Below are 115,343 nucleotides of genomic sequence, written 5' to 3'. Positions count from 1 at the left end.
TGATGTATTCGGCCGCGGTGCCGAAGGCGCGGCCGTTGCGCTGGCCGTTGAACAGCCAGACGCGGTCGCCGACGGCAAAGCGCGTGACGCCTTCACCGACCTGGTCGATGACCCCGGCACCGTCGCTGTTCGGGATCACGCGCGGGAATTCCATCGCGCGATAGTTGCCGCTGCGGCGGCCGACATCAGCCGGGTTGACGCCGGACGCCTCGAGGCGAACCCGGACTTCACCGGGACCAGCCTCGAGCGTCGGCATCTCGCCGACGGTAAGCACCGTCGGCGCCGCGCCGGTCCGTTCGTACCAGACAGCTCTCACAACGTACCTGGGAAAGCGCCGCCATCGAGCAGCAGGTTCTGCCCGGTGATGAAGCCGGCCTTGGCCCCGCACAGGAATGCGCAGGCATAGCCGAATTCGTCGGGATCGCCGAAGCGGCCGGCAGGGTTCAGCTTGGCACGCTCGGCCAGCACCTGCTCGGCCGAAATGCCGCGCTTCTCGGCCTCGGGCTTCGCGGTGCCGCGCAGGCGGTCGGTCTCGAACGGGCCCGGCAGCAGGCCGTTGATGGTGACGTTGTTGATCACGGTCTTGCGCGACAGGCCGGCGACGAAGCCGGTGAGGCCGGCGCGGGCGCCGTTGGACAGGCCGAGGATCTCGATCGGCGCCTTCACCGCGGCCGAGGTGATGTTGACGATGCGGCCGAACTTGCGCGCCATCATGCCGTCGACGGTCGCCTTGATCAGCTCGATCGGCGTCAGCATGTTGGCGTCGATCGCCTTGATCCAGTCGTCGCGGGTCCAGTTGCGGAAATCGCCCGGCGGCGGGCCGCCGGCATTGTTGATCAGGATGTCGGGCTCGGGGCAGGCCTTGAGCACGGCTTCGCGTCCCGCCGCCGTCGTGATGTCGCCGACGATCTCGGTGACGGTGACGCCGGGGTGCGCCTTGCGGATTTCGTCGGCGGTCTGCTTCAGCGCCTCGGCGCCGCGCGCCGTCAGGGTAACGTGCACCCCCTCATTGGCGAGCGCGATCGCGCAGGCGCGGCCCAGTCCCTTGCTCGATGCGCATACGATGGCGCGGCGGCCTTTGATTCCAAGATCCACGGTTCACTCCCTGTGATATCGGTCGGTTTGTAAAGGTTTGATGGCACCAGTCTCAGCCAAGCTCGGCGGCGCCGATAAGGGACGTGCAATGCATAAGTGCATGCCGGACAGGAACAGTGCGGTGGGCCGGCGGGCTAGATGCGTTGCTCGCGCCGCAGCCGCTCGATCGCCATGGTGGCTTCGGGCGGCAGCGACCGGAATCCGGCCTGTCCGGCCGCGGAGAACAACGGCCGCAATTGCGATCCGTTGAGGAATTGCGGCTGTCTGGCGAGCGGCACCAGCTGATCGAACACCAGCACCAGCGTGGTCACGACGAGACCGACCCTGATGGCGCCGAGCAGCGCGCCGCCAAGGCGGTCGCCGATCCCGATCTCCGCGCCGATGGTGTCGTCGAGCATTGTCCGCGCCATCTTTCCGAGGATGACGCCAATCAGGAGGAAGAGGCCGAACAGCAGCACGCCATTGGGCGGAAACGGCGACGACGGCAGCGTCGCGATGTGGGGCCCGATCATCGCCAGCGCGGCGACTGCAAGCGGCATGGCGACGAGATAGGCCAGGATGGTGACCGCGCTGCGCAGCAGGCCGGTCGTGAAGCCGGTCACCACTGCGAACATCAATCCGAGGATGACGGCAAGGTCGAAGAGATTCATGGATGAGGAATTCCTGCCCCAATCTCCTACTGTCCCCTGGTTGATCAAACCTGCCTACATCAGGGACAATTGTCGTTATCACTCGTCCGCTTCAATCCGGGAACCTGTCGATGTCCGACCTATTCGATGTCAGTAAAGAAATCATCCTCATCACCGGCGCCTCGCAGGGGCTCGGGCGGCAATTCGCCCGCGTGCTGGCGGCACATGGCGCCGCGGTGGTGCTGGCCGCGCGCCAGACCGCGAAGCTGAAAAGCCTCGAGGAGGAGATCAAGGCCAAGGGCGGCCGCGCTGCCGCGGTGCAGATGGACGTCGCGGATATTTCCGGCATCGCGAAAGCACTCGACGTCGCCGAAGCCGCGCTCGGTCCGGTCACGGTCCTGATCAACAATGCCGGCATTGCGATCGAGAAACTGTCGACCGAGCAAACCGAGGCGGATTGGGACGCCGTGATTGGCGCTAATCTGAAGGGCGCCTACTTCCTCGCCACCGAACTTGCACGGCGCATGATGGCGCGCAAGCGGCCGGGCAATATCATCAACGTCGCGTCCGTGCTCGGACAAGGCGTGCTCAAGGCGGTGTCGCCCTATGCGATCTCCAAGGCGGGCATGATCCAGGGCACCAAGGCAATGGCGCTGGAGCTTGCCGGCAACAACATCCGCGTCAACGCGCTGGCGCCGGGCTATATCGATACCGAGATGAACCATGATTTCTGGTCGACGCCGGCAGGCGAGCGGCTCGCAAAACGGATTCCACAGCGCCGGGTCGGTGCGGAATCCGATCTCGACGGCGCGATCATGCTGCTCGCCTCCAACGCCTCACGCTACATGACCGGGACGGTGGTGACGGTGGATGGCGGGTTCCTGTTGAATTGAGGGACCATCATTGCCGGGCTTGACCCGGCAATCCATCTCGCTTCACATCAGTGCGTAGCCCGGATGAAGCGCAGCGAAATCCGGGAGTATGCGTGAAGGTCCCGGATTGCGCTTCGCTTCATCCGGGCTACGATTCCAACGCATCAGGTCACGAGCACGGCCCGAGGCAGTCGGCGCGGTTTCTGGATAATAGAAGAATGCCGCTGATTTGCCCGACGAGTCAAGTCGCCGTGTCGAAGCCGGCAGCCCCCGGCTCCTTTGCATGGGGTTGTTTTCGATATTTTGGCAGTGCGGCCCTGCGCGACGGCAGCCTCATAGGGGGGGCAAAGGCGCTCTTGCGCCGTGGCCACCCCTACGCATTTGGTTACCCCGCCCGCATCTCCGCCCTGATCATGTCGGCGGCCTTCTCGCCGATCATGATGGTCGGTGCATTGGTGTTGCCGCCGATCAGGGTCGGCATGATCGAGGCGTCGACTACGCGCAGGCCTTCGAGCCCGTGCACGCGCAGCTTTGGGTCGACCACCGCAAGCGGATCGGTGGTACTACCCATCTTGCAGGTGCCGACCGGGTGATAGACGGTGTCGACGCGCTCGCGCAGGATGTTGCGGATGTCGTCGTCGGTGCGGACGTTGGATGTGAATACGTCCTTCTGCTGCAGGGCGCGCAGCGCCGGCGCCTCCATCAGCCGCCGTGTGGTCTTGTAGCCCGCGACCATCGATTCGAGATCGGCCCCCTCGCCGAGGAAGTTGGGGTCGATCAGCGGCGCCTGCATCGGGTCGCTGCCGGCCAGCGCGACGCTGCCGCGGCTCTTCGGCCGGAGCAGGCAGACATGGCAGGAGAAGCCGGTGCCGCCGTGGCGCTTGCGGCCGTGGTCGTCGACCATCGCCATGCCGAAATGCAGCTGGATGTCGGGGATGTCGAGATCGGGCCGCGTCTTCAGGAAGCCGCCGCATTCGGCGAAGTTCGAGGTGAGGGGGCCGCGGCGCTCGCGCCGATATTGCATGATGGCGCGGACGAGCCGCGGCATGCCCTTCAGCGAGATGCCGGCGAAGTTCGGATTGTCGGACATGTAGCCGAAGATGAAATCGGGATGGTCCTGCAGGTTTTGGCCGACGCCGGGCAGATGATGCACGCTGGCGAGGCCGTGCTTGCCGAGCGCTGCGGCATCGCCGACGCCCGACAGCATCAACAGCTGCGGCGACTGGAACGCGCCGGCGGCAAGCAGGACTTCGCGCCGCGCGCGGATTTGCTTCAGCTCCTTGCCCTGCCGGTATTCGACGCCGACCGCGCGCTTGCCCTCGAACAGGATGCGCGTCGCGTGCGCATTGGTCTCGACGCGAAGGTTGGGACGCCTGCCGATATGCGGATGTACATAGGCGCGTGCCGCGCTCCAGCGCTCGCCGTTGCGTTGCGTCACCTGGTAGATGCCGAGGCCCTCATGGTCCTCGGCATTGAAATCCTCGCGGATGCGGAATTGCGCCTCCTGCGCCGCCTGCAGGAAGGTCTGCTGGATCGGATTGCCGGAGCGCAGCTTGTTGACGGCAAGCGGGCCGCCCTTGCCGTGATACTCGCCGTCGAAATCGGAATTGTCTTCCGAGCGCTTGAAATAGGGCAGCACGTCGGCGAACGCCCAGCCAGCATTGCCGAGCGCGGCCCAGTGGTCGTAGTCGGCGCGATGGCCGCGAATGTAGACCATCGCGTTGATCGCCGAGGAGCCGCCGAGCCCCTTGCCGCGCGGCTGGTAGCCGATACGGCCGTTGAGGCCTTTCTGCGGCACCGTGTTGAAGGCCCAGTTGTTGACGGTGCCCGCGACCATCAGCACCAGCGCGCCGGGCGTGGTGACGACCCAATTGTCATTGGTGCCGCCGGCATCGAGCAGCGCCACCGACGTCGCCGGATCCTCCGACAGCCGCCCAGCCACCGCGCAGCCGCCGGAGCCTGCGCCTATCACGACGAAATCGAATGTGTCAGTCACGTTTCCCCCATTTCCTATTTGTCATTCCGGGGCGATGCGTCAGCATCGAACCCGGAATCTCGAGCTTCCCGATGCGCAATTGCGCATCTGTGGTTCGCTTCGCGCCCCGGAACGACAGCACTTCTACGACAACATCCGCATCAGCTTCTCCAGCCGCGCGACCTTCGCGCCATAGGGCGGATAGAGATCGGCAAGCCGGTTGAAGCGCGAGCGGTAGAACACCGGCTTGAACTTGGTCAGCGTCTTGAATCCCCACTCGCCGTGATAGGCGCCGGTGCCGGAGGCGCCAACGCCGCCCATCGGTTGATAGGTCTGCGCGAAGTGGAACAGGCAGTCATTGACGGTGACGCCGCCGGACACCGTGCGCGCCAGCACCGCATCGCGGGCGGCGCTGTCGGTGCCGAACCAGTATAGCGCCAGCGGGCGTTCGCGGCTGTTGACGAAGGCGATCGCCTCCGCCGCATCGCGCACGCCGATGACCGGCAACAGCGGCCCGAAGATCTCCTCCTGCATCACCATCATGTCCGGCGTCGCGCCGACGATCACGGTCGGAGGAAATTTGCGCCCCGCCTTCCACTCGCGGTCGTTCGGCGTTGCCGGCTGCATGATGGTCGCGCCCTTCGCAGCGGCGTCGGCGACCAGCCCCTCGAGCCGTGCATAGTGCCGATCCGAGACGATCGACGTGTAATCGGCGTTATCGGGATCGGTACCGAACATGTGCTGCATGTGGCCCTGCAGCCGCATCGCGAAGGGCTGCACCGCGGCCTGCGGCACCAGCACGTAATCGGGCGCGATGCAGGTCTGGCCGGCATTGAGCAGCTTGCCATAGGCGATGCGCTGCGCGGCTTCGTCGATGTCGGCGGAGCCGTCGACGATCACGGGCGACTTGCCGCCGAGCTCGAGCGTCACCGGCGTCAAATTGCGGCCACAGGCTTCGGCCACCAGCCGGCCGACCCGGGTCGAGCCGGTGAAGATCAGATGATCGAACGGCAGTGCGGCAAACGCCCTTGCGATTTCGTCGTCGATGTCGGTGACCGCGAGCTCGGTGACGTCGAATTTCTTGGCGATCGTCTCCACCAGCAGCTCGGCGAAGCGCGGCACCAGCTCGCTCGGCTTGATGATGGCGCGGTTGCCGGCCGCGATCGCGGCGACCGCGGGCGCCAGGGTCAGCTGCAGCGGATAATTCCACGGCGCGATGATGCCGACCACGCCGAGCGGGTGCGGCATCAGCCGGTTCTTGGCCGGCGCGAACTGGACCGTGGTCGGGACCTTCCGCGGCGCCATCCAGCCCTTGAGGTGCTTGGCCGCGTGCCTGATCTCCCCGAGCACCAGCATGGTCTCGGCGATCGCGGTCTCGACGGTGGAGCGGTGGCCGAAATCGGCCGAGATCGCCGCCTCGAATCGCGCCTCATTCTCGGTCAGCGCGGCGCGCAGGCGGTGCAGCCGATCGAGCCGTGCCTGCAATGTCGGCGCCGGCTCGCTGCGCGACAGCTCGAACTGGCGATGAAAGGCCTCCTCAAGCGCATGCAGCCCCGGGCTCTTCAATGGCCGGTCCATGGCATTTCCCCCTCGGATGACGTTTTCTTGACTGATTTGTTGCGCGCCAAGCTCCGCTTTTGCGCGCGGTCTGGCAAGGCCCGGTTCCCGGCGGTAAATCCTGCCGGGACAGCCGGCGATTTCGACGTCACAAAATCCTCAAAAACCCGCATCCGGGGCTTTCCAAACCGGGCTCACGTTGATACATACGCCCCGCACCCGATGGCCTCGGCCCGGGTCGCCTTCTCAGGAAGCCCCCGGACGGATCGATCGGCGCCGTTGAAAAGCGTTGGCCGGCCGGCTCAGGCACCCTTTCTGCAAGGCACGCAACGGTTTAACGCGGGGTGGAGCAGCCCGGTAGCTCGTCAGGCTCATAACCTGAAGGTCATAGGTTCAAATCCTATCCCCGCAACCAAGTTGGTCAAAAGCCCCAGCAATCTCAAGGGTTTGCTGGCGCTTCGTTTTCCGGTGAGATCGAGCGTAACAGTCTCAATGACTTAGCTCGTAGGTTCAAATCACCCGCAACCATCCGATGACGAGCTAAAGCGCGGAGCCCTCTCACCTCGACTGTTTCGTCGAGTGTGGTGCGTCCTGAACCAACCTGAGTCCGCAGCCGTGTCGATGACGCACGCCGTTACATGTGAGTTGCGATGCGTCGTCTCGCTGGTCAGCAATTCTCATCCAGTGCGTATTGCTCGGCAGACATCAACACGACCGCGCGCAGGCGATAGCCTTTGCAGTCACCTGCTGCGGGGTCTGCGGTCGAAAATCTGCTGAATTTCCACCAGGCCGTCAAAACTTGCGCGGGCCCTTCGCCGATTCAATGCTCCTTGAAATCTCTGGCCGCAAGAACCGCATTTGCGGCCTCGACGAAGCCGTCGCCGCCTGGTCCCGCGGCAATCCAGGCGGGCGCCACCGGAATCTCCGCAAGATAGTCTCGCACTGTGCTGACGCCGATCGTGTGGCGGAAGAAGGCGAACATGGGAGCGTCATTGATCGAGTTCGCCGCAATACAGGATCACGTCCCGGCCGGTCTCGATGTCGATGCCGTAGTTCTCCGCCATCACGCGTCGCGTCATGGCAAGCTTGTCGTAGTCTCCAAGCCAACCCAGGATCCAGAGATTGTTGATCGTCGTTCTGGCGCCGGCGGCGCGAAGCGCCGCGACAATAGCTCCGTTCGCGTCCGCGTCAGCCGAGCGCGCAAAGGCGATGGTGGTGAGGCGGAAGGCCTGGTCGTCCGCCCATTGCGCAGATGGTACACGAGCCCGAACCTGATCGGCTATCTCCAAGAGACGATCGTGGACGTTTTCACGATCGGCGTCGCCGTGCCAGTAGCGCCTTGCCAAGCCGTGCTCGCCGTCGCGCCGGAAAAACAGGCCGCCATTTTCCCCGATCACTCCGTCGACAGGCCACATACGTGCCATCTGATCACACCAGCCCGCCGGTGCTGCGGTCACCGGGATGACGTGAATCCCGGCACCCTGCAATCGCTCAAGCGCATCATAGGTGCGAGCAGACATCCGACCTTTGTAGGTCAGAGTCTCGTCCATGTCGGTCAAGACGAAGCGGATGCCCGCAAATGTCGATCGAGATGCTGCTGCCAGATTTTCCATGACGCCACGTTTATCAAATAGGCGCTGGTCGGTGTTGTCGGTGTCCAGAGGTGTCTTTGGATCGCGCAAACGTCATTTCGCCACTGTCACCGGCCATGAAGCAGACCGCACGATGCGATCTGCCCGGCCTTTGCTCGCCAACACCTGCGGGACAACGCGGCCGCTTATGTGGAGACAAGCGAACGCTCGTCGGCCTTAGCTTGCGCTAGTTGCTCGGGTGCCTTGAACCTCGCCAGGACGGTCTCGGCCGCCTCTCCCGCCAAATCCGAGATAAACTTGCCGATCTGCTCTCGAGTCTGGATACCAAGCAGTGGCTGTGGCTCCGAGAGAAAATCGAAGAACGCGCTTCCAATCCTTGCGTTGACGGCAGCGGCCGGGAATAGCAGCTCGGCATGCGTTGCATACTTTTTGTCACCGAGGAACAGTCGGGTAACTTCCGTAGCGGCCTCGGCGCGATGCTCCCAATGCGAATTGAATTGGTCCTGCAGCCATTCGTAGGTGATCTTGCCCGTGTGCTCCCTGAGCGCCCTTATCAGCAGCACGGATTGAACGACCGCATTCTGCGCTCCCTGACCGCCGATCGGATCGAAGGAAACTGCGGTATCGCCGATCGCGGCAACAGGGTGTCCGTTTTTCGTGCGGGCAACGGCACGCCGAACGGTCGGAGTGACTGCGCCGAGGAACCATGAGTGCGGGTCCTCATGCAGGGGCTCGAGCTGCTCGACCAACGCCAGATCTTCCGGGAAGTATGTCGCGAACAGCTTCACCACGGCGTCGCGCGCGCTCTGGGTATCGGTCGCGGATTTGAACAGCTCGATCCACGGACTGCCTGGCTTGGCGAAGCCGATGAAGGCTCGTGTGGCGCCGGCATCCTTGTGCAGATAGGGGCCGAAAAAGGTCTCGCCGAAATCAGCGTGGATGGTGAACCAGTTGTGCCTGGCGCCGTCCGAACTGCGATAGGCGAACTGATGATCGGCGCGATCCGGTCCCTTGAACGTCGCAAGCAGCAGATGCCGCTGCGGCTCCGCGTAGACAGTGCGACCCGGGTCAGCCGGGAACAGCGAGGACAGGCCGCCTTTTCCAGTCGCAACGAGGGTGAGATCGACCTCCGCGGCAATTGCATCGAGATCTTCTGTCGTGACCGTACGCACGACGAATTTGCCGCCTCGCGCGAGGAAGCGACCCAGCCGATCGTCGGCGCGCAGCCGCGTATCGACAGCTTGCGCCCGATAGTTGAACGGACGGTCGAACTCGATGATCGGAGTTCGGGCTTCGCCGGTGCCGGAGAATATCCGAACGCTCATCCCGGTGCTGGTCCCGACATCGTAGAGGTTCTCGATAATCTCGGCATCGTATTCCAGGGATTTGCCGAAGTAGACGGCGGTTCCGGTCGGAGGCACATCGTTGCGTAGCGACGCGCGGTCTCGATCGCTGTATATGGTGACGTCAAACCCGGCGTTGACGAGGCCAAGCCCGGCCGTCGTCCCGGCGAGACCTGCTCCGACAATGGCGACTTTTCGTTTGGTGTTGGACACGTGGCTCTCCTGAAGAAATTGCTTATGCCAAGAAGCGAGGCCCGGGCATGCACCGTCTCAACGGGCTAAACTGCAGAGCGCGCGATTTTCTAACGGGTGTGCTGCCCAGCCCGACGAACGCCGGCACTCCATGCATATGGAAGGGCCTCGCCATTCAATTCATGGGCGCCGATTGCGCGAAGCTTGAAGATTGCGGGATTGTGGGAGGCGACGGTGCGTGCGTTGCGCCAGTGCCGATCGATCGCGAGCTTATCGGAACTCAGAGAGGCTCCGCCGACCTCGAAAAGAGCGGTCACGGCGTCGAGAACCAGCTTGATGGCGACCACCTGGGCCTCGGCTGCCGCGAGCTCGGAGGCGTCGAGCTGCTGAGGGTCCTGGTGGCGACCGTCAAGGGTCCGCGCGAGCTCGTCGACCGCGGCGAGGACGGTCGCTCGCGCGCCAAATGCCGCGCTGAACAGCTGCCCGATGACCTGCTGCACAAGGGGATCATTCCGTGGCAGGTCGGCGACAGCGTGGGAAAAGGTGCGGGTTCGCGCCTTGATCCATTCGGTCGTATCGATGGCGGCGCGTTTTGCAATTCCTGCGAGGGTCGCGAGCAGGATCAACTGAACGTGGGCGGTTCCGAAGACGCGGCCTTCCGATCCATAGCCCGGGCCGACAATGCGGTCCGGAAGAACCGCGACGTCCCTGAACTCGGCTGTGCCGCTCGCCGTTAGTCTCTGGCCGAATCCGTCCCAGTCGTCCTGAACGTCGACGCCGGGCTGGTTGGCGTCGACAAGAACCGTGACCCGTTTGCCGTCCTGGTCAGCCGCCACGATCAGATGATCGGCATAGAGGGTGCCGGTCGTATAGTATTTTGTGCCATTGAGCCGGAGCGCGGCTCCCTCCGACGTCACGGCGGTTTGATAGCGATCGACCGCGCCAATGCCAGGTTCAGTCACCGCGACGCCGAACAGCGCGCCGTTTGCGATTGTCGTGAGCCACCGCGCTTTGACGGTCTGATCCGTGTTGAGCCGCAAGTCCTCGACCAGGTTGAAGTGAGCTCTCAACGCCTGAGGCAGGTTGGAATCCGCGGCTGCAAGCCCGATCAGCAGGTCGAAGGTCTGACGAAGCGTTGCGCCAAGTCCCCCGAACTCAACTGGTACGCGCAAGGACCCAAAGCCTGCCTCCTTCAACAGTCTGATTTCGTCGAATGGCAGTGTGCGGTTTCGTTCGCGCGCGACCGCCCCCGCCGCGATCTTCGCGAAGATCGGTGCAAACCGTGTTTCCAGCTCGTTGTCGCTCGTCGTGGGGTTCGCAACGTGAATGGTCATCGTTCCGCTTCAGCTCGTTCTGACATCAATCTTGATGACTTGAAGAATAGTCTGCTCCCGGCCGAGAGCCAGACTGTATTTGCGCTGGATCGAAGACGAACGTTCGGAGCAGTGCGTCGTACGAAGAAAATTCTGCCGTACATCATGATGTCTGATTCTGTGGCGGCGCTATTCGCGCCTCGTTGAAGAGCGGCCGAGATGAACGCGACGATGGTCAATTCGAGAGAAGTGTTCTCCGAAGCGAGGCGCGACGCGGTGGATCGTATCGAGATTCAAATGCGTCGGGGCGATTTATTGTCGTGGTCCGTATGAGTGCGCTGCTCAACGTCGCTCGACGATCACGGATTGGAATTCGTCGAGAGGGATTTTCTCATCCGGCAAATGGCTGCGACGAAAGATGCGCATCGAAAAATACCGATAAACGCGATGGACCATCGATCGCTTGTTGTGGCGAGATACCGTCGAAGGAAGCGAGAGTATCGCAAATGAGCGATGCAACGGAGAGATGTGCATGGCGCGACAAATTCGGTTCAACGCGTTCGACATGAATTGTGTCGGCCATCAATCTCCCGGTGTCTGGGCGCACCCGCGAGATCGCTCCTATAAGTACAAGGACCTCGACTATTGGCAGGACCTTGGGCGAACGCTGGAACGTGGGATTTTCGACGGCATCTTCATCGCTGATGTCATCGGCTATTATGATGTGTACAAGAATTCCCTGTTCCATGCGCTCGAGCAGGCGGCGCAAATCCCCGTCAACGATCCCTTGCAGCTGGTGGCGCCGATTGCGCTCGCAACCGAGCATCTCGGCATCGGCATCACAGCATCGACCTCATTCGAGCATCCCTACAGCTTCGCCCGCAGGCTTTCCACCGCGGATCACCACAGCAAGGGCCGTGTCGGCTGGAACATCGTGACCTCGTATCTGGAGAGCGGGGCGAAGAACATCGGTCAGGGCGGGCTGCGCCGCCACGACAATCGGTATGAGGTCGCGACCGAATATGTCGAGGTTCTTTACAAATTGCTCGAGGGAAGCTGGGAGGAGGGGGCTGTCCTGCGCGATGCCGGGAAACGGATCTTCACCGACCCGTCGAAGGTTCATGAAATCGGGCACAAGGGAAAACACTTCGACGTGCCGGGCTATCATCTTTGCGAGCCGTCGCCGCAGCGAACGCCGCTGCTCTACCAGGCGGGTGCGTCGGGCCCGGGCAAGGCCTTCGCGGCTCAGCACGCGGAATGTGTGTTTGTCGCCGCGCCGATCAAGCCGGTTCTGAAATCCTACGTCGCCGAGGTGCGGCGGCAGGCGGCTGCAGCCGGCCGCGATCCACGCAAGATCCTGATCTACAACCTGGTCACGGTGATTGTCGACGAAACCGACGCCAAGGCGGAGGCGAAGTTCAGGGAGTATCAGCAATACGCCTCCTATGACGGCGCGCTGGTGTTCATGTCGGGCTGGAGCGGCATCGATTTCGGACAGTATGCGCCGACCGATCTGGTCAAGAAGGTTGAGACCAATGCGATCGTGTCCGTCGTCGATCATCTTGCCAGCGGCAGCAAGTCCTGGACCATCGAGGAACTGGCGCGCTGGGGCGGCATTGGCGGCCTCGGTCCGGTGTTCGTCGGCTCGCCGTCGACAATTGCCGACATCCTGCAGGAATGGGTCGCGGAGACCGACGTCGACGGCTTCAACCTCGCCTATGCGGTGACGCCGGAGACCTTCGAGGACGTGGTCAATCTGCTGGTGCCGGAGCTACAGAAGCGCGGCGTCTATCCGACGGGCTATCGTCCGGGGACGCTGCGCGAGAAGCTGTTCGGCGAGGGGCCATATCTGCCGTCGAGCCATCCTGCCGCGGCCTATCGTGATATCGAGGCGGTCAAGCGGAGCGCCGCCCAGGCGGCCGGAGTGGCCGGGCGACAGCCGGTCGAGGCCTGAGGCGCGATGTCCGGACCGATCCTGCAACTCCGCGACGTGTCCCTGTCGTTTCAGGGCATCAAGGCGCTCAACGCGCTGAGCTTCGAGGTTGCGCGTGGCGAGATCTGCGCGCTGATCGGTCCGAACGGAGCCGGCAAGAGCTCGCTGCTCAACATCATCAACGGGGTGTATCGGGCTGACAGCGGCAGCGTCACGTTCAATGGCGAGCAGTTCATCCGGATCCGCCCGGCGCATGCGGCGCATCTGGGCGTGGGCCGGACCTTCCAGCATAACGCGCTGTTCCGTCATCTCAGCGTTCTCGACAATGTGTTGGCCGGACTGATCAGGCATTCCCGAACGACGCTCCTCGAGCACGCCTTTGGCGTTGGCCGGGATCGGCGCGAGACCCGCGAGTTCAAGCGCCAGGCGGACGAGATCATCGCGTTCCTCGACCTGACCAGGCATCGCGACACAGTGGTGGCGACGCTTCCCTATGGCGTTCAGAAACGGGTCGATCTCGCGCGCGCTCTGGTCGGCCGCCCGAGCCTGCTGCTGCTCGACGAGCCGATGGCTGGGATGAACCAGGATGAGAAGCATGTGATGAGCCGCCTGATCCTGGAGACCAATGCAAGCCTCGGCACCACCATCGTGCTCATCGAGCACGACATGAGTGTCGTGATGGGGCTCTCGCATCACGTGGTCGTGCTCGACTACGGCCGCAAGGTTGGGGACGGCTCTCCGGAAGAGGTGCGCAAGAATCCGGACGTGATCTCGGCCTATCTGGGCACGGCGCATTGAGGTCGAGATGAGCTTCTTCATCGAAACGCTGGTCGGCGGTCTGCTCGCGGGCGTCATGTACTCGCTGGTCGCAATCGGCTTCGTCCTGGTCTTCAAGGCCTCCGGCGTTTTCAACTTCGCGCAAGGGGCGATGGTACTGTGCGCGGCACTCACTTTCGTGACGCTGCGCGACAAGGGAATTGACTTCTGGCTGGCGGCGCTGATCACGCTGGCGGTGATGGTTCTGATCGCGATCGCCGTCGAGCGCGTCGTCTTGCGGCCGCTGGTCAATCGCCCGCAGATCACCCTGTTCATGGCGACGCTCGGAGTGTCCTTCGTGATCGAGGGGCTCGCACAAATCGTGATGGGTGCGAGCGTGCACGAGCTCGATCTCGGCATCGTCGATACACCGATCGAGATCGGCGGGGTTCAGGTCAGCCAATTCGACCTCGTCGCAGCAGGCACCGCCGGGATTCTTGTGGTCGCGCTCTCGATCTTCTTCAACAAGACCCGCGTCGGGATCGCGCTGCGAGCGATCGCCGATGATCCGCAGGCTGCACTCTCGATCGGGATCCGGTTGCAAACCCTGTGGCAGATCGTGTGGGGCGTCGCCGGCTTCGTGTCGCTGGTTGCGGGTCTCTTGTGGGGCGCGCGCCAGGGGGTTCAGTTCGCGCTCACACTCGTGGTGCTGAAGGCGCTGCCCGTGCTCATCATCGGTGGGTTTACCTCGATCACGGGCGCGATCGTCGGCGGCCTGATCGTCGGTGCGGGCGACAGCCTGGCGGAAATCTATCTCGGAAGCCTGTTGGGCGGCAGTGTCTCGACCTGGTTTTCGTATGTGTTGGCGGTTGCCTTCCTCCTCGTCCGGCCGGCTGGCCTGTTCGGCGAAGCGCCGATCGAAAGGATTTGATGCATGTCGGCGATCAGCACGGATACCATTGAAGGATTCAATCCGTCGCGCGAGACCGCGCAGAGCACGCGCGACCGGCTGCGCGCAGGCTCGGTCGTGGTGCTGCTCGCCGCGCTCGCGGGCATTCCGCTGGTGGCGAACGATTACTGGCTCAATGCCGTCCTGATCCCGTTTCTGATCATGTCGCTCACGGCGCTGGGGCTGAACCTGCTGATGGGCTATGCCGGGCAGGCCTCGCTCGGCAGCGGCGGGTTCATGTCGGTCGGCGCGTATGCGACCTACAATCTCCTGCTGCGGTTGCCGGAGTTGCCGCTGCCGGTCAGCCTGCTGCTCGGGGGCATCATTTCCGGGCTGGTGGGGGTCATCGCGGGGCTGCCGAGCCTGCGGATCAAGGGCTTCTACCTGGTCGCTTCGACGCTGGCGACCCAGTTCCTGCTCGAATGGCTGTTCAATCAATATGGCTGGTTTTCGAACTACTCGACCTCGAGCTCGATCTCGGCGCCGCGGCTGGCGTTCCTCGGTCATGATCTCTCGAGCCCGACCGGTCGCTATCTCCTGACCCTTGCCACCGTCGTGGTCGTGACGGCCGTTGCGGCGCGGCTGGCTCGCAGCCAGACCGGACGGACCTGGATGGCGATCCGCGACATGGACACTGCTGCTTCGGTGATCGGCGTTCCCGTATCCGCCGGAAAGCTGAAGGCGTTCTTCGTGAGCTCGCTGGTGATCGGGATCGCCGGAGCGCTCTGGGCGTTTGCCTATCTTGGCACGGTGGATGCGCGCAGCTTCAATCTGGATCGGTCGTTCCAGGTGATGTTTGCGATCATCATCGGTGGCATGGGCAGCATCAGCGGCAATTTTCTCGGTGCCGCCTTCATGATCTTCGTGCCGATCCTGCTCGATCATTTCGGGGGCGGGGTGTTCGGCGGCGCGATCAGATTCCGGACAACTCGAAAACGTTCAGAAGGCGCTGTTCGGTACGCTGATCGTCTGGTTCCTGATCAAGGAGCCGCGTGGCCTTGCAGCATTGCTGTCGCGAGCGTGGACGCGGCTCGCATCGCGGATCAACCGTGAGCACACGACAAACCCGTCGCATGTGGGCGTGAACCACGTGCGCGATCGAACATGAATTCTACAGTCAAATGGAGGGTAAGCAGATGTCTTTGTGGAAACAGAAGCGAATCATGAGCAAGGCGATTGGGCTGGCCGCGCTCGCTCTGGCGGTGGCCGGCACCAGCGTCTCGGCGGAAGAAGCAAAAACGCAATACTTCCCGCTCGCGACCTTCCGGGTCGGGGCCTATGCGTCGAGTGGCATTCCGGTCTGGGCGGGCGAGATCGACTATTTTCGGTACATCAACGAGGTCGAAGGCGGCATCAACGGCATCAAGCTCGTCTGGGATGAATGCGAGACCAATTGGGAAGTCGAGAAGGGCGTCGAATGCTATGAACGCGTGAAGGCGGGCAAGAACGGATCACCGGTTCCGATCTTCCTGCCGCACGGTGATCCGATCTCGAAGGCGTTGACCGAGAAATCGGTGGCCGACAAGATTCCGCTGGTCACGATCGCGTATGGCCGGACGGAGGCTATCGACGGGCGCGTCTTCCCCTACAGCTTCCCCGTCGTCTTCAGCTTCTGGAGCGAAGCCTCGTCTGCGGTCAATTTCATCGCGGAGAAGGTCGGCGGCAAGGACAAGCTGAAGGGTCTCAAGATCGCGACCGTCTATCACGATTCACCTTACGGCAAGGAAACCCAGGTCCCGCTCGCCCATCTCGCCAAGACCTATGGCTTCGAGGACATCCAAATTCCGGTGCCGCATCCCGGCAATGAGCAGTCGGCGCAATGGGCCAAGATCCGCCAGCTCAAGCCCGACTGGGTGTTCTTGCGCGGCTGGGGCGTGATGACGCCGGTCGCAATCAAGACCGCCGCCAAAGTCGGCTTCCCGGTCGATCATATCATCGGCGGCATCTGGTCAGGCTCCGAGGAGGACGTCCGTCCCGCCGGCGCGGTCGGCAAGGGCTATCTGGCGATCACGCCATTCCCCGCGGGTGCCGATTTCGAGATCCATCAGAAGCTCAAGAAGTACATCCTCGACAAGGGACTGAGCGATCTCAAGGATCCCAAGAGCTTCGGCTCGGTCTACTACAATTCCGGCGTCGACGAGGCGATCGTCGCGGTCGAGGCGATCCGGACCGCGCAGGCACATTTCGGTGTGCGGCCGATCAACGGCGAGGAAGCGCAGTGGGGCCTCGAACATCTCGACCTCTCCGAGAAGCGTCTCGCGGAAATCGGCGCCACGGGCCTGCAGCAGCCGCTGAAGCTTTCGGCCAAGGACCACGAGGGCGGCGGTGCCGGCAAGGTGCTGCAGTGGGACGGCGAGAAGTGGAACGTGGTGTCGAACGGCTGGGTGAAGTCCGATCGGGACCTGTTGCTGCCGCTGATCTACGAGCGTGCAGCCGCCTATGCCCGGGAAAAAGGCATCACGCCGCGCGACGCGACCAACTGACGTCGCCTGAGAGGGATCGCTATGACCACGTCTTCGTTTCTCGAGGTCGACAACATCGAGGTCCTCTACGGTCAGGCGATCCTGGCCCTGCGCGGCGTGTCGCTCAGGGTCGAGCAGAGATCGATCGTTGCTCTTCTCGGCGCCAATGGCGCCGGGAAGACCACGACTTTGAAGGCAATCTCCAACTTGCTTGGGTCCGAACGCGGTCTCTTGAGTCGGGGCGCGATAAGATGGCGCAACGAAGCGACCAGCCGGCTTGACCCGGCCGATCTCGTTGCCCGGGGCGTGGTCCAGGTTCTCGAAGGCCGTCATGTCTTTCCCCAGCTTACGGTCGAGGAGAATCTGCTCAGCGGCGGCTTCGTACGTCGGCCGAGCCGTCGCGCGCTCGCCGACGATCTTGAGCGCGTCTACACTTGGTTTCCGCGGCTCAAGCAGCGTCGCAGCGCGCGTTGCGGCCTGACGTCGGGCGGCGAGCAGCAGATGGTCGCGATCGGGCGCGCCCTGATGACGCACCCGACTCTCGTGCTGCTCGACGAGCCCTCGATGGGGCTTGCCCCGATCATCGTGGAGGAGATCTTCCACATCATCCGCAATCTCAACAGGAACGAGGGGGTCAGTTTTCTGCTGGCCGAGCAGAACGCGCATCTCGTGCTTCAGTTTGCCGATCACGGCTACATTCTCGAGAACGGCAGGGTCGCCGCGTCAGGCACGGCGGCCGAGCTGGCCGAACGTGACGACGTTGCAGAATTCTATCTTGGTGCCGCACCGGCTGGAACGGCGGTATCCCTTCAAACCCCGATCGTCTGAGTAGGAGCGCGTCATGGCCATTCGTTTCGGATATTGGATGCCGCTCGGCAGCGGCGGCTTCGTCATCAGCAACGTTCCGCAGCGCACCGACTGGACGCTTGACTACAATGCCTCTCTCGCGCGGGAGGCCGAAGAGCTCGGCTTCGAATATGGCCTGGCGCCGGCGCGCTTTATCGCGAGCCATGGCTGGGAGCTGCAGCAGGAGGCCATCACCTGTACGGCGGTGCTCTCGGCTCAGACCAAGCGGCTGAAACTCATCAGCGCGATCCACACCGGCTTCTGGCATCCGGCGATGATCGCGAAGGTGGGCGCCACGATCGACGTCTATTCGAAAGGGCGATTTGCCATCAACATCCTGACCGGCTGGTTCAAGGATGAGTTCCGCGCCTTCGGTGAGCCCTGGCTGGAACATGATGAGCGCTACCGCCGCTCGGAAGAATTCATCCAGGTGCTCAAGGGGCTCTGGACACAGGACCGTTTCACCTTCAAGGGCGATTTCTACAGCATCAATGATGCTTGGTTGAAGCCGCGCCCGATCTCGCAGCCCTATCCGGAGATCTTCCAGGGCGGCAATTCCAAGGCCGCGCGGCGGATGGCTGCGAAATATTCGGATTGGTATTTTCTCAATGGCACGACGGTGGAGGGTGCCAAGCAGCAGATCGACGAGGTCCGCGCGCTCGCGAAAGCAGAAGGGCGCACCGTCAAGTTCGGGCTCAACGGCTTCATCATCCAGCGGCCGACCGAGCGGGAAGCGCTCGAGCAGCTCGAGGCGATCATCGCGGGCGCCGACCCCGAGATCGTTCAGGCCTTCGCCGAACAGGTGAAGCAGGCCGGCGCATCGACTGCGGACAAGATCGGGATGTGGGCGGATTCGAGCCATGCCAATCTGGTGCAGCCCAACGACGGCTTCAAGACTCGCTTATTTGGTCCTCCCGAGCTGATCGCCGAGCGCATCCGCGCTTACGAGGCCGTCGGCGTCGACATGATCCTTTGCGCCTTCCTGAATTTTACCGACGAACTGCCGGCGTTCGGCCGCGAGGTGATTCCGCTCTTGAACACGGCCAAAGCCAGCAGAGCCCATGAGAACCGGCTTGAGGCGGCCGCAGCCGAATGTGGAAAAGGAATGAGCTGCGACCGTATGCAAATTCAAAACAAAGCGCGCGGAAAGTGAACGATCAGCAGCGCGCGCGTCGCTATTTTCGCAGCTTGCTCGACACGTCGGAACTGACGACGCATCATCATCACGCATCGACGGACACCGCGCCGGCTGTTGCAACGGTTCTCCTTGATCAACTTTGAATCATCAGATTGGGACTGGAGCTTCGAAATGAGAAAATCGGAACGACGTCACAAGGTCAGCCGGCGTACCTTCCTGCGGGCGACGGGTGCTGCGGGGCTCATGGCATCCGGCGGCATCGCGGCGAGCAACGTCTATTCGCCGGCGATCGCCGGTCCGGCGCCGAAAATCAGGTTGGCCTGGACCGAGGTGGCCGCCTGCCACTCGCCGCTTGGCTTCGGCCTGGCGAAGGGGATCTATGCCAAGCATAACATCGACGTTGAGCTGTTTTACCAGGGAGCGAGCGGCCAGACATTGATTCAAGCACTGGCGACGGGCAAGGCCGACGCCGGCGCCGGCCTGATCGGCGACTGGCTGAAGCCGCTGGAGCAGGGATTCGATGTCAAGCTATTCGTCGGCTCGCACGGCGGATGCCAGCGCCTGCTGGCCTCGCAGGCGTCGGGGATCAAGGATGTTGCGGGTCTCAAAGGCAAGACGATTGCGAGCTATGATGTGGTTTCGCCGCCGAAAGTGGCTTTCCAGGTGACGCTCGCGAAGGCGGGCATCGATCCGGAGACCGACGTCACGTGGAAGGTCGTGCCGTTCGATCTGGTTGGCGAAGCCGTCAATCGCGGCGAGGCTGACGTCGCGGCCCATCTCGATCCCTGGGCCTACTCGATCGAGAAGAAGTTCAACTTCGTCAAGATCGCCGATACCCAGACCGGCGTCTATCAAGGCCATACCTGCTGTGTGCTCGGCGCCCACGGCCCCTTTCTGAACGCCAACAAGGACGCGCTGCGGCGGCTTGCCGAGGCCAATATCGAGGTCCACGAATACACTGCGAACCATCCCGACGAGGTGGCGGCCTGGTATCTCGAAACACTGAAGCCTGCGGGTTTGACGCTTGCCGAGCTCACCGAAATTCTCGGAACTCTGGTCTATCACGATCATCCGATCGGGCAGCCACTGGTCGATCAGATTAGTCTAGGGTGACGGCGGAGGACCTCAAGCTCGTCAAGGTGCTGGACGCCTCGACGGATCCGAAGGCCTTCGCCGAGCGGGTTACCGTGAACCTGCTCGGCTGAGATTGGCACAATGAGCGAGGCGCAAGCGCTCGACGGCGCAGCCCAGGCGCAGCTGACATCGTTTCGACGGCTGTGGCGCGACGGCTTGTTCGCCGCGCTCTCCTGGGGGGCGGCTGCACTGGTGACGATCGGGCTGCCCGACGTCGTTCCCTGGGGAAGTGCCGGTCTGTTCGCCGCGATCACCGGCGCACTTGCTGTGCTCTTCGTCCTGCTGTCACCGGTCGTCTACCGGCTCGGGCGCGCTGGCGAGGTCATGATCCATTACGGCCCATGGCTCGTCGCAATCGGCGTCTGGCTTGCCCTTTGGGAGCTCTCCACCGCAAAGTCCGGTTGGCTGCCGAAGCCGTTCTTCTCTCCGCCACACGGGCTGCTCAACGTCTATGTGGCGGACGGAACGCGGCTGTTGATCTGCATCGGCTATACGCTGAGATTGTGGTCGCTCGGTTTCCTGTCGGGCGTGGCCGTCGGCTATGCCACCGGCGTGGCGCTAGGTTGGTCGAAACGATTCAGCTATTGGGGCATGCCCTTCCTCAAACTGATCGGGCCTGTGCCCGCGACGGCCTGGATTCCCTGCACATTCTACTTCTTCCCGACCACGTTTGGAGCAAGCGTCTTCATCGTTGCTCTGGCGTCCGGCATTCCGGTTGCGATCTTGACCGCGTCGGGCGTCGGTTCGGTCAACCGTTCCTTCTACGACGTGGGAGAATTCTGGGTGCTGACAATCGCTATTTGATCCGCCGGATCGCAATACCCGCGTCGCTGCCTCACGTCTTCGTCGGCCTTTTCATGGCGCTCTATTACTCCTTTGCGGTGCTGGTCGTAGCGGAAATGCTCGGCGCGAAATACGGCCTCGGCTGGTACATCCAGTTCCAGACGGCCTATTCCGGCTACGCCAACGTCTATGCCGCCTTGATCATGATGGCCGCGCTCTGCGCCGGCATCGTTCGCCTGCTGTTCGTCGTTCGCGACCGCCTGCTGCGCTGGCAGGAAGGATTCATCTGATGCCGAGCGTCCCGCTTGCCTCCAGGAGTCCCGAACTCGTGAGCTCCGCGATCGATATTCGGGCGGTAAGCCATCAGTTCAGCCTGTCCGGTTCGAAGCTGCCGGTCATCGATGCGATCGATTTCAGCGTCGGGCCCGGAGAATTTGTCGCGTTGTTGGGGCCGTCGGGCTGTGGCAAGTCGACCTTGCTTCGCCTGATCGCCGGTCTCGAGTTGCCGAGCAACGGCTCGATCCTCGCCGACGGCCTGCCCGTGATACGCCCCGATCCGTCGCGCATTCTGGTCTTCCAGGACCCGACCCTGTTTCCCTGGACAACGGTCTGGAAGAATGTGGCGACCGGCCTGGAGGCACGAGGGGTGCTCAAGCAGTCCCACGCGCGGGTGGACGCCGCCCTGTCGCTCGTCGGTCTCAGCGAATTCGCTGCGGCCTATCCGCATCAACTCTCGGGTGGCATGGCCCAGCGCGCGTCGCTGGCTCGGGCGCTCGTCAACGATCCGAAACTGCTGCTGCTCGACGAGCCGTTGGGCAAGCTCGACTCGCTCACGCGGCTGACGCTGCAGGCCGAACTGGTCCGCCTATGGCAGCGTAACGGCTTTACTGCGATCCTCGTCACCCATGATGTCGAGGAGGCGCTGCTGCTGTCGTCGCGCATCGTAGTCCTGAGCGAGCGGCCGGCCCGCATCAAGGCCGAGTTCCAGTTCGGCAAGCCATATCCGCGGCATCGTGACGATCCTGAGCTCGTCGCGCTACGGCGGAGAATCCTCGGCACACTCGGCCTTGCGACCTGAGGTGAGGCCGATGCGGCACGCACGAACTTGTCAGGCGCTCGGCATCGGCGTTCTCGTGCTCGCAGTGCTCTGGTGGTGGATCACATATCGTGATGTGGTCGGCTATGCCTATTTGTCGACGCGCGAAGCGGGCTTTTGCCTGGTCGGCCGCTCGGATCTTTGCGATTTGGCGCGGGCGCTCTGCCGCGGGACGCATCCCGCGATTGCGCTGGGTTACTGGTGGGGTACGTTCTGGATCGGTGTCGCAATCGCTTCGCTGAGCCTGGCATTGCCAGCACAGCGGCAGTCGTGATGGCCTCTACCTCGCTTGTTGGACTCGATAGATTCACGAACGCTGCGGGTCGCGAGTTCCGATTCCTTGTTCTCCCTGAGGCGCCCGACGCATGTAGAACGACATCATGGTTGCCAATTCTCGGCCAGATTGAACGAGAGCTTTGGGTGCCACGTCCTGATCGCCGTTCCCTGTCTATATCAACACCGTCGGCGGTATTCGCAATATGCCGCCAGAGGATTGGTGAAGGCTTTCGCTGCTCAATCAACTGGGTGAGACGGGCTTGACAGCGTCCCTCGCAACACTCCCGATCATCAGGGCATGTTCGAAGATCCGCCGTTGCGTGTCATGTTTTTGGCAGCATCGGATTTTCGGCTTCGTATCGTGTTGGATCGATTTCATCCATCAACGATGCAGGATTGCGAATTATTTTTCAAACTTCGCTTGCGGACAATGTGTCAATCGTTTGCATGTTGCGCTCACGCGCAGCCACGAATTAGATCGCACTGCAGCAGAAGCGATGCCTGCAAGAAATGGCTGATGCGCCGACGTCTCTATCGTCCTGATGGGGAATGTTCGATGCGCCGGCGACGCGGGCGTTTGAAAAATATGTGCAGGTGGTGCGAATGAAGAACAATAGTTTGCTCGTGAGCTGGATCGCCGCTGCGTTGCTGGGAATAAACGCCGCGCAGGCTGCGGGGCAGCCAGTTTCTGGCGGGGCGTTGACATGGGGTGTCACGACCGAGCCATCCTGCTTCGATCCCCACCGCTCATCGCAGCAGGCCGCGTTCTTCGTCGCGCGAAACTATATCGACTCGCTGATCGCGAAGAAGACCGACGGTACCTTTGCCCCATGGCTCGCGACGGAGTGGTCGATTTCAGCGGACGGCAAGCAGTATACCTACAAGCTCCGCGAGGACGTCGTTTTCCATGACGGCGAGAAATTCGATGCCGCGGCGGTCAAGGCGAATTTCGACTTCATCTTCAAGCCGGAGAACGCGGCGACCGCGGTCTCTCTTTTGCAGACTTTCGATCACGCCGAGGTGGTCTCGCCCTACGTCGTGAAACTCGTCTTGTCCAAGCCGGATTCGAGCTTCCTGGAATCGACATCGAACGTGAAGCTGGGTCTGATTTCGCCGAAGGCGCTGGAGAAGGGTGATTTGTGCGGCGGCGGGCGCGCGTTGGCGGGCACTGGGCCGTTCTTATTCGAGGGCTACACGCGCGGTCAATCCGCGGTGTTCGTTCGCAATCCCGCCTACAAATGGGGACCGGGCAACGCGGCACATGAGGGGCCGGCTTATCTTGATCGCGTGACCTTTCGGTTCCTGCCCGAATATGCCGTGCGCACCGGCGCTTTGACGTCTGGACAGGTTGACCTGATCGAGGGCGTGCAGCCGACCGATGCGCCGTTGTTTGCCGAGCAACCGGACTTCAAGCTGCTGACCGGGCCATCCGGCGCCAGCACCTCCTTCACGTTCAACATCAATTATACGCGTCCGCCGGCCGACGATGTCCGCGTGCGTCGCGCGTTGCGCGACGGCTTCGATCTCGAGCCGATCGTCAAGCAGGTCTACCTGGGAACGGTGCCGCGTGCCTGGTCGATCATCGGGCCTGCCAATCCTGCATACAATAGGGCTCTCGTCGGCTCCTGGGGCAACGACATCGCGGGAGCCAACAAGCTGCTCGATGAAGCCGGCTGGACCGGCCGCGACTCCGAAGGGTTTCGAACCAAGGACGGCAAGCGGCTCTCGATCGAGGTCGGCTATCCCCAACCTTATGTGCGGGACAATCGTGACATCCTAATCCAGGGTGTTCAGGCGTCGCTCCGCAAGAATGTGGGCCTGGATCTGAATTTGCGGCTCATTACGGCCGGCGAGTATGCCAAGAACAATGCCAACGGCACCTGGACGATCTACCCGAACACGGACAATCCCTCTGATCCGGCGCGCGAACTCTGGGACATGCTCGGCTCGAAGGGATTCCTGTATGCCAACATCTCCAATCCGGATCCCGAGATCACCCGCCAGATCGATGAAGCGCTTGCGTCGACTGATCCGGTACGCAAACGGGAGCTGACGGATGCGGTCCAGAAGCGCGGCGTCGATCAGGCCTTTATCGTGCCGCTGTTTGCGCCAAGCTGGTTCCTGGCGGCCAAGAGCACCGTCAACGGTTTGAGCTTCGAGGCTGGCCTCGACTCGCCGTCCAGTGCTTACGACTTCTGGATCGCAAAGAAGTAGGGCAGCTGGATGTGGTCCCGTATCATATCCAGGCTGTTCACCAGCCTGGTGGTCGCCTGGGCGAGCGTGACCGCGACATTCGTCGCGCTCCACGCTCTGCCGGGGCGCATCCAGGACATTCTTGCCGGAGACCTCGAATATCCCGGCCTGCGCGAAACGATCGCCGCCGAATGGGGGCTGAACCGTACGCTGCCTGAGCAATATCTCGATTTCCTGTTCCGTATCTTTCGCGGCGATTTCGGCACCTCTTACGTGCTACGGCAGCCCGTGATCGAGGTGGTTGGTTCGCAGCTGCTGCCGACGGTCGAGCTTGCACTGACCGCAGGCGTGCTCGCGGTCGTGATTGCAGGCGGCATCGCGCTCCTGACGGCCGGCCGCAGCAATTTATCGCGAGAGATTGCATCAGTCGTCGAACTGGTGTTCGCCTCGACGCCGGTGTTCTGGCTAGGCATTCTGCTCTTGATGGCATTCTCCTTCAATCTGCGCTGGTTCCCGGTGTCCGGCGCGGTGGGATGGAAGTCGATCGTCCTGCCGTCGATCACCCTGGCGCTGCCGACGGCGGGTCTGCTGACGCAGGTCCTGCGCGAAGCCATGGAGAAGACGCTCGACCTGCCGTTTGTGACGACGGTGCGGGCACGCGGTGTCGGCGAGTTCGTCATCCGGTGGCGACACGTGCTGCGACATGCCTTGCTGCCGGCGGTAACCTTAGGAGGATGGTTGATCGGCGGCCTGCTCGGTGGCGCGGTGATCACGGAAAAGGTATTCGGCCGGCCGGGTCTCGGCACGGTGACGCTCGGAGCCGTGCTTACGCATGATGTGCCTGTTGTGCTGACCGTGGTCTTGCTCGCTGCCTTCATTCACGTCGCCGCTTCGACCCTGCTCGACATTCTTTATGTGCTGATCGACCCGAGATTGAGGGCTCAATGACCGCGTCGTCGCATCGCTCGTTCGAACAAGCCGTCCCTCTCGATCGGCCCCAAGACCTCGTCGGGTTCGAAACCTCGCTTCCAGTGATCGCGGTTCGGCGTCGTCCGCCGCTCGCGTTCATCGTCTCCGTCGCATTCGTGGCGCTCCTGATCGCTGCGGCGGCCGTGCCGTGGCTGTTCACCCACTTCGATCCGCTCGTCGGTGATTTCACCGAGGGGCTGAAGCCGCCCGGTTGGGCGCATTTGTTCGGTACGGACCGCCTCGGCCGCGATGTGTTTGCGCGAACCATCTACGGCACCCGGTACTCGCTTCTGATCGGCTTCGGCGGCGTTGCCGTCGGGCTCGGTCTGGGTGTGATTCTCGGAATCATCGCCAGCCAGCGCAATCGGATCCTCGATGAATCCGTGTCGCGTCTGTTCGACATGCTGTCGTCCTTTCCGGGTGTGTTGCTCGCGATGCTGATCGTCACCTTTCTCGGCCAGGGCATGCTCAATATCGCGATCGCGGTCGGGATCGCCGGCATTCCCAAGTTCGGCCGGGTGGTCCGGGCACAGACTCAATTGGTGCGTGACGCGGATTACGTGACACAGGCGACAGTCTATGGGCTGAGCCAGTGGCAGGTGTTTCTGCGGCACGTGTTGCCCAATGTGCTGGTCGCCATCCCGATCATTGCGACCGTCTATATCGGCAGCACGATCCTGATCGTGTCGGGTCTCAGTTTTCTGGGCCTGGGCCCGCAACCACCGACGCCGGAATGGGGCGTCATGCTGGCGGAAAGCCGGGACGTTTTACGTGTGGCGTGGTGGCCAGGCGTCTTTCCGGGCCTTGCGATCACGGCCACGGTGATTGCCTTCAGTGTGGTCGGCAACTTCCTGCAGAAGAAATTCGAGGGGCGGATGGCATGAGCACCGGTCAATCCGCGCCCGCGCAACAGGCTCCGCTGGTCGATATCCTGGGTCTGAATGTGGGCTTTGCCGGCGCAAATGCCGACAGGCCGATCGTGATCGACGTCGATCTGACGATCCGGCCCGGCGAGTGCGTCGCATTGGTCGGTGAGTCCGGCTCAGGCAAGAGCGTGACCGCGCGAAGCCTGTTAAACCTCGCCGGAGAGGGGGCCAGGACGACCGCCCGTCGCTTCGAGATCAAGGGACGCGATGTGCGCGGCTATTGGGAGGCCGACTGGCGCAAGCTGCGTGGAACGGTCACCGGTCTCGTCATGCAGGATGCGCTGGTCTCGCTCGACCCGTTGCGCACGATCGGACAGGAGGTCGCCGAAGTGATCTCCAGTCACAGGATTCTGACCGATCCCGGATCGATCCGGGAGCGAACGCTGGACACGCTGCGCAGGGTCGGCATTCCCAATGCTGCGGATCGCGCCTTGCAGTATGCGCATCAACTCTCGGGCGGATTGCGCCAGCGTGCGCTGATCGCATCGGCAATCGCCGCCAATCCCGATCTGATCATTGCAGACGAGCCGACCACGTCTCTCGACGTCACCGTGCAAGCGCAAGTCCTGCAGGTGCTCGCGGAACGAATCCGCGAAGGTGCGGGCGTATTGCTGATTAGTCACGATCTCGCCGTCGTCGCCGGAATTGCAGACCGGGTGATGGTGATGCGTGACGGCAGGGTCGTCGACAGCGGACCGACTCGCGACGTGCTGACCCGGCCACGACACTCCTATACGCGGCAGTTGATCGCGGCCGTTCCGTCGGTCCGCTCGCGCGGAGCGCGGCTCGCGTCGGCGCGAATTGAGCTCGCGGCAGTGAACGCCGCAAACGGAGATGCCGTCGCGATCACGCGCGAGCCGTTGCCGGCCCGCCGCGAGGCCGGCGCGGTGGTTCTGGAGGTCGAGATGATTTCCAAGAGCTATATTTCGCCCCAGGCGACGGGGCGTGTCCGTTCGACTGTGTTGCAGGACGTCAGCTTCGACGTCAGGGCGGGCGAGGTTGTCGGCATCGTCGGCGAGTCGGGTTCGGGCAAATCGACCTGTGCCAAGATCGTTCTCGGCCTGCTTTCACCCGATCAGGGAGCGGTGCGGTTGCTCGGCCGCCCCTGGTCGGCGATATCAGAGGCGGCGCGGCGGCCGCTCCGGCGTAAGCTGCAATATATTCCGCAGGATGCGCTCAGCAGTTTCGATCCCCGCTATCGCGTTCAGGACATCATCGCTGAAAATCTCGCGGGCCTGCCGGAGCGCAAGCAACAACGTGAACGTATCATTTCGCTGCTTGAGCTCGTCGGTCTGAGTGCCGAATACCTCGAAAGCCGGCCGAGGTCGCTGTCCGGCGGCCAGCGTCAGCGGGTTTCGATCGCGAGGGCATTGGCGGCCGAGCCCGCCTTGATCGTCTGCGACGAGCCGGTATCGGCGCTCGATATCTGCATCCAGGCTCAGGTGCTGGACTTGCTCGCGGAGTTGCAGTCGAAGCTCGGCACCGCGTTACTGTTCATCTCGCATGATCTGGGTGTGATCGAACATCTGGCCGATCGGGTGCTCGTTTTCCACAACGGTCGCGTGGTTGAGCAGGGGGCCGTCGAGGCGGTGCTCGGACGTCCGCAGCAACCCTACACCCAGGCGCTGCTGGCCGCAGTCCCGGATATCCAGCGTGGATTGTCCGCCAGGGCGCTAGCGGCCGGCGCACTCGTCGCCGGCCCTGCTTAGGGGCAGAAGCCGCAACAGGAGGACAGCGATGACGCAGATCGATCAAGCCTGGGGCAGTGGCCCGTCGTCACGATATGAAGACCTTGCGGAGCCCTTTCGGCCGTTGTTCCGCTCGATCAGGGATACCGCCGTTGCGCGTGATCTTGAGCGGCGCCTGCCCTATGACGAGATCAGGGCGTTGCGCGCGGCTGGCTTCACGACCGTGCGGGTGCCGGACGAGTTTGGCGGCGCCGGCGCGACGCTGCCGGAGCTGTTCAACCTGCTGATCGAACTGTCGGAGGCCGACTCGAACGTCACCAATTCGCTCCGCTCGCATTTTGGCTTTACCGAGGATGTGCTCAACTCGGCCGATCCGACGCGCCGCGAATTGTGGCTGCGCCGCATCGGCGAGAAGACCCTGTTCGGCAATGGGCACAGCGAGGTCGGCGACAACAAGCTGCAGGCGTTCTCGACCACTGTTTCCAGCAGGGACGGCCGGCTGGTGCTCAACGGCAGGAAATACTACACGACCGGCACGCTGTTCGCCGACTGGATCAACATCGCAGCCCAGCATGAGAATGGCGAGCCGGTCGGTGTCGTCGTTTCCCGTCATTCGCCCGGGGTCGAGGTGCTCGACGACTGGGACGGCTTTGGCCAGGCGCTCACGGCGAGCGGCACGACGATATTCAAGGATGTTCCCGTGGAGGGTAACCAGGTCATTCCGGTGACCGCACGGTTCAAGTATTCCAATCCGTTCTACCAACTGGTGCACCTTGCAACACTCGCGGGCATTGGGCGCGCCGCGGCCAATGACGTTGCGCACCTGGTCAAGCAGCGGACGCGGGTTTTCAGCCACGGCAACGCCGATCGCGTAGCGGCGGACCCGCAGATACTTCAGGTTGTGGGCAGGGTACGCGGCAATGCTTATGCCGCCGGCGCAATCGTGCTCAAGGTTGCCGAGGCCTTGCAGCGCGCCCATGAATCGCAGCTCTCTCGTGATGAGGATCGAATTGCCGCTGCCGTCGCCATCGCCGAGCTCGAGCTCGATCAGGCCGTCACGGTTGTCTCAAGCCTGATCCTGGAGGCGACCACGATCTTCTTCGATGCCTTGGGTGCATCATCGGCAGCGCGCAATCTGGCGCTTGATCGCTACTGGCGCAATGCGCGGACAATCACCAACCATAACCATCGCGTCTATCGGGATCGCATCGTCGGCGATTTCGCCGTCAACGGAACGCCCCCGCCGGGCCAATACCGGATCGGAACGCCGTGAGACGATAGCAGGCTTGAAACGAGGTTCTTCACCGATGGCACTCCCCTTGCGGTTTGGCGTATGGGCGCTCACCCATGGCAGCTGGGCCTCCCGACATCATCCCACCGATCCGCCCGATGCGTCATGGAAACGCGTTCGTGCCCAGATTTTGCAGGCCGAAGCGCTTGGGTATGAATCCACGCTGCTTGCGCAGCACATCATTCATCCGAGCGGTGACGACCAGGATCTGCTCGAAACTTGGACCGGCGCGGCCGCACTGGCCGCCCTGACCGGCCGGATCGAGCTGATTGCCGCGATCAAGCCCTTGCTGGTGCACCCGGTCGTGCTCGCGAAGATGGCGCTGCAGATCGAGAATATCAGTGAGGGGCGGTTCGGCATCAACTTGGTCAATGCGTGGTACCGTCCGGAACTGGAGCGCTCGGGAATTGGCTTTCCCGATCATGACGATCGCTACGCCTATGGGCGGGAGTGGGTCGAGATTTTCGAACGGCTGACATCCGGCCATCGGGTGGATTTCCAGGGCCGGCACTTCAGCATCGAGGCCTATCAACTACGTCCGCGCGACCAGTTCCGGCCACGACCGGCGATCTATCTTGGCGGCGAGTCGGAGGCGGCACGGGCGCTCGCGGCCCACGCCGCGGATGTCTATTTCATGAATGGGCAGCCGCTTCAGGATATTCGCGCCCTGATCCAGGATGTCGCCCACAGGCCGCGTATTGGAGCGCCGATCCGCTTCGGGATGTCCGCCTTCGTTATCGCCCGCGAGACGGATGCTGAAGCGGAGGCCGAGCTGACGAAGTTGTTTTCCATCTCGGAGCAGGACAAGCCGGCGCGCGCCCGGTTGGTGGCGAATGCGGATCCCGAAGCGCAGATGTTCAAGACCGCGGCCAAGGAGGCAAGAGTCGGGACCAACGGCGGCACCTCGGCGCGGCTGGTCGGAAGCTATGACACGGTCGCTAGGCGTATCGTCGAGTTCAATGCGATTGGTGTCGAACTCTTCATGCTGCAATTCCAGCCGGTCGACGAGAACATGGCGCACTTCGCCGAACACGTGATCCCCCGCGTGCGGCGCTTGCAGGGCAAGGCCGCAGCTTAGCGGCGCGACACCCTGCGGGTCTCGCCATCGAGGACTTGCAGGCTGTCATTGCATTTCATCAACCGAAACGTTTTCCGCGTCGCGCTGCATCGGCAGCAATCGTCTATTTCGGCAGCGCAATTTGACATGGACGCGAAATCATCGCGACCATAACGTTTTGAAGACGTCAAAGGCGAAATTGCGCCGTTGATGCGCGAACTTGAACGCAGAAATTTTCGAAGGTGGTCCCGATGAGCTTTCGTCCGTTGCATGATCGTGTGGTGATCCGCCGCATCGAGGAGGCCAACAAGACCAAGGGTGGAATCATCATTCCCGACACGGCGAAGGAGAAACCTCAGGAAGGAGAGGTCGTCGCCGTTGGCGGCGGGGCGCGGGATGAAACCGGCAAGCTGCATCCACTCGACGTGAAGAAGGGCGATCGGGTCCTGTTCGGAAAATGGTCTGGAACCGAGGTCAAGATCAATGGTGAAGATTTGCTGATCGCCAAGGAATCCGACATTCTCGGCGTGATCGCCTAGACCTCGTCATCAACAACACCTCAACGATGTCCGACCGCGCAGTCCTGCGCGCGGCAGGGACAGTCTTGCTCGAAGGACAGTGCATATGGCTGCAAAGGATGTGAAATTCTCGACCGATGCCCGCGATCGCCTCTTGCGCGGCGTGGACACGCTTGCCAACGCCGTCAAGGTGACGCTCGGCCCCAAAGGGCGCAATGTCGTCATCGAAAAGGCGTTCGGGGCTCCGCGGATCACCAAGGACGGCGTGACCGTTGCCAAGGAGATCGAGCTCGAGGACAAGTACGAGAACATCGGTGCGCAGCTTCTGCGCGAGGTTGCTTCCAAGACCAACGACCTCGCCGGCGACGGCACCACGACCGCGACGGTGCTGGCGCAAGCGATTGTTCGGGAGGGTGCAAAGGCCGTCGCTGCCAGCCTGAATCCCCTCGATCTCAAGCGCGGTATCGATCTGGCCGTCGCCGAAGCGATCAAGGATATCGAGAAGCGGGCGCGAAAGGTCCAGTCCTCCGAAGAAGTCGCCCAGGTCGGCACGATCTCGGCGAACGGCGATGTCGCGGTTGGAAAGATCATCGCCAACGCCGTCAAGAAGGTCGGCAACGATGGCGTCATCACCGTCGAGGAGGCGAAGAGCCTCGACACCGAGCTCGATGTCGTGGAGGGCCTCCAGTTCGACCGTGGCTATCTGTCGCCCTATTTCGTCACGAATACAGAGAAATTGCTGGTCGAGTTCGAAGATCCCTATCTTCTGATCCATGAAGCCAAGCTGAATTCGCTGCATCCCTTGCTGCCGGTACTTGAGGCGGTCGCGCAGTCCGGCAAGCCCCTGCTGATTGTCGCCGAGGATGTCGAGGGCGAGGCGCTCGCGACCCTGGTCGTCAACAGGCTCCGCGGCGGACTGAAAGTGGCTGCCGTGAAGGCGCCGGGGTTCGGCGATAGGCGAAAGGCGCAGCTCGAGGATATCGCGGTCCTGACCGGGGGACAGACGATCTCGGATGAGCTCGGGATCAAGCTCGAGAATGTGACGCTGTCGCAGCTTGGCCGTGCCAAGCGGGTCCGGATCGACAAGGAAAACACGACGATCGTCGGCGGCGCCGGCAAGCGCAAGGATATCGACAGCCGGATTGCCCAGATCAGGGCGCAGGTCGAAGAGACCACTTCGGAGTATGACCGCGAGAAGCTGCAGGAGCGGCTTGCCAAGCTCTCGGGCGGCGTTGCCGTGATCCGCGTTGGCGGGGCGACCGAGGTCGAGGTTAAGGAAAAAAAGGACCGCGTCGACGACGCGCTCAACGCCACGCGAGCGGCAATCGCGGAAGGCATTGTGCCCGGCGGCGGCGTCGCGCTGTTGCGGGCAAAGGCCGCCATCGGCCGGCTGAGCCATGGCAATTCCGACGTGCAGGCGGGAATCAACATCGTGCTCAAGGCGCTGGAAAGTCCGATCCGGCAGATCGCGGAGAATGCGGGCGTTGAGGGGTCCATCGTAGTCGGGAAGATCCTGGAGCAGCGATCGCCGACCTACGGCTTCAACGCGCAGACCGAGGAGTATGTCGACCTGATCGAGGCTGGGATCGTCGACCCGGCGAAGGTGGTGCGAACTGCATTGCAGGATGCGGCCTCGGTCGCGTCATTGATCGTGACCACGGAAGCGCTGGTCGCCGAACTGCCAAAGGACAAGCCAGCAATCGCAGCTCCCGGGGCGGGGGGAGAGTTCTGAGCAGCCAGCCGGCGGTCTCGCCGGTCGATTGATCAGAACGGGGCTGTCGCGAGGAGAAACGACCAAACGGCGGCTTTGGTCGGGTCTCCCGCGACAGTCGGCTCCGTCGTGATTGGATGGCCGCAGCAAGTATCGGGGAAAGAAGGCAGTGTTCCAGGGAAGCTTGTATCATCTCTCGAAAGCGAGCCGGCCGAGGCTATGTTTCGCGATTGGCCTGGCGCTCGTCGGGTTGCTTGCCAGCGTATCGTTGGTTTGGGCCGATGAAAGACCGCTCAGAATTGGGCTCGCGACCAGCATATCGAACCAGGCCGCCGAGATTGCGGCGCGCGAAGCCAAGGCACAGGGCCTGAACGTCGAACTGATCGAGTTCAACGACTGGAATACGCCAAATCGCGCGGTCGCCGAAAAGGAGATCGACGCGAATCTGTTCCAGCATGTCCCGTTCCTTGAATTCAGCATCAAAAATGCGGGCTACAAGCTCGTTCCCGTCGCTCCGGCTTTCAGCACTCCGTTCGGACTCTATTCCAAGAAGCATAAGTCGATACCGGATCTCCCGGACAATGCCCGGATCGCGATCTCAAGTGATGCCGTGAACACCGGTCGAGCGCTGCTGCTCCTGCAGCGAGCCGGCCTGATCGAGCTCAAGCCGGGGCAGACCACCACGCGAAGCTCGAGGACATCGTGGGCTACCGCAAGCCGTTGAAGCTGGTTCAGCTCGAAGGCCCCCAGATTGCACGCTCTCTCGATGATGTTGACGCGGCGGCAACCTATCCGACATTCGCCAGGTTGGCCGGACTGGATCCGGCCTCAGGCTTGATCTTCGACAATGACCCGATCTACGCTTTTCAATTCGTGACCCGGCCGGAACTGAGGGATGACGAGCGCCTGCGGCGTTTCATAGCGGTCTATCGCGATTCCGAGGCTGTGCATGCCAAGTTGCGTGAGCTTTACGGATCGCTCGTGACCTTTCCGGGTTCGTAGGGAAGCAGGATGGTCTCGATTTCCCGACGAACCTTCGTCACGGCAACCGTGGCTGCCCTCGCGGCGCCGGCTCGCGGTGCGCGGGCGCAGGAGGGCAGTCCCCGCGCCGGCGGGCGGCTATCCTTCGTGATCCAGCCCGAACCGACCACGCTGGTGTGCTTCAACACGACGGAGGGGCCGGCCATCCAGGCCAGCACCAAGGTGGTTGAGGGGCTGCTGACCTACGACTTCGAGCTCAATCCCAGACCGCAGCTCGCAACGGCCTGGAGCGTCAGCGAAGACGGGTTGCAATATCGTTTCGAGTTGCGGCGGAACGTGAAATGGCATGACGGCCAGCCGTTTACGGCAGCTGACGTTGTCTATTCCATCGGTCTTCTCAAATCCGCGCATCCACGTGGTCGCACGACGTTTGCCAACCTGCTCGAAGCCGGTGCGGTCGACGAGCATACGGTCGTGCTTAAACTGTCGAAGCCGGCGCCGTATCTGCTCTATGCGCTGGCGGCGGGCGAGTCTCCGATCGTTCCGCGTCACATTTTCGACGGCAAGGGCGATCCGCTGCAGAATCCCAATAATCGTGCGCCAATTGGGACCGGACCCTTCGTCTTCAAGGAATGGGTGCTCGGCAATTATGTCGGCTATGTCCGCAATCCGAACTACTGGGACAGCCCGAAGCCATATCTTGATGCCTTGCTGGTTCGCGTAATCCCAGACGGGGCTGCGCGCGCCGTCGCGTTTGAAACCGGTGAGCTCGACCTCGGTGGATCGACGCCCGTTTCGCCGCTGGACCTTGAGCGCTTCCGCGCCCTTCCGCATCTGGGCCAAGAGACGCGTGGTTACGAATACTCTCCGACGCTGTATGGCCTGGAGTTCAATCTGGATCATCCGATCCTGAAGAGCCCGCAAGTTCGAAAGGCGATCGCGCATGCGGTCGACCCCGCCGTGGTGCTGAACGTGGCATGGTACGGACTGGGAGAACGGACGGTCAGCATCGTCAGTCCGACCTTGAAGCGGTTCTACAACGCCAAGGTCCCGACGTATTCCTACGATCCGAAGGCAGCAGGCAAGCTACTCGACGAGGCCGGATTCCCCTTGAAAGGGCGCTGGCGGTTTGCGCTGACGCATGACTTCCAGCCCTTTGGCGAGAACTTCAAGCGCAGCGGCGAAGCCCTGAAGAGCGTGTTGGCCGCCGTTGGCATCGACGTAACCGTTCGCGGGCAGGATTTTCCAAGCTATCTGAAGCGCGTCTATACCGACCGCGACTACGACTTCACCTTTCACCCCTTCACCAACATGTTCGATCCGACGGTCGGTTTGCAGCGGTTCTTCACCAGCGACAACTATCGCAGGGGTGTGGCCTTCACCAATGCGAGCCACTACTCCAATCCGGAGGTCGACCAGCTCTTTGCCCAGATTGCCGTCGAATCCGACACGGCCAGGCGCAGGGCGTTGATCGATCGCTTTCAGGAGGTTGTCGCGGATCAGCTTCCGGTGCTCCCCTTGATGCTGAGCAAGCCCGTGACGGTCTACAACCGGCGCGTGGTCGGGCACACCATCGATAGTGCCGGTGTGCAGGGCAATTTCGCGGAAGTCTGGCTGCGCGGTTAGGTCGGGCCCGATACTGCGGCTATCTCGGCGTGATGGCATGCAACCCGCTGGCCGGAGCGGGCGCTGCGCAGCTCAGGAGACTGCTGTTTGCAGAGCTCCGTTGCGAGCGGACAGCGTGGTTGGAAGCGACAGCCCTTGGTCGAATTGCGTGGGTCCGGCAGGTCGCCTGGCAGGGGGGCTGCGTAGCGCCGCCGGGCGGGGTCCGGGACAGCGTCGATCAGCGCGCGGGTGTAGGGATGCAGCGGATTCTTCCAGATTTGCTCATGGCTGCCGGCTTCGACGATGCGCCCGAGATACATCACCAGCACCCGATCCGACAGATAACGCACGACCGAGAGGTCGTGGGATATGAAGAGCAGCGACAGCTTCAAGTCGCGCTTGATGTCGGCGAGCAGATTGAGGATCTGGGCTTGCACGGATAGATCAAGCGCGGACACCGGCTCGTCGCAGATGATCAGGTCCGGTCCCAGGACCAGCGCTCGTGCGATTCCGATGCGCTGACGCTGGCCGCCTGAAAATTCATGCGGATAGCGTGCAACCGCGTCCTCCGGTAAGCCGACCTGGGACAGGATTGCCCTGACCCGCTGGCGTCGGTCGGCGCGTGAGCCGACGCGATGGACGTCGAGCGGTGCCAATAGAATATCGCCGATGGTTTGTCGCGGATTGAGCGAGGCGAACGGGTCCTGGAACACCATCTGCAGCCTGCGCCGGTAGGCTCGCAGTCGCTGCTGTGGCAGCGTGGTGAGATCCACACCGTCGAACGCGATACGGCCGGCCGACGGTTCAACGAGCCGCAGGATCGTCTTGCCGAGGGTCGACTTTCCGCAGCCGGATTCTCCAACGAGACCGACAGTCTCGCCCGGCGCGATGTCGAGCGATACGTCATCCACCGCGTGGACCGGCGCGGTACCGACCCGATAGGTGGTCTTGAGATCAGTAACTGACAGCAGCGTCATGGGGCAGACCGCGAGATGGTTCAGTGAGATCGACGTGGCACGCAACGCGCCGTCCAATTGCCGCGTCGCGTTCGTGCGGGACATTGGTCCGGCACAGCGCCAACCGGCGCGGACACCGCGGTGCAAAGGGACAACCTGCCTGGGTGGCGGCAGAAGCGATGTTGCCAGGGATTTCCGACAGCCTGGCGCTTCGGTAGTGCAGGTTCTCGTGCAATCGGGGGGAGGCCGCGAGAAGGCCGTGCGTGTAGGGATGCAAGGGGCGCTCGAACAAGATGCCTGGCGGCGCTTCCTCGACTTTTCGTCCCGCATACATCACCACGACACGGTCGGCCCATTGGCCGACAAGGCCGAGATCGTGGGTGATCAGCAGCAGCGATAGCGACAGCTCGCGGCGCAGGCGGTCGAGCAGTTCGAGCACCTGGGCCTGGATGGTCACATCGAGCGCAGTGGTCGGCTCGTCCGCGATCAGGATCTTCGGACGGCACGCCGCCGCGATCGCGATCATGACGCGCTGGCGCATGCCACCCGACAGTCGGTGCGGATGGTCGTCCAGGCACCGCTCAGGGTTGGGAATGCGCACCAGATCGAGCAGTTCGGCGGCTTCACGGCGCGCCTGCGCCTTCGAGAGGCCGCGATGCACTTGCAGAACCTCGGTGATCTGCCGGCCGATGGTCAGCACCGGGTTGAGCGACGTCATCGGTTCCTGGAAGATCATTGCGATATCGCGGCCGCGCCGGCGACGCATCTCGATCTTCGGGAGCGCGAGCAGATCGTCGTCCCCGAGGCGTACCCGACCGGAGACAATACGCGCGGTGCTTGGGAGCAGGCGCATCAGCGCCAATGCCGTCAGCGATTTTCCTGAGCCGGATTCGCCGACGATGGCAAGCGTTTCCGCCGGAGCGAGGCTGAAGCTGAGGTTCCGCACCGGCGTTGCGCTCGGAAAGCCGATGGTGAGATCGCGGACGTCGAGCAGGGGTGCCATCCTATCGCTCCCTGCTAAGGCGAGGATTGAGCACATCCGTCAGTCCGTCACCGATCAAGTTCAGTGAAAGCACGGTCAGAACGATGACCAGGCCAGGCAATGCGGTGAGATACCATGCCGTTCTGATCAATTCGCGCCCGGAGCCGATCATGCTGCCCCAGCTCACGACATTCGGGTCCCCCAGTCCGAGGAATGACAGTGCCGCTTCCATCAAGATTGCGGTTGCGACCATCACCGATGTGGTGACGATAATGGCCGGGAGAGCATTCGGCAGGATCTCGCGAACGACGATGCGGGTGTCGCTGAAGCCGAGCGAGCGCGCCGCCATGACGAATTCCTTCTCACGCAACACCCGAAACTCGGCGCGGACCAGCCGTGCGATGGTTGGCCATGTGACGAGCCCGATGGCCCACGTTACCGTTGCTATCGAGGGCTGCGCGATCGCGACCAGTACGACGAGCAGGATAAAGCTCGGAACGGTCTGGAACAGCTCGATGACCCGGACCAGAATGTCGTCGATGAGGCCGCCTCGATAACCGGCGACGGCGCCGACCCCGATGCCGATCGTGACACCAATCGTCGTGGCGACAAAGCCGATCAGGAGTGAAATTCGCGCGCCATGCATGAGGCCGGCGGCGACGTCGCGGCCCAGAGAGTCGGTTCCAAGAGGGTACGCAAGATCCTGTCCGGGCCATAGCAGCGGTCGAGCCACCATCGAGAGGGGATCGCCGGGATAAAGAAGCGGCGCGAACACAGCCGCGGCGATGATCGCCAGCAACAGAGCCACGCCGGCGACGAGAGACGGATTTCGCCTGAGGCGACCGAACGATTGCGATCGCGATTGGCTCGCGTCGGTAGCGATCACATGCGTGTCCGGCGCGTGAACGTTCGGCCATTCGGGGCGCTCTGGCGCGGTTCGTGGCCGATCATCAGCGGCCCGTTCGGCCGAATGTGTGGAGTCGAGGGCGGCGTCGGTCATGGTCAGCGAGTCTCGATGCGAGGGTCGAGCCAGGCCTGCACGAGATCAACCGTCATGTTTGCGATGATCACGAGCAGGGAGGAGAGCAGGAGGATTCCGAGGAGCACGCTGAAGTCGCGGCTCATCACGGCCTCGAAGGCGAGGCGGCCGAGGCCGGGCCAGCTGTACACGGTCTCGACCACCACTGCGCCGCCTAGCAGGCCTCCGAAGTGCATGCCGGCGACCGTGGTCACCGGCAACAAGGCGTTGCGTAGTACATGGCGCACCGTGATCGTGAGTGGAGAGAGCCCTTTCGCGGCGGCCGTGCGCACATAGTCCTGAGCCTGAGCTTCCAGCATGGCGGCGCGGGCAAGTCTGGAATAGATTGCGATGTAGAACAGCGAGAGCGAGAGGGCGGGAAGAACCATGTAGCGGGCACGGTCGATCAGCAGATCGAAGCCGCTGAGGTTCGCGCCGATAGTGGCAGCGCCGCCGCTCGGCAACCAGCCCAGCTTGACGGAAAACAGCAGGATCAGCATCAGGCCGATCCAGAAGCCCGGTATCGAGTAGAGCAGCGTGACCACGATCGAGATCAGACGATCCGGCCATCGGCCGGCGAATGTCGCCATCACGATGCCAAGTGCGATGCCGCCGGCAAGGGCGATGACGAGCGCGGTTGCCATCAGGGCCACCGTGCCGGGCAGTCGCTGACCGATGATGTCGGCGACCGGAAGATTGTAGCGCGGTGAGTAGCCAAGGCTCAAATGGGCAAGATTATCGAGGTAAGCTGCAAGCTGTAACAGGATCGGCTGATCGAGGCCGAAACGGGTGCGCAGCGCCGCAACCGTTTCCATCGTCGCCGATCCGGACTCGCCGGCAAGGACATCGGCCGCGTCTCCCGGCGCGAGCTGCAGCAGAAAAAAATTGATGACGACGATTCCGATCACCGTCGGGATCGCCTGCCAGATCGTCCGGCGAAAAGTCTTTCCAATGCGCTGGATGCTCGACATGTTTCTTCTAACTTCCATGACGTGTCGAAAAGATGCATTTGCTCACGCCGTCGTTCTTCGCGCGGTGAGCGCGCGGCGATCCTCCATGACGAGAGAGGAGGCGCCGTTGACAATGCCGATGCGGCTCGCCAACGTCGACGCATACGCGTGCGATCGTATCGGTGTTGCGGATGCTCCACGGACGGCACGTATCACCACGACGGACATGAAGATGACCATAGTGCACAAGCCGGGCGACATCGTTAGCTGGCCGGTCTTTTCCAGCCCCAGCCAGTTTCCGGAAAGTCCTTTGTCGAAGGCGCTGCAACAGCCGCTGCTGCTTGGCTTGTTCCTGCCGATCCAGGCCGGTGGCTGGAGCGCGTCGACCTTGTCGCGCTCGACGACGTGGACGTTCGATTACAATCGCGATCTCACGCTCAGCGCGGAGTTCTTCGGCTTCGATCTCGTGTTCGCGCTGTCGCAATGGCTGCCGAAGGGCGGCTACGGCGGCGTCTTTACGGGCGAAGCGCTCGATTCGTTCATCACGACCGCTTCGCTTGCCGCTGTCACGTCGCGGATCATGCTGATCTCGACTATCCACGTGCTCTACGGGCCGATCCATCCCCTGCATCTCGCCAAATACGGTGCCACGCTGGATCATATTTCGGGAGGGCGCTGGGGGATCAATGTCGTGACTGGCCACCGCGCCATCGAGCATGAGGCATTCGGCTGGAACCAGATCGAGCATGACCGCCGCTACGAACTGGCGGCCGAATTCATCGAGGTGCTGCAACGGCTGTGGGGCGACCAGGAGAACTTCTCGTTCGAGGGGAATCTCCCTGGCGCCTGAGCAATGCGTTCGTGACGCCCAAGCCGCGGTTCGGACGGCCTATCCTTGTCAACGCCACCGGATCGGACGCCGGCATCGCGTTCGCGGGCCGCTATTCCGACATCGTGTTCGTGACCAGCCCGGCGGGCTCGTCCTTTGCGAGCGCAATCGAAGCCCTGCCGGCACATGTCCAGCGCGTGAAGCAGTCGGCCATCGACGTCGGTCGCGAGGTGCGGACGCTGCTCAATCCGATGGTCGTCTGCCGGGAGACCGAGCGCGAGACCTGGCAGTATCACGATGCGATCGTCGATCACATCGATCCCGTTGCCAGCATGCAGAACTTTGCGAGCGATGCGCATGCCTGGAAGGGACGCGTCGGTGTCGATGCGCCGAAGCGCCGCGCCATCGGTGGCAATATCGAGGTGATCGGGACACCCGAGCAGGTGGTGGAGCAGTTCGTGCAGCTCAAGAAGGCCGGGATCGACGGCCTTCAACTCAGCTTCTTCGATTTCAAGCCTGATCTCGATTTCTTCGGCCGCCGTGTGCTGCCATTGATGGAGCAGGCCGGGCTGCGCCATGCCGTGCCGAAGCTCGAGATTGGTTGACCGGGTTTCCATGCGGGTCAGGCGGAGGCAGCTTTAGGCGTCCGCCCCGCCGCGGACGGCCGGAAGCTGGCGGCAGGATGCGACAAGGGCAGGCGTGCCCGACCGGTGCCGAACACCTTCTCGCGCAACGTGCCCGGAGCGTATTCGGTCTTGTAGACACCGCGCCGCTGCAATTCCGGTACGACGAGTTCGGCGAAATCCTGATATCCGCCGGGCGTCACGGCATAGCTGAGGTTGAAGCCGTCGATACCGGTCTCGCCGACCCAGGCCTGCAGTTCGTCGGCGACCTCGGCGGGTGAGCCAACGATGACCGGACCGCGGCCACCGATGCCGTTGTGTTCGATGATCTCGCGGATGGTCCAGGGGCGCTCGCTCCTGGAGAAGGAATTGATCATCGAAGTGACCGCGTTGTCCTTCTTCACGGTCGGAAACGGGTCGTCCAGGCTGTAGCGGGACAGGTCGATCCCGGTCCACCCCGACAGCAATGCGAGCGAGCCCTTGGGGTCAATATAGCGCTGATAGTCGCGGTATTTGGCTTCCGCGGCGGCACGGGTCTCGGCGGCAATCACTGTCGTCAGGGCATAGAAGCGGATGTCGTGCTCGTCGCGGCCGAACGCCCGAGCGCGTGCCCGCGTCTCGGCGACGTTGGCCGCGGTGCGTGCCTTGGAATGCTCCCCCAGGAACACCGCTTCGGCATGCCGGGCGGCGAAATCCTTGCCGCGATTGGAGGCACCTGCCTGGAACAGGAATGGCGTCCGTTGCGGAGAGGGATGGGCGAGGTGGATGGCGTCGACCTTGAAATGCACACCGTGGTGATGAACTTTGCGGATGTGCTGCGGATCCGCGATCACGCCCTTGATGAGGTCGCCGACAATGGCCTCGTCGTCCCAGCTGCCTTCCCAAAGTGCATAAACCGCATCGAGGAATTCGTCGGCAAGATCGTAGCGGGGGTCGTGCGGCATGATGTTGTCGCGGCCGATCGCGCGTGAGGCCGCGTTCGAATAACCGGTCACGATGTTCCAGGCGACGCGCCCCCTGGTTAAGTGGTCGAGGGTGGAGAAGCGGCGGGCGAGCGTGAAGGGCGGCTCGTACGACACGGGAGCCGTAACGCCGATGCCGAGATGCTCCGTGACATGCGCCATGGCCGAGACCAGCAGCATCGGATCGAGCTTCGGAATCTGTGCCCCGCTGCTCAGCGCCGCGTCGGCCGTTCCGGCATAAACGTCGTGAATACCGATGCCGTCGGCGATGAAGATCGAGTCGAACTTGCCGGCCTCGAGAATGCGTGCCACGTCCGTCCAGTATTTAAGCGTATCGAAGTCCAGCGAGCGGTCCTCCGGATGGCGCCATAGCCCGGGAGAAAGGTGAACCGGGCTGAAGATGGCGAAGCCGTTGACCTGGATTTGCTTGGGCACGACGCTCTCTCGGCTACTGGAATGTGGACGGCTCGGGATGGACGCCGGTCAGAAACCAGTTCCCGACATTGCGCGTCTTGTATTCGGCGGGATTGTGCAGCGTGTGGATGCGCACATTGCGCCAGAAGCGGTCATAGCCATTGGCAATGGTAGCGGAGCGTGCACCCATCACCTCGAAGATGCGGCTGGTGACATCAAGCGCGACCTCACCGGCATGGGCATTGGCGCCGGCAATCACGACCGCGGCCTCGCCGCGCTCCTGGGGCGTCAGATCGCGGCCGCGCGACCAGACCCGATCGAGCGTCGCGGCCGCCTCATCCGCGAGCAGCGTGGCCGCTTTCACCCGCGTATAAAGCTCGCCATAGACCCGTCTGACCCAGGGATCATCGGTGTGCTTTTCAACGCCCGAATGAAGCCAGGGGCGGGACGTTTCCCGCGTATAGTCGCGCGCGGTGATCAGGGCGCCCTGCGCACTGCCGATGAAGACGTTCAGTAGGGTGCTCTGCTGCAGGAAGGGAGTTACGGTCTGATAGGGACGGCCGCCGTCAGGCTTGTGGTCGAACACCTCGTTTCGATGAATCCGGACCCCGGTGTAGGTGACGCGCCCGCTTCCGGTTTGCCGCTGGCCGAAGCCGTCCCAATCATTCTCGATCCGGATGCCGTCCCGGTTCGCCGGAATGGCCGCGAAGCTGCGTGCATTGGTGTCGCGGTCTTCCCAGGCGACCTGCAGATAGTCCGCGATATGCGATCCCGATGTGAACGGACGAAACCCGTCCAGGATGTAGCCGTCGGCGTCGCGGCGGCCGAACAGGCTCTTCGAGAAACTGTTTGCGGTATTGCCCCAGAACCAGTTGCCGGCGGCGGACCGCTGGAAGATGTCGGCAGCCTGCTCGGCCGTGCCGCGCAGATGGGCGGCATGCTGGGAGCCGAAATGGTAGCCGTAGAGGTGTCCCAGGGCACCGTCCACTTTGGCAAACTCACGGGCGATCTTCAGCGCGGTCGACCAGCGTTCGCCGGCGCCGCCGAATTCCGTCGGTATCAACAGGTTGAGAAGGCCGCTCTCCTTCAGTAAGGCCAACTGCTCGAGCGGTTTGCCGCCGGCACGGTCGCGCTCGGCGGCGTCGCGCGCGAAGATCTCGCGCAACCGCACTGCCTTGGCAAAATGGGGATTTGATGTATCGAGATCGAAACTCATGAGGATACCCCGTGCGAGATCAGCTTTGCAGCCAGACGTCGGCAAAGTTGGCGGACGGCCCGTCGATCGTCGTGGTGTGATCTCGGACCTTGCGGTTGACGATGGTCAGGTTTGGTCCCGTCACCAGATTGATGTCGGGCAGGTCGGTCGCGACGATGACCTGGAAAGCGTAGAACAGTTCACGGCGCTTTGCCGGATCGCTTTCGACGGCGGCCGCCTCCGGCAGCCGGTCGACCTCAGGGTTGCTGTAGCCCGATCCGTTTGAGAAGGGCACGCCGGGTTTGAAGTTCTTCGACCAATACAGCCGCTGTACGCCGACCGTCGGATCGAACGAATGGCTCATACCGTTGCTCATGAAGTCGAAGTCGCGGTTTGTGTAGGTTCGCTTGAACCAGGTCGGAACGTCCTGTGGGCGCAGCGTCACGCCGATGCCAATCGTGGAAAGCGCCTGGCGCGTGTAGGCGCCAAGTTGCTGATAGGTCTCGCCATAGGGCATGTAGTCATGGAAAACCTTGAAGCGCGTACCGTCCGGGCCGCGCGGCAAGCCTGCGGCATCGAGCAATGCTTCGGCCTTCTTGGGAGCGAATTCGTAGTGCGGAATCCCGGGATTGTGGAATTGCTTCAGCGCCGGGCTGATCGCGGCCGGTGCACTCTGGATCCATCCGTAGAAAACGATGCGGTTGATCGCGTCGCGGTCGACTGCATGAGCGACGGCACGCCGGACCTCCGGCTTGGCAAAGTAGGGATTGGCGAGGTTGAACTCGAGCCGGTACACGATGGGCTGATAGTCATAGCCGCGTGTTTCGATCAGGAGGTTCGGGTTGGCCTTGAGCGTCTCGATCTGCCCGAGCGGCACCGGCGTATCAGGCGCGTAGTGGATCTCCCCGGTCTCGAGTGCAACCGCGCGGGCGTTGGCGTCGGCGATGAAGCGGATGACGATGCGGTCGAGATAGGGCTTGTCCGGATCCCAGTAATTGGGATTGCGCTCCAGCACGATGTGGCTGCCCTGTTTCCATTCCTTGAAAACGAAGGGACCAGTTCCAATCGGCGCGCGTCCGTTGGGATTGGCCAGGGGATCGGTGCCCTCATAGATGTGCCGCGGCACGATCGGTGATTCTGAGGCCGTGAGGGCGGCGAGCAGGTATGGCGCGGGCTTGTCGAGCACGATTTCCGCAACATGCGGATCGGGCGTGCGCACCTCGCGAACCGAGGCCAGCGTGCCGCGGCCGCGTGGATGATGCTGCTTGAGAAGCTCGATGGAGTGCGCGACGTCCGCCGACGTGAAGTCGCGGCCATCGTGCCACTTTACACCGCGCCGGAGCTCGAACCGATAGCTGAGCCCGTCTTCGCTCTTCTGCCAGCTGGTCGCGAGCTGCGGGCGGGGATTGAAGTCCAGATCGAAGGCGACGAGCCCCTCGGTCACCTTTCCGCTTACGCGGGTGGTCGGGCCCGCGGTGTGCGTCAGGCTGACGAGGATGGGAGGCTCGGGCTGGATCACGACGTTCAACGTTCCGCCATGCTGGCCTTCATCGGCTGCGCGCGCCGAAGTCACCATTGGTCCGCCGACAAAGGCGCCGGAGGTCAACAGCAGAGCCTTTGTGATTTGCCGGCGCGTAAGCCAGTCCATTGCCGATCGCACGTCAGTTGTGAACACTGTGTCGCAATAATCCACCTCGAGGTCCGACAATCAATCCTGCGGCGCGCTTCCTCGCATAATGAAAATTTTGCTGCTGCATGCGTGGCACGTCGCGCTCGCGAACGCGCGCCGTTGCTGTGAACAACAAAAGCAAATTCTCTGCGAAACATGATCAAGATTGAGGCGGTACAAGTTGCGCGGCGGATCCGGCGAGATAACCTCTCCGTGCGCCGCGGTCTGACGCGGGGGCGCGATGTCGCTGGATCGACGGACCTTCAATCGCGGCCTTCTGGCTTCCGGCGCCGCCGGCCTGCTCGGTCCATCACAAGCGATGGCCGCCGATGCGAAACCGGTACCCGGCGGCACCTTGAATTGGGTGTACTACCCGGACCCTTCCGCGATCATCGCAATCAACACGTCGTCGGGAACCGGACAGACGATCGGCACCAAGATCAACGAAGGGCTCCTTGCGTACGACTACGATCTTAATCCGAGGCCGGTACTGGCGACATCCTGGACAATCGGCGACGATGGCAGACGCTACACATTCCAGCTGAGACCGAACGTGAAATGGTCTGATGGAAGGGAGTTCACGTCGGCCGACGTCGCATTTTCCATTGAGCGGCTGAAGATCGCTCATCCGCGCGGGCGCATCACGTTCGCGAATGTAGAGGCAGTCGAAACGCCGGACCGTCTGACGGCCGTGATCGTGCTGTCAAAGCCAGCCCCCTTCCTGATTTCGGCGCTGGCCGGTGCCGAATCTCCCATTGTGCCCAAGCACATTTACGAGGCTCTCAAGCCCGAGGAACAGCCCCGGCTCGAGCAGACGATCGGGACCGGTCCGTTCCTTTTGCGGGAATGGGTTCCCGGCAGTCATCTTCTGTTCGTTCGCAATCCGAACTATTGGGATGCGCCGAAGCCTTATGTCGACCGCTTGGTGCTGAAGGTCGTGCTGGATCCGGCCGCGCGTGCGGCGGCGCTTGAAGCGGGCGAGGCCGATATCGGGGCGACGCCGGTGCCATATGGCGATATCGAGCGTTTCAAGCTCGACAAGCGGTTCGTGGTCGATACCACGACCTACGCCTATTCGGGCCCACAGCAGCAGCTGTTCTTCAATTTCGATACGCAGATCCTGCAGGATCGCCGTGTACGCAAGGCGATCGCCCATGCGATTGATCATCGGGCTTTGGTCAACGTCGTGTTCTTCGGCTACGGCCTGATCTCTCCGTCGCCGGTCAGCACGGCCCTGCCCAAGTTCTACGATCCGAAGATCCAGGCTTGGCCATTCGATCCGAAGGCGGGAGATCAATTGCTGGATGAGGCCGGCCTCAAGCGAGGTGCGGGCGGCATCAGGGCCAAGCTCAGGCTCACGCAAAATCCATTCCTGCCCGCGAGCTTCGCCGATTTCCTGCGCAATTCCCTGCGCCGGATTGGCCTGGACATCGAGATTCTGCGGTACGATCTCGCAACCTACCTGAATGTTGTCTATCGAGATCGGGCATTTGACCTGACGATCGAAAGCCTCTCCAACACGTTCGATCCGACGCTCGGCGTGCAACGCGCTTACTGGTCGAAGAATTTCCGCATCGGCCTGCCTTTCTCGAACGCGGCGCATTACAGCAATCCGGAGGTCGACCAGCTGCTGGAGGCAGCTGCGATCGAGCCGGATGCCGAGAAGCGGCGCGCGATCTGGTCCAAGTTCCAATCGATCATCCACGAGGGAGTGGCCTCCGTCGACATCGTCGCGGCGGGCGGCGTGATCATTGCCAACAAGAAGGTTCGAAACTTCGCTCCCGGCGCTGAGGGATTGAACGGGAGCTTCGCCGATCTCTGGATCGACCCGTCCGTCTAGGCCGTGACATCACGTTCTTTTCCTTTCGCCTGCCTGCGCAGAAGAGAAATAGCGCGGTGCGCGTCAAGAATGAAAATCTGTGAGATTGCGCAGGGCGATCATGGATCGTCATACTCTGACGGCAACGCCGGGCGGGTGATGGTGCGGCGAGGAACGTGTTGATGATCGCAAAACGCAAACTCTTCAGTCTCCTGCTTGCGGGGGCCGGTCTACTGTTCGGTTTGAGGTCGGGGCTTGCCGCCGATACGCTCACGGTGCGGATCGGATTTGCTTCCGTCGGTGCCGACAATCGCCAGTTCTCCGGCGGCTCGTCCGCGGCGGTTGCCCATTCCGAGCATTATCTCGATCGGGAATTGCATGACCGGCCGGACGTGAAGGTCGAATGGTATTTCTTCAAGGGAGCAGGCCCCGCCGTCAATGAGGCCTTCGCCAACAACCAGCTCGACTTCGCGATCCAGGGCGATCTGCCCGAGATCATCGGCCGTGCAAATGGCCTAAAGACCAGGATATTGCTCGCATCCGGTGCCCATGCGCCGATCTATCTTGCGGTTCCGTTCGGTTCGGCGATCCGAAGGGTTGCCGATCTCCGTGGCCGAAAGGTCTCCATTTTCCGTGGAACCAACAATCATCTCGCCGCCGTCAAGGTGTTGGCCGGCAACGGTCTCCAGGAGCGGGACGTTCAGATCATCAACATGGATACGGCCACCACGAATGCGGCGTTGACGTCAAAGGATATCGACGCTGCGTTCGGCAACTTCCCGCTGGCCAGCCTCGCCGAGAAGAATATCGCGGAGATCATCTACACCACCAAAGGCGACAATCCGGCCTATGAACGGCATTCGACGCTGATCGGGCAGGATGCCTTTATCAAGGCGCATCCCGATATCACGCAGAAGATCGTCTCGGCGATCGTCCGTGCTGCGCGCTGGGCGTCGGACGAGGCCAACCGGGAAGCGTTCTTTGAGATATCGGCCCGAACAGGCTTTCCGGCGTCAGGATATCGCTTTGACTTCTCCAACCAAGAACTGAAGTATCGCAACACCCCGATTATCGATGCATCGATCATCGAGAGCTATCGCGTGCAGGCCAAACAGGCGAAGGAGTTCGGTCTGCTTCGCCGCGACGTTGACCTCAATGGCTGGTTCGACCGTTCATTCCTGGATGTTGCGCTCAAGGAGCAGGGTCTCGTCGGTTACTGGCAGGAATATGATGCGAGCGGACGGCCGCAGGCGGCGGGACAATGAACATCGCCGCTCAGCTGCGGACAACGGCATTCCCTGACCACGGGCAGGGGCAGTTGGAGGTGCGCAACGTCTCCAAGCCGTTTGTCGTGAATGGCGCGCCCGTTGAGGCGCTGCGGGACGTGTCGCTCGACGTCGCGGCCGGCGAGTTCGTCGTTCTCCTGGGGCCGAGCGGTTGCGGGAAGTCGACGCTGTTGCGGCTCATCGCCGGGCTCGAGCCGGAATTCCGCGGCAGCATCAGTCAGGATGGCAATGCGATCGCGGGGACGAGCCTGGATCGCGGCATCGTCTTCCAGGAGCCACGACTGTTCCCCTGGGCGACGGTTTCCCAAAACATCGCCCTCGGCCTCAAGAATGCGCCGCTCAGCGAGCGGGCCAAGCGGGAGGCCGTTGCCGCGCATATCACGTTGGTCGGACTCGATGGATTCGCGCAAGCATATCCGCACCAGCTCTCCGGTGGCATGGCCCAGCGCGCGGCGATTGCGCGCGGCCTCGTCAATCGCCCCCGGCTCCTGCTGCTGGACGAGCCCTTTGGTGCGCTCGACGCGCTGACGCGGGCGCGGCTCCAGGTCGAGCTACAGCGGATCTGGGCGCACGAGAGGATCACGATGGTCCTGGTCACCCATGATGTCGACGAAGCTGTGCTTCTCGGCGATCGCGTCATCGTGCTCGCGCCTCGGCCCGGTCGTGTGTCGCGGATTTTCGCGATTTCCGCGCCAAGGCCGAGGTCGCGAACTGACGATGATCTGGTCCGAATTCGCAACGATGTATTGCGCGCGCTCGGCGATGGTGAAGAGGACGGCTCCGAGGGTGCGCCGATCGGCGGCCCGGCATGAGTGATGCAGCTCTTCGCACGACGCTTGAGCCTCGGACCACCGCGGTGGCGGGTTTCCGACGTATCTCCGGTCGCGTCAGTGTAGCGGTGCTTCGTCAGCTCATGAAGCTTGGCTGGTTGCTCATCCTGCCGGCCATCATCCTCCCGATCTGGATCGTCGGCACCAACCATGGCTGGCTTCCGGAGCAGATCCTGCCGCGGCCCGGCGATGTGCTGCACACGTTGCGGGACATGATCGCAAGTGGCGAGCTTGCCCAGCATGCGGGCTACAGTTTGCGGCGTGTCGCATTTGGCTTCGCGATCGGTGCAGCTGCTGGCCTGGTCGTCGGCTCCGCCATGGGACTGTCGCGGCGCGTGGACGATTATGTCCGTCCGCTGTTCACGGCGATCGCCCAGGTGCCGGCGCTGGCCTGGATTCCACTCGCGATGCTGCTGCTCGGCATCGGGGAGGGGCTCAAGATCGTCGTGATTGCGAAGGCGGCATTTGTGCCAGTGGTCATGAACACGAGCGCGGGCATCGCGAACGTGCCGAGGGCGTTCGTCGAGGTGGGAGAAATATTCCGCTTTACGCCCCTGCAGATGCTGCGCCACGTCGTCCTCCCAGGAGCGATACCGCCGATCTTCACGGGCCTGCGCTACGGACTGACCCATGCCTGGATCGCGCTGGTCAACGTCGAACTGCTGGCCTCGTCGGAGGGGCTCGGCTACCTCCTGGTCTGGGGTCGTCAGATGTTCTGGCTCGATACCGTGCTGGTCGCCATGATCGTGATCGGCGTGATCGGCTTTGTGAGCGACAAGATTCTCGCCGTTATCGAAACCGGCCTGCAACGCTGGCGGATTGACGGTGTCCAGTAGCGCCGCTCTCGGATCACTCGGCCGCGGGCTGGTCTTGCCGATTGGCCTGCTGCTGACCTGGGAGGTCGCCAGCCATTCGGGCCTGGTCAACCGCCAGTTCCTGCCGCCGCTCGAGCATGTGGGCGCCACCGCGTGGCAGGAGTTGGCGAGCGGCGAGCTCCTTGAAGCGCTTGCCGCCAGCCTGCGCCGTGATCTCCTCGGATTTGTGTTCGGCTCCGGCGCCGGGGTCTTGATCGGGCTGTTGCTCGGCCTCTCCACAATCGCCGACCGCGTCGTCATGACCTGGTTCAATGGCCTGAAGCAGATCGCGCTCCTGGCGTGGATCCCCCTGATCTCGCTCTGGTTCGGATTCGACGAGATGGCGAAGGTTGTATTCATCGGGCTCGCGGCGGCGATCCCCGTCATTCTCAACCTGGTCGAAGGTATTCACGCAACATCCCACAAGCTCGTCGAAGTGGGTGAGGTGTTTCGCTTCAACCGCGTGCAATTCATCCTTTATGTCTATCTTCCAGCGGCGATGCCGTCGCTGCTGACCGGGCTGCATCTTGCGCTGATCTATGCATGGCTCGCGACCATCGGTGCCGAATACTTCATGGCTGCCGGCCCCGGCATCGGCGGCCTCATTATTGCCGGCCGCGAACGCTTCGATATGGATCTCGTGATGCTCGGAATTCTCGTCGTCGGCTCGGTTGGATTTCTGGTCGACCGCGGCGCGAGTTGGCTGGAGCAGCGGTTGATACCTTGGAGAGCTGCGTCGGCGCAGGTCTAAGCGAAACAGGCCACACTCGCCTGCTTCAGGAGAGCTATTCCGCAGCTTGCCGAGCCGCGACAAGAACTCTCTATCTTTGTCGCCAACTTTGCGATCGACGCATCCGGTCGCCCGACCTAGCATTTTGAACAACGCGTCGCGCCGTATGGGCACTTCGTCGAGTGCGACGGTTGCTTGTCCCGGGTATCAGCCGGAAATGCGTCGAACCTGAAGCAGCGGAAGATGCCCATGACGACAAACCAACATGAACCGTTCTCACCGTTGCGGCGAACTCTTCTCGGACTGACCGGTCTCGCTGGGCTTGCAGCACCATTCGGTGCCATGCAGGCCGCGCGTGCCCTTCCGGCGTTTGGTCTTGGCCCGGCCGCTGATCCCCTGAGCGAAGCGCCGATCTGTCGGGTAGCGAATTCCGACGAGGCCCCGACGGGGCCGGCTCGTCACATCCGCTTTGCCTACAATGGCACGGGCATCTGCACGGCAGCGGTTCCTGTCGCGTTACATCGGGGATATTTCGCGCGTCACAATCTGGATGTGGAATTCCTGCAGCTCGCAGGCAGCACCGATCAGATGTTGCAGTCCCTGGCGACCGACAAGGCGGATGCCGGCTCGAGCATGTTGCTCAACTGGCTGAAGCCGCTGGAGCAAGGCATCGACGTCAAGCTGACCACCGGCCTGCACGGCGGCTGCACCCGGCTGTTCGTGCGCAAGGAGTCCGGCTTCAAGGATATCACCGATCTCAAGGGCAAGACGATCGGCGTCTCCAGCATTTCCGGGCCGCCGCGCAACTTCTTCGCCATCCTGCTGTCGGACAACGGGCTCGATCCGCAGACCGATGTGCAATGGCGCGAATTTCCGGCCGATCTGCAGCTCACGGCCCTGCAGCGCGGCGAGATCCAGGCCATCGCCAACTCCGACCCGAATGCCTGGCTTACGGAGCGGCGCGCCAATGGCGATCTCGTCGAGATCGCATCAAATCTGAGCGGGGACTACGCCAACCTGTCGTGCTGCACGCTCGGCGTACGGAGTTCGCTCTGGGCGTCGGATCCTACCGCGGTGAAGGCGCTGACCCTCGCCGTTCGCGAAGCTGCGCACCACGTTGCCGAACATCCCGATGACGCTGCCGAGATATTTTCCAAATACACCCCGAAGGTGGCAGTCGCCGACCTCGCTGCGATGCTGCGTAGCCATACGCATGGCCATCACCCGGCAGGCGCGGATCTGCGTCGTGAAGTCGTGAAGATCACGAGCGATCTGAAACGTGCCACGATCATCAAACCCAATACGGATCCGGCCAAGCTTGCCAATCGCGTCGTGGTCGATATCGACGTCTAGGCGATTTCCCGGTGGAGTGCGTTATGAGCAACACGAGAAACAAGGCCGCCTCAACTGTCGTGCCTGGCCCGCCAGAGTTTGATGGCGCTGCTTCGGCGGCGTTGCAATCGCGCTACGGCAAGGATTCGCCTCTGATCGGCGAAGCCTGGAACGGGGTGCTGGACCATCTCCTTGCCCACCGCTCGGTGCGAGCCTATCGGCCGGATCCGGTGCCGCGAGGTACGGTGGAAGCGCTCGTGGCAGCCGCGCAGTCGGCTGCATCGTCCTCCAACCTCCAGACCTGGAGTGTCGTGGCGGTCGAGGATGCGGCGCGCAAGGCGCGCCTCGCTGAGTTCGCCGGCGGGCAGAAGCATATCGTCGAGGCGCCGCTTTTCCTGGTGTGGCTGGCGGATTTGTCGCGGGCCGAGCGTCTGGCAAGGAGTGCGAACCATCCCAAGGATGGACTGCCCTTCCTCGAGACGTTCATCGTGGCCGCGGTCGATGTGGCATTGGCCGCCCAGAACGCGGTTGTAGCGGCAGAAGCGCTTGGTCTAGGATCGGTCTATATCGGCGCGCTCCGCAACAGGCCGCAGGCCGTGGCCGAGGAACTGCGACTGCCGCCGCAGGCCGCGGCGGTGTTCGGGCTGTGCATCGGCTATCCCGATCCGACGCGGCCCGCCCGGGTCAAACCGCGCCTGCGCCAGGATGTCGTGATCCATCGCGAGCGCTATGCGACGGCCGGAGAGGATGCGGGAATCGCAGCCTACGACGCCACCTTGCGCGATTTCCAGAGCGCCGAGGGATTGCCCGCGACCGGGTGGACCCAAGCCGTGCTCAACCGGCTTGGATCGGTCCGGTCGCTGAATGGGCGGGACCGCCTCGTCGAGGAACTGCGAGGGTTAGGCTTTCCACTCAAATAGGATGCAAGTAGCGCGTGCGACCTGGAGTGCGATGAGGGTCGTGCTCTAGGTTCGCTCCTGTCCCCAGCGCTGCACCGTGATCCGTGTCAGGCTCCTGAACGCAACGCTCTCCACAAGGAGGCCGATCAGGATGACCGTGAGCAGTCCGGCAAAGACGCTGGCGGTCTCCAGTTGAGCGCGGCTGGTGTAGATGAACCAGCCAATTCCGCCGGAGCGCGCGCTGACGCCGAAGACCAGCTCGGCTGCAATCAGCGTGCGCCACGCGAACGCCCAGCCGATCCGCAAGCCCGACAAGATCTGGGGAAATGCCGCCGGTACCAAAATCTCGGCAACGAAACGGCCGCCCGACAAGCCGAGGTTACGGCCAGCCATCAGCAGCGTTGGCGGGATGGCGCGAAAGCCGGCATGGCAGGCCAGCGCAACCGGCCACAGGACCGAGTGGACAATCACGAAAACGAGGCTCGGCGTGCCAACGCCGAACCACAGCAATGCAATTGGAAGCAGCGCGATCGCAGGAAGCGGATTGAACATCGAGGTTAGCAAGCCAAGGGCTTCGTTGCCCCAACGTGACAAGGTAGCCAGTGCGGTGAAAACCGCGGCGACGCCAACGCCTAGCGCATAGCCTGTGACCAGAACGCGCAGCGAAGTCAGCGTCCGATTTGGCAACTCGCCCGACAGGATCGCCGACCAGAGTGCCGACAGCGTCGCTCCCAGCGTCGGGAGCAGCAGCGCATTGTCGAGCCAGCGCGCATAGAGCTCCCAGGCGAGCGCAAAAGCAGCAAGAATCACAAGACGCCGCCAGGGCGCTTGCTCGCACACGCGGCGCAGCGCCGGTGCGTCAGAAAGTTTCGGAGCTGTAATGTCAGCCATGATCAAGTTCCGGATCGGTAAAGACGACTTGTTGGATCTTTTGCTCCAACTCGGCGAAAGCCGTCGTGCCGCGAGTGCGGCTTCCCGGCGGGACGTCAAATGTCGCGGCCAGTCGCCCCGGATGAGGTGTCAGGGCGAGGATGCGGGTCCCGACCCGGATCGCCTCGTCGATGCCGTGCGTCACAAACAATGCCGTACTGCCGGTCTCTTCACATAGATTAAGCAACTCGTCCTGCATCTGACGTCGCGTCAAGGCGTCCAGCGCGGCGAAGGGTTCATCCATCAGCAGCAGCGCCGGCTCCAGCGCGAAGGCACGCGCGATTGCAACACGCTGCTTCATGCCGCCAGACAGAGTGTGCGGAAAACTATCGACGAATTTGGTTAGTCCAACCCGTTCGAGCCAGCCCCGAGCAATAGTCTCCGCCTCCCGGCGTGGAAGCGACTTGCCGCGCTCCAGGGCATAGCGGACGTTGCCCAGCACGGTGCGCCACGGCAGCAACTGGTCAAATTCCTGAAACACCGTCATCCGCTCGGGGCCGGGCGCTCCGATCGGCTGCCCATTCATCCGAATCTCTCCAGCGCTCGGGTTGAGAAAGCCGCCAACGGCGCGCAGCAGCGTGGACTTGCCGCAGCCCGACGGACCCAACAGAACAAGCCGCTCGCCTGCCGAAAGCGTGAGGCTCACATCTTCGACCGCGGTCAAGGTGCCGTCGCGCGTCGGATAGCTGATGCTGACGTGATCCAGCGCGAGCAGCGTCGGAGACGCGGCGTCGCCGGCGACGTCGGTCAGTCGGGGAACGACGTTCATGTCAGCTTCCCGGTTCGTCTCCGAGCCCGGACCAGAACAAGTCCCGCCACGACGCCGGCGCTTGCTTGATCAAGCCGACCTTGGCCTCGAAATCTGCGAACTTCTGGGCGCCTTCCGGAGCGGTTGTGAAGTTGACGTCCTTGTCGCGGATGATGCTTTCGACGAAGTCGGGAGCGAGCTTAGAGCCTTCGGCCTTGATATAGAGCACGGCCGCGTCTTTCGGATTGGCCTTGATCCATTCATTGGCGCGATCGAGACCGCGAACGAAAGCCTGGATCGTCTTCGGATTGTCGTTGACGAACTTCGTGGTGGAGTAAACCACGTTGAAGGTGTGGGGACCGCCGAGGACATCGTAGCTGTTGAGGACCTGATGCGCCTTGCCGCTCGCCAACTGCTGCTGCGAGAACGGTGGTGAAGTGAAGTGCGCCGTGATCTCGGAATGTCCCGACAGGATTTGGGCGGTGGCGTCCGGATGCGGCATGCTGACGGTGAGTTCGTCGAGCTTGTCGTATTTGCCGAAAGCCTTGTCGGCCGCCATCTGGAGGACGATCGGCTGGAAGCCGACCTTGACCGATGGAAGGGCGATCCGGTCCTTCTCGGTGAAATCCGCAATCGTCTTGATGCCCGGATTGTTGGTGGTCAGGATGTTGGCCATCGAGCCCAAGGCGGCCACGCCGATGATTTTGGCGGTTGTCCGCGTCTTGTCCCAGGTCAGGATCATCGGCGTGATGCCTGCCGTCGCAAAATCGAGCCCGCCTGAAATGAGCGCTTCGTTCATCGCCGCCGCACCGGACAGCCGAAGCCATTCGATCTTCGGCGGTGCGATGCCGAGCGCCGTCGCCTCTTGCTCGATCAGTCCCTTCTCGCTGGCGACAATGAGCGGAAGGTAGGCAATCCCGAATTGCTGCGCGATGCGAAGTTGATTGGTTTCCGCGCGGACGCCGTTGGCGCCGCTTGTGAGCGCGATCAACGCGAGGGCGCCAGCACGTAGAAGCATCGATGTATTCATTTTATGGTCTTCTGAGTTTCCGTTTGTCCAAGCGGCACGTCGCGCTTTTGCAAACCCTTTTGGCCACACTTCAGGAAATCCCGCAATTGGTCCAATGGATTGGAACAATTGCCGCACCTCCAAGAATTTTCGTTGAGATGCCGGCTGACGAGATCGATGTTCTCCAATTCGTCTGCGATAGAGAAATCGGTTCTTTGTGTGGGACGGCGCCCGTTTGACGATACTTGTCCAAGTCGCGGGCGGTGTGGTGGGGAACATAAAAGGTCGTCTACCCAATCGGCGTTCGCTGGCGCAGTTGCCAGTGTGCCGGTTGCAGCGCGTCTCGAGCGAAAGGAGCCGGCTGCTATCGGAAGCACGGACGTGAGAAGTCTTTGCTATCTGACCGAACTTTACAGAGCACGTGTTGTTTTGTTCGCCAACCGCTTGTCGGAAGCCGCGGTCCAACTAGGATGTCGAGGACGGCAATCGAACGCGGGCACAGCAGGTGACAGAAGCCTTGAATTCAGCGCGGATCATTGATCTGGACGCCTATCGATCAATGCGGCGGAGGCAGCAGCCACCGACATCCGCTGGACAGTGGCAAAGCGCCGCCTTTGGTCCTTCCTTTGGCGCAATGCAGCTTTTCTGGCTCTGGCCGGCCTGGATATGGGTGCCGATGGCGGTACCGGCGACGTCCGCCGTGCGCTGGGATGCTTTATGAGCGACGGTAACGTCGCTTCCTCATTAGATGCGAACCCGTCACGCGGCGCAGAGCAGGATCTACCTGTCGTTCTCGGGCGCAATCTGCGACGGCTGCGAACGAGCCGCGGCCACTCGCTGGAGCGATTGGCGAAACAGTCCGGCGTCAGCCGTGCGATGCTTGGACAGATCGAGACCGGAAAGAGCGTTCCGACCATCGCACTGCTGTGGAAGGTTGCGAACGCACTTCATGTTCCGTTTGCCAATCTGCTACAAGCGGATGTCGCGCGAGGCCCGGTTGTGCTTCGGCACAGTGATGCCAAGCTGCTCTCATCGAGCCAGGGACAGTTCACGTCTCGGGCGTTGTTTCCGTTCGATGGCAACCATCAGGTCGAATTCTACGAACTCAGAATCGGTCCGCTGCATCGTGAGAGCGCCGAAGCGCATGCGCCCGGCACCCGTGAGAACTTGTTTGTGGCGAAGGGGGTCGTCGAGATCTCTGCCGGCTCCGAGAAGCCGCAGACCTTGACGGAAGGCGACGCGATCGTCTTCGAGGCCGATGTTCCGCATGTCTACAAGAATCTGGTGACCAGCGAGGCGGTCCTCTACCTCGTCATGACCTATGCCGAGGGTGCGGTCTGAAACGAGAAAGGGCCGGCATTGCCGGCCCTTTGGGAAACGCAGCGCGGGCCGGTGGACGCCTCAGGCCTTCATCGGCATGCACATCATCATCATGCCGCCGCAGCCCATCATCATGGGCATTCCCATCTGCATCATGTTCATCATGCTCTCGCAGCACTTCATGAACATGTCCTTCATGGCGGGATCCATCGGGGTCATCTCGCAGGTCATGCCGGTGGGCGTCATGGTGCACTTCATCTGGCAGGCCATCATCGGCATGCCCATCATGGGCATGTTCATCATCGGCATCATGCCGCCTGCCATCGAGGGGTTCATCATCCCGCCCATCATCATCGGCATGGGCATCATCTGCATCGCAGTGTTCATCGTCGTTCTCCAAGATCAGAGCAGGACGTGCTCAATTTCGTCACCGCTGTAGGTAGAGTGCGGTGCGATATTGGAAAATAGGAAAAATTTCATCTCATTCGCTTTCGTCTGAGAAAATGGAAGCGGAGTGAGATGCTGCGGCGAGACGTCCAATATGACGGATTTTCATCCGGCAAATTGGAGGCGCGTAGACCGAGTTAGATGCTGCGAGGTGGTTGAGGCCATCCACGACTACAGCCTGATCTTGTCGAGAATGCTGTCGATTCGCCGCGAGGCTGCAGATGACGGCACGTGATGCTTCTCGTCCTGGCGTTGGTTGCCGAGCAGACGCCATCCACGTTGCGTGCGGTTGCGGACGAAACTCAGAGAGGCGATTTCGTTTGTATCGTCTCGACGCGTTACCCGGTTGTTGCAGAGCCTTAGGCATCTTTGAAAAGACTATCTTGCGGCGAGCGCCTAGCATGTCGTGGTCTTGAAATCATGAGTGAGCGCAATGAACACTCCTCGTATCGACGGTGCTCGCACATCAGCCAGCGTACGATCGCCGATCATCATCAACCAGCTTGGAGCCGAAGTTCGCGCGTCGCTGATCGACCACTGGTCTCGCCCGCTGATCATTGACCATCCCGCCGAGCGTCCGGCCTGGGACATCGCACCGGAAGCCGACGTGTTGTTGACCCGTCCGGCCGCGGGCTGGAGCAAGGCGCCGGCGGAGAAGCCGAGGGGGTGGCCATACGGCCTGCGCTGGATCCAGACTGCGTCGACGGGCGTCGACTTCTTTCCGGAATGGCTGCTCGATGGCCCGGTGGTTACTGTTGGGCGCGGCATCTCCGCCGACGCCATTTCTGAATATGTCCTGGCGGCGATCCTCGGCTTCGCCAAGCGGCTTCATGACGTGCGTCCACGCAGCCGCGAGGCGTGGAAGATCACGCCGCTCGGTTCGCTTGCCGGCAAGACGGTTGGAATAGCTGGATTTGGTGCGATCGGCCATGCCGTCGCCGAGCGGTTGAAGCCGTTCGGTGTTCAGATCAAGGTGTTGCGGCGCTCATCGTGGCAATATGCCGTTCCGGGTATCCTCCCGGTCGACAGTATCGAAGCGCTGGTGGCGGCCTCCGACCATCTCGTGATAGCACTGCCGGCGACGGCCAAGACGGTTCATTTGATCAACGCCGACGTTCTGACGCACGCGAAGAAGTCGCTGCACTTGATCAACGTGGCGCGCGGCCGAATCGTCGATCAGCAGGCTCTGCTGCGCGCGCTCGACAACGGCCAGCTGGCGGGCGCCACGCTGGACGTGACGGACCCAGAGCCGCCACCGGAAGGTGATCCGATCTACCATCATCCGAAGGTCGTTCTGACCCCGCACGTGTCCTGGACCGGCGCGGACGACGTCAGGCGGCTGACCGACAAGACGCTGGTCAACCTCGACGCCTATGCGCACGGCGCGCCGCTGGCCGACGTCTTTGACAAGAAGCTCGGATATTGAGCAAGGAGCCCCGAGAATGAACCAGATCGTCGAGAAGCCGAAGAAATATTCCCTGATTGAGCGCGTGCCCGCAGCTTCGTTCGAAGAAGAGAGGCTGCATCGCAAGCAGCGTCTCGCGGCCACTTTCCGGCTGTTTTCCCGCTACGGGTTCGATCAGGGCCTGGCCGGGCACGTGACTGTGCGTGACCCCGAGTTTCCGGATCGCTTCTGGATCAATCCGCTGTCGAAGCATTTCGGTCAGATCAAGGTCTCTGACCTCCAACTGGTGGATCATGACGGTAACATTCTGATTGGCGACAAGCCGATCAACCAAGCGGGTTTCGTGATTCATTCGGCGATCCACGCCGCACATCCGGAAGTTATCGCGGCCGCTCATACGCACTCGACTTACGGCAAGGCATGGTCGGCGCTCGGCCGGTTACTCGATCCGCTTACCCAGGACTCCTGCGCGTTCTATCAAGATCACGCGCTGTTCGATCCGTTCTCCGGCGTCGTGCTTGAGGCGGAAGAAGGCCGGAAGATCGCGGAGGCGCTCGGATCGAACAAGGCCGTGATCCTGCAGAACCACGGTCTGTTGACGGTCGGCCCCACGATCGAGGCCACCGCTTGGTGGTACATTGCGATGGATAACGCCGCTCGCGCGCAATTGCTCGCCGAAGCGGCCGGCACGCCAAAGCCGATTCCGCATGACGTGGCGAAGCTGACTGCCGGTCAGGTCGGCACGCATAAGGGAGGCTATTTCAGCTTCCAGCCCCTATGGGACTGGATCACCGAGGCCGAACCCGAGCTTTTTAACTAGGCGCAGCCAGTCCACGCCGACGGCGGCCGCGCTCGGATTGCTGCGACTGTCGACGGCGCAAAGGTCCTGATCGTCAAGAGAAGGGGTGAGCAGTGGGTTCGCGACGGGAAACAGCCGCCGGGGAGCAATCCCGGCTGAGTGGCGATCGTCCATGGACGGCGGCTGAAAAATACAAACTTAGAGGTTTCGCAAGAGCGAATATGCCTGTCGAGAAGATCGCGCGAAGCTTGAACCGGAACGTCGCCTCGACCGTGGCAGCGGCAGCAAGGCTGGGCGTCACGTTGAACGATTGACGCATGCGCGTCACCGCAAAGACTAACAAGCGGCTCAGCATTGTCGATCCGACCCGCGTGCCGCATCCGCAGCGCCATGATCGGTATGGTTCCGACTGAAAGCGATTCCATTCGCGACATGACTTCGTCGTGGCCCACAAGAACTTCGAAATTCCATTTCCTTGACGGGCGAGCCTCGCGCTGATTCCATCTGGCAGGTGACCGTGCTTTCATAACGAAGGATGTCGCGCCATGTCGACGCCCAGCGCCACGTTCCAGGAAGTCGTTTCGGCCAATGGCAAATATGCTGCCGAGTTCGGTGACAAGGAAAAGCTCGCACTGCCGCCGGCACGGCGCTTTGCGATCCTGACCTGTATGGACGCGCGGCTTGACCCGGCAAAGTATGCGGGACTTGCCGAGGGCGACGCTCACGTGATCCGTAATGCGGGAGGACGCGCATCGGATGACGCGATCCGCTCGCTCGTGATCTCTCACAAGCTGCTCGGAACGAATGAATGGTTCGTCGTCCATCATAGCGATTGCGGGATGCAATTGTTCACCAACGAGGTCATCAGCGACCTCCTGGCAGATGATCTGGGCACCGCGCAGTTCGATGGGAAGAAATGGTCGAATCCAAAACACGAAGGTGGTTCGGTCGCGGGCAAGTTCGTCCACTGGCATACGTTTGAGGACAATGCCAAGAGTGTGCTCGAGGACGTGCAACGGATCAGGAGCCATCCCCTGGTGCCGAAACAAATTCCGATCTACGGTTTCATCTACGACGTGAAGAGCGGCCGCCTGAACGAGGTCGTCGAGGCAACGGCGGCCGGTCGGCCTGCCGTTTAGGCGCAGCGAATATCTGGTGCAATGCCTGCCACTCAACGCATTTCTGTAAGCGGTTTGTCGCGCCATTTTGCGCCCGACTTCGGTGTGTTCGTCATCGAGATGGAGGGGGCGCGAAGGCTGGCATTCGAGGCGGGGAGCCGTGAGGACGCGGAAGCGATGACGCGGGCAAACTGGTTCGCCTTGGCGCTTGGCAGCTTTTGCTCACGGCGACGTCATGCGGAGAACACCGAAAGCCGGTTGCGGGTCGCGACGGATCCGGAGATTGCGGTCTTTCGGCAGCTGGCTACGGAGTTTGCCGGCGAGGCGGCCGACGTCTTTGTTGCCTGTCTTGATTGAGGGCGGCGAGATTTGCTTCGCGGGATGTCAAGCGCGCTCCGGCTGCAAAGAGAAGCAATTGCCCTCTGCGTGTCGGGTTTTGGTGCGTCACATGCGTGGACGAGAAATCTTTGGTGAATGGCGACGCTGACGTTCGTGCGCCGGGGCGATAGTATCGCAACCAGAAAGCTGTCGCGGTATCTCCCGCGAGCCAACGTGGAGTAGCGATCATGGCGCTCGACGGACCCATCTTTCCTCGCAATCTCACCGCGAAACTGCATTACCTCAAGCGCGGCCGTGAGAAGCCGACCTTTTATCGTATCGAGCCACCCCCCGGCGTACCGCAATGGAATGGTATCGACGATGAGCGTGAGGTGACGATCGAGGACGTGCGGGGTCGTGAGTCGGAATTCTCGCTCGATCGTAACGGTTTCTCGCTGGTCAACGCGCCCACCGCCGTTGCCAACTTTTACGACTCGGAAGAAATCAAGCGCGTTTACTACCCGGAAGTTGAGCAATTGCTGCGCGACGCTGTTGGCGCCAGCCGCGTATTCATCTTCGACCACAACGTACGCAATGCGAACGTTCCTGGTCTTGCGCCGCCATCCCGGCAGGTCCACAACGATCATACCGTCAACTCTGCGCCGCGGCGGGTCCACGATCACCTCGGAGCTGAGGCGGACGAGCTGCTGAAGCATCGATTTGGGATTGTCAATGTATGGCGACCGCTGCGCGGTCCGGTATTGGATTCACCGCTGGCGCTGTGCGACGCGCGATCATTCACGGATGATGATCTGATTCCAAGCGATCTCGTCTACGCTCATGTTCGTGGCGAAACGTCTCGAGTAGAATACAAACCGAACCATCGCTGGTACTATTTTTCCGAGATGCAGACCGACGAGGCGCTATTGATCCGGATTCATGACAGCGCCAATGATGGTCGAGCGCGGCTATCGTTCCACACCTCGTTCGAAAATCCGCTCGCACCCGGCGCGCCGCCGCGTGAGAGCATTGAGGTCCGCGCTTTGGTCTTTTTTGGATAGCGGTTCGAAAAGGGATCTCGGCGGCGCAGAAAGCCGACGTTACCTTCAAACATAGGTTCGCGTCCATCGCCGAAATCCGTTCGAGCAACGGTGAGTGGTATCCAGCCGGCATCGTTCCTGCGACGCCGGAGCTCTGCGGGAATGGGCGCCGCGACACTTTCAATTTTCGATGAGAGCCCGATTTCGGACGGGCGCCGCTGAGGCTTCCTGCAACGACCGAGGTAGACTTCATCGTGGAAGCTGCGATTCCGAGATTTTAATTCCGACGCAGGATTGGTGGACGTTCGAGATGTTGCAATCTTGTCGCGCAGCTCACGGTTCCGCAATTAATTGCTGATGCGAGCGGACGCGAGCGCTTAGCCATCATTCGTCCGGCAAATGATTTGCCCCGATGGATGAATGAGGTCGCGCACATGTCCGCTCAAAATGCTCCCTTGCCAGATCGAGCTTCGCGGCCGCGCGGGTCGGATGACATCGCCCTTCTTTCTGCAGCCGATCTGATCGAGCACTATAGGGCAGGAACGCTCTCGCCGGTGGAAGCAACGCAGGCGGTACTCGATCGCATCGGGCGTCTCGATCGCCATGTCAACGCTTTCGCGCTGCTGGATGCTGATGCCGCCCGTGTGTCGGCGCGCCAATCCGAAATCCGCTGGCGACGTGGCGAGCCACTCGGTCCGGTCGATGGCGTGCCGGTCGCCCTCAAGGATCTCATTCTCGCCAAGGGCTGGCCGACGCTGCGGGGCAGCCGGGCGATCGATCCGGCGCAAGACTGGAACGAGGATTCGCCTGCCACGGCCCGGTTGCGGGAGCAGGGCGCGGTGCTGCTTGGCAAGACGACGACATCGGAATTCGGTTGGAAGGGGCTCGGCGACAGTCCGTTGACCGGCGTCACGCGCAATCCCTGGAACATCGCGCACACGCCGGGCGGCAGTAGCGGCGGATCCGCGGCCGCCGCGGCGCTGAGTTTCGGGCCGCTGCATGTTGCCACGGACGGCGGCGGTTCGACCCGGCTTCCGGCCGCACATAGTGGCGTGTTCGGGTTCAAGCCGACCTTTGGTCGCGTTCCCGTCTATCCGCCGTCGCAGAATGGAACGCTCTTCCACGTCACGCCGATGACACGCTCGGTTCGGGACGCGGCCTTGCTGCTCGACGTGATCGGGCGGCCAGACCTGCGCGACTGGACCGCGTTGCCGCCGGCCGACATCTCCTGGAGAACTGGGCTCGATCAAGGTGTCCGAGGCCTGCGCATTGCATTCAGTCCGAAGCTCGGCTACGCAGAGATCGACCCGCAGATCGAGACGATCATCACCGAGGCGGCCAACACGCTTGCCGGGCTCGGTGCGATCGTCGAACAGGTCGACCCCGGTATCGAAGATCCCATCGATCTCTTCCAGACCTTCTGGTTCGCGGGCGCAGCCAAGCTCCTGGCCTCGTTCGATCCGGCTCATCGCGCCTTGGTCGAGCAAGGCTTGCAGGCTGTTGCCGAGAAGGGCCGGGCGATCGATGCCGTCACCTATCTGCAGGCAGTCGATCGCCGAGAGGCGCTCGGTCGACATTTCAATCGGTTCCATCAGGATTGGGATCTGCTGATCACACCCACCACGGCATATCCCGCTTCGGCGATCGACGCATCGGAGGCCGACCTTGTGGTTCGGCCGATCCGCTCCCCCTTCACCTATCCATTCAACCTAACCCAGCAGCCGGCAGCCTCGGTGCCGGCGGGCCTTACCGAAGCAGGATTGCCGGTGGGTCTGCAGATCATCGGAGCGAAATTCGCCGATACGACCGTTCTGCGCGCAGCACGCGCCTTCGAGCAGGCAAGGCCATTCCCGCGCCCACTGGATCCGTCATGACCGAGCACCCCCAAAGCCTTGACCTCGAACTGCCGCAACTGGCGATCGCCTACGCCAGCGGTGCGTTAACGCCGTCGACCGTGGTCGAGCATATCCTGGACGAGATCGCCCGCCGCGGCGCGGACGGCGTCTGGATCAGTGTCGTGGCGCGGGAGGATGCTCTCGCGCGAGCCGCGCATCTTGAGTCGTTGCCGAGCCGCGAGCGGCAGGCATTACCGCTCTGGGGCGTTCCGTTCAGCGTGAAGGACTGTATCGACACGGTCGGCCTACCGACCACGTCGGCCTGTCCGGAATTTTCCTATCAGCCGGCGAAGAATAATCCGGCGGTCGGACGGCTGCTGGCGGCGGGAGCCATCCTGATTGGAAAGACCAATATGGACCAGTTCGCGACCGGGCTGGTCGGGGTCCGCTCGCCCTATGGCGTTGCGCGCAATCCGTTCGATCCCGGCTATATTCCCGGTGGATCCAGCTCGGGCGCGGCGATCTCGGTCTCGGCAGGACTGGTCAGCTTTGCGCTCGCGACCGATACCGGTGGATCGGGACGGGTGCCGGCGGCCTTTAACAATGTCGTGGGGCTGAAGCCGACGCGAGGATTGATCAGTGGTGTCGGATCGGTCGCGGCTTGCCGCTCAATCGAGACACTTTCAATCTTCGCGCTGACGGTTGGGGATGCGCAGGCGGCATTTGATGTCGCGCGGGGGTACGACGAGGAGGATCCGTTCTCGCGGACGGGATCGCCAGCGGCAGTTCGTGCGTTGCCGGCCGAATTCCGCTTCGGTGTTCCCGCGTCGCCGTGGTTGGACTTCTTCGGCAATGCAGATGCGGCTGTGCTGTTCGGCGAGGCGGTCGCACGACTGGAACGCCTCGGAGGCCGCAAGGTCGAGGTCGATTACGCCCCCTTCGCGGAGATCAACGATCTTCTGTTCAAGGGGCCGTGGCTGGCGGATCGCTACGGCGCTCTGCGCCAGTTCGTCGACAGACAGCCCGAAGCCCTGTTTCCGGTCACCCGCGACATCTTGCTTGGAGGGCGTGGCGTTTCCGGCGGAGAAGTCTTCGCGGCGCAGCAGCGGCTGAATATTCTGAAGCGCCAGATTGAGAAGCTCTGGAACGAGATCGACGTCATCGTCGTGCCGACCACTGGCACGATCTACCGCGTCGATGAGGTCGCGGCCGAGCCTATCACACTTAACGCCCGGCTCGGGACGTATACGAACTTCGTCAATCTGGCCGATCTTTCGGCGGTTGCCGTTCCCTCCGGGTTTCTGCCCAACGGCTTGCCACAAGGCATCACGGTGATCGCTCCGGCTTTCGCCGATCATCATGCGGCTGCCTTGGCGCAGCGCTTTCACGACGCCGGCCTGCCGCTCGGTGCACGCCACGTGCGTCCGGCCGCGAGTCCGGTTCATGCCAGCCGAGATAAGGAGACTATATCGTGACGTCTATTGCCGCCTTATTTGCCGGATCGAGCAGGCTCGCACGAGCCGCGGCCGTCGCGCTTGCGGCCGTGCTGTCGCTGGCGAGCGCGCCTTCACACGCTCAGGACATCACGATTGGTGAAGGGATTGCGCTCGGCTGGGGCCAGTTCTTCGTCGCCGACCATGACAAGATCTGGCAGAAGCAGGGGCTGGCGCCGAAGGTTTCGACGTTTGCCAGTGGCCGCCTGGTGCTGGACGCGTTGGTCGGTGGCGGCGTGGTGATCGGCACCGCGGCGGAAACGCCCGTAGTGTTCGCTACCTTGAACGGGCTGCCGGTGCGCATTATCGGCACGTTGAACCGGCATGAACCCTTCGATCTCGTCGCTATCAAGGACATCAAGACCACCAAGGATATCAAGGGTCGGCGTATCGGCTATTCGCAGGGGACGAACGCGCATTATTACCTGTCGAAGCTGCTTGGGCAGGAAGGTCTGGCGTGGTCGGACATCACGGCGGTCAGCCTAAATCCGGGCGATTTCGTCAGCAGCCTGGCGGGCGGTGCGATCGATGGGTTCATCTGGACGGAGCCGCACTTGTCGCAGGCGATCGCGCAAGGTCCGGACAGGTTCCACATCATTCGCTCGGAAGGCCTCTACAACACCTATTCAACAGTCATCACGTTGCAATCGACAATCGACAGCAAGCCGGACCTGCTCGTGACGGCAGTGAAAGCGCTGCTCGAAGCGGACGACAATATCAGGAGAGACCCTGATGCCGCGGCCACGCTGACCGCCGAACGCATCAAGCTCGATCCCGCGATCGCAAAGGCGTTTTGGAAGCGGGCAAATTTCAAGCTCGAAATCGACAAGGCGTCGCTGGTGTCCCTGATGGAGGAGCAAGCGAAGTGGGCCATCGACAGCAAGTTGGTCCGACCTGATGCCAAAATTCCGGACTTCAATACGGTGGTGGTGACGTCCGTGCTGGATCGGGCGAGCCGGGAATAGGGTGGTCGGCGGGAATGAATGCAAGAGTGGAGATCTCCTCGCAGACCGCCGTCGGTGAGCCGCTGATCACCTGCGTCGAGCTGGGTCATGTCTACGATTCCGGACGCGGCCGCACCACAGCGTTGGGCAGCATCTCGCTCACCATCGACCGTGGAGAATTCGTTTGCGTTCTCGGGCCGAGCGGGTGCGGCAAGACCACGCTCCTCAACATCCTGGCTGGCTTTGTCATGCCTGCGCAGGGCGTCGTTCGCGTCGATGGCGATGCGATCGGGGGGCCGAGTTCCGAACGCGGCGTCGTGTTTCAGGACTATTCCTTGTTCCCATGGCTGACGGCGCAGGCCAATGTCGAGTTCGGGCTCCGGATGGCGGGGCGCGCTGCGCGCGAGCGAGCGAAGATTGCGCACGATCTGCTCGGGCTCGTTGGCCTGCCCGATGTTGGTGCGAGGTACCCGTTCGAACTGTCCGGCGGAATGAAGCAGCGCATCGCCATCGCGCGCGCGCTCGCGACCCGTCCGTCGCTCCTGCTGATGGACGAGCCATTCGCAGCGCTGGATGCGATGACGCGGAGTTCCCTGCAAGCCAAGCTGGTCGAGATTCACCGGCAGGAGCGGCCGACCATCCTGTTCGTGACCCACAACATCCCCGAAGCGCTCGTGCTTGCGAGCCGGCTGATCGTGATGTCGCCGAACCCGGGACGGATCGTGGAGGACATCAGGATCGATCTGCCGCGTCCGCGCCGTCGTACGGCGCCGCGCTTCAATGAGCTTTACGAGCACGTCGCACGGGCGATCGGCCTGGAAACGGCGGAGTAAGAGCATGGCTTTCGGCGTCAGCCGCCACAGCGTCGCTGGCATCATCGGTACGCTCGCCTTCTTTGGCGCGTGGGAGGCGCTCAGCCGGAGCGGCTTCGTCAATAGCGTGATGCTGCCCGCGCCGACCACGATCGTCCAGTCCGCGTGGGGGTTGCTCGTGACGGGCGAATTGCCGCGGCATCTCGGTGCCAGCTTGCTGCGGGCCGCGATCGGCTTCCTCGGCGGGTCGGTGCTTGGCGTGGCACTTGGCGTCGCGATGGCGCAATCGCTGCTGTTACACGGTATCATTAATCCCCTTGTGCAGATGTTTCGCGCCGTTCCGTCGCTTGCCTTCGTTCCGCTGGCGATTTTCTGGTTCGGCATTGGTGAAACGTCCAAGACTTTCCTGATCGCCTGGGGCGTCTTCTTCCCGGTCTGGGTCAATACCTATATCGGCGTGCGCGACGTGAGCCCGCTACTCGGGCGAGCGGCAGCGAGTCTCGGCGCACGCGGTTGGCGCAACTTCGTCTACGTCGTCATACCCGGCGCGCTGCCGTTCATCATAGCCGGGCTTCGCGTCAGCCTGTCGGTTGCGCTGGTCGTTCTGGTGGCGGCTGAACTGGCTGGAGCAGCATTCGGCGTCGGCTACCTGATCCAGATGTCACAACAGGTATTTCGGGTCGATCAGATGTTCGTCGGGCTGATCGTGCTCGGCGCGATGGGCTTTGTGGCCGATCTTCTGTTTGAACGCGCGGTCCGCAGGTTGCTGCCCTGGTACGGCGCCGAGCAGGCAGGACAGAAAGGCTCGCAAATCGAGCGAGCCTCTGGTCGTCTGGTCACAAAATAGCGAAAGCAATTTATTGCGCGCCAGAGGCGACGGCGCGGCCTACAAGCCGTGGCAAGAAGGAGAGGCGACATGCAACCATCCCAGGTCGAGTTATGCGAGGACGCAACGGCATTGGCGCTGACCTGGCCGGATTGCGGGATCCGGCAGGTTGATGCGGTGGCCCTGCGCCGAGCGAGCCGTGCGGCCAGCGAAATCCGTCGACGGATCGAGGGCATCGAACTGGCGCTCCCGCCGGATCTTCACATCGCGGCGATCGAACCAATCGGGAATTACGCGCTGCGGCTTTATTTCTCGGACGGCCACGACCGCGGGATCTACCCGTGGTCCTATTTGCGCGAGCTCGCCGGACAGCAGCCAGCTTGAGGGTACGGTATGGATGAGATCAAAAGTGGCCTGACGGAGGTCGTCTGCGACATCCTGGTGATCGGCGGGGGCACCGCCGGACCGATGGCGGCCTACAAGGCAAAGCGCCATAGTCCGGGAGCGCGCGTCGTTCTGCTCGAGAAGGCCAACGTCAAGCGCTCTGGCGCGATCGCGATGGGCATGGACGGACTGAATAACGCGGTCGTCCCAGGCTACGCGACGCCGGAGCAGTACACCAAGGAGATCACGATCGCCAATGACGGCATCTGCGATCAGGCGCCGGTGTACAAATATGCGTCACGCTGCTTTGACATCATCCAGGAACTCGACGGCTTTGGCATCAAGTTCCAGAAGAACGAGAACGGCGATTTCGACGTCAAGAAGGTTCACCATCTCGGCTCCTACGTGCTGCCGATGCCGAACGGAGATACCGTCAAAAAGGCGCTTTATCGCCAGTTGCGCCGCGAGAAGGTGCTGATTTCGAACCGCTACATGGCAACACGGCTGTTGACCGGACGTGACGGACAGATCGCCGGCGCGATCGCCGTCAACACCCGCAGTGCCGAGTTTCTGGTGCTGCGTGCGAAGACCGTCATCCTGTGCGCCGGCGCCGCGGGCCGGTTGGGCTTGCCGCAATCGGGTTATCTCTGGGTACTTACGAGAATGCCACCAATTCCGGCGACGGCTATGCAATGGCTTACCATGCTGGTGCCGCTCTCGCGAACCTTGAATGCTATCAGATCAATCCGTTGATCAAGGATTACAACGGTCCCGCCTGTGCATACGTGGCCGGTCCATTCGGAGCCTACACCACCAACAGCGAAGGCAACCGCTTCATCGAGTGCGACTACTGGTCGGGACAGATGATGCAGGAGTTCTATAACGAGCTGCAGTCCGGCAAGGGGCCTGTATTCCTGAAACTCAATCACCTGCACAGCGATACGATCGGCAAGATCGAGGCGGTCTTGCATCAGGTCGAGCGACCGTCACGGGGGCGGTTCCACGAGAATCGTGGGACAAATTACCGCGAACGCATGATCGAGATGCATATTTCCGAGATCGGCTTCTGCTCCGGGCACAGTGCTTCGGGGGTCTACGTCGACGAATTTGCGCGTACCACGGTGCCGGGCCTCTATGCCGCCGGCGACATGGCAAGCGTCCCGCACAATTACATGCTCGGCGCATTCACCAACGGGGCGGTGGCAGGCGAGCACGCGGCGGAAGTTGCAGCCAACATCGACCTCGCCGACTATGACACCGCTGAAGTCGTGCGCGAGCAGCAACGCGTGCTGGCCGCGACACGACGGCAGGATGGCATTCCGCCTAACCAGCTCGAATACAAGACGCGACGCTTCGTGAATGACTATCTTCAGCCGCCGAAAGTGACCGCGAAAATGAAGCTCGGGCAGGCGCGTTTCGCCGAAATCCGCGAGGATATGGAGAGGGCGATGGTGGTGCGTGACGCGCATGAGCTGATGCGTTCACTGGAAGCGGCGTCGATCCTGGATTGTGCCGAAATGGCGGCGTTTGCTTCGCTGTTCCGTACCGAGAGCCGATGGGGGCTCTATCATCATCGCGTCGAATATCCCGAGAAGAATGATGACGACTGGTTCTGCCACAGCATCCTGCGCAAGCGGGACGGACGGATGACCGCAAAGAAGTGGCCGGTCGCGCCCTATATTGTGCCAATCGACGAATCCGAGCGCTCGGCCTATGACCGCCAGCGCATCCGGCAGCACGCCTAGAGAAGCGGACGTCTCATGCCAATTGCCCATACGCCAACCGCTGTTCCAGTTGTCGTCGACGAGGCCAAATGCATTGCCGACAAGGGGTGCACGGTCTGCGTCGACGTCTGCCCACTGGACGTGCTCCGGATCAGCGATCTCACCGGCAAGGCCTACATGAAATACGACGAGTGTTGGTACTGCATGCCTTGCGAGACCGACTGCCCGACCGGCGCCGTGACGGTCAACATTCCCTATCTGTTGCGCTGACATGACCTTGTTCGAACCATTTGAAGCGTTCGGCGATCTCGAAGAGATTGCTGAGCGGCTAGCGAGTGAAGATCCATCGGTGCGCCGACTGGCGGTGCTTGACCTCGTGGAGACGTCGAGCGGTGAGGCGGTTCCGTTGCTGGCGGGTGCCATCCTCGACGCTGAACCGGTGGTGCGCCAGCAGGCCGCGCAAGCGCTTGGCGAGTTTGACGGCATCGACGTTGCCAAGGCCCTGATCGGCGCCGTACCCGACCCCGTGGCGGAGGTTGCCCGGGCGGCCGCTGACAGCCTTGCCGAACTCCGCGATCCCGAGGCGAGTGGCGTCCTCCTGCCATTAGTTACCCATCCGGCCGCTTTTGTGCGTGCGGCGGTTTTTCGGGCACTGAAGGCACTCCAGGTCGATGCATCGCTCGGTCCCGCGATCACAGGGCTTGGTGACGACGATCCCGGCGTGCGTGTGCAGGCCGTGGGAGTGATCGGCTATCTCAAGAAGACTGAAACCCTGCCATCCTTGATCAGCGCAACGCGGGACAAATCGGCGGATGTCCGGCTTGCGGCCGTCAACGCGCTATCGTTTGCTCGCAACGAGGTCGCGGCTCAGGCCGCAGCCGCCGTGCTCTCGGATTCGGAGTGGCAGGTCCGGGCTGCTGCGGCGGAAGCGATTGGGCGGATCGGTCAGGCTTCAGCGGCGGGCGCGCTGATTGCTTCGCTCGCCGACAGCTACTGGCAAGTCCGTCAGAAGGCGTTGCAAAATCTTGGCCGGCTGCGCGTTCGGGACGGGGTCGAAGCTATTGTTGCCTTCCTTGACGACGAACTGCCTTCGTTGCGCAAGGATGCCGCCGCGGCGCTCGGTGATATCGCCGACCCACGCTCGCGCGACGCCCTCACGCGGCATACTGGCGACGCGGATCCCGACGTTCGAAAGACGGTGATCTGGGCGCTTGGGCAGATTGGCGGCGGCTGACTATTCCTTGAACAGGATGTCCTCGAGGAGATCGAGCCGCCTGATCCTAATGACGCCGTCTTCGATCGCGATAATGCGCTTGGCCTGGAACCGCTTCAGCATCATGGTGATCCACTGACGGGTCGAGCCAACCATCGCGGCGATCTGGTCATGTGTCACTTTTCGGTTGATGATGACTGTGTCGCCGTCGGCGAGCCCGTACAGCTCGGCGAGATTCAAAAGATACTGGGCGAGCCGCTCGATCACCGAGCGAGTTCCGAGCATCTGCGCCATCGACGAATAGCACTTGCCCTTGGCGATGAGCCCATCGATCAATGCCAGTGCGAAAGCCGGCACCTGGACCAGCAATCTTTGCAGCGCGGGGCTGGACAAGGCCGTGATCTCGCAGTCCTCCATTGCGATGCCGGACCACATGTGGGGCCCTTCGCCCGCTATCTCGGGGCCGCCGATGAAGTGGCCAGGCGTCCAGTAGGCGAGGGTGATCTCCCGGCCGGATGGCGCCGTGTAGTAGACGCGGACCTGCCCTCTCCTGATGATGTAAATGCCGCTGTGATGCTCCCCCTGGCTGAACACCATTTCGCCCTGCGCGGTGAAAACGGCACGTCCGGCGGCCAGGACCTGGGCCTTTTGTTCGGCGGACAAGCGATCCAGGAACTGCGCGCCGACGTTGAGGCCGTCGATGCTCTCGCTCATGAAGAAAGCGGAGTCGCTGGCCATTGCGCGCGGTCCGCTGGAGACAGCAAGGCTATCCCTTGTTCGACAGCTACCGTCCAGGGAGAGGCCCGTCTGCACCATTGCAGAACGGGAGTAACCTTCGGAAGCTTCCTTGATTGTGGTCATTGCGGCCCGGATGTCTTGCGCTGTCGTCCCCTAGCTAAGTGTGAGGAGATGGCGAAGTCCACTTCTTTGAATGTCCGGCAACGCACTTAGCAAAGCTGACGCGAGAACGACATTCCGCTGGAATGGATTTGCTGTCGATCCGCCTGGCGTGAGAAAATCATTTGAAGCGCTTGCAGTGTACCGCGATCGGAATCCGCCAGCGAATGACTTCTCCGACGCGATGCAAGTAATTGCTTCTGTTGCCGTGGTGTCGGCTCGATAGTCCGCTCCTGCGTTCTGCGGTGGCTGCCGGCCGCCGCTCGATCGTTGGAGATGGGCCGATGCGTTCGCGTTCCTTTATGAAGACAGCAGCCACCGCCGCGCTTGCTCTATTTGGCCTAGCTGCGATAGCGCGGGCCGAAACCATCCGGGTCGCGGTCGGGACGCAGGACACCACCATCAATTGTGCGACGGGCGGCCTATTGATCCGCGAGCTCAAGTTGCTGGAGAAATTCCTGCCGCATGACGGCAAGTACAAGGATGTGACCTACGACATCCAGTGGAAGAACTTCACCAGCGGCGCCCCGCTGACCAACGAAATGGTCGCCGGTAAGCTGGACTTTGGCGCGATGGCGGATTTTCCGGGTTCGCTGAACGGAGTGGCGTTCCAGAAGGCGGGCCGCCGTAGCCTCTTCATCAGTGTCTTGTCCGGCAGCACCAAGGGCAGCGGCAACGGCATCGTAGTGCCCTCGAACTCTCCGGTTCAGTCGATCAAGGATCTCAAAGGCAAGACGATTTCCGTGCCGTTCGCATCGACGTCACACGGCATGTTGTTGCGTGCCATCGAGGCCGAGGGCTGGAACCCGGAGACCGACGTCCACATCATTACCCAGGCGCCTGAAGTCGCCGGTCCTGCGCTTCAGGCCAACAAGATCGAGGCGCACGCCGATTTCGTGCCGTTTGCCGAACTGTTCCCCTGGCGCGGATTTGCCCGCAAGATCTTTGATGGTTCACAAGCTGATGCGCCGACGTTTCACGGGGCATTGGTCGATGCCGACTACGCGGAAAAGCATCCGGAGATCGTCGTTGCCTACCTGCGCGCCGCACTCGAGGCGGATCGCTTGATCGCGAACGAACCGGAGAAATACAGCGACCTGATCGCCAAGGTGACGGGTATCGAGGCGGAAGTCGTCTATCTGTTCCATGGACCGCTCGGCCTGCAAACCCGCGACGTGACCTGGAAGCCCGAATATCGTCAGGCGGTGGCCACCTCGATCAAGACACTGAAGCTGTTGAAGCGCGCCGATAGCGATCTCGATATCAATCAGTTCGTGACCGACAAGTACATCCGGGCGGCAGTTGCGGAAGCCGGCGGTGACTACGAAGCGCGGCTGAAGAGCTACGACCAGCTTGGGCTGAAGGCCCAAGATGCGACGACAGGCGCCAAGATCACGGATTCCAGTCGTGTCGCTCAGATTTGGGTCAAGGACGAGCCGCTCGTTCAGCACTTCAGTTCACCAGAGGGCGCTTTGACGGCTCTTGCTGGCCTGGAGAAGCAAGGCAAGGCAATTCGCGTCATCTATGCCCAGGATCGCGAGACCGGCATCAAGCTGTTCGCAAATCAGGCATGGTTTGTAAGGTCGCCAAAGGGGGAGCTCAGTGCGTTCCTGCTGAAGGATGGGGCGGAAAGGTGGTCGAAGGCGCATGGTGGCGTAGTGGTGGACTATGCCGGCGCGCGGGAATCGCTCGTCGCGAGCCGGTGAGCAATGACAGCCACACGCACCGCCGGCCAGGTGGCGTGGGCACGCTGGCTGGTTCGGGGTCTCTCGATCGTCGCTTGCATCGTGCTGTGGCAGCTCGCGTCAGCTGTGCACCTGAGTCTGGGTTTCGTCACATTTCGCAATGTGCCGCCGCCGACTGAAGTTCTGCAGTCCGCAATCATACTGCTCAAGTCGCCCAAGTTGCTGGCGCATGTCGGCAGCAGCCTGTGGAGGGTATTTGCCGGGTACGGCGCAGCGGTCTTGTTGGGAATTGGCTTTGGCTTTGCGATCGGCCGTTCGCGCGCCGCGAGCGACCTTTTGCTGCCGCCGCTCGAGTTGCTGCGGCCGATCCCCGCGGTGGCCTGGATACCTCTCTCGATCCTGATCTTTCCGTCGTCGGAAATGTCGATGATCTTCATCACCTTCATCGGTGCGTTGTTTCCTATCATTCTCAACACTGTGCATGGCGTTGCGAATATCGACCGCCGGCTGGTCGCCTCCGCGCGCAGTCTTGGCGGCACGCCTGCCGCCATTCTGCGTGAGATCGTCTTGCCGGGCGCCGCGCCGAGCATCGTTACCGGGCTCGCCATCGGCATGGGTACATCGTGGTTTTGCCTGGTCACAGCCGAGATGATCTCGGGCCAGTTCGGCATCGGCTATTACACGTGGGAGGCTTACACGCTGCAGAATTATGCCGATATCATCGTCGGCATGCTCGTCATCGGCCTGCTTGGCATGGGCAGCAGCTGGCTCCTGACGACGTTGGGACATTACCTGATGCCGTGGCGACAGCCGGCGGCCGCACGATGAATATTCGGATATCTGATAGTTCGACGAGATCTGTTGGGCGTATCGGCATCGAGCGCATATCGATCGCGCTCGGGGATGGCGCTGACGCCTTTGAGGCTGTCCGTGATCTCGATTTTGCGATCGCGCCAGGTGAACTGGTTTGCGTACTCGGCCCATCCGGTTGCGGAAAGTCCACCTTGCTCGGTGCCTTGGCAGGTCACCTGCCGGTAACGCGCGGGCGCTTGACGGTGGATGACCAGGCGGTGCTCGGTCCGAGTCCGGATCGCGGAATCGTATTTCAGCAACATACGCTGTTCCCGTGGAAGCGTGTTCGCGACAATGTCGCGTTCGGTCCGAAGATGCGTGGCGTGGGCAGGAGCGAGCGATATCAGGCCGCTGACGAGCTTCTGCGGTTGGTCGGCCTCAAGGGCTTCGAGCACTTCTATCCTTCGCAACTCTCCGGCGGGATGCAGCAGCGTGTCGAGATCGCGCGTGTTCTGATCAACCGGCCACGTGTGCTGTTGATGGACGAACCGTTCGGCGCACTGGATGCGCAGACTCGCAGCATGATGCAGGAGGTTCTGCTCGACATCTGGACGAGGATCCCAACAACGACCATCTTCGTGACGCATGATATCGAGGAGGCACTGTTTCTTTCCGACCGCGTCATTATCATGAGCGCCAGACCGGGACGGATCATCGAGGATATCCGCCTCCCGTTCGGCCGGCCCCGCCGCGCCGAGCTTGTCACCGAGCCGGATTTTGTGCGTCTGAAGCGCTGGATCCTCGATCTTCTCAGACCGCCGGATAGCCCGGAGCCGCTGGCCCGGTTGAGTCCGCTTGGGATCAGGTAGGGATAAGCGAGAAATCCCTTAGCGTCGCTATCAGGCTCGCGTGGTCGCCGTTCGTTCTGACGGGCGCCAGCAGCTAGAGTTGGACCCGCTCCAGCTCTGCTCGACGAGATCCGGTCGGTTCGGCGAGCCTGGCGGCGAGAGCGGCACACTGGTTGCGGATATCGGGAATCGCGATGATCTCCCAGAACGCAGCCCGCGTCAGCGGGCCCACGGCAAAGAGCCGTTGCGAGACCTCGCCATCGCGGCCGATGATGGCACAGTTGCGATCTGTCTCAATACCGATGCAGAGCGGGTCGACGCGCGCCAGGCCGCGGTCGAACAGGCCGCGTACCGCCGGATTTGGCGTAGCGCGAGGATCCTTGACGATGCCGGTGCAATCGACGACGGCGCCTACTTGCATGTTGAGGATCCTGGTATCACCGCGCCGGCGATAGTGGATGCGGGCTCCATCGTCGGTCGGCGCGATGCTGATGACCTTGGCTGCCAACAGGCTGAGCTGCCCTGCATAGATTGCTTGAGACACACGGGCCTCGACTTCCGGCGCCATCCGGTGCCGATGCACATCCCACCAGGCGCGGGCGTGTTCGAGGAAGCGGCGTTTGGACGCCTGCGGAAGCTCGTGCCACAGCCGCTGGGTGTAGGGCCGCAAGCCGTCGATCACGCCACGCCAGTCACCCCCCTCGGCCGCATTCCGCGCGATGCGGCTGCGGAGCCAGTGAAGCAGCTTGCTGATGCTGGCGCCAAACGGCACATCGGCTTCGTCAATGCGCTGGGCATCGACACGCCGATGCGGCTTTGCCAGCAGGCCGCGCCGCGACATCGCGATGATCGGCCCTCGATGGCCGTCGCGCAACAGCGACAGCACGTAGTCGATCATCGTCAGTCCCGTGCCAAGGAGCAGGACTGTCGCATCGGCATCAACCGGCGCGGCCGACGGTGGCGCCCACGGATCGGCATAACCCGCGCGGCTGGCGCGCATGTCATGTCCGGTCGCAAGAACAGCCGCATCGCCGGCCAGCGATTGACCATCGTCGAGCGTGACCGTCACCCCGGCTTGGCCTTCGTTGACATCGACACAAGTCCCATGAACGATGGAAAGGCGCTCCACGTCTGCCGGATCGGACGTGTGCTGTTCGAGCAAGCTCGCGATGTAGTCGCCATAGATGCGTCGCGGCACGAAGCGATAGGGATCCGAACAAAGGGGAACATCGAGCTCGCGCGAGCCAAGCCAGCCCCAGAAATGATCAGGCTGGTCCGGCAGCGCGCTCATGTTCGCGACGCGTACATTGAGCAGGTGATCGGGATTGCCGGTGTGATAGGCGATGCCACGGCCGATATCCGGGCGCTGCTCGATCAGGGTGACACGGAGGTCGCGGTGAGGCTGATGCACGAGCTGATAGGCTAGCAGCACGCCGCTGGCGCCGCCGCCGATGATGATCATGTGCCGCCTACGGAGGCCCGTCATGCTGCCACTCCACTGGTCGGCCGGCCACACCAGGCGTGCGACGCCGGCAGTTCATGCCTTTGACTGCAAGTCGATACGCGACGTCAGGGGCAGGGATGGAGTGCTGACGCCCAAACCTCAGGAAAGCCGTCCGCTTTACTCAGCGGGGTCGATACGGGGAGAGAGTTCTAGCCGTGAGGGCCGAAAAAGAAGAACTCGTACGGGTCTTCGCGCTCGTCGGTTCGATCAGGTCGCGCAAGCTTGCGACATTTTGCCTGGAACCGTTGAACCGTTCCACTGAGGGAATGAAGCCAGGAAGATATCCGACGCATAGACCCTCCTTCGCACCAAGAATTCGTTTCTAACGATATCATGCCTTCGCCCCGCTCGCGTTTGAATGTCGACGGTGAGCGCAAGTTTGAAAACGATGAGCTGCTCTGCGGTGCTTCTGAAGAGAGTAATTGTCTTGTTGAAGCCACGGTTGAAATCTCATTCCCCGTGCATCGGCCGCAATCACAGCGAATTCGAGGGTTCCTCTGCTTCGCGGCGGTGAAGCGTTGGCTTGGTGGCTCTGGCAGCGCGTCTGAGCTGCACGCGCTCACGGCAAGATGACCGAACAGTCGATTGCCGGGTCGTGTCACGCTGATATGGTCAGCGCGGGCGGGCGGATCGCTATGCTTCGCCGCAACTCGTTGTCCGCAGGAGCAGGTTCATGACCCATGCCTTTCGCTTCCATCAGCCCGGTGGCCCCGAAGTTCTGAAATGGGAGGAGGTCAAGCTCGGCAAGCCCGGCCCTGGCGAGGCGCGGATTCGCCATACCGCCGTTGGCCTCAACTTCGTCGATATTTATAATCGCGCTGGCGTCTACAATGTGCAGCTTCCGAGTGGTCTCGGGAGCGAAGCAGCGGGGATCGTCGAAGAGGTCGGTCCGGGAGTGACGGATTTGAAGTCAGGCGATCGCGTCGCCTATGGCAGTTCACCGCTGGGTGCCTATGCCGAGGAGCGCCTGATACCCGCGGATCGCTTGCTCAAGCTCCCGGACGGCATCGACGACAAGACTGCGGCGGCCATGATGCTCAAGGGCCTCACTGTACAGTACCTCATCCGGCAGACCTACCGCGTCAAGAGCGGGGACACCATTCTGCTGCATGCGGCGGCCGGCGGAGTGGGTCTGATCCTGGGCCAATGGGCGAAGCATCTTGGCGCAACCGTGATCGGCACTGTCAGCACCGACGAGAAAGCTGCGCTCGCCAAGCAACACGGGACCACACACGCTATTGTCTATTCCCGCGAAGATTTCGTCGCGCGAGTGAAGGAACTCACCGCGGGCCAGCTGGTGCCGGTGGTTTACGATTCGGTGGGCAAGGACACGTTCCTGAAATCGCTGGACTGCCTGGCGCCACTCGGCTTTGCGGTGCTGTTCGGGCAATCCTCGGGAGCCATCGAGCCACTCAATCTTGGTCTGCTGGCCCAGAAAGGCTCGCTCTATGTAACCCGACCGACACTCAATACCTATGGCGCGAAGCGCGAGAATTTGGTCGCCATGGCTAACGAATTGTTTGAGGTCGTAAGGTCGGGCGCAGTCAAGATCGAGATCAATCAGACATATCCGCTCAAGGACGCAGCCAAGGCCCACGCCGATCTCGCCGCGCGCAAGACGACAGGATCGACGGTGCTTCTCGTTTAGTCGATTTTGGCGCCCGGTTCGATTGCCCGCTAAACTCTCGTTTCAGCGGGAGATCGAGCCGGGAGGATGTGCGGCTTCGGGAGCTCAAGTGGTGGTACGGGCAGGGCAGTAACGGACTTGATCTTCTCCATTGCGAACCGCGAGGTCACATTCTTCAGCGCGATCGCCCCGATCAACTTCTTGTAGAACAGATCGTAGCTCTGCATATCGGCGACGACCACGCGCAGCACGTAGTCGACGTCGCCTGCCATGCGATAGAATTCGATGACTTCGGGCATCGCGCTGACGACAGTCGCAAATTGTCTGAGCCATTCGTCGGAATGATCGTCACTCTCGACCGAAACGAATACCGACAGACCCAGACCAATCTTGTTCTGGTCGACCAGCGCTACCTTGCCGGTGATGATGCCCTCGGTCTCCAGGCGCTGGACGCGTTTCCAGCAAGGCGTCGACGACAGCCCGACACGTTCGCCGATCTCGGCGACCGAAAGCGATGCATCTTCCTGGAGTACCCTCAGGATCTTGCGATCGATCGCATCAAGGCGACGGGACGGCGCCGCCGAAGGTGTTTGGATGTCGGTCATATGCAGAAATTTCTTCCAAATGGACTGTCAGAGACAATGTTAGTTGAAGGATTATTCTCCGCAAGCCGGTGATGTTTCGAAAAGGCGATTGCTGGAGCAATGCGTTCTACAATCGTCGCCGTGCGTAGTGCATCGGTCCGCTCGACGTAAAGAAGTCCCGTCGCGTTAGGCGCTGCTGTCGCGCAGGCATGGTCGACACCGCGCACGGAGCGCGCGAAACGATCTCAGGGCAAGAAGGATCAATACCTTGAAGCCGAACCGTGGCCCCAACCAAATCAATGGCTTGGTTCGTAGGTTCAAATCACCCGCAGCCAGTTGCCTTCGTGTGAGGAAGAGGGGTTCGAGAACGTCAGGGGCAAGCGCACGGCAACTGCTTCCGTTGATCCTGCATGGATGTATCAAGCGCGCGCCTTTAGCGCGCCTGCCGCACGGCAGCCCGCTGCCTTCACGGCGCAATCAGAGAGAGTGCAAGTAGCGACAGCACCAATGCTGGCGGCATCACCAGGACGCCGAGTCGCAGAAAGCGAAGCGCACCGACATGCTCGCCCTCGCGCCGTAGTGCGATCAGCCACAAGATCGTCGCGAGCGAGCCGGTCACCGACAGGTTGGGTCCGAGATCGACGCCGATCAAGGACGGCGCCGGTGACGTGATGCGACACCTGCGCGGCTTGCGTCGTGGTCGCCGCGATCAGTCCCATCGGCAGGTTGTTGATGAGGTCCGAGGCGATCGCATATTGGGCCGTGCCGCGGCAAGCGTGTGGTGCCGGATTGCAAATACGTATATGGAATGTATTTCCACATACGCGAATCTATATCCGGAGAGCTCCGATGGCGGATGCCGCGATCAAGTCGGCACGGCGCGTGTTCGAGATCATGGAATTCTTCGATCGGGCGCGCCGCCCGCTCGGCCTCAAAGCGATCTGCGACGAACTCCGCTACCCCGTCTCGAGCGGCGCGGCAATGCTGAAGAGTCTCGTGACGCTGGGCTATCTGGAGTACGACCGCAAGACGCAGACCTATCTGCCGACGATGCGGATCGCGGTATTGGGGCGATGGGTGTCGGAGCAGCTGTTCGGCGAAATCAGGATGCTGCCGCTGATGGAGGAATTGCGCGACCGCACCCGCGAGACGGTGATCGTGGGGACTCAGAGCGACATCAGCGCCCAATATGTCCATGTGCTGCGCTCAAACCAGGCGCTTGCCTATTCGGCCGAACCGGGATCGCTGCGCCCGCTGGCACGTTGCGGGGTCGGTCTGACATTGCTCAGCAGCAAGTCGGATGAGGAGATCGACACGCTGGTCTACCGCAGCAATCATGCGGAGCCGACGCGCAGCCACCGCGTGGCGCTGAAGGACGTGATGGCGAACATCGAGCGCATCCGCAAGCAGGGCTACTTCTTCTCCCGCGGCATCTACAGTGAAGGCATCGGTGTGATCGCGATGCCACTGCCGCAAGCGCCGTTCACCCGCAGCTTCGTCATAGCGCTTGGCGGGCCGGTGTACCGCCTCGAGCGGCGTCTCGATCAGAACGTCGCGGTGCTGCAGGGGGCGATCCGTCGGTTCCTGCCGAGGAATGCCAAAAGCTGATCCTCCCTCATTTCCATGGATATGGAAGTGTAAGACATATTTCTGTAACGGATTGCGAGGCGCGACCTCCCCGATCTAACTTGCCGGCGAATGACGAGCCGGCTTGCAGATTGCCCGGCACACTCGGCACGGGAGGATAGGCGTGGACTTTGCGCGAGGAGAAGGCGACGAGATCATCGCCGAGACGATCGGGCGCTTCGCGGCTGACGAACTGCGTCCCCATCTTCGCGAGTTCGAAAGCGCGCGCACCGTCCGCGAAAGTGTGCGGCAGCGCTTCGCCGCGCTGGGCTTCGAGGCGCTGGATGTCGCCGAGGAAGCCGGCGGTGCCGGCCTCGGTCTGCTGCCTCGTGCCAGGACCAACCGTTTGCTCGCCGAAGCCGACGCCGGCGCCGCGCTTGCGCTGGACCGGCTGGCGCCGGCGATCTACGTGATCGAGGCCTTCGGCGGGGTTGACGCGCTGAAGTCGCTTCAGCTGAACCTCGGGCAGTCCGATCTCCGCTTCGCCCTGGTGATGGATCCCGGTGCCGGGGATGTTGTCGCTGCGCGCGTTGCAGGCGAGGTGGCCTGGATACCTGCCGCAGGAGCGGATGTGCTTGTGGGTCTTGGTCCGCAGGGCGCATGGGTGTTGAAGGAAGGTTTTGCATTTGAGCCCGTCGGTGGCGCGGCCCTGCACGCCGCGGGCGCAAGCGGCGTCAAGTTTGCCGGCACGCCTATTCTTGCGTGGCACGATCCGGTGCGTGCGGCGCGGGCGCTGGCCAGGATCAGGGTCTATTACGCGTCGCTGATCTGGGGTGTCCTCTCCGATGCGGCTGGGTGTTCGCGCAGCTACGCGCTCGACCGCGTCGCGTTCGGCAAGCCGATTGCCCATCATCAGGCGCTCGCATTCCTGATCGTCGATATGTACGTCGCCGTCGAGCGGTTGGGTCTTCTGATCGAAGATGCGGCTATGGCGATCGATGCCGGCGAAGGCCGCGCCGTCGGTGCGGCGGCGGCAGCTTTCGTCGATGCGATTGAGGCGAGCCGCTTCGTCGGTCCGAATGGTGTTCAGATCCTCGGCGGCCACGGCTTCATGCGTGATTTCCCGGTCGAGAAGGCGATGCGGGACTGCCGCGCGCTCGGCCTGCTGGCGGGCGGATGCGATGCCGCGCGCGAGCAGGCCGGCGCGGCGCTTGCGGCTACAATCTCGGAGAGGATCGCCGCGTGAACAATTTCAGCGCCGCGCTCAATGCGTATATCGAACAGGTCCGGGAGTGGGGGCAGCGAGAGGTAAGGCGGGCCGGACTCGAGGCCGATCGCAACGGTGCGCCGTTGCCGCCCGGTCATCCCTATTTCGCCGGGTATGTCGATTTCCGGAGGAGGCATCCCGCGCCGGCCAACGACGGCGCGGTGCCTGAAGGTCCCGCGGTCCGAACGGTCGCAATCAATGAGGAGAGTGCCTATTGGGATCGCGGCATGGGCGTCGCTGCGCCAGGACCGGGACTGCCGGCGCCGATCGTCACCGCCGCCGGCACGCCGGAGCAGCGCGAGCGCTTCCTTGGGCCGTTCCGCGGAACTGACATTCCGCGCTGGGGCAGCTTCGCGCTGACGGAACCGAGCGGAGGCTCGGACACGGCGGCGTTCCGCACCCGCGCGACGCGAACCGATCGCGGCTATCTGCTCAATGGCGCCAAGTGCTTCATCGGCAATGCCGCTCGCGCCGACTGGGTGCTCGTGCAGGCCAATCTCGATCCCGACAAGGGCCGGGCCGGGCAGCGGTCGTTCTTCGTCGAGCGTGGCAACCGCGGCATGACCGGGATCAGGATCGAGCAGAAGATGGGACTCCGGGCTTATGAGTCGGTCTCGTTCATCCTCGAGGACTGCGAGATCCCGCACGACAACATCCTAGGCGGTGAGCGGCCCGAACGGACGTCGAAGTCGAGCGCCTACGGCGCCACGATGGAGACGCTCAACACGACACGCGTTGGCGTCGCGGCAAGCGCCGTCGGCCTGGCGCGCTCCGCCTATGACGAGTCGTTGAATTTCGCGAAGCAGTCGGGCGCGTTCAGGTCGATACGGGTGCGCGACCGCCTGGAGGTGATGTACCGGCAGCTTCGCGCGGCCTGGCTCATGACGCTACGCGCGGCCTGGAAGGCCGACAACCGGATTCCCAACATCGTGGACGCCTCGATGGCCAAGGTGTTTGCCGCCGAGACCGCACAGGATCTCGCCAGTGCGGGCATGGAGATCGTCGGGCTCGAGGCGGGGGCGGGTCATCACCTCGTCGAGAAGCTGTTTCGCGATGCCAAGGCGCTGAACATCGTCGAGGGCACCGGGCAGATCCAGCGCATCATCATGGCGAGAAATCTCGTCGGACCGCCGCGCTGACGCGATCCGAAACATTTGCATGGATGGTTCCTTGAACAAAATCCTCCGCCCATCGGACGCGGCGTCGATCGCCGCCTTTCTTGCACCTCGCTCGATCGCCGTCATCGGCGCCGCGCCCGCCGAACAGCGCTCGATCCGCGGCATGTTGCTGCGGGTGCTGCGCCGCGCCGGCTTCACCGGGCGGATTGCACCGGTCAATCCGAGCTACCGCGAGGTCAACGGCTTGCGCTGCTATCCCGCCATTGCCGCCGTCGAGTTTCCGATCGATCTCGCCATCATCGCCCTTCCGGCGGAAATGGTCTGCGACATCGTTGAGCAATGCGCTGCGGCCGGCGTTCGTTCGGCGATCGTCATTTCCTCGGGATTTGCCGAAGAGAGCGTTGCGAAGGCCGAACGTCAGTTGCGGTTGTCGGAAATTGCGCGACGCACCGGGATCCGTATCTGCGGCCCGAACTGCGAGGGATTTTACAATGTCCGCGGTCGCGTCGCGGCGACGTTCAGTATGGCAGCGGAGCCGTCGCTCTCGGGCCGGACGCAAAACGCGGCTGCCGGTCGCGTGGGGATCGTGGCGCAGAGCGGAGGTCTCGGCTTCTCGCTGCTTAGTCGCGGGCGCGCCGCCGGCCTGGAGATCGGCCATGTCGTCACGACGGGTAATGAGTGCGACCTCACCGCGGCCGACTTCATCGCGCATTTTGCCGGCGATCCCGACTGTGCGGCCATCATTGCTTACCTTGAGGAGGTTCGCGACCTCGAGCGATTCGCTGTCGCGGCGGGCAAGGCGTGTGCGGCGGGCAAGCCGGTGATCGTGATCAAGATCGGCCGATCCGACGCCGGCCGTCGTGCGGCTGTCGCGCACACGGCAAGCGATACCGGCGTAGCTGCAGATTTTGACGCGATGTTCGCGGCCACCGGCGTGATCGCCGTCACCGATCCGGATGATGCGGTCGCGGCAGCGCTCGGGCGCTTGACCAACCCGGTTGCTGCGGGTGGTCGCGTCGGCATTATCACGACGGCGGGCGGCGCCGGAACCGTCCTGAGCGAATGCCTGACGGAAGCCGGTTTCAGTGTTCCCCTATTGGATCAGAAGCTGCAGGCGCGGCTTCGGCCGACGTTCCCTTCCTATGGCTCCGCGGCAAACCCGATCGACGTTACCGCGCAGGGCATCTTCACGGGTGGCGTTCTTCAGTCGCTCGAGTTGCTGCTCGACGGCGAGGAAGTCGATTCCATTGTCTTGGCGCTGTCGCTGTCGAACGAGCGCAGCATCTCGCTGGACGTGAAGGCGCTCAGCGCGCTCCGTGCGCGCAGATCAAAGCCCGTCCTGATCTACAGCTACACCCTGCTGTCCTCCTCCGCACGCGAAGCGCTCTCGAGTGCGGGGTTTCCCGTGTTCGAGCGGGCCCGGGACCTCGTCGTCGCCATGCGCGCACTGAGCACAGTCGCCCACTACGACCATGCGCGCGCATTCGGCAGCGGAGCCATGGCATCATGATCAGCTTTGACGTCAGCGACGAGCAACGCCAGATTCGGGACATGCTCCTCGCGTTCGCGAGGAAGGAGCTGGCGCCGCGGGCACGGCAAGCGGACGAAGCATGCGCCGCGCCGGCCGAGGTGCTCGACGAAGCGTGGTCCCTGGGGCTGGCCTCACTTGCGATTCCGGAGGCCGATGGTGGCGGCGGTGCGCCGCGCTCGGCCCTGACCGGCGCGTTGATGCTGGAAGCGATGGGCTCCGGATGCGCCGGTCTCGGCGGCACCGCCGTTGCGTCGTCGCTGTTTGTCAATCCGCTGATCGACCTCGGATCGGAAGCGCAGAAGAAGCGCGACCTGTCGAAATTCTGCGGGAGCTCTCGCCGCGTGGCAACGCTTGCGCTGCACGAGGACTCGCTTGCCTTCGATCCGTCGCGGATCGTCACCCGTGCTGAACCTGGTCAGGATGGTTGGCGGATGACCGGCGTCAAGCGACTGGTCCCTCTGGGCGAGGAGGCCGAGGACATGCTCGTGCTCGCGCGGGTATCCGACGCGCCGGGGATTGACGGAATCAAGGCCTTCATCGTCCCGCCGCGTGCCCAAGGCGTCACGATCTCCCGCGAGAGCGGCACCATCGGGCTCACGCCGATGCGGTTTGCCCGGGTCGAGCTTGCCAGCGTGTCGCTTCCGGCTGACGCCGTTCTCGGCGAGGGCGGTGGCGCGGATATCCGCCCGCTGCTGGCCAGCTTGCGCATTGGTGGAGCGGCGCTCGCCGTGGGGTTGGCGCGCGCGGTCACCGATTTCGCGATTCCGTACGCCAGGGAACGTGTCGCATTCGGTGAGCCGATCGGAAAGAAGCAGTCGATCGCCTTCATGCTCGCCGACATGCATATCGAGTGCGATGCCATGCGCTGGCTGGTCTGGAAGGCGGCTGCCGCGTTCGATCGCGGAGTTGATGTTTCGAAAATGGCCGTGCTTGCGCAGAACTACGTCAACCGCCGCGCGATCAAGATCGCCGATGACGGGCTGCAGATATTCGGAGGCCACGGCTATATCCGCGACCTTCCGCTCGAGATGTGGCTGCGCAATGCGCGGATGCTGACCATCCACAGCGCGCTCGCGGCGGCGTGAAGGAGCAGAGCATGGTGGATTTCACGCTTTCTGACGGCGATCGGGCAATTCTTTCCGGAGTGGCCGAAGAGGCAAAGGCCAGCGAGAAATACGCGCGCCACTACGACGCGCATGAGGACGAAATCCTGCCCAAGGCGTTTGCCGAGGCCGCGGAGTTCCCTTCGCTGCTCGAGCGGATGCGGCGTCGACCGAGCGGCGGCACGCCATCCGTGATCATGCAGATGCTGATCAAGATCGAGCGCGAGGCACATAATGGTGTGCCCTTGCGCCAGGCACCGTCGGCGCTGGGGAATGCGGCGCTGGGCGCGGCCGGCACGCCCGCGCAGCAGAAGCGGTGGGGGCATCTGATGCTGGCGATGTCGATCACCGAGCCGGGCGCCGGATCGGACACCAAGGCGATCCAGACGACTGCCGTGCTCGACGGCGATGAATGGGTGCTGAACGGCGACAAGATCTTCGTCACCAACGGCGTTCGTTGCCACGGCACGATCGTCTGGGCGACCGTCAGCAAGGCGGCCGGTCGCGGCGGCATCAAATCGTTCCTGGTGCTGAAGGGCACGCCTGGGTTCGAGTTGGTCCGCAAGGAAAAGAAGCTCGGAATTCGCAGCAGCGATACCGCGGCCTACGCGTTTCGTGACTGCCGCATCCCGCGCGACCATCTGATCGGTGGCGACGAGAGCGTGCCGCAAAGCGCGGACGAGGGCTCGGCCTCCTACAAAGGGGTCCTCAAGACGTTCAACATCACGCGCCCGACCGTTGCCGCGGGCGGCATCGGAAAGGCGCTCGGCGCATTCCGGTATGCGCGGGATCACCTGGCCGAGGGGGGGATCGCGGTCGACTGGGACAAGGCGCTGCACGATCGGTCCTCCAGTGAGCAGACGCTGCTGGAGCTCGAGGCCGACATCGAGGCCGCGACGCTGACGGTGCTGCGCGCAGCCTGGCTTGCGGCGCGCGGAGAACCCAACAATCTCGAGGCATCGGTCGCAAAGGCGAAGGGCGGCGAGCTCTGCCGCAGCGGCCCGCAGCGCGCGATGGAACTGCTGGGGGCAATGAGCCTCAGCCATGATCATCCGGTCGAGCAATTCCTGCGCGATGGCCGCATCACCGACATCTATGAGGGCACCGGCCAGATCCAGCGGCTCGTCATCGCGCGCGCCATCCTCGGATATTCGTCGGCCGAGCTCAGTTGAACGCAGCACACAGGCCAAAGCCCGGCGCGGTTGACCGGCGGGAAAGTCCCGTACAGGAGAAATTTTGATGCGAGAAGCTGTAATCGTCTCGACGGCGCGGACGCCGATCGGTAAGGCCTATCGAGGCGCGTTCAACAACACGACGGCGCCGACGCTGGGCGGCCACGTCATTCGCGCGGTCGTCGAGCGCGCCGGGCTCGATCCGGCCGAGGTCGACGACGTGGTGATGGGCGCCGCCCAGCAGCAGGGGACCTCCGGCAACAACGTCGCCCGTCACGCCGCGCTGCGCGCCGGACTTCCCGATAGCGTCGCGGCAATGTCGATCGATCGCAAATGCTCGTCCGGTCTGATGGCGATCGCGACTGCCGCGAAATACATCATCAATGACGGTGCACCGGTTGCGATCGGCGGCGGCCTGGAATCGATCAGCCTAGTGCAAAACGACAAGGTCAATCGTTACCGCGCGTGGGACGATTGGATCCTCCGCCATGCGACGGGCCTCACGAGCTCGATGATCGAGACGGCCGAACTCGTCGCGGAGCGTTACGGCGTCAGTCGCGAGGCACAGGACGATTATGCCCTGCGATCGCAGCAGCGGACGGCGATAGCGCAGGCTGAAGGCCGCTTCGACCGGGAAATCGCGCCGCTCAAGACCGAGATGACGGTCACCGATCGCGCCAGCGGCGAAACCACCAGCAGGGAGGTTGCGCTGACGCGGGACGAGGGCAATCGTCCGCAAACCACCCTCGAGGATCTCGCGAAGCTCAAGCCGGTGTTCGCCGGCGGGCGCTTTGTCAAGCAGGGACGATTTGTCACCGCCGGAAACGCATCGCAACTGTCTGACGGCGCCGCGGCGGTGCTCCTGATGGAAGCCGCGGAGGCGAAGCGGCGTGGTCTCGAGCCGCTCGGAGCCTATCGCGGCATGGCGGTTGCCGGCTGTGCGCCGGAGGAGATGGGCATCGGCCCGGTCTTCGCGGTACCCAAGCTGCTGGAACGCAACGGACTGCGGATCGACGATATCGACCTCTGGGAGCTGAATGAGGCGTTCGCGTCGCAGCTGCTGTATTGCCGCGACCGGCTCGGCATTCCGGACGAGCGGCTCAACGTCTCGGGCGGCGCGATCGCGATCGGTCATCCCTATGGCATGACGGGCGCGCGCTGCGTCGGGCATCTGATGCACGAGGGGCGGCGCCGCAAGGCCCGCTACGGCGTGGTGACGATGTGCTGCGCCGGCGGCATCGGTGCCGCCGGCCTGTTCGAGATGTTTCATGGAGGGACTGCATGAGCCGGCGTGAGGCCGACCTGTCGGAGGTGCAGCGGCACATTCTCGCGGCCGAACGCGATGCGGCGAGGATCGATGGCGTGAGTGCCGATACGCCGCGGATCCCGATCGAACGCGTCGGCATCCTGGGCGCCGGTACGATGGGGGGCGGCATCGCCATGACCTTCCTGTCGATCGGCATTCCCGTGACGCTCGTCGAGCGTGACCAGGTCCCGCTGGAGCGGGGCATCGCCACGATCCGTCGAAGCTATGAGCGCGCCGTAAGCCGGGGCCGCTTCGCCGCGGAAGACGTCGAGCGCGCGCTGGCATTGCTGACGCCTGGCCTCGTCATCGACGACCTTGCCGACAGCGATCTCGTCATCGAGGCCGTGTTCGAGAACATGGCGGTCAAGAAGGATGTGTTCCGCAAGCTCGACGCCGTCGCAAAGCCGGGCGCCATCCTGGCGTCGAACACCAGCCGGCTCGACATCGACGTGATTGCGGCGGAGACGCGCCGGCCCGAGGCGGTGATCGGCCTGCACTTCTTCTCGCCGGCGAACGTCATGCGGTTGCTCGAAATCGTGCGCGGAGCGAAGACCGGGCCGTCGCAGCTTGCGACCGCCATGGACCTCGCGGGGCGGATCGGCAAGATCGCCGTCGTTTCGGGCGTCTGTCCGGGGTTCATCGGCAACCGCATGCTGGGCCGGCGACAGGCGCAGGCGCAGAGGCTGATCCTCGAGGGGGCAAGACCCCGGGATGTCGATCGCGTGTTGGTCAAGTTCGGGTTTCCAATGGGACCGTTCCAGATGAGCGATCTGGCGGGCCTTGATCTCGGCTGGCGGCGTGAGACCTCGAAGGGCGAGAGCATTCGCGATCTGTTGTGTGAGCGTGACCGCCGCGGTCAGAAGACCTCGAAGGGCTACTACGACTACGACGCCGAGCGTGTCCCGACGCCGTCGCCGGAAGTCGAGGCACTCATCGCCGAGTTCGCAAGGAGTCGCGGCTATCGTTCGCGTCAGGTCACGGACGATGAGATCCTGGAGCGGCTGCTCTATCCGATGATCGACGAGGGCATCAAGATCCTCGATGAGGGTATCGCGCAGCGCGCGTCTGACATCGATGTGGTCTGGCTCAATGGCTACGGTTGGCCTGCGCACACGGGAGGCCCGATGTTCTGGGCGGAGAGCGTCGGGCTTGGCCGCATCGCCGCGCGTCTTCAATTCCATGCCGACAAGCTCGGCCCGGATGGCGCGCTGTCGCCGCGGCTCGCACGCATCGCCGCGTCGGGCGGGCATGCGAACTGATCGCCGCAGCGGGCGGGATACTTCCATATCCATGGAAGTGCACGCACGTCCCGCGCAGATGAGGCGGTTCGCGATCGGTGACGATAGGATCGATGCAATGGCCGGCGTCGGTCACCTGGTTTGTGGTGCCTGATCGCAAAGAGCCCGTCGTAACAACCGCGTGGCCGTAGCAGCCATGCCACAGGGAAACGCTCCGGATGTCTGATGACGTTATCGCCGTATCGCGACCGGTCACGACCGCGAACTCTGGTTCTCGCGCCCAGTCGCTCAGCGCGTGGTCCTGGGTCGGCTACGAGGCGACGCGGATCCCGTATCTGGTTCTGCTCAAGATCTACATCTTTGCGCCCTATGTCAGCAAGATCATGATCGGCGATCCCGTGCTCGGGCAGACGCTGTTCGCTCGATACGGCTTTGTTGCAGGTTTGGTCGGAGCCGTGACGGTACCGTTTCTCGGCGCCTCGCTCGACCGGATGGGCCCGCGAAAGCCGTGGATCACCGTCTGCATCCTGATCTCGCTGCCGCTGCTGGTCAGCCTGTGGTGGGCGAAGCCGGACCGCAGCGGACTGTCGGTCGATGCCGTGCTGGTGATCGTAATGGCACTCAATCTGCTGTTCGTCTATTCCGAGATCCTGCATAACGCGATGCTGGGACCGGCGGTCGGGATGTCGCGGGTTGGCCGCTACTCAGGTGTCAGCCTCGGCGTCGCAAATCTCGTGTCCGTGGCCATCATGACGTTCCTGTTGTGGGGATTTGCGCTTCCCGGGCAGCTGCATTGGTTCGCGATCCCCGACGCGCCGCTGTTGGGCTTCTCGCAGGCAAGCCATGAGATGGAGCGATTGATCGGGCCTCTGATCGCGGCGCTCGGATGCGCCGGCCTGCTCATGTTGCTTCGCTTCACCATCGACGCGCCGGCATCGGGCGAGACCTTCCTGAGGGCGGTCCGCCTCGGCTCAAGGGACGTGTTCGCCCTGATCGCCGGTCTGCGAAAGCAGCCAGATCTGTTGAAATTCCTGATCGCTCGGACCTTCTATGCCGACGGCTTTCACACCCTTATCATCTTCGAAGGTATCTATGCCTCGGGCGTGATGGGATGGCACGGGTTCAAACTGCTGAGTTTTGCCGTCGTCAAGATCGCATTCGCCGCTCTCGGCGGATTGCTGGCGGCAAATCTGAACGCGCGACTTGGCACGCGCCGCGCCATCATCGTCCAGATATCGATTACGGTCGTGTTGCTGGTCATGGTTCTCGGCACGACGCCCGACCGGATGATCTTCTTCTGGCCCCATGATCCGGCCGCGCAGCCGCTGTGGAGCGGCCCGGTTTTTCGAACCCTGCCCGAGGTCGCCTTCATGCTGCTGTCGGGATCGATGACGGCGTTCGCGGTGGCCTCGATCGCGTCGGGGCGCGCCATGATCATTCAGATCGTGCCGCCAATGCGTGTCGGCTCCTATTTCGGGCTGTTCGGCTTGACCGCCAGCACGACAGTCTGGATCGCCCCGGTGCTGGTTGGGATCCTGACGGCGCGCTTTCAGTCCCAGGCCGTCGGTCTCGTTCCGATCGCCGTGTTGTTGACCCTCGGCGCGATCGGCATGATCTTCGTCAAGGGTGGCGACCGCCTCGAGGAGTGAATGTGGCTTGGATGGTCTCGTGAGCAACTGGATCGAGCACGCCGTCTGGTGGCATGTGTATCCGCTCGGCTTCGTCGGCGCCGAACGGGAGGCCGGCGCGTGTACCGGCATCGTGCATCGCCTTGGCCACCTTGTCCGGTGGCTCGATTACTCGGTCGAACTCGGCGCGTCCGGTATTCTGCTGGGGCCGATCTTTGCTTCGTCGACCCACGGCTACGACACGATTGATCATTTCCTGATCGACCAGCGGCTTGGGGACGAGGCGGACTTCGATGCGTTCGTCGCAGCAGCCCGCCGCCGTGGCCTGCGCATCATCCTGGATGGCGTGTTCAACCATGTCGGCCGCAAATCTCCACGCTTTCAGCGCGCCGTCACCGGCGGTCCGCAATCGCCGGAAGCCTCCTGGTTTCGCTTGACCTGGCCGGCGGACGGAAGGGAGCCTGATTGCGCGACGTTTGAAGGTTACCGCCAGCTAGTGACGTTGAACCATGATGAGCCCGCGGTCGTCGACTATGTCATCGGCGTGATGAATCATTGGCTCGATCGCGGTGCCGATGGTTGGCGCCTCGACGCGGCCTATGCTGTCCCGCGGCAATTCTGGAAGCGCGTCTTGCCTGCGGTTCGCGCGCGGCACCCCGACGCCTACATCTTCGGCGAGGTGATCCACGGTGACTATGCCGGCTTCGTAGACGAAACCGGCGTCGATGCGGTCACGCAGTACGAGCTTTGGAAGGCGATCTGGAGCGCTCTGAACGATCGCAACTTCCATGAGCTCGCATGGGCGCTCGCGCGGCATAATGCGTTGATCGACCGGTTCGTGCCGCAGACTTTCATCGGCAATCACGACGTCACGCGGATCGCGAGCCAGCTGCTGGACGAACGGTATATCCCGCACGCGCTGGTCATTCTCATGACCTGTGGTGGCTCGCCCTCGATCTATGCCGGAGATGAACAGGCGTTCCGCGGGATCAAGGAGCGCCGCGCCGGAGGCGATGACGCGATCCGCCCGGCCTTTCCGGCGGCGCCAGCCGAGCTGGCGCCATTCGGCTGGCCAACATACCGGCTGCATCAGGAGCTGATTGGACTACGGCGAAAGCATCCATGGCTCCATCGGGCAAGAACCCGTGTGGTCGAGCTTCGCAATACGGACCTGGTCCTCGAAGCAAGCGATGAAGGCAATCAGCTATGGGTTGCTCTGAACCTGGCCGACGCAACGGTCGTACGTACCATCGATTCCACCGCCGACAGGCTCGCAGGATTGGCTGCGGTGCGCGGGGCAGGCGCGCGGACCGAGCTTACGCTGCCACCGCATGGGTGGGCCATCCTGGGTTAGCGACAGTTTGCAGGGCAGACTCCGCAAAGTGCAAGCTTGTGCTATGCCCGCTCACCGCTTCAGGCGACGAAACTCCATTTTCCGACAGTAGCTCAAATGGCGGGTTTTGGCCTGGAACGGTCAAAATGCCTTAGCGTTCAGCGGGGGTGACTGACACTCGCTCCGCCGCTGCACATGGGAAGAACTGGAGCTACCAGTAGCTGATGGATCGCAAGGAGTGCAGGCCGTGCCTAGGCGACCGCCTGAAACAGCAATTTGAGATGGTTGCGCCTCCCCGCAACCAAAGTCCGGACCAACCGGTTCCGATAAAATGGCCCGCATTTCGCGGGCCATTTTTGCTTTGGGAGGACAATCGGGCCTCGTGTCGTCGACTGATGGGGTGCAGGTCACGGCGTTTCCGCAACGCGGGCCGCTCCCTAGACGATGAAATGGAATTCGTGCCACGCACTCCAGCTGATGCCATCGCTGGCGCGAACCCAGAGGTCGTCAGGCACGGTACCGCCCTGGAATGACGTGCTCGCAATTTGGGCCGCGCTGACGTTGATGGCGGTGCCGGTGGGCTGCGCATTCCCGCCAATGCTCCAGTGGCCGCTGCTTGCCGACGGCGTCGAATCCCAGAGTTGATATTGTGCGATACTGTCGCCGTCGGCATCCGAGACTGAAAACAGGCTCAAGGCGGCCACGCTCTGGTTGGCCGTCGCGTGGAAGTCGGACGCGGTCACTAACGGAGCGCTGTCAACCGGCGCGGTGACGTGAAATTCCTTCCACGCCCCCCAGGCAAAGCCGTCGTAAGCCCTCACCCAGAGATCGTCCGAACCCGAGCCGCTTTGAAAGCTTGTGCTCGAAAGTTGAGCTGCCGTGACATTGATGGCGGCATTGGTGCCTTGGGCGACTCCCCCGACCACCCAGTGCCCGCTGCTCGCATCCGCCGTCGAATCCCACACCTGATAGTTTGTGATGGTGTCGGCATCCGCGTCGGTGATCGAGAACAGCGTCGAGGTCGCGATGTCCTGGCCGTGGCTCGCCGAATAGTCGGCGGCCGTGACGATCGGAAGGTTGTCGACCGGCGCTTTGACGTGAAACTCCTTCCAGTTGCTCCATGTCATGCCATCAAAGGCTCGCACCCAGAGGTCGTCGGAACCCGAGCCGCTCTGGAACGATGTATTGGCCAGTTGTGCCGTGCTCACATCGATGCTCTGGCCGGTGGGCTGCGCGATGCCGGCCACGACAAAATGCCCGCTGGCAGGATCGGCGGTCGAGTCCCAGAACTGGTAGTTGGTCATTGCATCGCTGTCGGCGTCGTTGACCGTGAACAGGCTTGCCGCCGCGACAGTCTGGCCATGGGTGGCGGTCAGATCCGATGCGATCGCCACAGGAGCATGGTCGATCGGGGCATTGACGTGGAACTCTTTCCAGTTGCTCCATGTCATGCCATCAAAGGCTCGGACCCAGAGATCGTCGGAGCCCGAGCCGCTCTGGAACGATGTACTGGCCAGTTGTGCCGCGCTCACATCGATGCTCTGGCCGGTGGGCTGCGCGACGCCGGCCACGACAAAATGCCCGCTGGCAGGATCGGCGGTCGAGTCCCAGAACTGGTAGTTGGTCATTGCATCGCTGTCGGCGTCGTTGACCGTGAACAGGCTTGCCGCCGCGACAGTCTGGCCATGGGTGGCGGTCAGATCCGACGCGCTCGCCACAGGAGCATGGTCGACCGGCGCGTTGACGTGGAACTCTTTCCAGACCCCCCATGCGGTGCCGTCATTGGCTCGCACCCAGAGATCATCTGAGCCGGAGCCGGTCTGGAACGAGGTGTTGGTCAATTGAGCGGGCGTCACATCGATGGCTATGCTGGACGCTTGCGCCACCCCGCCGATCACCCAATGGCCGCTGGCGGGATCGGTCGTTGAATCCCAAACCTGATAGCCGACGATCGTGTCTCCATCGGAGTCGGTCGCACTGAAGAGACCCGATGCGGCGATGTTCTGGTTGTGGGTGGCCGAAACGTCGGTTGCGTTGGCCACCGGCGGATGGTCTGCAAATGGGGTTGCCGTGAACCGGGTCCACGCGCCCCAGAGATATCCATCATATGCCCGGACCCAGAGCGTGTCTGAGGCTGTGCCGAACATATAACTCACCTGCGAGATGTTGGCGGCCGAGACGTCGATTTCGGCATTGGTGGCTTGCGTGACACCATTGATGGCCCAATGCCCGTGGCCCTCGGTGTCCCACAACGCATACTGGGTGACCGCATCGCCATCCGCGTCGGTGGCCGAGAACAGTCCCGATCCCGTCACCGAGAGCTGCCCGTGCGTGCCGGTCACGTTGGTGGCCGTGACCGTTGGGGCGCGATCGGCCGGAGAAATCACAAAGGATTTCCAGTCGCTCCACAAATAGCCGTCGAAGGCTCTGATCCAGAGCGTGTCCGAGCCGGGTCCGGCCTGGTAGCTCGTTTGAGCCAGCTGCGAAGCGCTGATGTCGATCTCGGTGTTGGTGCCCTGGACTGTTCCGTTCACCGTCCAGTGACCGTAGCCGTTGCTGTCCCACAGGGCATATTGGGTAATGCTATCGCCCGCGGCCATGTTCACCGAGAACAGTGACGAGGCCGAAAAAACCTGATTTCGAGCCGCGGCCTGATCGGCCGCCGTCACGACCGGTGTCGTCCGGATGCTGTATCCGAGATCCTTCAGAACTCCGATGTCCAGGTTGGAGATCGCGTACTGGTAATTGCCGTAGAAAACGATCCCGTTCATCAGATCCAGCGTGAGAGGATCCTGAACGGTCGAGGGACTGGCGTAGAGGTCGGATTGCTGATTGCCGAAGTGGTAGTAGTTCTGGGTGGTGCTGTTCGTGGTCAAAGGCACCGGGCCGCCGTAGGCGGCCTCGGCATTTGCACCGACAAAGTAAGCGCCGTATGCGGTCTTTTGAATCAGGGTGTCGAACGTCGATTCGTAGGCGCCGGCCAGCTGGCCGCTCTGATTGTACCAGCCCACCATGCCGAAGCCATGCATGAGCTCGTGGAGAAAAACGTCGATCGGATTGATCACGTTTCCGGGGACCTGACTGGAGTAGGTCAGGCCGTAATCCAGGTCGATGTACTGGAAGTAGCCGGGGTCGATGTTGATGGTGATGTCGCTTGTCGTACCGGGGACATGCTGTCCGGTGCTCAGCTCGTACTGGCTGGATGGCTCGTACACGGCGAGGCCGCCGCTTGTGCCGACGTAGTAGCTGGAGGTAGGCCCGCCATCGGCACGGCCGACGGCGGTCGGCAGGATGTTGAGCGACACAACCAGAGTGCCGATGCCCAGGATATATTGCTGCCAAATGTTGAGGGCCTGCTCAAGATCGTAAACGAGAGACGCGTCAGCGGATCCGCCGACGTTCGACGGGTCGTTCAATGTTACTGAATAATTCCAGGGCATCTCGGTCGAACTCTGAATCTATGGTAGCGCGGGCATAATAAGTGACATTCAACTGACTGCCGCGGTGTAGTCAACAGACGTCAAGGGGGCCGGCGCCGACGCGGCATCCGTGCCGCGATCCGTAAGACTACGGACCTCGGCCCGAGTTCGAACGGCTCCGCGAAGGGTTCCTCGATCGGCATGATCGAGCTCGCGAATCCGGCGCGGCCGTTCATAACGCCAATTGCATCTCGCCGGAGAGCCATAGTACTCTGGCTGTCATATTCATCTGCTGCTCTTTGGTTCGCTGCGAACAGTCAGTTTGCACTGACAGCGAGGTTGTAAGGGCGGGGGCAGGGCGCGCTGACGGCAATCCCGGCTCATTCGACTGCAGTCAATTTCAGCTACTCAACAGATTAATCGTGAAATGATTGAAACGCGGAGCGGCAGCACAGCAGACAGCGGGATAGTTGCACTCGTGATGTTGCTGCGTTTTCACGGTATCCCGGCCGATGTCGACCAGATTCGTCATCAATTCGGGAATGGCTCGTTCGCAACACCGGAGATGCTGCGCTACGCGCGCTCGACCGGCGTCAAGGCCCGCGAGGTGAGCAGCAACTGGCTGAGGCTGGAGAAGGTCCCGCTTCCTGCCATTGCCCTGTTGCGCGACGGCGGCCATCTGATCCTCGCCAAGGTGGGCGCAGACAAGGTCCTCGTTCAGTCACCCCTGTCGGAGCGCCCGGAGTTGATCACGAGGGCCGACCTCGAGGCGGTGTGGGCCGGCCGGCTGATCCTGGTGAGCCGCCGGGCAGGACTGGTCAACCTTGCCCGTCGCTTTGATTTGTCATGGTTTCTGGGAGCCATTCACAAATATCGCTACCATTTCCTGGAGGTGTTGATCGCCTCCTTTTTCTTGCAGCTGTTTGCGCTCGTGTCGCCGCTGTTCTTCCAGGTGGTGATCGACAAGGTCCTCGTTAATCACACGCTCAGTACGCTCGATGTGCTCGCGGTGGGTTTGATAGGCATTGCGGTTTTTGAGACGGCCCTCGGCATATTGCGGACATACCTGTTCTCTCACGTGACGAACAGGATCGACGTCGAACTGGGAGCCCGCCTGTTCCGGCACCTCATCGGCCTTCCGATTGCCTACTTTCAGGCGCGCCGGGTCGGCGACTCGGTTGCGCGGGTTCGCGAGCTCGAGAACATTCGCAACTTCCTGACCGGATCTGCCCTGACGGTGGTGATCGATCTGTTCTTCACTGCAGTTTTCATCGCGGTGATGTTCGTCTACTCGCCGATCCTGACCTGGATCGTCCTTGGATCCTTCCCGCTCTATGTCGGTATCTCGGCCGGTGCGACGCCGCTGTTCCGTCAGCGCCTGGACACCAAATTCGAGCGCGGCGCCGAAAACCAGGCCTTTCTTGTCGAGAGCGTAACGGGTGTCGAGACGATCAAGGCCATGGCGCTCGAACCGCAGATGCAGCGCCGCTGGGAGGAGCAGCTTGCCGAGTACGTTGCCGCGAGCTTCGGCGTGCTCAGCCTGGCGAATGTTGCGAGCCAATCGGTTCAGTTCGTGAGCAAGCTCGTCACCGCGGTGATCCTTTACGCCGGTGCCAAGCTGGTGATCGACGGCAGCCTTACGGTGGGCGAGCTGATCGCCTTCAACATGTTCTCCTCGCGCGTCAGCGCTCCGGTCCTGAGACTGGCGCAGCTCTGGCAGGACTTCCATCAGGCCAGGCTCTCGGTCGCGCGGCTGGGCGATATCCTGAACACGCCGGCGGAGCAGACGTTCAATCCCGGTCGCGCGGTGCCGCCTCCCATCAAGGGCCAGGTCACACTCGAGCACGTGTCCTTCCGATATCGTGTGGATGGACCGGAAGTGCTGCACGACATCAACATCAACATTCCCGCCGGCCAGGTCGTCGGCATCGTCGGTCCGTCCGGTTCAGGCAAGAGCACCTTCACGAAGCTGGTCCAGCGCCTTTACGTCCCGGAAAAGGGCAGGGTTCTTGTCGATGGGGTCGATCTTGCGATGGTCGATCCGGCGTGGTTGCGTCGCCAGGTCGGCGTCGTCCTGCAAGAAAACGTGCTGTTCAATCGCAGCGTACGGGAAAACATCGCGCTCGCCGACCCGGCCGCTCCGATGCAGCAGGTGATCGCGGCGGCCCAGCTTGCGGGAGCTCATGAGTTCATTCTGGAGCTGCCGGAAGGCTACGACACTGTCGTAGGCGAGCGCGGCAACAGCCTGTCGGGAGGGCAGCGGCAGCGTATCGCGATCGCGCGGGCCCTTATCACCGACCCGCGCATCCTGATCTTCGACGAAGCGACCAGCTCGCTGGACTATGAAAGCGAAAGGGTCATTCAGGACAATATGAACCGGATCGTGAAGGGGCGAACGGTCTTTGTCATCGCGCATCGTCTGTCCGCGGTCAGGCGCACCGATCGAATCATCACCATCGATCGCGGGCGGCTCGTCGAACAGGGATCCCACGATGAGTTGCTCAGCACAGGCGGAAGATACGCGTCACTGTACCGGTTGCAGGCGGGGATCCATGAAGTCGGCTCGTGAAGCGCTTCCGGCCGGGGGCAAATCGAGGGACGAACTGGCTTTCCTGCCGGCCGCTCTCGAAATCGTCGAGACGCCGCCATCTCCGACGGCCAGGCTTACCGGCGTCCTGATTGCCGCGTTGTTCTGTTGCGCGGTCGCGTGGGCCGGTCTCGGCAAGATTGACATCGTTGCCTCTGCATCGGGAAAGATCGTGCCGGGCGATCGTGTCAAGCTGGTTCAGCCGCTCGAAATCGGCGTGGTCCGGGCCATTCACGTTCGCGACGGCCAGACCGTCAAGGCGGGCGAGGTTCTGATCGAGCTGGATCCGACGAGCAATCAGGCGGAGCTTCAGCACCTGAAAAACGATCTTCTCTCAGCATTGCTGGACATTTCGCGCACGCGCTCCGCACTCGACGGAAACACCAGCGCGCTTGACGGGGCGCCCGACGACACGCCGCCCGCCTTGATTAAAATGCACCTGGAGTTCCTGCGGAGTCAGGATTCGGAGCAGCGCGCCAAGCTGTCGGAACTGGATCGGCAACGGGTCCAGAAGGTCGCGGAGACCAGGACAATCGAAGCCGGCATCGCGAAGATTGATGCTTTGCTTCCGGTGCTGCAGGAGCGGGTCGGGGTTCGCAAGTACCTGGCAGACAGGGAGTACGGCTCGAAGCTGCAATATCTGTCGGAGCTGCAGGAACTCGTTGGGCTGCAGCAGGACATCCTGGTGCAGCGGAGCAAGCTCGAGGAGGCCAATGCAGCCGTGGCAGCGCTCGACGAGACGCGCGCCAAGCTCGTCTCGGAATACCGCCACCGCTTGTACGATGATCTGGCCAAGGCGACGCAGAAGGCCGGCAGCCTCAAGGACGAGGTGGGCAAGGCCGAGCATCGGACGAACCTTCAGAAGCTTGCGGCGCCCATCGATGGCGTGGTGCAGCAATTGGCCGTGCACACGGTCGGCGGGGTCGTAACTCCCGCCCAGACGCTCGCGGTGGTGGTGCCGAGCGATAATCAGATTGAAATCGAAGCGATGGTTTCAAATCGCGACATAGGCTTTGTGCACCCGGGTCAGGACGCCGAGATCAAGGTCGATACTTTCAACTTCACGCGTTACGGCCTGCTGCACGGCAGGATCGTCAGCGTCTCGCGCGATTCTGTCTCCCGGGACAGGTCGCGGAACTCGGCCCGCGAGACGAATGGCGGAGGGACGGAAGAAAGCAGCGAGCCGAAGGGCCAGGCGCCGGCGTATATCGCGCATGTCTCAATTGACCGGACCAAGATGATCATCGACGACAAGGAGATCAGTCTTTCGCCGGGGATGGCCGTCACTGTCCAAATCCGGACGGGCGCCCGCAGCGTCATGAGCTATTTGCTGTCGCCGATCATGCGCTACCGGCAGGATGCTCTCCGAGAGCGGTGAAAGCCGGCAGGTCGCCCCGTCATGACGGGGTCCGGGATTCCACGTGGCTCAAGCTTCGATCGGATTCGTGTATCGCAAGGCAGTTTTGCCCGGCGTCGTACGTCCGGTATCCATGGCTGTTCAGCCTGCGAACGAGTTCAGCCTTGTCGGTCTTGATGAATTCGGCGTGGATGACGGGGTGATGCTGCTGGATCGTTGCGCCGGCCCCTTCCAGCACCTTCAATTCCATCCCTTCGACGTCGATCTTGATCAGATCGCAGCGGCTCAGCTTCAGGGAATCCAGCGTGACCATCGCCGTTTCGGTGCTGTTGGCCTCGGAATAATCGACCTTCTGGCCGATTTGCTCGGTAGCCGGGCGTCGCGTCACCTCCAGGCTCCCGAAGCTGGCGGGCTCCTGGTGGCTTAAGTTTGGCACCCGGGTTTTCCCGGTTTCCGACGAAATAACTGCATGTATGGCCTTCGCATTGAAGCAGTTGTTGATCGCGATGTTGCCGGCAAGCGCATAATAGACCCGCTCCTGCGCTTCGATTGCAAGGACCGAGCCCCAGCCGTCCATATGCTTGGACCATTCGATGGTGTGAACGCCGATGTTTGCCCCGCAGTCGATCGCGACGACGCCATCGCCCCGATAGGTTCTTCGCAGTGCAAGAAGGCCCTTCGTCAGCTCGATTTCGGTGGCATCGAACACGCCGTGCTCGAGGATTTGGATCCCGACTCCAAAGGTGTGCTCGCCCGCCGTGTGGTAGTCCAGCCGGTTTACGATCAGCGGACCGTGCGCTGACGCTGCGATGACGAATGGGACCTTGCTGGGGTTGCGGCTCATCGTTTGTATTTCTTTGTGTCTGCGCCGGCGGAAGCGGCCGGGAGGGGTACTCGCCAAGGTTTTCGTCCGTTGACGCGGTTGTCAATCTCGCTTACGTTCCGTCTACTTTTTAAGCGTTAATTGTATTTCAGGGCAGGGGATATTCGTGAATGCCATTGCCGTCGCGCCGGCGATCGGGCTGAAGCGCTCGATTGACCATGTGACTGACCAACCCAAAGTAATCGTTGATCGTTCGACCAGCGCCGTACCGGTCAAGTCGGACACTGTTTCGTCAGATGCCGACGCGCCGAAGCCTGCCTATCCCGCGGCCGCCGAACTGCCGACTCAAGTGGGTCCCAAGGGACTGCGCTTCGACTTCAACGATGGCGCCCGGGTATTTTGTCCCGAGGCCGAAACTCCCTGGCGCGTGCGGATTTGGGACGCCGAGTGTGGCAATCTTCTTTTCGAGACGCAGTTCGCGGGCGGCCGCGTCAACAGCTCAAAGCGATACTACGTTCGTTTCCGGATCGAGGTTCTGCAGGGCGATGATGTCGTCTTCTCGCACGAGTACGATGCGAGGGACCGTCACGTCCTGATCCAGCTTCCGATCGGCACCCTGGGCGACACGATCGGCTGGTTTCCCTATGTGGCGAAGTTCGGGGAAGCGCACGGGTGCAGGCTGACCTGTGCGATGGCGGAAAAGTTGATTCCGCTGTTCCGGGATGCGTATCCCGAGATCAACTTCGTCACCCACGAGGAAATTCAGACCGACCGCTACTACGCCACGTACAGCGTCGGATTGTTCTTCGACGACAAGAACTTCGTGTTCCAGCCGTGCGACTTCCGCCATGTCGGGCTGCACCGGACCGCGGGATACATCCTCGGCGTAGATCCCGTCGAGGTGGCGCCCCGCATCTCGCTTGCAGACGACCGCAGGCCGTTTCCCGAGCCTTACGTATGCATCGCGGTGCAGAGCACCACGCAATGCAAATACTGGAATAACCCCGCCGGCTGGCGGGAGCTGACCGGCTTTCTCACGCAAGCCGGCTACCGCGTGATCTGCATCGATCAGAAGCCGACGCACGGCCACGAGCTGGTATGGAATCACATTCCCAACGGCGCGGAGGACTGGACGGGTGATCGGCCGATCCAGGAGCGGGCGAATCTGCTCAAGCACGCGGCGTTTTTCGTCGGCCTTTCCAGCGGGCTGTCATGGCTGGCCTGGGCGGTCGGCACGCCGGTCGTGATGATCTCGGGATTCACGCATCCGACAAATGAATTTGCTACGCCGTACCGGGTCATCAACTATCACGCCTGCAACAGCTGCTGGAACGATCCGGCGGTTCGATTCGACCACAAGGATTTTTTCTGGTGCCCCCGCCACAAGGGGACGCCGCGTCAGTTCGAATGCACAAGGCTGATCACCGTGGATCATGTGAAATCGGTGATCAGGACTATTCCCGGATTCAAGCTCTAGCCGATTTTTTCAAGAACTGACCTTTTTCATTGGGGGAGCGCTGCCATGAGCACCACTTTTGTAAGCTCGGGTGTTACCAGCTCAGGATTGATCGAAACGGGCGGCAACACCCTCGAGGTCCTCAGCGGAGGCCACGCGGTCCAGACGACGCTGAGCGGTGGCCAGCTCCTGGTCGATGCCGGCGGCTATGCGGTAGGGACCACGATTTCCAGTGGCGGCAGCGTGACGATCAGCGCGGGCGGCGGGGCCGATCATCTCGCCATCTCAAGCGGCGGCACGCTCAACGTGGCAGGTATTGTCAACAGCAATACCGCTGTGTTCACCGGCGGTGTCGAGAACATCGAGGCTGGCGGGTTCATCTCCGGTGCCGTCGGATCCGGAACGGGAATTTCGGGCGGAACGGTCAACGTGCTGGCGGGTGGCTCAGCCAGCTATCTCAGCGTGTCCAGTGGCGGCATCTTCAACGTGGCCGGCACAACACTCAGCATGATTGGGGTTCGTGACGGCGGCGTCGAAAACGTGCTGTCGGGCGGTTTCATTTCGGGCGCGACAAGCTCCGGGACCGGGGTTTCCGCCGGCGGCATATTGAACCTTCAGGCCGGCGGTTCCGCCGTCCACGTCGGTGTTTCAAGCGGCGGCACGTTCAATGTTGCCGGCCGCGTGCTCAGCAACACCGCGATCTACAGCGGCGGCGTCGAAAATATCCTGTCGGGCGGATCGATCTCCGGAGCGAGCGGATCCGGGACCGGCGTTTCGGGCGGCACGTTGAACCTGCTGGCCGGCGGCTCGGCATCCTATGTGGGCGTCTCGAGCGGCGGTGTCTTCAATGTTGCCGGTACGGTGCTGAGCTCTGTCGGCGTGTATAGCGGCGGCGTCGAGAACGTGCTCTCGGGCGGCGTGGTCCTCGGCGTGTCCGGAGGTTTCGGCACCGCGATCTCCGGCGGCACGGTGAACGTGCAGGCGGGCGGGTCCGCGACCGCAATGTTCGTCTATGCCGGCGGTGTGATGAACGACAGCGGTGTCGTCACCAACCAGTTCGTGCTCAGCGGCGGCGTGGAAACCGTTTCGTCCGGTGGTCTTGCGTCGGGGGCACAAATCTCGGCCGGCGGTCTGCTCGACGTTCTCGCCGGGGGCTCGGCGACGGGGATCGGCGATGCCGGGAGGGTCGTCATCGAAGCCGGCGGCATTGCCGACCACATCCTGGTTTCGTCCGGCGGCGTGCTCAGCGTCGGCGGCACCATTACCAGCAATACCGGCGTGTTGGCCGGCGGCGTCGAGACTGTCTTGTCCGGCGGGCTCATCTCTGGTGCGGCCGGGTCCGGAACGGGAATTTCGGGCGGCACGATCAACCTGCAGGCCGGCGGATCGGCCTTCTACGTCGGCGTTTCGAGCGGCGGCACGTTCAACGTGTCCGGTTATGTGGGCGCAGGGTCCGTATACAACGGAGGCGTGGAAACCGTTTATTCGGGTGGGCTGATCTCGGGTGGCGCTGGAATCGGAACAGGAGTCTCGGCCGGCGGCACACTGACCGTACTCGCGGGCGGCTCGGCCGCATGGGTGGGCGTTTCGAGTGGCGGCGTTTTCAACGTGTCCGGCACCTTCCTCAACAATGGCGGCGTCTATGCCGGCGGCGTGGAGAACGTCTATTCGGGCGGTTTGATCTCGGGCGCGAGCGGATCCGGAACGGGAGTTTCGGGCGGCACGCTCAACCTGTTCGCGGGCGGCTCGGCCGCCTTCGTCGGCGTATCGAGCGGCGGCACGTTCAACGTAGCGGGCACTGTTCTCAGCAATGTGGCCGTTTGGGCCGGCGGTGTCGAAAACATTCTTTCAGGTGGTGTTGTCACCGGCGTCACAAGCTCGGGGACGGGCATATCCGGCGGTACCGTCAACGTATTCGGCGGCGGCGCGCTGGATCACGCGACGGTCTCCAGCGGTGGCGTTCTGAACGTCTCCGCCGGTGGTACGGCGCACCACCTGACGGTGTCGGGCGGCGGCACCATGAATGTCAGAGGCACGACCACCAGCAACGTGTTGGTCACGGACGGTGGTGTCGAGAACGTGTTTTCCGGAGGACTGATCTCCGGAACTTCCGGCTCAGGCACCGTCATTTCCTCCGGCGGCATCGTGAACCTGCAGGCCGGTGGCGCTGCGGCCTATCTGACCGTTTCGAGCGGCGGCACGTTCAATGTGTCGGGCACCGTGCTCAGCAATGTGACCGTTTCTGCCGGCGGCGTTGAGAACATCTTCTCGGGGGGCGTTGTCGGCGGCGCGTCAGGCTCCGGGACGTCCATTTCCGGCGGCACACTCAACGTCCTTGCGGGCGGTTCACTTGCTCACGTGACGGCCTGGAGTGGTGGCGCTCTGAACGTCTCCGCCGGCGGTACCGCGCACAACATCACGGTGTCGAGCGGCGGCATCATGACTGTTGCGGGCACCATCACCAGCAACACGTTGATCATGGACAGCGGCGTGGAGAACGTGCTGTCCGGCGGACTGATCACCGGCTCGACGAGTGGCGGCGCGACCACCGTTTCCGCGGGAGGCGTATTGAACGTCCTGGCCGGCGGCTCGGCGGCGTTCGTCGGCGTGTCCAGCGGCGGTACCTTCAATGTCGCGGGCAATGTGCTCAGCAATACAGCAGTCTTTAGCGGTGGCATCGAGAACGTCTTGTCCGGGGGATCGATCTCGGGAGCGAGCGGATCCGGGACCGGGGTTTCGGGCGGCACCTTGAACTTGTCGGCTGGCGCCACGGCTTCCTTTGTCGGCGTGTATAACGGCGGCATCTTCAATGTTGCGGGCACCGTGCTGAGAAATAACGGCGTCAATGCCGGCGGTGTCGAGAACGTGCTGTCCGGCGGCCTGATCACCGGAGCCATCAGCTCCGGGACCGGCGTCAACTCGGGCGGCGTATTGAACGTCCAGGCCGGCGGCTCGGCGGCGTTCGTCGCCGTTTCGAGCGGCGGCACGCTCAACGTGTCGGGCACCGTGCTCAGCACGGTCGGCGTCTATGCCGGCGGCGTCGAGAATGTCTTCTCGGGTGGCGTCGTCACCGGCACATCGGTCTCCGGCACGGGCACGGGCATAGCCGGCGGCACGGTCAACGTATTCTCGGGCGGTGCGCTGGCCCACGCGGGGGTGTCCAGCGGCGGCGTCCTGAATGTTTTCGCCGGCGCTACGGTGCACGACGTCGGGGTGTCGAGCGGCGGCACGTTCAACGTTGCCGGCACGGTGACCAGCCACGTCGCGGTATTTGCCGGCGGCACCGAGATCGTATCGTCGGGCGGCTCCACGGGACCGGTCATCATTTCCGGCGGATTGCTCGAATTGCAGGCCGGGAGCGTCGCGAGCGGCGGCATCATCTTCAGCGGCTCGGGCGGGCAGCTCAAGATCGATGGCACGTCGATATCCACCACCATCAGCGGGCTGGTGCTGGGCGACAGCATCGATCTGGCAGGCCTCAATTTCGTATCCGGCGGGTCGGCGACCTTGCTCCCGGGCAATATCCTGCATGTCACGGAGGGGGCTTCCACCTTCGACCTGCAGCTCGATCAGACGCCCGGCGTGCGGTTCGGCGTCAGCGCGGATTCCGGCACCGGCACGCTGATCACGGCGCGTGCCGATAGCGCGCCGGTCACGTCCGCGTCCAACATCCAGGCGAGCCTCGGCCAGAGTTTCGTGACGGCTTCCAGCCTCTTCAGCGTGTCGGACGCCGACGGCGATACGATCACCCAATACGCGTTCTGGGACACCGAGGGTAACGGACATTGGGCCATCAACGGTGCCACCCAGGCCACCAACGCCGAGATCGATGTGTCCGCGGCGAACCTGTCGCAGGTCAGCTACGTATTTGGTCCAACTGGATCGACGGATTCCCTCTACGTCCGGGCCAACGACGGTACGCTTTGGGGCGGCTGGACCAAATTTACGGCAACGGCATTTGCGGACACCGCACCGACGGTGAGCGCAAGCAACGTGACTGCGGCGCACGGTCAGACATCGGTTGCCGCATCGAGCCTGTTCACGGTCTCCGATCCGGATCCCGATACGATGACCCAGTTTGCGTTCTGGGACACCGGCGGAAACGGCCACTGGGTGGTGAACGGTGTCGCCCAGGCTGCCGGCGTCGAGATCGACGTTCCAGCGTCGCAACTGTCGCAGGTGAGCTACGTCTTCGGGCCGACAGGGTCGGCCCCTGACACGCTGTATGTCAGGGCGAATGACGGAACGTTGTGGGGAGGTTGGAAGAGCTTCACGGCAACGCCGGGACCCGAGGTTGCCCCGGTCGTCACGGCATCGAACGTGACCGCGCTTCATGGGCAGACGTCGGCTCTCGCCTCGAACCTGTTCTCGGTCACCGACAACGACAGCGACGCCATCACCCAATACGCCTTCTGGGACACCGGTGGGAACGGCCACTGGGTTGTGAATGGTGTCGCCCAATCCGCCGGCGTCGAGATCGACGTTGCGGCGGCGAACCTGTCGCAGGTGAGCTACGTGTTCGGCCCGGGCGGCTCGACGCCCGATACGCTCTACGTGCGGGCCAATGACGGAACGTTGTGGGGGGCCTGGACAGCGTTCACGGCAACGCCGGGACCCGACATTGCTCCGGTCGTCACGGCATCGAACGTGACGGCGCTCCATGGGCAGACGTCGGCTCTCGCCTCGAACCTGTTCTCGGTCTCGGATAGCGAGAACGATACGATCACCCAGTACGCCTTCTGGGATACCGGCGGAAACGGCCACTGGGTGGTGAATGGTGTCGCGCAGTCCGCCGGCGTCGAGATCGACGTTGCGGCGGCGAACCTGTCACAGGTGAGCTACGTGTTCGGACCGGGTGGCTCGACGCCCGATACGCTGTATGTGCGCGCCAATGACGGCTCGAAGTGGAGCACCTGGACCGCGTTCACGGCAACGCCGGGACCCGACATTGCTCCGGTCGTCACGGCGTCGAACGTGACGGCGCTCCATGGGCAGACGTCGGCTCTCGCCTCGAACCTGTTCTCGGTCTCGGACAGCGAGAACGATACGATCACCCAGTATGCCTTCTGGGATACCGGCGGAAACGGCCACTGGGTGGTGAACGGTGTCGCCCAGTCCGCCGGCGTCGAGATCGACGTTGCGGCGGCGAACCTGTCGCAGGTGAGCTACGTGTTCGGACCGGGCGGCTCGACGCCCGATACGCTGTATGTGCGCGCCAATGACGGCTCGAAGTGGAGCACCTGGACCGCGTTCACGGCAACGCCGGGACCCGACACTGCTCCGGTCGTCACCGCATCGAACGTGACGGCACTCCATGGCCAGACGTCGGCTCTCGCCTCGAACCTGTTCACGGTCACGGACAGTGAGAACGATACGATCACCCAGTACGCCTTCTGGGACACCGGCGGAAACGGCCACTGGGTGGTGAATGGCGTCGCCCAGTCCGCCGGCGTCGAGATCGACGTTGCGGCGGCGAACCTTTCGCAGGTGAGCTACGTGTTCGGACCGGGCAGCTCGACCCCCGATACGCTCTACGTGCGGGCGAAGGATGGCGGATCGCCGTGGAGCACCTGGACCGCGTTCACGGCAACGCCGGGACCCGACATTGCTCCGGTCGTTACGGCATCGAACGTGACCGCGCTCCATGGGCAGACGTCGGCTCTCGCCTCGAACCTGTTCTCGGTCTCGGATAGCGAGAACGATACGATCACCCAGTACGCCTTCTGGGATACCGGCGGAAACGGCCACTGGGTGGTGAATGGTGTCGCGCAGTCCGCCGGCGTCGAGATCGACGTTGCGGCGGCGAACCTGTCACAGGTGAGCTACGTGTTCGGACCGGGTGGCTCGACGCCCGATACGCTGTATGTGCGCGCCAATGACGGCTCGAAGTGGAGCACCTGGACCGCGTTCACGGCAACGCCGGGACCCGACATTGCTCCGGTCGTCACGGCGTCGAACGTGACGGCGCTCCATGGGCAGACGTCGGCTCTCGCCTCGAACCTGTTCTCGGTCTCGGACAGCGAGAACGATACGATCACCCAGTACGCCTTCTGGGATACCGGCGGAAACGGCCACTGGGTGGTGAATGGTGTCGCGCAGTCCGCCGGCGTTGAGATCGACGTTGCGGCGGCGAACCTGTCACAGGTGAGCTACGTGTTCGGACCGGGCAGCTCGACGCCCGATACGCTGTATGTGCGGGCCAATGACGGCTCGAAGTGGAGCACCTGGACCGCGTTCACGGCAACGCCGGGACCCGACACTGCTCCGGTCGTTGTCGCATCGAACGCAAACGTAACCGGAGTTCACGACCATTCGGTCGCGGCCTCGGGCCTGTTCTCGGTCACGGACAGCGAGAACGATACGATCACCCAGTACGCGTTCTGGGACACCGGAGGAAACGGTCACTGGGTGGTGAATGGCGTTGCCCAGGCCGCCAACACCGAGATCGATGTGAGCGCGGCGAACCTGTCACAGGTGAGCTACGTGTTCGGCCCCGGTGGCTCGCCATCGGATACGCTCTGGGTTAAGGCCAATGACGGCAGCATGTGGAGCTCCTGGAAGAGCTTCACGGCCACCGCAACGAACCAGGCGCCGACAGTCTCGGTCTCGAACGTGACGACGGTGTCGGGACAGGTCTTCGCGGCTTCGAGCCTGGTCAGCGCGACGGACGCGGATGGCGATACCATAACGAAATATGCGTTGTGGGATTCCAACACGAACGGGCGTTGGAGCGTCAACGGAGTGAACCAGTCTGCGAATACGGAGATCGACGTCACTTCGGCACAACTTGCCCAGACGACCTATCAGGCCGGCTCCGGCACCGACCAACTCTGGATCCGGGCGTATGATGGCAGTGCGTGGGGTGTCTGGCAGCCTTTCAACGTCACGGGAGAGAGCCCCAGCAGCGCCACCATCGCAGCGGGCACCACCCTGGAATTGACGGGGGCTTCGAACGCCGCCGTTACGTTCCTGGGCAGCACGGGGACGCTGAAGCTCGACAATTCCGCGAGCTTCACCGGAACTGTCGCCGGGATGTCCGGTTCGGACACGATCGATTTCGCGAATATCAATTTCGCGAACGTTCAAACGCCGACCTTCAGCGGTGACAGCACGCACGGAACGCTCACGGTGACGGACGGCACTGTCACCGCCAGTATTGCGCTGCTGGGCAACTACATGGCTTCCACATTCACGGCCTCGAGCGACGGCCATGGTGGTACCTCGGTCGTCGATCCGCCGGCGATGCAGGTCAGTCAGCTTGCGCAGCCGCAGCATGCGTAAGGGCTTGAGATAGGCGGCTGTGGAGGGCCTGTTGCGGGCCCTCCGCAACCAAGATCGCTCAACCGGCAAAGATGAAAAGGCCCGCCTCCTGGCGGGCCTTTTTCCTGTCTTGCAGCGCTTCCGCGATGCCGCTCAACACTTAACGCCTGCTCAGTACCTGATCACAGCGACGAGCCGTTACAGGCCTGCCTCCGCCGCCTGGTCGTCCACATTCGGGTCGGCCGCGGCGGTGGCCCAGGCGAGCTCGACGAGGGTGACGATCCGCCGACCGGCACCGTCGAGCTGGCAGACGATCAGGCCTTGTTCCTCGATGTATGTCAGAAGATGCCGGGCGCGGCGCAGCGAATGCGTGCCGTAGGCGCGGGCGATCGCGGCATCGCTCGGGCACGGCCAGCCCTCTTTCGCGGCGCGGGCGATCATCATGAAGACGCCCTGCATGTCCTCGGGCAGCAGGGCGGCGCGCAGCGAGACGTCCTGCCAGGCGTCGTCCTCCGCGACATCGGCGCCGAGCCCGGCGCGGGCGCGCGTCAGAATCCGGCGGAAGTCGGTCAGCTCCGGCACCACGGCACCGAGACCCTCGATCCGGCAGCGGACCACGAACTCCTGATAGAGCACGCCGATGGCGCGGAAGCCGGCGTCGGGTTCGGCGAGGATGGCGCGCAGGATACGGTCCAACCGTTCCCGCCGCTCGGCCAATTGCTCGGCGCTCGGCGGCGGCTCCGCAGCTTCGGGATCTGGCTCCGCTGCCGGCTGCTTGGCGGCCATCAACTGGCTGAGCAGGTCCGGCGACGGCACCCGGCGCTGCGGCCGCACCGCTTCCGGCGGCGGAGCGGCGAGGATGATCGCGCGTGCGTCCTCCAGTGTCGCTTCAGGCAGCGGCATCAACCGCGGCGCCGCATTGCGCGGCTGGGTGTCGGTCGGACCGATGCGCAAGCCCAGCGGACGGCGGGAGAGTGCAGGTCCCAGCGCCATGAATTGACCGCGCTCGAGGTCGCGGAAGGCTTCCGCCTGCCGCCGTTCCATGCCGAGCAGGTCGGCGGCGCGCGCCATGTCGATATCGAGGAAGGTGCGGCCCATCAGGAAGTTCGACGCTTCGGCCGCGACATTCTTGGCGAGCTTCGCCAGCCGCTGGGTTGCGATGATCCCGGCAAGCCCGCGCTTGCGGCCGCGGCACATCAGATTGGTCATCGCGCCGAGCGAAAGCTTGCGCGCCTCGTCGGACACCTCGCCAGCGACCGCCGGCGCGAACAGCTGCGCCTCGTCCACCACCACCAGCATCGGATACCAGTGATCGCGGGCGACGTCGAACAGCCCGCCGAGGAAGGCCGCGGCGCGCCGCATCTGGTTCTCGGCGTCGAGCCCTTCGAGATTGAGCACCGTGGAGACGCGATGGATGCGCACGCGCTCGCCGGCGACCTGCAGGCTGCGCTCGGTGTGGTCCTCGGCGTCGATGACGAGGTGGCCGAATCGTTCGGCCAGGGTGACGAAATCACCTTCGGGATCGATGATGGTCTGCTGCACCCAGGGGGCGCTCTGCTCCAGCAGCCGGCGCAGCAGATGGGATTTGCCGGAACCCGAATTGCCTTGTACCAAGAGGCGTGTCGCCAATAGCTCCTCGAGGTCGATGGCCGCCGAAGCGCCGGCCGTCGTTTGTCCCATCTCGATCGCTACGGTCATGTCCCGACTCAAATTGCCCTTGCGGAGAGGCGGCTTAACAAGCTGATCGCGCCGCGTCGAGCGAACCCCACCATCATCCCCAGGCGCGGCCGGGAGGCGGACGGTGTTGATGCTCGCCGGACGAGATGAAGATTGATCGAGCCACTACAACGTGTTTAGCTTGCATGTCTGATGTAGATTTTTTCGAACCAGTTCCTGTTCAGCTGCGCGATCCGGCCCGGTTCGGACCCGCTCTTATTCAATCAGCCCGTCGAACTCTCAGCCCGTCGAACTCAATGTCTGAGTTCAACTACGACGCATTCATTTCCTACATTCTTCCCGATCCAAACGGGATTGATCCCTGCTTGCAAGGCTCGCGTTGTCGAAGGCATCCGCCAAAAATCGAAGGTTTCACGGATCTTATCCTCGCTCACGCGCGTATGCGGCGGAGCGATCCTGATGTCGGGAGCGAGATGGTCGATCGCGCAAATCTTCCTGGTGCCGGTGCTGAACTTCGCCGTTATCGCGTTCGGGCTGGTCTCGGCGCCCCTCGGCGACGGGATCTGGGACCAGGCCTCCTGGATCGCACTTGCCGTGCCGCATCATCGCTTTCTACATATTCCGGCTCTCCGAGCGTCCTTCGTAGAAGGAGCGGGCGTTCGCAGTGACGTCGATGTGATCGGCGTCGCTATTCTTGTGCCGGATACCTCCGTCCCGTTTGCCGGTGGTGTCTCGGCGCGCAAACCTCGGCATAGTCCGCCGCACAAAAGAAACGTGCGAGGAAACATGACTGAGAGCACCGTCGATACACTTGCGCCGTCGGTCGCGGCGCCTGGTGCAGTGTCGCCGCGAAAAGTGTTTTGGGCGACCTGGTTCGGCTGGATGCTCGATGGCTTCGATTCCTCGATGTACGCCTACATCCTGGTCGGCGCGTTGAGCGAATTGCTGCCTGCCAGCGGCATCGAGCCGAGCAAGGCCAATATCGGCATCTATGGCGGGCTGTTGTTCTCGATCTTCATGCTGGGCTGGGCCTGCTCGATGGTCTGGGGCTGGGCTGCTGATCGTTACGGGCGGGTCCGGATCATGTGCTGGACGGTGCTGGTCTACTCGCTGTTCACGGCGCTATGCGGGCTTGCGACCGGTATCGTGATGTTCGCATTGTTTCGCTTTGTTGCCGGCTTCGGAATCGGCGGCGAATGGGCCGCGGGCACGCCGCTGCTGCAGGAATCCGTGCCGGAGAATACGCGGGTGCGGCTCGCCGGATGGCTGCACACGGCGACGCCGACCGGGCTGTTCCTCGCTGCCGCCGTGACGCTTGCGATCGGCAGCACGCTCGGCTGGCGCGGCATGTTCCTGCTCGGCATTCTGCCCGCGCTGCTGATCGCGTATCTGCGCAGCAACATTCCCGAACCCGAGCGCAGGGCTGCGCACGAGCAGCCGTCGGTCGCGGCCTTGTTTGCCGGCGATCAGGCGCGCACCACCTGGGCCGCGGCGCTGATGATGGCCTGCATCATCTTCGGCCTGTGGTCGTCGAACTTCTGGGCCCCGACCGTGATCTCGACCAAGCTCTTCGCCGCGGGCGCGACGCCGGCGCATGCGCAGGAGATGGGCGCGGTGGCCGGCCTGATCACCAATGTCGGCACGCTGATCGGCTGCCTCCTTGTACCATGGCTAACTACCTGGCTCGGCAGCCGGCGCCGCACCGCGGTGCTGTTCTTCGTCGGCGGGCTGATCTCCGTCGTGGTCTCCTATGAGGTCGCGATCGAATGGCTCGACAGCCTGACGCTGTTCATGGTGCTGCTGCCGGTGCTCGGCTTCTTCACCAATGGTGTGTTCGGCCTGTTCACGATCTGGCTGCCGGAGATGTTTCCTTCGGCGCTGCGCGGCTCGGGCTCCGGCTTCGCCTTCAGCATGGGCCGCGTGCTCGGCGCCGCCGGCCCGACCCTGATCGGCGCGCTCGCCGCCCGCACCGGCAGCTTCCCGCTGGCGATTTCGATGCTGTCGCTGATCTATATAGTCGGCCTGCCGCTGATCGCCCTGGCGCCGGAGACGGCCGGCAAGCCGCTGGCGAGATAGCAGGCTACTTTGCACGTTGCGCGCGGCTTCGGCCGCGCGCCGTCACTTACTCCGCTGGCTTCGCGGTCGCTGGCGTCTGCGCAGCTACGGGTACCTTCGCGGGCGCCTTGTCGACCTTCTTCGACCAGGAGCGGTAATAGGCGAGTGCGGTCATCAGCACGATGCCAACAATGCTGACCGCGATCTGCATCCAGATGCTGCCGGAGACCTCGACCAGCAGCACATGCGCGATGACCGCGAGGAAAACGCCGGTGCAGAACACTTCGAGCGACTGCTGGCCGCATTTGATGATCGGCTGGAAGATCGGCCATTCATATCCGGGCCATTCGCGCGGCAGGAAGCGGGTGACGAAGAAGGCGAGGACGATGAAGTGCAGCACGCGATAAGGCGCAAGGTTGGTCTTGTCGTTCGGATTGAAGGCGTCATAGAGCCAGGCCGGCATCGCCTGTCCGAGCTCCGGGAAGCGGCCCGCCAAGGTCATGACCAGCGCGAACAGCAGATAGGCGCCGCCGAGCCAAAGGAAGGCGCGCGAGCGGATGAACGTGATCGATTCGCTGGCGCCGCCGAGCGCGAACCAGCCGCCGAACACGAACAGGAACTGCCAGCAGAACGGATTGAAATACCATGAGCCGGACGGATAGGCCGGCAGGTTCCAGCCGAAATGGCGTGCCGCGAGATAGAGCAGGAACGAGGCCAGCAGCGTCAGATTGAGCTTGCGCAGCATCGCCCACAGCACCAGCGGATAGCACAGCATCAGCGCGATATAGAGCGGCAGCACATCCATGTTGACCGGCTTGAACGCCAGGATCAGGCCCTGATAGAGCGTCTCGGCCGGATTGTGCATGAAGCCCGCGACGTTGAATTCATCCTGCAGGTTCGGGTCGTGATAGCGCTGGGAGAGATAGCCGATCTCGGCGATATAGATCACGAACAGCAGGACGTGGGCGACATAGATCTGCCAGGCCCGCTTGATCAGGCGGGTGGCGCCGATCACGGTGCCGCGCTCGAGCATCATGCGCGCATAGACGAAGGATGCGGTGTAGCCGGAGATGAACACGAACAGGTCGGCCGCGTCGCTGAAGCCGAAATTCTTCTGCGTGATCCAGTTCACCGCGTTGTTCGGGATGTGATCGAGATAGATCGCCCAGTTGGCGAAGCCGCGCAGCAGATCGAGGCGATAGTCGCGGCCACGCGGCGGCAGAACAGCCTTGACGTCCATCGGTACGCTCCCATCCCGAGTGCCCGCGCGTCCGGTCGCGGGTCGCCCATGACGTCATACTAGAGCAGGATTTCGACGGTTGTGTATTGGTTTTCGGAAGAGGTGGCAGTCAACGCTGCCGAACCACGATGAATTTGGATCAAATCGTTCAAGCCGCGAACCACGCGGTGCGTAGGATGGGTAGAGCGCAGCGAAACCCATCACTCCGTGCCAGCCCGACGAATGATGGGTTTCGCTTGCGCTCTACCCATCCTGCGAGAGCCTACGAGAATTGGCCGTGCACCGGCGCGGCTAACGCTGCACAAACCCGTTATGCAGCGTGGTGAACAGCGCCTTGCCCTTCTTCACCAGATCGTATTTGCGGCCGTAAAGCAGCCAGACCGCGGTGAGGTGGCACATTCCGCCCATCATCAGCGACATCGCGGTGTAGGGATCGAGATTGCGGCGATAGGTGCCGGCGCGGCTCGCCTGCCTGATCAGCTGCACATAGCGCAGCGCGTATCTGTCGACCGCCTTCTTGATCCGCGGCTCGCCGGCAAGCACGCTCGGCCAGATCTCGAGGAAGAATACCCGGCCCCAGCTCGGGTTGTCCTTGATGTACTGGAAGTTGGTGAGGAAGATGATGCGGAGCTGCTCGACGGGATCGCCACCCTTGGCCAGCAGCGGCTCGGTCTTCTGATACAGCGCCTCGAAATTGCCTTCGGGCACATCGAGCACCAGCGCGCGCTTGTCCTCGAAATAATCATAGATGCTGGAGAGCGGCACTTTCGCAGCGGCGGCGACCTCGGTGAGCGAGGTCCCGTCGATGCCTTTTTCGCCGAACAGCTTGGTGGCCGCGGTGAGGATCTGCTCGCGCCGGTCGCGGCTGCGTTGCTGCTTGAGCTTGAGTGTCGTCCCCGAAGCCACGGTGGTCTCCAAGAGCGTTTTCGCGCGAACTGGATACCGGTTCGCGCAAGGAAGACGCGTCAAAGCAAGAATCTCATCCCGTAAAAACAGTAAGGCAGCGGGATCGGAACACAAGCGCTATTGCGACGGCATACAGCGGTAAAGCCTGTGGGTCAGAGCGGCGCGTTCCGCCGCTCATGTGTGCGGAACGCGTTGCGGGCAATGATCTGGCGCATGATCTCCGAGGTGCCGTCCAGAATGCGGACCACCCGTGTTTCCCGCCAGATACGCTCGATCGGCAGATCCCTGGAATAACCGGCACCGCCGAACAGCTGCATGGTCGTGTCGGCGACGCGCTGCACCATGTCGGCGCCGGTATATTTGGAGAGCGCCGCCGCCGCGGTGCGGGCGGCGGCATCGCCCTGGTCGTAACGCCAGGCCGCCTCATAGGCGACAAGCCGCGCGGCATGCAGCGAACTCGCCATGTCGGCAATCTGCCATTCGATGCCCTGATGGTCGCGCAGTTTGCGTCCGAACGACTCGCGTTCCGAGACATGGTCGAGAGCGTAGTCCAGCAGCTGGCTCGCCGCGCCGACGCAATAGGCGCCCCAATGGGTGCGCCCGGCATCCAGGCACCGCATCGCGATGGCGAATCCTTCGCCCTCCTGTCCCAGCAGATTTTCGCGCGGAACACGGCAATCCTCGAAGATCACCTCAGCATGCTCCGAGCCGCGTCCGGCGGCCATCTCGACCACGCGGCCGATGGCAAGGCCCGGCGTCTTTGCGTCGACG

General features: G+C 62.7%; 91 protein-coding genes, 1 tRNA gene and 5 pseudogenes (2 of these 97 cut by a window edge). 67 read left to right on the top strand and 30 right to left on the bottom strand.

All coding sequences use genetic code 11. From position 1 onward, the window contains the following. The 3 genes from ACSKB9_RS19660 to ACSKB9_RS19650 form a co-directional block, all read right to left on the bottom strand. Positions 1 to 316: the beginning of an NADPH:quinone reductase gene (locus tag ACSKB9_RS19660; protein WP_438075094.1), read on the bottom strand. Its footprint begins 674 nt before the window's first position; 316 of the gene's 990 nt are visible here — the first part of the coding sequence; its start codon is at positions 314 to 316; its stop codon lies off the left edge, out of view. Beyond that, entirely contained in the window at positions 313 to 1,095 is a 783-nt protein-coding gene (locus tag ACSKB9_RS19655) for an SDR family oxidoreductase (protein WP_057017840.1), read from the bottom strand. The genes ACSKB9_RS19660 and ACSKB9_RS19655 overlap by 4 nt, the downstream gene beginning before the upstream one ends. A gap of 134 nt (positions 1,096 to 1,229) precedes the next feature. Next, on the bottom strand, positions 1,230 to 1,745 hold the full coding sequence (locus tag ACSKB9_RS19650) for a CvpA family protein (protein ID WP_438075092.1): 516 nt from the start codon (positions 1,743 to 1,745) through the stop codon (positions 1,230 to 1,232). Positions 1,746 to 1,855: 110 nt separating this feature from the next. Here ACSKB9_RS19650 and ACSKB9_RS19645 point away from each other — a divergent pair, with 110 nt between their 5' ends. Beyond that, complete coding sequence (locus tag ACSKB9_RS19645) at positions 1,856 to 2,617, top strand: SDR family NAD(P)-dependent oxidoreductase (RefSeq protein WP_438075090.1); 762 nt, start codon at positions 1,856 to 1,858, stop codon at positions 2,615 to 2,617. Between the two features lie 364 nt (positions 2,618 to 2,981). On the opposite strand, the gene ACSKB9_RS19640 is transcribed toward ACSKB9_RS19645, so the two are convergent. Both ACSKB9_RS19640 and ACSKB9_RS19635 read right to left on the bottom strand, forming a co-directional pair. Next, on the bottom strand, positions 2,982 to 4,592 hold the full coding sequence (locus ACSKB9_RS19640) for a GMC family oxidoreductase (protein ID WP_438075088.1): 1,611 nt from the start codon (positions 4,590 to 4,592) through the stop codon (positions 2,982 to 2,984). Positions 4,593 to 4,715: 123 nt separating this feature from the next. After that, on the bottom strand, positions 4,716 to 6,149 hold the full coding sequence (locus ACSKB9_RS19635) for a coniferyl aldehyde dehydrogenase (RefSeq protein WP_438075086.1): 1,434 nt from the start codon (positions 6,147 to 6,149) through the stop codon (positions 4,716 to 4,718). 317 nt (positions 6,150 to 6,466) lie between these two features. Between ACSKB9_RS19635 and ACSKB9_RS19630 the strand changes: the two genes are divergently transcribed. Then, positions 6,467 to 6,543: transfer RNA gene (locus tag ACSKB9_RS19630), tRNA-Met, on the top strand. Positions 6,544 to 6,948: 405 nt separating this feature from the next. Here ACSKB9_RS19630 and ACSKB9_RS19625 read toward each other — a convergent pair. The 4 genes from ACSKB9_RS19625 to ACSKB9_RS19610 all read right to left on the bottom strand — a co-directional run bounded on the left by ACSKB9_RS19625 (position 6,949) and on the right by ACSKB9_RS19610 (position 10,589). Beyond that, entirely contained in the window at positions 6,949 to 7,110 is a 162-nt protein-coding gene (locus ACSKB9_RS19625; RefSeq protein WP_438075084.1) for a hypothetical protein, read from the bottom strand. A gap of 7 nt (positions 7,111 to 7,117) precedes the next feature. Then, a complete protein-coding gene (locus ACSKB9_RS19620; protein ID WP_438075082.1) occupies positions 7,118 to 7,810 on the bottom strand; it encodes an HAD family hydrolase in 693 nt (230 codons plus the stop codon). Positions 7,811 to 7,905: 95 nt separating this feature from the next. After that, on the bottom strand, positions 7,906 to 9,276 hold the full coding sequence (locus ACSKB9_RS19615; RefSeq protein WP_438075080.1) for a styrene monooxygenase/indole monooxygenase family protein: 1,371 nt from the start codon (positions 9,274 to 9,276) through the stop codon (positions 7,906 to 7,908). A gap of 89 nt (positions 9,277 to 9,365) precedes the next feature. Next, positions 9,366 to 10,589, bottom strand: a complete 1,224-nt coding sequence (locus ACSKB9_RS19610; protein ID WP_438075078.1) for an acyl-CoA dehydrogenase family protein — start codon at positions 10,587 to 10,589, stop codon at positions 9,366 to 9,368. 511 nt (positions 10,590 to 11,100) lie between these two features. Here ACSKB9_RS19610 and ACSKB9_RS19605 point away from each other — a divergent pair. The 22 genes and pseudogenes from ACSKB9_RS19605 (at position 11,101) to ACSKB9_RS19500 (ending at position 34,901) form a co-directional block, all read left to right on the top strand. Then, complete coding sequence (locus ACSKB9_RS19605; RefSeq protein ID WP_438075076.1) at positions 11,101 to 12,522, top strand: LLM class flavin-dependent oxidoreductase; 1,422 nt, start codon at positions 11,101 to 11,103, stop codon at positions 12,520 to 12,522. Between the two features lie 6 nt (positions 12,523 to 12,528). Beyond that, positions 12,529 to 13,299: an ABC transporter ATP-binding protein gene (locus ACSKB9_RS19600; protein ID WP_438075074.1), complete on the top strand. Its 771-nt coding sequence runs from the start codon at positions 12,529 to 12,531 to the stop codon at positions 13,297 to 13,299. 7 nt (positions 13,300 to 13,306) lie between these two features. Then, positions 13,307 to 14,188, top strand: coding sequence for a branched-chain amino acid ABC transporter permease (locus ACSKB9_RS19595; protein ID WP_438075072.1), 882 nt, complete (start codon positions 13,307 to 13,309; stop codon positions 14,186 to 14,188). A gap of 3 nt (positions 14,189 to 14,191) precedes the next feature. Then, positions 14,192 to 15,314: pseudogene (locus ACSKB9_RS19590) on the top strand (branched-chain amino acid ABC transporter permease). 55 nt (positions 15,315 to 15,369) lie between these two features. Next, positions 15,370 to 16,689 carry an ABC transporter substrate-binding protein gene (locus ACSKB9_RS19585; RefSeq protein WP_438075070.1) on the top strand — a complete coding sequence of 440 codons (1,320 nt, stop codon included), beginning with the start codon at positions 15,370 to 15,372 and terminating at the stop codon, positions 16,687 to 16,689. 21 nt (positions 16,690 to 16,710) lie between these two features. Next, on the top strand, positions 16,711 to 17,496 hold the full coding sequence (locus ACSKB9_RS19580; RefSeq protein ID WP_438075068.1) for an ABC transporter ATP-binding protein: 786 nt from the start codon (positions 16,711 to 16,713) through the stop codon (positions 17,494 to 17,496). Positions 17,497 to 17,509: 13 nt separating this feature from the next. Further along, entirely contained in the window at positions 17,510 to 18,667 is a 1,158-nt protein-coding gene (gene sfnG / locus ACSKB9_RS19575; RefSeq protein WP_438075066.1) for a dimethylsulfone monooxygenase SfnG, read from the top strand. Between the two features lie 156 nt (positions 18,668 to 18,823). After that, complete coding sequence (locus ACSKB9_RS19570) at positions 18,824 to 19,765, top strand: ABC transporter substrate-binding protein (RefSeq protein WP_438075064.1); 942 nt, start codon at positions 18,824 to 18,826, stop codon at positions 19,763 to 19,765. A 102-nt stretch (positions 19,766 to 19,867) separates the two neighbouring features. Next, entirely contained in the window at positions 19,868 to 20,590 is a 723-nt protein-coding gene (locus ACSKB9_RS19565; protein WP_438075063.1) for an ABC transporter permease, read from the top strand. Beyond that, a complete protein-coding gene (locus ACSKB9_RS19560; RefSeq protein ID WP_438075061.1) occupies positions 20,587 to 20,859 on the top strand; it encodes an ABC transporter permease in 273 nt (90 codons plus the stop codon). The genes ACSKB9_RS19565 and ACSKB9_RS19560 overlap by 4 nt, the downstream gene beginning before the upstream one ends. After that, entirely contained in the window at positions 20,859 to 21,647 is a 789-nt protein-coding gene (locus ACSKB9_RS19555) for an ABC transporter ATP-binding protein (protein WP_438075059.1), read from the top strand. Before ACSKB9_RS19560 ends, ACSKB9_RS19555 begins: the two co-directional genes overlap by 1 nt. Positions 21,648 to 21,657: 10 nt before the next feature. Continuing rightward, the gene (locus ACSKB9_RS19550; RefSeq protein WP_438075057.1) at positions 21,658 to 21,939 is read left to right on the top strand and encodes a hypothetical protein; all 282 of its coding nucleotides are present in this window, start codon (positions 21,658 to 21,660) and stop codon (positions 21,937 to 21,939) included. A 605-nt stretch (positions 21,940 to 22,544) separates the two neighbouring features. Further along, positions 22,545 to 24,155 (top strand): ABC transporter substrate-binding protein, encoded by a 1,611-nt coding sequence (locus tag ACSKB9_RS19545; RefSeq protein ID WP_438075055.1) that lies wholly within the window; start codon positions 22,545 to 22,547, stop codon positions 24,153 to 24,155. A 9-nt stretch (positions 24,156 to 24,164) separates the two neighbouring features. After that, on the top strand, positions 24,165 to 25,082 hold the full coding sequence (locus tag ACSKB9_RS19540) for an ABC transporter permease (protein WP_438075053.1): 918 nt from the start codon (positions 24,165 to 24,167) through the stop codon (positions 25,080 to 25,082). Continuing rightward, positions 25,079 to 25,987: an ABC transporter permease gene (locus tag ACSKB9_RS19535; protein ID WP_438075051.1), complete on the top strand. Its 909-nt coding sequence runs from the start codon at positions 25,079 to 25,081 to the stop codon at positions 25,985 to 25,987. Before ACSKB9_RS19540 ends, ACSKB9_RS19535 begins: the two co-directional genes overlap by 4 nt. Next, positions 25,984 to 27,738: a dipeptide ABC transporter ATP-binding protein gene (locus tag ACSKB9_RS19530; protein ID WP_438075049.1), complete on the top strand. Its 1,755-nt coding sequence runs from the start codon at positions 25,984 to 25,986 to the stop codon at positions 27,736 to 27,738. Before ACSKB9_RS19535 ends, ACSKB9_RS19530 begins: the two co-directional genes overlap by 4 nt. A gap of 28 nt (positions 27,739 to 27,766) precedes the next feature. Then, positions 27,767 to 28,990: an acyl-CoA dehydrogenase family protein gene (locus ACSKB9_RS19525; protein ID WP_438075047.1), complete on the top strand. Its 1,224-nt coding sequence runs from the start codon at positions 27,767 to 27,769 to the stop codon at positions 28,988 to 28,990. A 34-nt stretch (positions 28,991 to 29,024) separates the two neighbouring features. Further along, the gene (locus ACSKB9_RS19520; RefSeq protein WP_438075045.1) at positions 29,025 to 30,086 is read left to right on the top strand and encodes an LLM class flavin-dependent oxidoreductase; all 1,062 of its coding nucleotides are present in this window, start codon (positions 29,025 to 29,027) and stop codon (positions 30,084 to 30,086) included. Positions 30,087 to 30,316: 230 nt separating this feature from the next. Beyond that, positions 30,317 to 30,604 (top strand): co-chaperone GroES, encoded by a 288-nt coding sequence (gene groES / locus ACSKB9_RS19515; RefSeq protein ID WP_438075043.1) that lies wholly within the window; start codon positions 30,317 to 30,319, stop codon positions 30,602 to 30,604. An 85-nt stretch (positions 30,605 to 30,689) separates the two neighbouring features. Then, on the top strand, positions 30,690 to 32,315 hold the full coding sequence (groL, locus tag ACSKB9_RS19510; protein WP_438075041.1) for a chaperonin GroEL: 1,626 nt from the start codon (positions 30,690 to 30,692) through the stop codon (positions 32,313 to 32,315). Positions 32,316 to 32,463: 148 nt separating this feature from the next. Continuing rightward, positions 32,464 to 33,296 (top strand): annotated as a pseudogene (locus ACSKB9_RS19505) (MetQ/NlpA family ABC transporter substrate-binding protein). 9 nt (positions 33,297 to 33,305) lie between these two features. After that, positions 33,306 to 34,901 carry an ABC transporter substrate-binding protein gene (locus tag ACSKB9_RS19500; protein ID WP_438075039.1) on the top strand — a complete coding sequence of 532 codons (1,596 nt, stop codon included), beginning with the start codon at positions 33,306 to 33,308 and terminating at the stop codon, positions 34,899 to 34,901. Here ACSKB9_RS19500 and ACSKB9_RS19495 read toward each other — a convergent pair. From ACSKB9_RS19495 to ACSKB9_RS19480, 4 genes are read right to left on the bottom strand one after another with little or no spacing between them, the layout of a single operon-like run. Further along, positions 34,898 to 35,857 carry an ABC transporter ATP-binding protein gene (locus tag ACSKB9_RS19495; protein ID WP_438075037.1) on the bottom strand — a complete coding sequence of 320 codons (960 nt, stop codon included), beginning with the start codon at positions 35,855 to 35,857 and terminating at the stop codon, positions 34,898 to 34,900. The genes ACSKB9_RS19500 and ACSKB9_RS19495 overlap by 4 nt on opposite strands. Further along, complete coding sequence (locus tag ACSKB9_RS19490) at positions 35,835 to 36,839, bottom strand: ABC transporter ATP-binding protein (protein ID WP_438075035.1); 1,005 nt, start codon at positions 36,837 to 36,839, stop codon at positions 35,835 to 35,837. Before ACSKB9_RS19490 ends, ACSKB9_RS19495 begins: the two co-directional genes overlap by 23 nt. A gap of 1 nt (position 36,840) precedes the next feature. Further along, positions 36,841 to 37,818, bottom strand: a complete 978-nt coding sequence (locus ACSKB9_RS19485; protein WP_438075033.1) for an ABC transporter permease — start codon at positions 37,816 to 37,818, stop codon at positions 36,841 to 36,843. A gap of 2 nt (positions 37,819 to 37,820) precedes the next feature. Then, entirely contained in the window at positions 37,821 to 38,807 is a 987-nt protein-coding gene (locus tag ACSKB9_RS19480) for an ABC transporter permease (RefSeq protein WP_438075031.1), read from the bottom strand. Positions 38,808 to 39,018: 211 nt separating this feature from the next. Here ACSKB9_RS19480 and ACSKB9_RS19475 point away from each other — a divergent pair. Further along, positions 39,019 to 40,220 (top strand): annotated as a pseudogene (locus ACSKB9_RS19475) (LLM class flavin-dependent oxidoreductase). A 17-nt stretch (positions 40,221 to 40,237) separates the two neighbouring features. Here ACSKB9_RS19475 and ACSKB9_RS19470 read toward each other — a convergent pair. From ACSKB9_RS19470 to ACSKB9_RS19460, 3 genes are read right to left on the bottom strand one after another with little or no spacing between them, the layout of a single operon-like run. Continuing rightward, positions 40,238 to 41,635 (bottom strand): LLM class flavin-dependent oxidoreductase, encoded by a 1,398-nt coding sequence (locus tag ACSKB9_RS19470; RefSeq protein WP_438075029.1) that lies wholly within the window; start codon positions 41,633 to 41,635, stop codon positions 40,238 to 40,240. A gap of 13 nt (positions 41,636 to 41,648) precedes the next feature. Continuing rightward, positions 41,649 to 42,830: an acyl-CoA dehydrogenase family protein gene (locus ACSKB9_RS19465; RefSeq protein ID WP_438075027.1), complete on the bottom strand. Its 1,182-nt coding sequence runs from the start codon at positions 42,828 to 42,830 to the stop codon at positions 41,649 to 41,651. Between the two features lie 19 nt (positions 42,831 to 42,849). Next, positions 42,850 to 44,457: an ABC transporter substrate-binding protein gene (locus tag ACSKB9_RS19460; RefSeq protein WP_438075025.1), complete on the bottom strand. Its 1,608-nt coding sequence runs from the start codon at positions 44,455 to 44,457 to the stop codon at positions 42,850 to 42,852. Positions 44,458 to 44,719: 262 nt separating this feature from the next. On the opposite strand from ACSKB9_RS19460, the gene ACSKB9_RS19455 reads away from it, so the two are divergent. The 7 genes from ACSKB9_RS19455 to ACSKB9_RS19425 all read left to right on the top strand — a co-directional run bounded on the left by ACSKB9_RS19455 (position 44,720) and on the right by ACSKB9_RS19425 (position 52,249). Beyond that, positions 44,720 to 46,318, top strand: coding sequence for an ABC transporter substrate-binding protein (locus ACSKB9_RS19455; RefSeq protein WP_438075023.1), 1,599 nt, complete (start codon positions 44,720 to 44,722; stop codon positions 46,316 to 46,318). Positions 46,319 to 46,479: 161 nt separating this feature from the next. Beyond that, a complete protein-coding gene (locus ACSKB9_RS19450; RefSeq protein ID WP_438075022.1) occupies positions 46,480 to 47,562 on the top strand; it encodes an ABC transporter substrate-binding protein in 1,083 nt (360 codons plus the stop codon). Continuing rightward, positions 47,559 to 48,395 carry an ABC transporter ATP-binding protein gene (locus ACSKB9_RS19445; protein ID WP_438075020.1) on the top strand — a complete coding sequence of 279 codons (837 nt, stop codon included), beginning with the start codon at positions 47,559 to 47,561 and terminating at the stop codon, positions 48,393 to 48,395. Before ACSKB9_RS19450 ends, ACSKB9_RS19445 begins: the two co-directional genes overlap by 4 nt. Before the next feature lie 101 nt (positions 48,396 to 48,496). Then, entirely contained in the window at positions 48,497 to 49,249 is a 753-nt protein-coding gene (locus ACSKB9_RS19440) for an ABC transporter permease (protein ID WP_438075018.1), read from the top strand. Beyond that, positions 49,239 to 50,018: an ABC transporter permease gene (locus tag ACSKB9_RS19435; protein WP_438075016.1), complete on the top strand. Its 780-nt coding sequence runs from the start codon at positions 49,239 to 49,241 to the stop codon at positions 50,016 to 50,018. Before ACSKB9_RS19440 ends, ACSKB9_RS19435 begins: the two co-directional genes overlap by 11 nt. Before the next feature lie 228 nt (positions 50,019 to 50,246). Next, a complete protein-coding gene (locus ACSKB9_RS19430) occupies positions 50,247 to 51,350 on the top strand; it encodes an ABC transporter substrate-binding protein (protein ID WP_438075014.1) in 1,104 nt (367 codons plus the stop codon). A gap of 23 nt (positions 51,351 to 51,373) precedes the next feature. Next, positions 51,374 to 52,249: a nitroreductase family protein gene (locus ACSKB9_RS19425; RefSeq protein ID WP_438075012.1), complete on the top strand. Its 876-nt coding sequence runs from the start codon at positions 51,374 to 51,376 to the stop codon at positions 52,247 to 52,249. Between the two features lie 45 nt (positions 52,250 to 52,294). Here ACSKB9_RS19425 and ACSKB9_RS19420 read toward each other — a convergent pair whose 3' ends face one another. Genes ACSKB9_RS19420 through ACSKB9_RS19410 form a run of 3 tightly spaced genes read right to left on the bottom strand, consistent with a single transcriptional unit; the run spans position 52,295 to position 55,194 of the window. Continuing rightward, positions 52,295 to 53,119 carry an ABC transporter permease gene (locus ACSKB9_RS19420; protein ID WP_438080303.1) on the bottom strand — a complete coding sequence of 275 codons (825 nt, stop codon included), beginning with the start codon at positions 53,117 to 53,119 and terminating at the stop codon, positions 52,295 to 52,297. After that, positions 53,112 to 53,927: an ABC transporter ATP-binding protein gene (locus ACSKB9_RS19415; protein WP_438075010.1), complete on the bottom strand. Its 816-nt coding sequence runs from the start codon at positions 53,925 to 53,927 to the stop codon at positions 53,112 to 53,114. Before ACSKB9_RS19415 ends, ACSKB9_RS19420 begins: the two co-directional genes overlap by 8 nt. Before the next feature lies 1 nt (position 53,928). Continuing rightward, the gene (locus ACSKB9_RS19410) at positions 53,929 to 55,194 is read right to left on the bottom strand and encodes an ABC transporter substrate-binding protein (RefSeq protein WP_438075008.1); all 1,266 of its coding nucleotides are present in this window, start codon (positions 55,192 to 55,194) and stop codon (positions 53,929 to 53,931) included. 438 nt (positions 55,195 to 55,632) lie between these two features. Here ACSKB9_RS19410 and ACSKB9_RS19405 point away from each other — a divergent pair, with 438 nt between their 5' ends. From ACSKB9_RS19405 to ACSKB9_RS19390, 4 genes are all read left to right on the top strand, one after another. Then, positions 55,633 to 56,256, top strand: coding sequence for a helix-turn-helix domain-containing protein (locus ACSKB9_RS19405; RefSeq protein ID WP_438080302.1), 624 nt, complete (start codon positions 55,633 to 55,635; stop codon positions 56,254 to 56,256). 76 nt (positions 56,257 to 56,332) lie between these two features. Further along, the gene (locus ACSKB9_RS19400; protein WP_438075006.1) at positions 56,333 to 56,674 is read left to right on the top strand and encodes a hypothetical protein; all 342 of its coding nucleotides are present in this window, start codon (positions 56,333 to 56,335) and stop codon (positions 56,672 to 56,674) included. A 441-nt stretch (positions 56,675 to 57,115) separates the two neighbouring features. Continuing rightward, positions 57,116 to 58,108, top strand: coding sequence for an NAD(P)-dependent oxidoreductase (locus tag ACSKB9_RS19395; RefSeq protein ID WP_438075004.1), 993 nt, complete (start codon positions 57,116 to 57,118; stop codon positions 58,106 to 58,108). 16 nt (positions 58,109 to 58,124) lie between these two features. After that, on the top strand, positions 58,125 to 58,907 hold the full coding sequence (locus ACSKB9_RS19390; protein WP_438075002.1) for a class II aldolase/adducin family protein: 783 nt from the start codon (positions 58,125 to 58,127) through the stop codon (positions 58,905 to 58,907). Between the two features lie 73 nt (positions 58,908 to 58,980). Here ACSKB9_RS19390 and ACSKB9_RS19385 read toward each other — a convergent pair whose 3' ends face one another. Beyond that, positions 58,981 to 59,241 (bottom strand): hypothetical protein, encoded by a 261-nt coding sequence (locus ACSKB9_RS19385; RefSeq protein ID WP_438075000.1) that lies wholly within the window; start codon positions 59,239 to 59,241, stop codon positions 58,981 to 58,983. 190 nt (positions 59,242 to 59,431) lie between these two features. Here ACSKB9_RS19385 and ACSKB9_RS19380 point away from each other — a divergent pair, with 190 nt between their 5' ends. From ACSKB9_RS19380 to ACSKB9_RS19325, 12 genes and pseudogenes are all read left to right on the top strand, one after another. Next, entirely contained in the window at positions 59,432 to 60,025 is a 594-nt protein-coding gene (locus ACSKB9_RS19380) for a carbonic anhydrase (RefSeq protein WP_438074998.1), read from the top strand. Between the two features lie 21 nt (positions 60,026 to 60,046). Then, positions 60,047 to 60,361 (top strand): hypothetical protein, encoded by a 315-nt coding sequence (locus ACSKB9_RS19375; RefSeq protein WP_438074996.1) that lies wholly within the window; start codon positions 60,047 to 60,049, stop codon positions 60,359 to 60,361. 209 nt (positions 60,362 to 60,570) lie between these two features. Then, positions 60,571 to 61,383 carry a CmcJ/NvfI family oxidoreductase gene (locus ACSKB9_RS19370; protein WP_050422426.1) on the top strand — a complete coding sequence of 271 codons (813 nt, stop codon included), beginning with the start codon at positions 60,571 to 60,573 and terminating at the stop codon, positions 61,381 to 61,383. Between the two features lie 395 nt (positions 61,384 to 61,778). Further along, positions 61,779 to 63,236, top strand: coding sequence for an amidase (locus ACSKB9_RS19365; RefSeq protein WP_438074994.1), 1,458 nt, complete (start codon positions 61,779 to 61,781; stop codon positions 63,234 to 63,236). Beyond that, positions 63,233 to 64,672 (top strand): allophanate hydrolase, encoded by a 1,440-nt coding sequence (gene atzF / locus ACSKB9_RS19360; RefSeq protein WP_438074992.1) that lies wholly within the window; start codon positions 63,233 to 63,235, stop codon positions 64,670 to 64,672. Before ACSKB9_RS19365 ends, atzF begins: the two co-directional genes overlap by 4 nt. Then, positions 64,669 to 65,655 carry an ABC transporter substrate-binding protein gene (locus tag ACSKB9_RS19355; RefSeq protein WP_438074990.1) on the top strand — a complete coding sequence of 329 codons (987 nt, stop codon included), beginning with the start codon at positions 64,669 to 64,671 and terminating at the stop codon, positions 65,653 to 65,655. Before atzF ends, ACSKB9_RS19355 begins: the two co-directional genes overlap by 4 nt. A 14-nt stretch (positions 65,656 to 65,669) precedes the next feature. Further along, complete coding sequence (locus ACSKB9_RS19350; RefSeq protein WP_438074988.1) at positions 65,670 to 66,467, top strand: ABC transporter ATP-binding protein; 798 nt, start codon at positions 65,670 to 65,672, stop codon at positions 66,465 to 66,467. 4 nt (positions 66,468 to 66,471) lie between these two features. Continuing rightward, positions 66,472 to 67,293 (top strand): ABC transporter permease, encoded by an 822-nt coding sequence (locus ACSKB9_RS19345; RefSeq protein WP_438074986.1) that lies wholly within the window; start codon positions 66,472 to 66,474, stop codon positions 67,291 to 67,293. Between the two features lie 69 nt (positions 67,294 to 67,362). Next, the gene (locus ACSKB9_RS19340) at positions 67,363 to 67,656 is read left to right on the top strand and encodes a gamma-butyrobetaine hydroxylase-like domain-containing protein (RefSeq protein WP_438074984.1); all 294 of its coding nucleotides are present in this window, start codon (positions 67,363 to 67,365) and stop codon (positions 67,654 to 67,656) included. A 9-nt stretch (positions 67,657 to 67,665) separates the two neighbouring features. After that, positions 67,666 to 69,401 (top strand): annotated as a pseudogene (locus ACSKB9_RS19335) (fumarate reductase/succinate dehydrogenase flavoprotein subunit). A gap of 15 nt (positions 69,402 to 69,416) precedes the next feature. After that, complete coding sequence (locus ACSKB9_RS19330; protein ID WP_050420777.1) at positions 69,417 to 69,650, top strand: 4Fe-4S dicluster domain-containing protein; 234 nt, start codon at positions 69,417 to 69,419, stop codon at positions 69,648 to 69,650. A 1-nt stretch (position 69,651) separates the two neighbouring features. Beyond that, positions 69,652 to 70,614 (top strand): HEAT repeat domain-containing protein, encoded by a 963-nt coding sequence (locus ACSKB9_RS19325; protein ID WP_438074982.1) that lies wholly within the window; start codon positions 69,652 to 69,654, stop codon positions 70,612 to 70,614. Here ACSKB9_RS19325 and ACSKB9_RS19320 read toward each other — a convergent pair whose 3' ends face one another. Then, entirely contained in the window at positions 70,615 to 71,331 is a 717-nt protein-coding gene (locus ACSKB9_RS19320) for a Crp/Fnr family transcriptional regulator (RefSeq protein WP_438074980.1), read from the bottom strand. 461 nt (positions 71,332 to 71,792) lie between these two features. On the opposite strand from ACSKB9_RS19320, the gene ACSKB9_RS19315 reads away from it, so the two are divergent. Genes ACSKB9_RS19315 through ACSKB9_RS19305 form a run of 3 tightly spaced genes read left to right on the top strand, consistent with a single transcriptional unit; the run spans position 71,793 to position 74,836 of the window. Then, positions 71,793 to 73,196, top strand: coding sequence for an ABC transporter substrate-binding protein (locus ACSKB9_RS19315; protein WP_438080300.1), 1,404 nt, complete (start codon positions 71,793 to 71,795; stop codon positions 73,194 to 73,196). A gap of 3 nt (positions 73,197 to 73,199) precedes the next feature. After that, entirely contained in the window at positions 73,200 to 74,003 is an 804-nt protein-coding gene (locus ACSKB9_RS19310) for an ABC transporter permease (RefSeq protein ID WP_438074978.1), read from the top strand. Continuing rightward, positions 74,000 to 74,836, top strand: a complete 837-nt coding sequence (locus ACSKB9_RS19305) for an ABC transporter ATP-binding protein (RefSeq protein WP_438080299.1) — start codon at positions 74,000 to 74,002, stop codon at positions 74,834 to 74,836. The genes ACSKB9_RS19310 and ACSKB9_RS19305 overlap by 4 nt, the downstream gene beginning before the upstream one ends. A gap of 73 nt (positions 74,837 to 74,909) precedes the next feature. On the opposite strand, the gene ACSKB9_RS19300 is transcribed toward ACSKB9_RS19305, so the two are convergent. Further along, positions 74,910 to 76,301, bottom strand: a complete 1,392-nt coding sequence (locus ACSKB9_RS19300) for an FAD/NAD(P)-binding protein (RefSeq protein WP_438074976.1) — start codon at positions 76,299 to 76,301, stop codon at positions 74,910 to 74,912. Positions 76,302 to 76,992: 691 nt separating this feature from the next. On the opposite strand from ACSKB9_RS19300, the gene ACSKB9_RS19295 reads away from it, so the two are divergent. Next, positions 76,993 to 77,967: a quinone oxidoreductase family protein gene (locus tag ACSKB9_RS19295; RefSeq protein ID WP_438074974.1), complete on the top strand. Its 975-nt coding sequence runs from the start codon at positions 76,993 to 76,995 to the stop codon at positions 77,965 to 77,967. 29 nt (positions 77,968 to 77,996) lie between these two features. Here ACSKB9_RS19295 and ACSKB9_RS19290 read toward each other — a convergent pair whose 3' ends face one another. Next, positions 77,997 to 78,551 (bottom strand): Lrp/AsnC family transcriptional regulator, encoded by a 555-nt coding sequence (locus ACSKB9_RS19290; RefSeq protein ID WP_438074972.1) that lies wholly within the window; start codon positions 78,549 to 78,551, stop codon positions 77,997 to 77,999. Between the two features lie 445 nt (positions 78,552 to 78,996). After that, a pseudogene (locus ACSKB9_RS19285) lies at positions 78,997 to 79,282 on the bottom strand (ArsB/NhaD family transporter); the annotation flags it as partial. On the opposite strand from ACSKB9_RS19285, the gene ACSKB9_RS19280 reads away from it, so the two are divergent. From ACSKB9_RS19280 to ACSKB9_RS19235, 10 genes are all read left to right on the top strand, one after another. After that, positions 79,263 to 80,138, top strand: a complete 876-nt coding sequence (locus ACSKB9_RS19280) for an IclR family transcriptional regulator (protein ID WP_438080297.1) — start codon at positions 79,263 to 79,265, stop codon at positions 80,136 to 80,138. The pseudogene ACSKB9_RS19285 and the gene ACSKB9_RS19280 sit on opposite strands and share 20 nt — an antisense overlap. Before the next feature lie 142 nt (positions 80,139 to 80,280). Then, positions 80,281 to 81,342, top strand: a complete 1,062-nt coding sequence (locus ACSKB9_RS19275) for an acyl-CoA dehydrogenase family protein (protein WP_438074970.1) — start codon at positions 80,281 to 80,283, stop codon at positions 81,340 to 81,342. Continuing rightward, the gene (locus ACSKB9_RS19270) at positions 81,339 to 82,502 is read left to right on the top strand and encodes an acyl-CoA dehydrogenase family protein (protein WP_438074968.1); all 1,164 of its coding nucleotides are present in this window, start codon (positions 81,339 to 81,341) and stop codon (positions 82,500 to 82,502) included. Before ACSKB9_RS19275 ends, ACSKB9_RS19270 begins: the two co-directional genes overlap by 4 nt. 31 nt (positions 82,503 to 82,533) lie before the next feature. Continuing rightward, complete coding sequence (locus ACSKB9_RS19265) at positions 82,534 to 83,991, top strand: CoA-binding protein (RefSeq protein ID WP_438074966.1); 1,458 nt, start codon at positions 82,534 to 82,536, stop codon at positions 83,989 to 83,991. After that, positions 83,988 to 85,097 carry an acyl-CoA dehydrogenase family protein gene (locus tag ACSKB9_RS19260; protein ID WP_438074964.1) on the top strand — a complete coding sequence of 370 codons (1,110 nt, stop codon included), beginning with the start codon at positions 83,988 to 83,990 and terminating at the stop codon, positions 85,095 to 85,097. Before ACSKB9_RS19265 ends, ACSKB9_RS19260 begins: the two co-directional genes overlap by 4 nt. Positions 85,098 to 85,108: 11 nt before the next feature. Further along, positions 85,109 to 86,287, top strand: coding sequence for an acyl-CoA dehydrogenase family protein (locus ACSKB9_RS19255; protein WP_438074962.1), 1,179 nt, complete (start codon positions 85,109 to 85,111; stop codon positions 86,285 to 86,287). Positions 86,288 to 86,354: 67 nt separating this feature from the next. Continuing rightward, a complete protein-coding gene (locus tag ACSKB9_RS19250; RefSeq protein ID WP_438074960.1) occupies positions 86,355 to 87,572 on the top strand; it encodes an acetyl-CoA C-acyltransferase in 1,218 nt (405 codons plus the stop codon). Further along, on the top strand, positions 87,569 to 88,852 hold the full coding sequence (locus ACSKB9_RS19245) for a 3-hydroxyacyl-CoA dehydrogenase NAD-binding domain-containing protein (RefSeq protein ID WP_438074958.1): 1,284 nt from the start codon (positions 87,569 to 87,571) through the stop codon (positions 88,850 to 88,852). The genes ACSKB9_RS19250 and ACSKB9_RS19245 overlap by 4 nt, the downstream gene beginning before the upstream one ends. A 197-nt stretch (positions 88,853 to 89,049) precedes the next feature. Continuing rightward, complete coding sequence (locus tag ACSKB9_RS19240; protein WP_438074956.1) at positions 89,050 to 90,480, top strand: MFS transporter; 1,431 nt, start codon at positions 89,050 to 89,052, stop codon at positions 90,478 to 90,480. 19 nt (positions 90,481 to 90,499) lie between these two features. Then, positions 90,500 to 91,813 carry an alpha-amylase family protein gene (locus ACSKB9_RS19235; protein WP_438074954.1) on the top strand — a complete coding sequence of 438 codons (1,314 nt, stop codon included), beginning with the start codon at positions 90,500 to 90,502 and terminating at the stop codon, positions 91,811 to 91,813. 416 nt (positions 91,814 to 92,229) lie between these two features. On the opposite strand, the gene ACSKB9_RS19230 is transcribed toward ACSKB9_RS19235, so the two are convergent. Beyond that, entirely contained in the window at positions 92,230 to 95,232 is a 3,003-nt protein-coding gene (locus ACSKB9_RS19230) for a hypothetical protein (RefSeq protein WP_438074952.1), read from the bottom strand. A 406-nt stretch (positions 95,233 to 95,638) separates the two neighbouring features. Between ACSKB9_RS19230 and ACSKB9_RS19225 the strand changes: the two genes are divergently transcribed. Continuing rightward, the gene (locus ACSKB9_RS19225) at positions 95,639 to 97,780 is read left to right on the top strand and encodes a type I secretion system permease/ATPase (protein ID WP_438074950.1); all 2,142 of its coding nucleotides are present in this window, start codon (positions 95,639 to 95,641) and stop codon (positions 97,778 to 97,780) included. Further along, entirely contained in the window at positions 97,764 to 99,176 is a 1,413-nt protein-coding gene (locus ACSKB9_RS19220; protein WP_438074948.1) for an HlyD family type I secretion periplasmic adaptor subunit, read from the top strand. The genes ACSKB9_RS19225 and ACSKB9_RS19220 overlap by 17 nt, the downstream gene beginning before the upstream one ends. A gap of 19 nt (positions 99,177 to 99,195) precedes the next feature. Here the strand turns inward: ACSKB9_RS19220 and ACSKB9_RS19215 are convergent, their stop codons facing one another. Continuing rightward, a complete protein-coding gene (locus ACSKB9_RS19215) occupies positions 99,196 to 99,999 on the bottom strand; it encodes an FkbM family methyltransferase (RefSeq protein ID WP_438074946.1) in 804 nt (267 codons plus the stop codon). Between the two features lie 145 nt (positions 100,000 to 100,144). Here ACSKB9_RS19215 and ACSKB9_RS19210 point away from each other — a divergent pair, with 145 nt between their 5' ends. Together ACSKB9_RS19210 and ACSKB9_RS19205 are read left to right on the top strand one after the other, a co-directional pair. Further along, on the top strand, positions 100,145 to 101,455 hold the full coding sequence (locus ACSKB9_RS19210; RefSeq protein ID WP_438074945.1) for an autotransporter strand-loop-strand O-heptosyltransferase: 1,311 nt from the start codon (positions 100,145 to 100,147) through the stop codon (positions 101,453 to 101,455). Between the two features lie 45 nt (positions 101,456 to 101,500). After that, a complete protein-coding gene (locus ACSKB9_RS19205) occupies positions 101,501 to 108,715 on the top strand; it encodes a hypothetical protein (protein WP_438074943.1) in 7,215 nt (2,404 codons plus the stop codon). A 177-nt stretch (positions 108,716 to 108,892) separates the two neighbouring features. Here ACSKB9_RS19205 and ACSKB9_RS19200 read toward each other — a convergent pair whose 3' ends face one another. Beyond that, positions 108,893 to 110,392, bottom strand: coding sequence for a helicase HerA domain-containing protein (locus tag ACSKB9_RS19200; protein ID WP_438074941.1), 1,500 nt, complete (start codon positions 110,390 to 110,392; stop codon positions 108,893 to 108,895). Positions 110,393 to 110,830: 438 nt separating this feature from the next. Here ACSKB9_RS19200 and ACSKB9_RS19195 point away from each other — a divergent pair, with 438 nt between their 5' ends. After that, entirely contained in the window at positions 110,831 to 112,447 is a 1,617-nt protein-coding gene (locus ACSKB9_RS19195) for an MFS transporter (RefSeq protein ID WP_438074939.1), read from the top strand. A 46-nt stretch (positions 112,448 to 112,493) separates the two neighbouring features. On the opposite strand, the gene ACSKB9_RS19190 is transcribed toward ACSKB9_RS19195, so the two are convergent. The 3 genes from ACSKB9_RS19190 to ACSKB9_RS19180 form a co-directional block, all read right to left on the bottom strand. Beyond that, positions 112,494 to 113,666: an OpgC domain-containing protein gene (locus ACSKB9_RS19190; RefSeq protein ID WP_438074937.1), complete on the bottom strand. Its 1,173-nt coding sequence runs from the start codon at positions 113,664 to 113,666 to the stop codon at positions 112,494 to 112,496. 291 nt (positions 113,667 to 113,957) lie between these two features. Then, positions 113,958 to 114,572 (bottom strand): TetR/AcrR family transcriptional regulator, encoded by a 615-nt coding sequence (locus ACSKB9_RS19185; RefSeq protein WP_438074935.1) that lies wholly within the window; start codon positions 114,570 to 114,572, stop codon positions 113,958 to 113,960. A 152-nt stretch (positions 114,573 to 114,724) separates the two neighbouring features. Next, on the bottom strand, positions 114,725 to 115,343 hold the 3' portion of the coding sequence (locus ACSKB9_RS19180) for an acyl-CoA dehydrogenase family protein (protein ID WP_438074933.1). It continues 554 nt past the right edge of the window; only the last 619 of its 1,173 coding nucleotides appear in the window; the start codon falls outside the window, past its right edge — the gene reads right to left on this strand; the stop codon is at positions 114,725 to 114,727.

It is taken from the genome of Bradyrhizobium sp. BR 1433 (assembly GCF_051547665.1).
Lineage (GTDB): Bacteria > Pseudomonadota > Alphaproteobacteria > Rhizobiales > Xanthobacteraceae > Bradyrhizobium > Bradyrhizobium australafricanum.
The sequence above is the reverse complement of the archived record's forward strand: the minus strand, read 5'-3'. Positions and strand labels throughout refer to the sequence as shown.

What these genes read in the sequence shown, in the direction of transcription:
- ACSKB9_RS19650 (WP_438075092.1), bottom strand. Translation starts at nt 1,745, where the DNA reads ATGAATCTCTTCGACCTTGCCGTCATCCTCGGATTGATGTTCGCAGTG.
- ACSKB9_RS19645 (WP_438075090.1), top strand. Translation starts at nt 1,856, where the DNA reads ATGTCCGACCTATTCGATGTCAGTAAAGAAATCATCCTCATCACCGGC.
- ACSKB9_RS19635 (WP_438075086.1), bottom strand. Translation starts at nt 6,149, where the DNA reads ATGGACCGGCCATTGAAGAGCCCGGGGCTGCATGCGCTTGAGGAGGCC.
- ACSKB9_RS19625 (WP_438075084.1), bottom strand. Translation starts at nt 7,110, where the DNA reads ATGTTCGCCTTCTTCCGCCACACGATCGGCGTCAGCACAGTGCGAGAC.
- ACSKB9_RS19610 (WP_438075078.1), bottom strand. Translation starts at nt 10,589, where the DNA reads ATGACCATTCACGTTGCGAACCCCACGACGAGCGACAACGAGCTGGAA.
- ACSKB9_RS19605 (WP_438075076.1), top strand. Translation starts at nt 11,101, where the DNA reads ATGGCGCGACAAATTCGGTTCAACGCGTTCGACATGAATTGTGTCGGC.
- ACSKB9_RS19600 (WP_438075074.1), top strand. Translation starts at nt 12,529, where the DNA reads ATGTCCGGACCGATCCTGCAACTCCGCGACGTGTCCCTGTCGTTTCAG.
- ACSKB9_RS19595 (WP_438075072.1), top strand. Translation starts at nt 13,307, where the DNA reads ATGAGCTTCTTCATCGAAACGCTGGTCGGCGGTCTGCTCGCGGGCGTC.
- ACSKB9_RS19585 (WP_438075070.1), top strand. Translation starts at nt 15,370, where the DNA reads ATGAGCAAGGCGATTGGGCTGGCCGCGCTCGCTCTGGCGGTGGCCGGC.
- ACSKB9_RS19580 (WP_438075068.1), top strand. Translation starts at nt 16,711, where the DNA reads ATGACCACGTCTTCGTTTCTCGAGGTCGACAACATCGAGGTCCTCTAC.
- sfnG (WP_438075066.1), top strand. Translation starts at nt 17,510, where the DNA reads ATGGCCATTCGTTTCGGATATTGGATGCCGCTCGGCAGCGGCGGCTTC.
- ACSKB9_RS19570 (WP_438075064.1), top strand. Translation starts at nt 18,824, where the DNA reads ATGAGAAAATCGGAACGACGTCACAAGGTCAGCCGGCGTACCTTCCTG.
- ACSKB9_RS19565 (WP_438075063.1), top strand. Translation starts at nt 19,868, where the DNA reads ATGAGCGAGGCGCAAGCGCTCGACGGCGCAGCCCAGGCGCAGCTGACA.
- ACSKB9_RS19555 (WP_438075059.1), top strand. Translation starts at nt 20,859, where the DNA reads ATGCCGAGCGTCCCGCTTGCCTCCAGGAGTCCCGAACTCGTGAGCTCC.
- ACSKB9_RS19550 (WP_438075057.1), top strand. Translation starts at nt 21,658, where the DNA reads ATGCGGCACGCACGAACTTGTCAGGCGCTCGGCATCGGCGTTCTCGTG.
- ACSKB9_RS19545 (WP_438075055.1), top strand. Translation starts at nt 22,545, where the DNA reads ATGAAGAACAATAGTTTGCTCGTGAGCTGGATCGCCGCTGCGTTGCTG.
- ACSKB9_RS19540 (WP_438075053.1), top strand. Translation starts at nt 24,165, where the DNA reads ATGTGGTCCCGTATCATATCCAGGCTGTTCACCAGCCTGGTGGTCGCC.
- ACSKB9_RS19535 (WP_438075051.1), top strand. Translation starts at nt 25,079, where the DNA reads ATGACCGCGTCGTCGCATCGCTCGTTCGAACAAGCCGTCCCTCTCGAT.
- ACSKB9_RS19530 (WP_438075049.1), top strand. Translation starts at nt 25,984, where the DNA reads ATGAGCACCGGTCAATCCGCGCCCGCGCAACAGGCTCCGCTGGTCGAT.
- ACSKB9_RS19525 (WP_438075047.1), top strand. Translation starts at nt 27,767, where the DNA reads ATGACGCAGATCGATCAAGCCTGGGGCAGTGGCCCGTCGTCACGATAT.
- ACSKB9_RS19520 (WP_438075045.1), top strand. Translation starts at nt 29,025, where the DNA reads ATGGCACTCCCCTTGCGGTTTGGCGTATGGGCGCTCACCCATGGCAGC.
- groES (WP_438075043.1), top strand. Translation starts at nt 30,317, where the DNA reads ATGAGCTTTCGTCCGTTGCATGATCGTGTGGTGATCCGCCGCATCGAG.
- groL (WP_438075041.1), top strand. Translation starts at nt 30,690, where the DNA reads ATGGCTGCAAAGGATGTGAAATTCTCGACCGATGCCCGCGATCGCCTC.
- ACSKB9_RS19500 (WP_438075039.1), top strand. Translation starts at nt 33,306, where the DNA reads ATGGTCTCGATTTCCCGACGAACCTTCGTCACGGCAACCGTGGCTGCC.
- ACSKB9_RS19495 (WP_438075037.1), bottom strand. Translation starts at nt 35,857, where the DNA reads ATGACGCTGCTGTCAGTTACTGATCTCAAGACCACCTATCGGGTCGGT.
- ACSKB9_RS19490 (WP_438075035.1), bottom strand. Translation starts at nt 36,839, where the DNA reads ATGGCACCCCTGCTCGACGTCCGCGATCTCACCATCGGCTTTCCGAGC.
- ACSKB9_RS19485 (WP_438075033.1), bottom strand. Translation starts at nt 37,818, where the DNA reads ATGACCGACGCCGCCCTCGACTCCACACATTCGGCCGAACGGGCCGCT.
- ACSKB9_RS19480 (WP_438075031.1), bottom strand. Translation starts at nt 38,807, where the DNA reads ATGTCGAGCATCCAGCGCATTGGAAAGACTTTTCGCCGGACGATCTGG.
- ACSKB9_RS19465 (WP_438075027.1), bottom strand. Translation starts at nt 42,830, where the DNA reads ATGAGTTTCGATCTCGATACATCAAATCCCCATTTTGCCAAGGCAGTG.
- ACSKB9_RS19460 (WP_438075025.1), bottom strand. Translation starts at nt 44,457, where the DNA reads ATGGACTGGCTTACGCGCCGGCAAATCACAAAGGCTCTGCTGTTGACC.
- ACSKB9_RS19455 (WP_438075023.1), top strand. Translation starts at nt 44,720, where the DNA reads ATGTCGCTGGATCGACGGACCTTCAATCGCGGCCTTCTGGCTTCCGGC.
- ACSKB9_RS19450 (WP_438075022.1), top strand. Translation starts at nt 46,480, where the DNA reads ATGATCGCAAAACGCAAACTCTTCAGTCTCCTGCTTGCGGGGGCCGGT.
- ACSKB9_RS19445 (WP_438075020.1), top strand. Translation starts at nt 47,559, where the DNA reads ATGAACATCGCCGCTCAGCTGCGGACAACGGCATTCCCTGACCACGGG.
- ACSKB9_RS19440 (WP_438075018.1), top strand. Translation starts at nt 48,497, where the DNA reads ATGAAGCTTGGCTGGTTGCTCATCCTGCCGGCCATCATCCTCCCGATC.
- ACSKB9_RS19430 (WP_438075014.1), top strand. Translation starts at nt 50,247, where the DNA reads ATGACGACAAACCAACATGAACCGTTCTCACCGTTGCGGCGAACTCTT.
- ACSKB9_RS19425 (WP_438075012.1), top strand. Translation starts at nt 51,374, where the DNA reads ATGAGCAACACGAGAAACAAGGCCGCCTCAACTGTCGTGCCTGGCCCG.
- ACSKB9_RS19420 (WP_438080303.1), bottom strand. Translation starts at nt 53,119, where the DNA reads ATGGCTGACATTACAGCTCCGAAACTTTCTGACGCACCGGCGCTGCGC.
- ACSKB9_RS19415 (WP_438075010.1), bottom strand. Translation starts at nt 53,927, where the DNA reads ATGAACGTCGTTCCCCGACTGACCGACGTCGCCGGCGACGCCGCGTCT.
- ACSKB9_RS19410 (WP_438075008.1), bottom strand. Translation starts at nt 55,194, where the DNA reads ATGTTCCCCACCACACCGCCCGCGACTTGGACAAGTATCGTCAAACGG.
- ACSKB9_RS19405 (WP_438080302.1), top strand. Translation starts at nt 55,633, where the DNA reads ATGAGCGACGGTAACGTCGCTTCCTCATTAGATGCGAACCCGTCACGC.
- ACSKB9_RS19400 (WP_438075006.1), top strand. Translation starts at nt 56,333, where the DNA reads ATGCACATCATCATCATGCCGCCGCAGCCCATCATCATGGGCATTCCC.
- ACSKB9_RS19395 (WP_438075004.1), top strand. Translation starts at nt 57,116, where the DNA reads ATGAACACTCCTCGTATCGACGGTGCTCGCACATCAGCCAGCGTACGA.
- ACSKB9_RS19390 (WP_438075002.1), top strand. Translation starts at nt 58,125, where the DNA reads ATGAACCAGATCGTCGAGAAGCCGAAGAAATATTCCCTGATTGAGCGC.
- ACSKB9_RS19385 (WP_438075000.1), bottom strand. Translation starts at nt 59,241, where the DNA reads ATGCTGAGCCGCTTGTTAGTCTTTGCGGTGACGCGCATGCGTCAATCG.
- ACSKB9_RS19380 (WP_438074998.1), top strand. Translation starts at nt 59,432, where the DNA reads ATGTCGACGCCCAGCGCCACGTTCCAGGAAGTCGTTTCGGCCAATGGC.
- ACSKB9_RS19375 (WP_438074996.1), top strand. Translation starts at nt 60,047, where the DNA reads ATGCCTGCCACTCAACGCATTTCTGTAAGCGGTTTGTCGCGCCATTTT.
- ACSKB9_RS19370 (WP_050422426.1), top strand. Translation starts at nt 60,571, where the DNA reads ATGGCGCTCGACGGACCCATCTTTCCTCGCAATCTCACCGCGAAACTG.
- ACSKB9_RS19365 (WP_438074994.1), top strand. Translation starts at nt 61,779, where the DNA reads ATGAATGAGGTCGCGCACATGTCCGCTCAAAATGCTCCCTTGCCAGAT.
- atzF (WP_438074992.1), top strand. Translation starts at nt 63,233, where the DNA reads ATGACCGAGCACCCCCAAAGCCTTGACCTCGAACTGCCGCAACTGGCG.
- ACSKB9_RS19350 (WP_438074988.1), top strand. Translation starts at nt 65,670, where the DNA reads ATGAATGCAAGAGTGGAGATCTCCTCGCAGACCGCCGTCGGTGAGCCG.
- ACSKB9_RS19345 (WP_438074986.1), top strand. Translation starts at nt 66,472, where the DNA reads ATGGCTTTCGGCGTCAGCCGCCACAGCGTCGCTGGCATCATCGGTACG.
- ACSKB9_RS19340 (WP_438074984.1), top strand. Translation starts at nt 67,363, where the DNA reads ATGCAACCATCCCAGGTCGAGTTATGCGAGGACGCAACGGCATTGGCG.
- ACSKB9_RS19330 (WP_050420777.1), top strand. Translation starts at nt 69,417, where the DNA reads ATGCCAATTGCCCATACGCCAACCGCTGTTCCAGTTGTCGTCGACGAG.
- ACSKB9_RS19325 (WP_438074982.1), top strand. Translation starts at nt 69,652, where the DNA reads ATGACCTTGTTCGAACCATTTGAAGCGTTCGGCGATCTCGAAGAGATT.
- ACSKB9_RS19320 (WP_438074980.1), bottom strand. Translation starts at nt 71,331, where the DNA reads ATGGCCAGCGACTCCGCTTTCTTCATGAGCGAGAGCATCGACGGCCTC.
- ACSKB9_RS19315 (WP_438080300.1), top strand. Translation starts at nt 71,793, where the DNA reads ATGAAGACAGCAGCCACCGCCGCGCTTGCTCTATTTGGCCTAGCTGCG.
- ACSKB9_RS19310 (WP_438074978.1), top strand. Translation starts at nt 73,200, where the DNA reads ATGACAGCCACACGCACCGCCGGCCAGGTGGCGTGGGCACGCTGGCTG.
- ACSKB9_RS19305 (WP_438080299.1), top strand. Translation starts at nt 74,000, where the DNA reads ATGAATATTCGGATATCTGATAGTTCGACGAGATCTGTTGGGCGTATC.
- ACSKB9_RS19300 (WP_438074976.1), bottom strand. Translation starts at nt 76,301, where the DNA reads ATGACGGGCCTCCGTAGGCGGCACATGATCATCATCGGCGGCGGCGCC.
- ACSKB9_RS19295 (WP_438074974.1), top strand. Translation starts at nt 76,993, where the DNA reads ATGACCCATGCCTTTCGCTTCCATCAGCCCGGTGGCCCCGAAGTTCTG.
- ACSKB9_RS19290 (WP_438074972.1), bottom strand. Translation starts at nt 78,551, where the DNA reads ATGACCGACATCCAAACACCTTCGGCGGCGCCGTCCCGTCGCCTTGAT.
- ACSKB9_RS19280 (WP_438080297.1), top strand. Translation starts at nt 79,263, where the DNA reads ATGAGGTCCGAGGCGATCGCATATTGGGCCGTGCCGCGGCAAGCGTGT.
- ACSKB9_RS19260 (WP_438074964.1), top strand. Translation starts at nt 83,988, where the DNA reads ATGATCAGCTTTGACGTCAGCGACGAGCAACGCCAGATTCGGGACATG.
- ACSKB9_RS19255 (WP_438074962.1), top strand. Translation starts at nt 85,109, where the DNA reads ATGGTGGATTTCACGCTTTCTGACGGCGATCGGGCAATTCTTTCCGGA.
- ACSKB9_RS19250 (WP_438074960.1), top strand. Translation starts at nt 86,355, where the DNA reads ATGCGAGAAGCTGTAATCGTCTCGACGGCGCGGACGCCGATCGGTAAG.
- ACSKB9_RS19245 (WP_438074958.1), top strand. Translation starts at nt 87,569, where the DNA reads ATGAGCCGGCGTGAGGCCGACCTGTCGGAGGTGCAGCGGCACATTCTC.
- ACSKB9_RS19240 (WP_438074956.1), top strand. Translation starts at nt 89,050, where the DNA reads ATGTCTGATGACGTTATCGCCGTATCGCGACCGGTCACGACCGCGAAC.
- ACSKB9_RS19230 (WP_438074952.1), bottom strand. Translation starts at nt 95,232, where the DNA reads ATGCCCTGGAATTATTCAGTAACATTGAACGACCCGTCGAACGTCGGC.
- ACSKB9_RS19225 (WP_438074950.1), top strand. Translation starts at nt 95,639, where the DNA reads ATGATTGAAACGCGGAGCGGCAGCACAGCAGACAGCGGGATAGTTGCA.
- ACSKB9_RS19220 (WP_438074948.1), top strand. Translation starts at nt 97,764, where the DNA reads ATGAAGTCGGCTCGTGAAGCGCTTCCGGCCGGGGGCAAATCGAGGGAC.
- ACSKB9_RS19215 (WP_438074946.1), bottom strand. Translation starts at nt 99,999, where the DNA reads ATGAGCCGCAACCCCAGCAAGGTCCCATTCGTCATCGCAGCGTCAGCG.
- ACSKB9_RS19205 (WP_438074943.1), top strand. Translation starts at nt 101,501, where the DNA reads ATGAGCACCACTTTTGTAAGCTCGGGTGTTACCAGCTCAGGATTGATC.
- ACSKB9_RS19200 (WP_438074941.1), bottom strand. Translation starts at nt 110,392, where the DNA reads ATGACCGTAGCGATCGAGATGGGACAAACGACGGCCGGCGCTTCGGCG.
- ACSKB9_RS19195 (WP_438074939.1), top strand. Translation starts at nt 110,831, where the DNA reads ATGTCGGGAGCGAGATGGTCGATCGCGCAAATCTTCCTGGTGCCGGTG.
- ACSKB9_RS19190 (WP_438074937.1), bottom strand. Translation starts at nt 113,666, where the DNA reads ATGGACGTCAAGGCTGTTCTGCCGCCGCGTGGCCGCGACTATCGCCTC.